The 115,343-nt window shown below is 37.3% G+C and carries 113 protein-coding genes, 15 tRNA genes, 2 rRNA genes and 2 pseudogenes (1 of these 132 running past the window's edge); 94 read left to right on the forward strand and 38 right to left on the reverse strand.

The window, feature by feature from the left end:
- The 17 genes from GH754_RS19440 to GH754_RS10195 all read left to right on the forward strand — a co-directional run.
- Positions 1 to 2,674: ribosomal RNA gene (locus GH754_RS19440) — 23S ribosomal RNA — on the forward strand; the annotation flags it as partial.
- A 243-nt stretch (positions 2,675 to 2,917) separates the two neighbouring features.
- A 5S ribosomal RNA gene (gene rrf, locus GH754_RS10120) occupies positions 2,918 to 3,033 on the forward strand.
- Between the two features lie 59 nt (positions 3,034 to 3,092).
- Positions 3,093 to 3,167 (forward strand) — tRNA-Asn (locus tag GH754_RS10125).
- A 2-nt stretch (positions 3,168 to 3,169) separates the two neighbouring features.
- Positions 3,170 to 3,261, forward strand: a tRNA-Ser gene (locus tag GH754_RS10130).
- Between the two features lie 9 nt (positions 3,262 to 3,270).
- Positions 3,271 to 3,345, forward strand: a tRNA-Glu gene (locus tag GH754_RS10135).
- A 16-nt stretch (positions 3,346 to 3,361) separates the two neighbouring features.
- A tRNA-Val gene (locus GH754_RS10140) sits at positions 3,362 to 3,437 on the forward strand.
- Between the two features lie 45 nt (positions 3,438 to 3,482).
- Positions 3,483 to 3,559, forward strand: a tRNA-Met gene (locus GH754_RS10145).
- A 104-nt stretch (positions 3,560 to 3,663) separates the two neighbouring features.
- Positions 3,664 to 3,740 (forward strand) — tRNA-Asp (locus GH754_RS10150).
- A 51-nt stretch (positions 3,741 to 3,791) separates the two neighbouring features.
- Positions 3,792 to 3,867 (forward strand) — tRNA-Phe (locus GH754_RS10155).
- 6 nt (positions 3,868 to 3,873) lie between these two features.
- Positions 3,874 to 3,949: transfer RNA gene (locus GH754_RS10160), tRNA-Thr, on the forward strand.
- Positions 3,950 to 3,965: 16 nt separating this feature from the next.
- Positions 3,966 to 4,051: transfer RNA gene (locus GH754_RS10165), tRNA-Tyr, on the forward strand.
- Positions 4,052 to 4,067: 16 nt separating this feature from the next.
- Positions 4,068 to 4,141: transfer RNA gene (locus tag GH754_RS10170), tRNA-Trp, on the forward strand.
- 26 nt (positions 4,142 to 4,167) lie between these two features.
- Positions 4,168 to 4,240 (forward strand) — tRNA-His (locus GH754_RS10175).
- A gap of 23 nt (positions 4,241 to 4,263) precedes the next feature.
- Positions 4,264 to 4,338 (forward strand) — tRNA-Gln (locus GH754_RS10180).
- An 8-nt stretch (positions 4,339 to 4,346) separates the two neighbouring features.
- Positions 4,347 to 4,421, forward strand: a tRNA-Gly gene (locus GH754_RS10185).
- A 7-nt stretch (positions 4,422 to 4,428) separates the two neighbouring features.
- A tRNA-Cys gene (locus GH754_RS10190) sits at positions 4,429 to 4,502 on the forward strand.
- A 9-nt stretch (positions 4,503 to 4,511) separates the two neighbouring features.
- Positions 4,512 to 4,593: transfer RNA gene (locus GH754_RS10195), tRNA-Leu, on the forward strand.
- A 330-nt stretch (positions 4,594 to 4,923) separates the two neighbouring features.
- Here GH754_RS10195 and GH754_RS10200 read toward each other — a convergent pair.
- The 5 genes from GH754_RS10200 to GH754_RS10220 form a co-directional block, all read right to left on the reverse strand.
- A complete protein-coding gene (locus GH754_RS10200; RefSeq protein WP_153728610.1) occupies positions 4,924 to 6,051 on the reverse strand; it encodes a tyrosine-type recombinase/integrase in 1,128 nt (375 codons plus the stop codon).
- A gap of 147 nt (positions 6,052 to 6,198) precedes the next feature.
- On the reverse strand, positions 6,199 to 6,555 hold the full coding sequence (locus GH754_RS10205) for an Arm DNA-binding domain-containing protein (RefSeq protein ID WP_153728611.1): 357 nt from the start codon (positions 6,553 to 6,555) through the stop codon (positions 6,199 to 6,201).
- 125 nt (positions 6,556 to 6,680) lie between these two features.
- On the reverse strand, positions 6,681 to 7,004 hold the full coding sequence (locus GH754_RS10210) for a DUF771 domain-containing protein (RefSeq protein ID WP_153728612.1): 324 nt from the start codon (positions 7,002 to 7,004) through the stop codon (positions 6,681 to 6,683).
- Between the two features lie 542 nt (positions 7,005 to 7,546).
- On the reverse strand, positions 7,547 to 7,933 hold the full coding sequence (locus tag GH754_RS10215) for a Swt1 family HEPN domain-containing protein (RefSeq protein WP_153728613.1): 387 nt from the start codon (positions 7,931 to 7,933) through the stop codon (positions 7,547 to 7,549).
- A 1,884-nt stretch (positions 7,934 to 9,817) separates the two neighbouring features.
- Positions 9,818 to 10,039, reverse strand: coding sequence for a hypothetical protein (locus GH754_RS10220; protein ID WP_153728614.1), 222 nt, complete (start codon positions 10,037 to 10,039; stop codon positions 9,818 to 9,820).
- Between the two features lie 650 nt (positions 10,040 to 10,689).
- Between GH754_RS10220 and GH754_RS10225 the strand changes: the two genes are divergently transcribed.
- From GH754_RS10225 to GH754_RS10245, 5 genes are all read left to right on the forward strand, one after another.
- Complete coding sequence (locus GH754_RS10225; RefSeq protein WP_153728615.1) at positions 10,690 to 11,502, forward strand: conserved phage C-terminal domain-containing protein; 813 nt, start codon at positions 10,690 to 10,692, stop codon at positions 11,500 to 11,502.
- 980 nt (positions 11,503 to 12,482) lie between these two features.
- Positions 12,483 to 15,230 (forward strand): type I restriction endonuclease subunit R, encoded by a 2,748-nt coding sequence (locus GH754_RS10230; protein WP_153728616.1) that lies wholly within the window; start codon positions 12,483 to 12,485, stop codon positions 15,228 to 15,230.
- A gap of 116 nt (positions 15,231 to 15,346) precedes the next feature.
- Positions 15,347 to 15,943, forward strand: a complete 597-nt coding sequence (locus tag GH754_RS10235) for a restriction endonuclease subunit S domain-containing protein (RefSeq protein WP_153728617.1) — start codon at positions 15,347 to 15,349, stop codon at positions 15,941 to 15,943.
- Positions 15,940 to 17,493, forward strand: coding sequence for a type I restriction-modification system subunit M (locus tag GH754_RS10240; protein WP_153728618.1), 1,554 nt, complete (start codon positions 15,940 to 15,942; stop codon positions 17,491 to 17,493). The genes GH754_RS10235 and GH754_RS10240 overlap by 4 nt, the downstream gene beginning before the upstream one ends.
- Before the next feature lie 4 nt (positions 17,494 to 17,497).
- Positions 17,498 to 18,700, forward strand: a complete 1,203-nt coding sequence (locus tag GH754_RS10245) for a restriction endonuclease subunit S (RefSeq protein WP_153728619.1) — start codon at positions 17,498 to 17,500, stop codon at positions 18,698 to 18,700.
- Positions 18,701 to 18,753: 53 nt separating this feature from the next.
- Here the strand turns inward: GH754_RS10245 and GH754_RS10250 are convergent, their stop codons facing one another.
- The 3 genes from GH754_RS10250 to GH754_RS10260 form a co-directional block, all read right to left on the reverse strand.
- A complete protein-coding gene (locus GH754_RS10250; protein ID WP_153728620.1) occupies positions 18,754 to 19,728 on the reverse strand; it encodes a site-specific integrase in 975 nt (324 codons plus the stop codon).
- Positions 19,725 to 19,883, reverse strand: coding sequence for a hypothetical protein (locus GH754_RS10255; RefSeq protein ID WP_153728621.1), 159 nt, complete (start codon positions 19,881 to 19,883; stop codon positions 19,725 to 19,727). The genes GH754_RS10250 and GH754_RS10255 overlap by 4 nt, the downstream gene beginning before the upstream one ends.
- A gap of 357 nt (positions 19,884 to 20,240) precedes the next feature.
- Positions 20,241 to 20,747 carry a hypothetical protein gene (locus GH754_RS10260; protein WP_153728622.1) on the reverse strand — a complete coding sequence of 169 codons (507 nt, stop codon included), beginning with the start codon at positions 20,745 to 20,747 and terminating at the stop codon, positions 20,241 to 20,243.
- 210 nt (positions 20,748 to 20,957) lie between these two features.
- On the opposite strand from GH754_RS10260, the gene GH754_RS10265 reads away from it, so the two are divergent.
- Positions 20,958 to 21,191, forward strand: coding sequence for a hypothetical protein (locus GH754_RS10265; protein ID WP_153728623.1), 234 nt, complete (start codon positions 20,958 to 20,960; stop codon positions 21,189 to 21,191).
- A gap of 612 nt (positions 21,192 to 21,803) precedes the next feature.
- On the opposite strand, the gene GH754_RS10270 is transcribed toward GH754_RS10265, so the two are convergent.
- Positions 21,804 to 21,989, reverse strand: a complete 186-nt coding sequence (locus tag GH754_RS10270; protein WP_153728624.1) for a hypothetical protein — start codon at positions 21,987 to 21,989, stop codon at positions 21,804 to 21,806.
- 730 nt (positions 21,990 to 22,719) lie between these two features.
- Here GH754_RS10270 and GH754_RS10275 point away from each other — a divergent pair.
- Positions 22,720 to 23,301, forward strand: coding sequence for a recombinase family protein (locus GH754_RS10275; protein ID WP_153728625.1), 582 nt, complete (start codon positions 22,720 to 22,722; stop codon positions 23,299 to 23,301).
- Positions 23,302 to 23,636: 335 nt separating this feature from the next.
- On the opposite strand, the gene GH754_RS10280 is transcribed toward GH754_RS10275, so the two are convergent.
- Complete coding sequence (locus tag GH754_RS10280) at positions 23,637 to 24,170, reverse strand: hypothetical protein (protein ID WP_153728626.1); 534 nt, start codon at positions 24,168 to 24,170, stop codon at positions 23,637 to 23,639.
- Between the two features lie 533 nt (positions 24,171 to 24,703).
- Positions 24,704 to 24,850: a hypothetical protein gene (locus tag GH754_RS10285; RefSeq protein WP_153728627.1), complete on the reverse strand. Its 147-nt coding sequence runs from the start codon at positions 24,848 to 24,850 to the stop codon at positions 24,704 to 24,706.
- Positions 24,851 to 25,282: 432 nt separating this feature from the next.
- On the opposite strand from GH754_RS10285, the gene GH754_RS10290 reads away from it, so the two are divergent.
- The 8 genes from GH754_RS10290 to GH754_RS19665 all read left to right on the forward strand — a co-directional run bounded on the left by GH754_RS10290 (position 25,283) and on the right by GH754_RS19665 (position 31,992).
- Positions 25,283 to 26,290, forward strand: coding sequence for a DNA/RNA non-specific endonuclease (locus tag GH754_RS10290; protein WP_153728628.1), 1,008 nt, complete (start codon positions 25,283 to 25,285; stop codon positions 26,288 to 26,290).
- 277 nt (positions 26,291 to 26,567) lie between these two features.
- Positions 26,568 to 26,804: a hypothetical protein gene (locus tag GH754_RS10295; protein WP_153728629.1), complete on the forward strand. Its 237-nt coding sequence runs from the start codon at positions 26,568 to 26,570 to the stop codon at positions 26,802 to 26,804.
- Between the two features lie 363 nt (positions 26,805 to 27,167).
- Positions 27,168 to 27,599 (forward strand): Panacea domain-containing protein, encoded by a 432-nt coding sequence (locus tag GH754_RS10300; protein WP_153728630.1) that lies wholly within the window; start codon positions 27,168 to 27,170, stop codon positions 27,597 to 27,599.
- Positions 27,583 to 28,494: a hypothetical protein gene (locus GH754_RS10305; protein WP_153728631.1), complete on the forward strand. Its 912-nt coding sequence runs from the start codon at positions 27,583 to 27,585 to the stop codon at positions 28,492 to 28,494. The genes GH754_RS10300 and GH754_RS10305 overlap by 17 nt, the downstream gene beginning before the upstream one ends.
- Positions 28,495 to 29,505: 1,011 nt before the next feature.
- Positions 29,506 to 29,841 (forward strand): hypothetical protein, encoded by a 336-nt coding sequence (locus GH754_RS10310; protein WP_153728632.1) that lies wholly within the window; start codon positions 29,506 to 29,508, stop codon positions 29,839 to 29,841.
- Between the two features lie 140 nt (positions 29,842 to 29,981).
- Positions 29,982 to 30,230 carry a hypothetical protein gene (locus tag GH754_RS10315; protein ID WP_153728633.1) on the forward strand — a complete coding sequence of 83 codons (249 nt, stop codon included), beginning with the start codon at positions 29,982 to 29,984 and terminating at the stop codon, positions 30,228 to 30,230.
- A 33-nt stretch (positions 30,231 to 30,263) separates the two neighbouring features.
- On the forward strand, positions 30,264 to 31,421 hold the full coding sequence (locus GH754_RS10320) for a hypothetical protein (protein WP_153728634.1): 1,158 nt from the start codon (positions 30,264 to 30,266) through the stop codon (positions 31,419 to 31,421).
- 169 nt (positions 31,422 to 31,590) lie between these two features.
- Positions 31,591 to 31,992, forward strand: a complete 402-nt coding sequence (locus GH754_RS19665; RefSeq protein ID WP_228550222.1) for a transposase — start codon at positions 31,591 to 31,593, stop codon at positions 31,990 to 31,992.
- A gap of 64 nt (positions 31,993 to 32,056) precedes the next feature.
- Here the strand turns inward: GH754_RS19665 and GH754_RS10330 are convergent, their stop codons facing one another.
- A complete protein-coding gene (locus GH754_RS10330; protein ID WP_153728635.1) occupies positions 32,057 to 32,947 on the reverse strand; it encodes a hypothetical protein in 891 nt (296 codons plus the stop codon).
- 708 nt (positions 32,948 to 33,655) lie between these two features.
- Here GH754_RS10330 and GH754_RS10335 point away from each other — a divergent pair.
- Complete coding sequence (locus GH754_RS10335) at positions 33,656 to 35,464, forward strand: DNA translocase FtsK (RefSeq protein WP_153728636.1); 1,809 nt, start codon at positions 33,656 to 33,658, stop codon at positions 35,462 to 35,464.
- A gap of 73 nt (positions 35,465 to 35,537) precedes the next feature.
- On the opposite strand, the gene GH754_RS10340 is transcribed toward GH754_RS10335, so the two are convergent.
- Complete coding sequence (locus GH754_RS10340) at positions 35,538 to 35,984, reverse strand: hypothetical protein (protein ID WP_153728637.1); 447 nt, start codon at positions 35,982 to 35,984, stop codon at positions 35,538 to 35,540.
- Positions 35,985 to 36,297: 313 nt separating this feature from the next.
- Here GH754_RS10340 and GH754_RS10345 point away from each other — a divergent pair, with 313 nt between their 5' ends.
- The 3 genes from GH754_RS10345 to GH754_RS10355 are packed head-to-tail and all read left to right on the forward strand — an operon-like array spanning position 36,298 to position 37,514.
- On the forward strand, positions 36,298 to 36,549 hold the full coding sequence (locus GH754_RS10345) for a hypothetical protein (protein WP_153728638.1): 252 nt from the start codon (positions 36,298 to 36,300) through the stop codon (positions 36,547 to 36,549).
- Complete coding sequence (locus GH754_RS10350) at positions 36,542 to 37,117, forward strand: type II toxin-antitoxin system HicB family antitoxin (RefSeq protein WP_153728639.1); 576 nt, start codon at positions 36,542 to 36,544, stop codon at positions 37,115 to 37,117. The genes GH754_RS10345 and GH754_RS10350 overlap by 8 nt, the downstream gene beginning before the upstream one ends.
- A gap of 19 nt (positions 37,118 to 37,136) precedes the next feature.
- A complete protein-coding gene (locus GH754_RS10355; RefSeq protein WP_153728640.1) occupies positions 37,137 to 37,514 on the forward strand; it encodes a hypothetical protein in 378 nt (125 codons plus the stop codon).
- Positions 37,515 to 38,423: 909 nt separating this feature from the next.
- Here GH754_RS10355 and GH754_RS10360 read toward each other — a convergent pair.
- The 4 genes from GH754_RS10360 to GH754_RS10375 all read right to left on the reverse strand — a co-directional run bounded on the left by GH754_RS10360 (position 38,424) and on the right by GH754_RS10375 (position 41,681).
- Entirely contained in the window at positions 38,424 to 39,245 is an 822-nt protein-coding gene (locus tag GH754_RS10360; protein ID WP_153728641.1) for a GIY-YIG nuclease family protein, read from the reverse strand.
- Positions 39,246 to 39,414: 169 nt separating this feature from the next.
- Positions 39,415 to 40,263: a MetQ/NlpA family ABC transporter substrate-binding protein gene (locus tag GH754_RS10365; protein ID WP_153728642.1), complete on the reverse strand. Its 849-nt coding sequence runs from the start codon at positions 40,261 to 40,263 to the stop codon at positions 39,415 to 39,417.
- Positions 40,264 to 40,276: 13 nt separating this feature from the next.
- Positions 40,277 to 40,939, reverse strand: coding sequence for a methionine ABC transporter permease (locus tag GH754_RS10370; RefSeq protein WP_153728643.1), 663 nt, complete (start codon positions 40,937 to 40,939; stop codon positions 40,277 to 40,279).
- Positions 40,932 to 41,681: a methionine ABC transporter ATP-binding protein gene (locus GH754_RS10375; RefSeq protein ID WP_153728644.1), complete on the reverse strand. Its 750-nt coding sequence runs from the start codon at positions 41,679 to 41,681 to the stop codon at positions 40,932 to 40,934. The genes GH754_RS10370 and GH754_RS10375 overlap by 8 nt, the downstream gene beginning before the upstream one ends.
- 780 nt (positions 41,682 to 42,461) lie before the next feature.
- On the opposite strand from GH754_RS10375, the gene GH754_RS10380 reads away from it, so the two are divergent.
- Positions 42,462 to 42,794 carry an abortive infection family protein gene (locus tag GH754_RS10380; RefSeq protein WP_153728645.1) on the forward strand — a complete coding sequence of 111 codons (333 nt, stop codon included), beginning with the start codon at positions 42,462 to 42,464 and terminating at the stop codon, positions 42,792 to 42,794.
- Positions 42,795 to 42,964: 170 nt separating this feature from the next.
- Positions 42,965 to 43,543 (forward strand): CBO0543 family protein, encoded by a 579-nt coding sequence (locus tag GH754_RS10385; RefSeq protein ID WP_153728646.1) that lies wholly within the window; start codon positions 42,965 to 42,967, stop codon positions 43,541 to 43,543.
- 44 nt (positions 43,544 to 43,587) lie between these two features.
- Here GH754_RS10385 and GH754_RS19670 read toward each other — a convergent pair.
- A pseudogene (locus GH754_RS19670) lies at positions 43,588 to 43,771 on the reverse strand (DUF91 domain-containing protein); the annotation flags it as partial.
- Between the two features lie 125 nt (positions 43,772 to 43,896).
- Positions 43,897 to 44,568, reverse strand: coding sequence for a biosynthetic peptidoglycan transglycosylase (locus GH754_RS10390; RefSeq protein WP_153728647.1), 672 nt, complete (start codon positions 44,566 to 44,568; stop codon positions 43,897 to 43,899).
- 191 nt (positions 44,569 to 44,759) lie between these two features.
- Between GH754_RS10390 and GH754_RS10395 the strand changes: the two genes are divergently transcribed.
- Positions 44,760 to 47,957: a DEAD/DEAH box helicase gene (locus GH754_RS10395; RefSeq protein ID WP_153728648.1), complete on the forward strand. Its 3,198-nt coding sequence runs from the start codon at positions 44,760 to 44,762 to the stop codon at positions 47,955 to 47,957.
- Positions 47,958 to 48,059: 102 nt separating this feature from the next.
- On the opposite strand, the gene GH754_RS10400 is transcribed toward GH754_RS10395, so the two are convergent.
- A complete protein-coding gene (locus GH754_RS10400; protein WP_153728649.1) occupies positions 48,060 to 48,536 on the reverse strand; it encodes a hypothetical protein in 477 nt (158 codons plus the stop codon).
- Between the two features lie 220 nt (positions 48,537 to 48,756).
- On the opposite strand from GH754_RS10400, the gene GH754_RS10405 reads away from it, so the two are divergent.
- From GH754_RS10405 to brnQ, 3 genes are all read left to right on the forward strand, one after another.
- The gene (locus tag GH754_RS10405) at positions 48,757 to 49,527 is read left to right on the forward strand and encodes a cyclase family protein (RefSeq protein WP_153728650.1); all 771 of its coding nucleotides are present in this window, start codon (positions 48,757 to 48,759) and stop codon (positions 49,525 to 49,527) included.
- A gap of 100 nt (positions 49,528 to 49,627) precedes the next feature.
- A complete protein-coding gene (uvsE, locus tag GH754_RS10410) occupies positions 49,628 to 50,581 on the forward strand; it encodes a UV DNA damage repair endonuclease UvsE (RefSeq protein ID WP_153728651.1) in 954 nt (317 codons plus the stop codon).
- Positions 50,582 to 50,852: 271 nt separating this feature from the next.
- Positions 50,853 to 52,211, forward strand: coding sequence for a branched-chain amino acid transport system II carrier protein (gene brnQ / locus GH754_RS10415; protein WP_153728652.1), 1,359 nt, complete (start codon positions 50,853 to 50,855; stop codon positions 52,209 to 52,211).
- 51 nt (positions 52,212 to 52,262) lie between these two features.
- Here brnQ and GH754_RS10420 read toward each other — a convergent pair whose 3' ends face one another.
- Positions 52,263 to 52,910, reverse strand: coding sequence for a GntR family transcriptional regulator (locus GH754_RS10420; RefSeq protein ID WP_153728653.1), 648 nt, complete (start codon positions 52,908 to 52,910; stop codon positions 52,263 to 52,265).
- A 63-nt stretch (positions 52,911 to 52,973) separates the two neighbouring features.
- Between GH754_RS10420 and GH754_RS10425 the strand changes: the two are divergent.
- The 3 genes and pseudogenes from GH754_RS10425 to GH754_RS10435 all read left to right on the forward strand — a co-directional run.
- Positions 52,974 to 53,423: pseudogene (locus GH754_RS10425) on the forward strand (ABC transporter permease subunit); the annotation flags it as partial.
- A 189-nt stretch (positions 53,424 to 53,612) separates the two neighbouring features.
- Positions 53,613 to 55,142, forward strand: coding sequence for a Ppx/GppA family phosphatase (locus GH754_RS10430; RefSeq protein WP_153728654.1), 1,530 nt, complete (start codon positions 53,613 to 53,615; stop codon positions 55,140 to 55,142).
- Between the two features lie 122 nt (positions 55,143 to 55,264).
- Complete coding sequence (locus GH754_RS10435; RefSeq protein ID WP_323741966.1) at positions 55,265 to 57,472, forward strand: RNA degradosome polyphosphate kinase; 2,208 nt, start codon at positions 55,265 to 55,267, stop codon at positions 57,470 to 57,472.
- Between the two features lie 118 nt (positions 57,473 to 57,590).
- On the opposite strand, the gene GH754_RS20095 is transcribed toward GH754_RS10435, so the two are convergent.
- Together GH754_RS20095 and GH754_RS10445 are read right to left on the reverse strand one after the other, a co-directional pair.
- Positions 57,591 to 57,686 carry a glycerophosphodiester phosphodiesterase family protein gene (locus GH754_RS20095; RefSeq protein WP_153728655.1) on the reverse strand — a complete coding sequence of 32 codons (96 nt, stop codon included), beginning with the start codon at positions 57,684 to 57,686 and terminating at the stop codon, positions 57,591 to 57,593.
- The gene (locus GH754_RS10445; protein ID WP_153728656.1) at positions 57,656 to 57,808 is read right to left on the reverse strand and encodes a hypothetical protein; all 153 of its coding nucleotides are present in this window, start codon (positions 57,806 to 57,808) and stop codon (positions 57,656 to 57,658) included. The genes GH754_RS20095 and GH754_RS10445 overlap by 31 nt, the downstream gene beginning before the upstream one ends.
- Before the next feature lie 224 nt (positions 57,809 to 58,032).
- On the opposite strand from GH754_RS10445, the gene GH754_RS10450 reads away from it, so the two are divergent.
- The 6 genes from GH754_RS10450 to GH754_RS10475 all read left to right on the forward strand — a co-directional run bounded on the left by GH754_RS10450 (position 58,033) and on the right by GH754_RS10475 (position 62,000).
- Positions 58,033 to 58,521 (forward strand): small multi-drug export protein, encoded by a 489-nt coding sequence (locus tag GH754_RS10450; protein ID WP_228550223.1) that lies wholly within the window; start codon positions 58,033 to 58,035, stop codon positions 58,519 to 58,521.
- Between the two features lie 14 nt (positions 58,522 to 58,535).
- Entirely contained in the window at positions 58,536 to 59,297 is a 762-nt protein-coding gene (locus GH754_RS10455) for a hypothetical protein (RefSeq protein ID WP_153728658.1), read from the forward strand.
- A 16-nt stretch (positions 59,298 to 59,313) separates the two neighbouring features.
- The gene (locus tag GH754_RS10460) at positions 59,314 to 59,709 is read left to right on the forward strand and encodes a GntR family transcriptional regulator (protein ID WP_153728659.1); all 396 of its coding nucleotides are present in this window, start codon (positions 59,314 to 59,316) and stop codon (positions 59,707 to 59,709) included.
- 2 nt (positions 59,710 to 59,711) lie between these two features.
- Positions 59,712 to 60,578, forward strand: a complete 867-nt coding sequence (locus tag GH754_RS10465) for an ABC transporter ATP-binding protein (RefSeq protein WP_194841330.1) — start codon at positions 59,712 to 59,714, stop codon at positions 60,576 to 60,578.
- A gap of 92 nt (positions 60,579 to 60,670) precedes the next feature.
- The gene (locus GH754_RS10470; protein ID WP_153728661.1) at positions 60,671 to 61,399 is read left to right on the forward strand and encodes an MOSC domain-containing protein; all 729 of its coding nucleotides are present in this window, start codon (positions 60,671 to 60,673) and stop codon (positions 61,397 to 61,399) included.
- A gap of 43 nt (positions 61,400 to 61,442) precedes the next feature.
- Positions 61,443 to 62,000: a DUF4256 domain-containing protein gene (locus GH754_RS10475; protein WP_153728662.1), complete on the forward strand. Its 558-nt coding sequence runs from the start codon at positions 61,443 to 61,445 to the stop codon at positions 61,998 to 62,000.
- A 41-nt stretch (positions 62,001 to 62,041) separates the two neighbouring features.
- On the opposite strand, the gene GH754_RS10480 is transcribed toward GH754_RS10475, so the two are convergent.
- Together GH754_RS10480 and GH754_RS10485 are read right to left on the reverse strand one after the other, a co-directional pair.
- Positions 62,042 to 62,713: a tubby C-terminal domain-like protein gene (locus GH754_RS10480; protein ID WP_153728663.1), complete on the reverse strand. Its 672-nt coding sequence runs from the start codon at positions 62,711 to 62,713 to the stop codon at positions 62,042 to 62,044.
- Between the two features lie 13 nt (positions 62,714 to 62,726).
- Positions 62,727 to 63,140 carry a PH domain-containing protein gene (locus GH754_RS10485; protein WP_228550224.1) on the reverse strand — a complete coding sequence of 138 codons (414 nt, stop codon included), beginning with the start codon at positions 63,138 to 63,140 and terminating at the stop codon, positions 62,727 to 62,729.
- A gap of 530 nt (positions 63,141 to 63,670) precedes the next feature.
- Between GH754_RS10485 and GH754_RS10490 the strand changes: the two genes are divergently transcribed.
- The 5 genes from GH754_RS10490 (at position 63,671) to GH754_RS10505 (ending at position 69,588) form a co-directional block, all read left to right on the forward strand.
- Positions 63,671 to 65,104, forward strand: coding sequence for a vWA domain-containing protein (locus GH754_RS10490; RefSeq protein WP_153728665.1), 1,434 nt, complete (start codon positions 63,671 to 63,673; stop codon positions 65,102 to 65,104).
- Between the two features lie 140 nt (positions 65,105 to 65,244).
- Positions 65,245 to 67,203 (forward strand): LTA synthase family protein, encoded by a 1,959-nt coding sequence (locus GH754_RS10495; RefSeq protein WP_153728666.1) that lies wholly within the window; start codon positions 65,245 to 65,247, stop codon positions 67,201 to 67,203.
- Between the two features lie 178 nt (positions 67,204 to 67,381).
- Positions 67,382 to 67,624 (forward strand): hypothetical protein, encoded by a 243-nt coding sequence (locus GH754_RS19675; RefSeq protein WP_228550225.1) that lies wholly within the window; start codon positions 67,382 to 67,384, stop codon positions 67,622 to 67,624.
- A complete protein-coding gene (locus GH754_RS19680; RefSeq protein ID WP_228550226.1) occupies positions 67,615 to 67,836 on the forward strand; it encodes a hypothetical protein in 222 nt (73 codons plus the stop codon). The genes GH754_RS19675 and GH754_RS19680 overlap by 10 nt, the downstream gene beginning before the upstream one ends.
- A 213-nt stretch (positions 67,837 to 68,049) precedes the next feature.
- Positions 68,050 to 69,588 (forward strand): malate:quinone oxidoreductase, encoded by a 1,539-nt coding sequence (locus GH754_RS10505; RefSeq protein ID WP_323741979.1) that lies wholly within the window; start codon positions 68,050 to 68,052, stop codon positions 69,586 to 69,588.
- A 581-nt stretch (positions 69,589 to 70,169) separates the two neighbouring features.
- On the opposite strand, the gene GH754_RS10510 is transcribed toward GH754_RS10505, so the two are convergent.
- Positions 70,170 to 71,420, reverse strand: coding sequence for a mechanosensitive ion channel family protein (locus GH754_RS10510; protein ID WP_153728667.1), 1,251 nt, complete (start codon positions 71,418 to 71,420; stop codon positions 70,170 to 70,172).
- Positions 71,421 to 71,535: 115 nt separating this feature from the next.
- On the reverse strand, positions 71,536 to 72,246 hold the full coding sequence (locus GH754_RS10515; RefSeq protein WP_153728668.1) for an MOSC domain-containing protein: 711 nt from the start codon (positions 72,244 to 72,246) through the stop codon (positions 71,536 to 71,538).
- Positions 72,247 to 72,409: 163 nt separating this feature from the next.
- Between GH754_RS10515 and GH754_RS10520 the strand changes: the two genes are divergently transcribed.
- Positions 72,410 to 72,616, forward strand: coding sequence for a hypothetical protein (locus GH754_RS10520; RefSeq protein ID WP_153728669.1), 207 nt, complete (start codon positions 72,410 to 72,412; stop codon positions 72,614 to 72,616).
- Positions 72,617 to 72,705: 89 nt separating this feature from the next.
- Here GH754_RS10520 and GH754_RS10525 read toward each other — a convergent pair whose 3' ends face one another.
- Positions 72,706 to 72,903 carry a hypothetical protein gene (locus tag GH754_RS10525; RefSeq protein ID WP_153728670.1) on the reverse strand — a complete coding sequence of 66 codons (198 nt, stop codon included), beginning with the start codon at positions 72,901 to 72,903 and terminating at the stop codon, positions 72,706 to 72,708.
- A 216-nt stretch (positions 72,904 to 73,119) separates the two neighbouring features.
- Here GH754_RS10525 and GH754_RS10530 point away from each other — a divergent pair, with 216 nt between their 5' ends.
- From GH754_RS10530 to fbp, 8 genes are all read left to right on the forward strand, one after another.
- Positions 73,120 to 73,713 (forward strand): YdeI/OmpD-associated family protein, encoded by a 594-nt coding sequence (locus tag GH754_RS10530; protein ID WP_153728671.1) that lies wholly within the window; start codon positions 73,120 to 73,122, stop codon positions 73,711 to 73,713.
- Positions 73,714 to 73,870: 157 nt separating this feature from the next.
- Complete coding sequence (locus tag GH754_RS10535; protein ID WP_153728672.1) at positions 73,871 to 74,356, forward strand: GyrI-like domain-containing protein; 486 nt, start codon at positions 73,871 to 73,873, stop codon at positions 74,354 to 74,356.
- A gap of 21 nt (positions 74,357 to 74,377) precedes the next feature.
- A complete protein-coding gene (locus GH754_RS10540; RefSeq protein ID WP_153728673.1) occupies positions 74,378 to 74,860 on the forward strand; it encodes a GyrI-like domain-containing protein in 483 nt (160 codons plus the stop codon).
- A gap of 204 nt (positions 74,861 to 75,064) precedes the next feature.
- A complete protein-coding gene (locus tag GH754_RS10545; protein WP_153728674.1) occupies positions 75,065 to 75,469 on the forward strand; it encodes an HIT family protein in 405 nt (134 codons plus the stop codon).
- A 294-nt stretch (positions 75,470 to 75,763) separates the two neighbouring features.
- Complete coding sequence (locus tag GH754_RS10555; protein ID WP_153728675.1) at positions 75,764 to 76,276, forward strand: RNA polymerase sigma factor; 513 nt, start codon at positions 75,764 to 75,766, stop codon at positions 76,274 to 76,276.
- A complete protein-coding gene (locus GH754_RS10560; RefSeq protein WP_153728676.1) occupies positions 76,269 to 77,552 on the forward strand; it encodes a hypothetical protein in 1,284 nt (427 codons plus the stop codon). The genes GH754_RS10555 and GH754_RS10560 overlap by 8 nt, the downstream gene beginning before the upstream one ends.
- Positions 77,553 to 77,618: 66 nt before the next feature.
- A complete protein-coding gene (locus tag GH754_RS10565) occupies positions 77,619 to 78,182 on the forward strand; it encodes a DUF6241 domain-containing protein (RefSeq protein WP_153728677.1) in 564 nt (187 codons plus the stop codon).
- A 156-nt stretch (positions 78,183 to 78,338) separates the two neighbouring features.
- Positions 78,339 to 80,270 carry a fructose-1,6-bisphosphatase gene (gene fbp / locus GH754_RS10570; protein ID WP_153728678.1) on the forward strand — a complete coding sequence of 644 codons (1,932 nt, stop codon included), beginning with the start codon at positions 78,339 to 78,341 and terminating at the stop codon, positions 80,268 to 80,270.
- 79 nt (positions 80,271 to 80,349) lie between these two features.
- Here the strand turns inward: fbp and GH754_RS10575 are convergent, their stop codons facing one another.
- Positions 80,350 to 81,192: an aldo/keto reductase gene (locus GH754_RS10575; protein ID WP_153728679.1), complete on the reverse strand. Its 843-nt coding sequence runs from the start codon at positions 81,190 to 81,192 to the stop codon at positions 80,350 to 80,352.
- A 199-nt stretch (positions 81,193 to 81,391) separates the two neighbouring features.
- Between GH754_RS10575 and GH754_RS10580 the strand changes: the two genes are divergently transcribed.
- Positions 81,392 to 82,342, forward strand: coding sequence for an aldo/keto reductase (locus tag GH754_RS10580; protein WP_153728680.1), 951 nt, complete (start codon positions 81,392 to 81,394; stop codon positions 82,340 to 82,342).
- Positions 82,343 to 82,754: 412 nt separating this feature from the next.
- Here GH754_RS10580 and GH754_RS10585 read toward each other — a convergent pair whose 3' ends face one another.
- Entirely contained in the window at positions 82,755 to 83,798 is a 1,044-nt protein-coding gene (locus GH754_RS10585) for a C40 family peptidase (RefSeq protein WP_228550227.1), read from the reverse strand.
- Positions 83,799 to 83,943: 145 nt separating this feature from the next.
- Between GH754_RS10585 and GH754_RS10590 the strand changes: the two genes are divergently transcribed.
- The 3 genes from GH754_RS10590 to GH754_RS10600 all read left to right on the forward strand — a co-directional run bounded on the left by GH754_RS10590 (position 83,944) and on the right by GH754_RS10600 (position 85,973).
- Complete coding sequence (locus GH754_RS10590; RefSeq protein WP_153728682.1) at positions 83,944 to 84,342, forward strand: nuclear transport factor 2 family protein; 399 nt, start codon at positions 83,944 to 83,946, stop codon at positions 84,340 to 84,342.
- A gap of 144 nt (positions 84,343 to 84,486) precedes the next feature.
- Positions 84,487 to 85,410, forward strand: coding sequence for a ParA family protein (locus GH754_RS10595; RefSeq protein ID WP_194841331.1), 924 nt, complete (start codon positions 84,487 to 84,489; stop codon positions 85,408 to 85,410).
- A 5-nt stretch (positions 85,411 to 85,415) separates the two neighbouring features.
- The gene (locus GH754_RS10600; RefSeq protein ID WP_153728684.1) at positions 85,416 to 85,973 is read left to right on the forward strand and encodes a hypothetical protein; all 558 of its coding nucleotides are present in this window, start codon (positions 85,416 to 85,418) and stop codon (positions 85,971 to 85,973) included.
- 23 nt (positions 85,974 to 85,996) lie between these two features.
- Here GH754_RS10600 and GH754_RS10605 read toward each other — a convergent pair whose 3' ends face one another.
- Positions 85,997 to 86,413 (reverse strand): hypothetical protein, encoded by a 417-nt coding sequence (locus tag GH754_RS10605; RefSeq protein WP_153728685.1) that lies wholly within the window; start codon positions 86,411 to 86,413, stop codon positions 85,997 to 85,999.
- Between the two features lie 268 nt (positions 86,414 to 86,681).
- Positions 86,682 to 87,134: a hypothetical protein gene (locus GH754_RS10610; RefSeq protein ID WP_153728686.1), complete on the reverse strand. Its 453-nt coding sequence runs from the start codon at positions 87,132 to 87,134 to the stop codon at positions 86,682 to 86,684.
- A gap of 155 nt (positions 87,135 to 87,289) precedes the next feature.
- On the opposite strand from GH754_RS10610, the gene GH754_RS10615 reads away from it, so the two are divergent.
- Together GH754_RS10615 and GH754_RS10620 are read left to right on the forward strand one after the other, a co-directional pair.
- Entirely contained in the window at positions 87,290 to 87,988 is a 699-nt protein-coding gene (locus GH754_RS10615; RefSeq protein ID WP_323741967.1) for an NAD(P)H-dependent oxidoreductase, read from the forward strand.
- A 21-nt stretch (positions 87,989 to 88,009) separates the two neighbouring features.
- Positions 88,010 to 88,192 carry a hypothetical protein gene (locus GH754_RS10620; RefSeq protein WP_153728687.1) on the forward strand — a complete coding sequence of 61 codons (183 nt, stop codon included), beginning with the start codon at positions 88,010 to 88,012 and terminating at the stop codon, positions 88,190 to 88,192.
- Between the two features lie 75 nt (positions 88,193 to 88,267).
- Here GH754_RS10620 and GH754_RS10625 read toward each other — a convergent pair whose 3' ends face one another.
- Positions 88,268 to 89,035, reverse strand: coding sequence for a Cof-type HAD-IIB family hydrolase (locus GH754_RS10625; RefSeq protein ID WP_153728688.1), 768 nt, complete (start codon positions 89,033 to 89,035; stop codon positions 88,268 to 88,270).
- A 216-nt stretch (positions 89,036 to 89,251) separates the two neighbouring features.
- On the opposite strand from GH754_RS10625, the gene GH754_RS10630 reads away from it, so the two are divergent.
- The 10 genes from GH754_RS10630 to GH754_RS10675 all read left to right on the forward strand — a co-directional run bounded on the left by GH754_RS10630 (position 89,252) and on the right by GH754_RS10675 (position 96,794).
- Positions 89,252 to 90,208 carry a sugar-binding transcriptional regulator gene (locus GH754_RS10630; RefSeq protein WP_153728689.1) on the forward strand — a complete coding sequence of 319 codons (957 nt, stop codon included), beginning with the start codon at positions 89,252 to 89,254 and terminating at the stop codon, positions 90,206 to 90,208.
- A gap of 16 nt (positions 90,209 to 90,224) precedes the next feature.
- Positions 90,225 to 90,656, forward strand: coding sequence for a transcriptional regulator GutM (locus GH754_RS10635; RefSeq protein WP_153728690.1), 432 nt, complete (start codon positions 90,225 to 90,227; stop codon positions 90,654 to 90,656).
- Positions 90,657 to 90,676: 20 nt separating this feature from the next.
- Positions 90,677 to 91,237 carry a PTS glucitol/sorbitol transporter subunit IIC gene (gene srlA, locus GH754_RS10640; RefSeq protein WP_153728691.1) on the forward strand — a complete coding sequence of 187 codons (561 nt, stop codon included), beginning with the start codon at positions 90,677 to 90,679 and terminating at the stop codon, positions 91,235 to 91,237.
- 1 nt (position 91,238) lies between these two features.
- On the forward strand, positions 91,239 to 92,249 hold the full coding sequence (gene srlE, locus GH754_RS10645) for a PTS glucitol/sorbitol transporter subunit IIB (protein ID WP_153728692.1): 1,011 nt from the start codon (positions 91,239 to 91,241) through the stop codon (positions 92,247 to 92,249).
- Positions 92,250 to 92,271: 22 nt separating this feature from the next.
- The gene (locus tag GH754_RS10650; protein WP_153728693.1) at positions 92,272 to 92,640 is read left to right on the forward strand and encodes a PTS glucitol/sorbitol transporter subunit IIA; all 369 of its coding nucleotides are present in this window, start codon (positions 92,272 to 92,274) and stop codon (positions 92,638 to 92,640) included.
- Between the two features lie 96 nt (positions 92,641 to 92,736).
- Complete coding sequence (locus tag GH754_RS10655) at positions 92,737 to 93,537, forward strand: SDR family oxidoreductase (RefSeq protein WP_153728694.1); 801 nt, start codon at positions 92,737 to 92,739, stop codon at positions 93,535 to 93,537.
- 87 nt (positions 93,538 to 93,624) lie between these two features.
- Complete coding sequence (locus GH754_RS10660; RefSeq protein WP_153728695.1) at positions 93,625 to 94,305, forward strand: transaldolase family protein; 681 nt, start codon at positions 93,625 to 93,627, stop codon at positions 94,303 to 94,305.
- A 63-nt stretch (positions 94,306 to 94,368) separates the two neighbouring features.
- Positions 94,369 to 95,085: a 3-ketoacyl-ACP reductase gene (locus GH754_RS10665; protein ID WP_153728696.1), complete on the forward strand. Its 717-nt coding sequence runs from the start codon at positions 94,369 to 94,371 to the stop codon at positions 95,083 to 95,085.
- 256 nt (positions 95,086 to 95,341) lie between these two features.
- Positions 95,342 to 95,635 carry a hypothetical protein gene (locus tag GH754_RS10670; RefSeq protein WP_153728697.1) on the forward strand — a complete coding sequence of 98 codons (294 nt, stop codon included), beginning with the start codon at positions 95,342 to 95,344 and terminating at the stop codon, positions 95,633 to 95,635.
- Between the two features lie 262 nt (positions 95,636 to 95,897).
- Positions 95,898 to 96,794, forward strand: a complete 897-nt coding sequence (locus GH754_RS10675; protein ID WP_153728698.1) for an alpha/beta hydrolase — start codon at positions 95,898 to 95,900, stop codon at positions 96,792 to 96,794.
- A 92-nt stretch (positions 96,795 to 96,886) separates the two neighbouring features.
- Here GH754_RS10675 and GH754_RS10680 read toward each other — a convergent pair whose 3' ends face one another.
- A complete protein-coding gene (locus GH754_RS10680) occupies positions 96,887 to 97,522 on the reverse strand; it encodes an HD-GYP domain-containing protein (protein WP_153728699.1) in 636 nt (211 codons plus the stop codon).
- A gap of 110 nt (positions 97,523 to 97,632) precedes the next feature.
- Positions 97,633 to 98,748, reverse strand: coding sequence for an o-succinylbenzoate synthase (menC, locus tag GH754_RS10685; RefSeq protein ID WP_153728700.1), 1,116 nt, complete (start codon positions 98,746 to 98,748; stop codon positions 97,633 to 97,635).
- A 172-nt stretch (positions 98,749 to 98,920) separates the two neighbouring features.
- On the opposite strand from menC, the gene GH754_RS10690 reads away from it, so the two are divergent.
- On the forward strand, positions 98,921 to 99,880 hold the full coding sequence (locus GH754_RS10690) for an alpha/beta hydrolase (RefSeq protein WP_228550228.1): 960 nt from the start codon (positions 98,921 to 98,923) through the stop codon (positions 99,878 to 99,880).
- 211 nt (positions 99,881 to 100,091) lie between these two features.
- Here GH754_RS10690 and GH754_RS10695 read toward each other — a convergent pair whose 3' ends face one another.
- On the reverse strand, positions 100,092 to 101,006 hold the full coding sequence (locus GH754_RS10695) for a VOC family protein (protein ID WP_153728701.1): 915 nt from the start codon (positions 101,004 to 101,006) through the stop codon (positions 100,092 to 100,094).
- Between the two features lie 340 nt (positions 101,007 to 101,346).
- Between GH754_RS10695 and GH754_RS10700 the strand changes: the two genes are divergently transcribed.
- The 12 genes from GH754_RS10700 to GH754_RS10755 all read left to right on the forward strand — a co-directional run bounded on the left by GH754_RS10700 (position 101,347) and on the right by GH754_RS10755 (position 113,066).
- Positions 101,347 to 101,871 (forward strand): DoxX family protein, encoded by a 525-nt coding sequence (locus GH754_RS10700; RefSeq protein ID WP_153728702.1) that lies wholly within the window; start codon positions 101,347 to 101,349, stop codon positions 101,869 to 101,871.
- A gap of 175 nt (positions 101,872 to 102,046) precedes the next feature.
- Positions 102,047 to 102,994, forward strand: a complete 948-nt coding sequence (locus tag GH754_RS10705) for an alpha/beta hydrolase (protein WP_228550229.1) — start codon at positions 102,047 to 102,049, stop codon at positions 102,992 to 102,994.
- Positions 102,995 to 103,489 (forward strand): DinB family protein, encoded by a 495-nt coding sequence (locus tag GH754_RS10710; RefSeq protein ID WP_153728704.1) that lies wholly within the window; start codon positions 102,995 to 102,997, stop codon positions 103,487 to 103,489.
- Positions 103,490 to 103,650: 161 nt separating this feature from the next.
- Positions 103,651 to 104,430 carry an SDR family oxidoreductase gene (locus GH754_RS10715; protein WP_153728705.1) on the forward strand — a complete coding sequence of 260 codons (780 nt, stop codon included), beginning with the start codon at positions 103,651 to 103,653 and terminating at the stop codon, positions 104,428 to 104,430.
- Positions 104,431 to 104,467: 37 nt separating this feature from the next.
- Positions 104,468 to 106,072, forward strand: a complete 1,605-nt coding sequence (locus tag GH754_RS10720; RefSeq protein ID WP_407690666.1) for a long-chain-fatty-acid--CoA ligase — start codon at positions 104,468 to 104,470, stop codon at positions 106,070 to 106,072.
- A 49-nt stretch (positions 106,073 to 106,121) separates the two neighbouring features.
- Positions 106,122 to 106,688, forward strand: a complete 567-nt coding sequence (locus tag GH754_RS10725) for a TetR/AcrR family transcriptional regulator (RefSeq protein WP_153728706.1) — start codon at positions 106,122 to 106,124, stop codon at positions 106,686 to 106,688.
- A gap of 22 nt (positions 106,689 to 106,710) precedes the next feature.
- Positions 106,711 to 107,574 carry a 3-hydroxyacyl-CoA dehydrogenase family protein gene (locus GH754_RS10730; protein WP_153728707.1) on the forward strand — a complete coding sequence of 288 codons (864 nt, stop codon included), beginning with the start codon at positions 106,711 to 106,713 and terminating at the stop codon, positions 107,572 to 107,574.
- A 35-nt stretch (positions 107,575 to 107,609) separates the two neighbouring features.
- Positions 107,610 to 108,023, forward strand: a complete 414-nt coding sequence (locus GH754_RS10735; RefSeq protein ID WP_153728708.1) for an acyl-CoA thioesterase — start codon at positions 107,610 to 107,612, stop codon at positions 108,021 to 108,023.
- Position 108,024: 1 nt separating this feature from the next.
- A complete protein-coding gene (locus GH754_RS10740; protein ID WP_323741970.1) occupies positions 108,025 to 109,101 on the forward strand; it encodes a phosphotransferase family protein in 1,077 nt (358 codons plus the stop codon).
- Positions 109,102 to 109,173: 72 nt separating this feature from the next.
- The gene (locus GH754_RS10745; RefSeq protein WP_153728710.1) at positions 109,174 to 110,904 is read left to right on the forward strand and encodes an acyl-CoA dehydrogenase family protein; all 1,731 of its coding nucleotides are present in this window, start codon (positions 109,174 to 109,176) and stop codon (positions 110,902 to 110,904) included.
- A 112-nt stretch (positions 110,905 to 111,016) separates the two neighbouring features.
- Complete coding sequence (locus GH754_RS10750) at positions 111,017 to 112,228, forward strand: GNAT family N-acetyltransferase (RefSeq protein WP_194841332.1); 1,212 nt, start codon at positions 111,017 to 111,019, stop codon at positions 112,226 to 112,228.
- Positions 112,229 to 112,250: 22 nt separating this feature from the next.
- Positions 112,251 to 113,066, forward strand: a complete 816-nt coding sequence (locus GH754_RS10755) for a histidinol-phosphatase (protein ID WP_153728712.1) — start codon at positions 112,251 to 112,253, stop codon at positions 113,064 to 113,066.
- 92 nt (positions 113,067 to 113,158) lie between these two features.
- On the opposite strand, the gene serA is transcribed toward GH754_RS10755, so the two are convergent.
- Positions 113,159 to 114,745, reverse strand: a complete 1,587-nt coding sequence (serA, locus tag GH754_RS10760; protein WP_153728713.1) for a phosphoglycerate dehydrogenase — start codon at positions 114,743 to 114,745, stop codon at positions 113,159 to 113,161.
- A 25-nt stretch (positions 114,746 to 114,770) separates the two neighbouring features.
- On the reverse strand, positions 114,771 to 115,343 hold the 3' portion of the coding sequence (locus tag GH754_RS10765) for a pyridoxal-phosphate-dependent aminotransferase family protein (protein WP_153728714.1). It continues 576 nt past the right edge of the window; only the last 573 of its 1,149 coding nucleotides appear in the window; its start codon lies off the right edge, out of view; the stop codon is at positions 114,771 to 114,773.

A 115,343-nucleotide genomic window follows, 5' to 3' on the forward strand; every position in this document is an offset into this window, starting at 1 on the left:
TTTTTAGTATGTGGTCGTAGACCCGAAACCGTGTGACCTACCCATGTCCAGGGTGAAGGTAAGGTAACACTTACTGGAGGCCCGAACCCACGTACGTTGAAAAGTGCGGGGATGAGGTGTGGGTAGCGGTGAAATGCCAATCGAACACGGAGATAGCTGGTTCTCTCCGAAATAGCTTTAGGGCTAGCCTCAAGATAAGAGTTTTGGAGGTAGAGCACTGATTGGACTAGGGGCCCTCATCGGGTTACCGAATTCAGTCAAACTCCGAATGCCAACAACTTCGTCTTGGGAGTCAGACTATGGGTGATAAGGTTCATAGTCGAGAGGGAAACAGCCCAGACCGCCAGCTAAGGTCCCTAAGTATACGTTAAGTGGAAAAGGATGTGGAGTTGCTTAGACAACCAGGATGTTGGCTTAGAAGCAGCCATCATTTAAAGAGTGCGTAATAGCTCACTGGTCGAGTGACTCTGCGCCGAAAATATACCGGGGCTAAACGTATCACCGAAGCTGCGGATTGTACCGTAGGTACAATGGTAGGAGAGCGTTCTAAGGGCTGTGAAGTCAGATCGAAAGAACTGGTGGAGCGCTTAGAAGTGAGAATGCCGGTATGAGTAACGAAAGACAAGTGAGAATCTTGTCCACCGAAAGCCTAAGGTTTCCTGAGGAAGGCTCGTCCGCTCAGGGTTAGTCGGGACCTAAGCCGAGGCCGAAAGGCGTAGGCGATGGAAAACAGGTTGACATTCCTGTACCACCTTACATCTGTTTAAGCAATGGGGTGACGCAGTAGGATAAGGAAAGCGTGCTGTTGGATATGCACGTCCAAGCAGTGAGAGTGTTGTGTAGGTAAATCCGCACAACGTAAGCTCAAGCTGTGATGGGGAGGGAAATTGAGTACCGAAGTTCCTGATTTCACACTGCCAAGAAAAGCCTCTAGTGANAGGCGATGGAAAACAGGTTGACATTCCTGTACCACCTTACATCTGTTTGAGCAATGGGGTGACGCAGTAGGATAAGGAAAGCGTGCTGTTGGATATGCACGTCCAAGCAGTGAGAGTGTTGTGTAGGTAAATCCGCACAACGTAAGCTCAAGCTGTGATGGGGAGGGAAATCGAGTACCGAAGTTCCTGATTTCACACTGCCAAGAAAAGCCTCTAGTGAGGATGTGGGTGCCCGTACCGCAAACCGACACAGGTAGGCGAGGAGAGAATCCTAAGGTGAGCGGGATAACTCTCGTTAAGGAACTCGGCAAAATGACCCCGTAACTTCGGGAGAAGGGGTGCTCGTTCAGGCTTCGGTCTGGATGAGCCGCAGTGAAAAGGCCCAAGCGACTGTTTATCAAAAACACAGGTCTCTGCGAAGCCGAAAGGCGAAGTATAGGGGCTGACACCTGCCCGGTGCTGGAAGGTTAAGGGGACGAGTTAGTCCTTCGGGACGAAGCTTAGAACCGAAGCCCCAGTAAACGGCGGCNACCCCGTAACTTCGGGAGAAGGGGTGCTCGTTCAGGCTTCGGTCTGGATGAGCCGCAGTGAAAAGGCCCAAGCGACTGTTTATCAAAAACACAGGTCTCTGCGAAGCCGAAAGGCGAAGTATAGGGGCTGACACCTGCCCGGTGCTGGAAGGTTAAGGGGACGAGTTAGTCCTTCGGGACGAAGCTTAGAACCGAAGCCCCAGTAAACGGCGGCCGTAACTATAACGGTCCTAAGGTAGCGAAATTCCTTGTCGGGTAAGTTCCGACCCGCACGAAAGGTGCAACGACTTGGGCACTGTCTCAACGAGAGACCCGGTGAAATTATACTATGCGTGAAGATGCGCATTACCCGCGACAGGACGGAAAGACCCCGTGGAGCTTTACTGTAGCCTGATATTGAATGTTGGTACAGCTTGTACAGGATAGGTGGGAGCCTTGGAAACCGGAGCGCTAGCTTCGGTGGAGGCATCGGTGGGATACCACCCTGGCTGTACGGACATTCTAACCCAGAACCGTGATCCGGTTCGGAGACAGTGTCAGGTGGGCAGTTTGACTGGGGCGGTCGCCTCCTAAAGAGTAACGGAGGCGCCCAAAGGTTCCCTCAGAATGGTTGGAAATCATTCGCAGAGTGTAAAGGCAGAAGGGAGCTTGACTGCGAGACCTACAAGTCGAGCAGGGACGAAAGTCGGGCTTAGTGATCCGGCGGTGCCGAATGGAAGGGCCGTCGCTCAACGGATAAAAGCTACCCCGGGGATAACAGGCTTATCTCCCCCAAGAGTCCACATCGACGGGGAGGTTTGGCACCTCGATGTCGGCTCATCGCATCCTGGGGCTGTAGTCGGTCCCAAGGGTTGGGCTGTTCGCCCATTAAAGCGGTACGCGAGCTGGGTTCAGAACGTCGTGAGACAGTTCGGTCCCTATCCGTCGTGGGCGTTGGAAATTTGAGAGGAGCTGTCCTTAGTACGAGAGGACCGGGATGGACACACCGCTGGTGTACCAGTTGTTCCGCCAGGAGCATAGCTGGGTAGCTACGTGTGGAAGGGATAAGTGCTGAAAGCATCTAAGCATGAAGCCCACCTCTAGATGAGATTTCCCATCATTTGAAATGAGTAAGATTCCTCAGAGACGATGAGGTAGATAGGTCCGAGGTGGAAGCGTGGTGACACGTGCAGCTGACGGATACTAATCAATCGAGGACTTAACTTAAAACCAAAAGCGGAGACGACCGGTTAGGTCCGACCGCATAAGCAGAATACCTGTAGTGGCGGTTATGCCACGGAAGGGATTATGCTTATGACGGCGAGGACCTGGGAGTTGGAGCTAGCCGCACTAACGCTAACGTCATCTTGATTCACTTCTTATCTAGTTTTTAAGGTATTTTTTAAAATTCCCTCTTGATTTTTTGTGAAAACAAGATATAATATTTGTTGTCACTGAAATTAAGATCTGTCTGGTGGCGAGGGCGGAGAGGTCACACCTGTTCCCATTCCGAACACAGAAGTTAAGCTCTCCAGCGCCGATGGTAGTTGGGGTTTTTCCCCTGCGAGAGTAGGACGCTGCTAGGCAGTTTTAGAAATACCACTCTAGCTCAATGAATGGTATATTGCAAAACTAATTATATTATTCCACCGTAGCTCAGTGGTAGAGCAATCGGCTGTTAACCGATCGGTCGTAGGTTCGAATCCTACCGGTGGAGCCATTGGAGAGCTGTCCGAGTGGTCGAAGGAGCACGATTGGAAATCGTGTAGGCCGCTACCGCGGTCTCGAGGGTTCGAATCCCTCGCTCTCCGCCATAAAAGCTAGGCCCGTTGGTCAAGTGGTTAAGACACCGCCCTTTCACGGCGGTAACACGGGTTCGAATCCCGTACGGGTCACCATATAAACATATCAATTGGAGGATTAGCTCAGCTGGGAGAGCACCTGCCTTACAAGCAGGGGGTCGGTGGTTCGAGCCCGCCATCCTCCACCATTAAAGAACTTCATATCACAGAAGCTAATATAGCTTTTGCAACATCGCGGGGTGGAGCAGTCTGGTAGCTCGTCGGGCTCATAACCCGAAGGTCGCAAGTTCAAATCTTGCCCCCGCAACCAAATTATTCATCGTAACTACGTTGAGACACTTCAGCGGAAGATGAGATCAGTAGTACTCTTAGGGTGCAACCAATTAAGATATTTTTACTTTGTAAAAAATCTCTGGTCCGGTAGTTCAGTTGGTTAGAATGCCTGCCTGTCACGCAGGAGGTCGCGGGTTCGAGTCCCGTCCGGACCGCCATTAACATAGTTGTTTAAATAAGTAATAAGTAATATCATAAACTGTTACATAGGCTCGGTAGCTCAGTCGGTAGAGCAACGGACTGAAAATCCGTGTGTCGGCGGTTCGATTCCGTCCCGAGCCACCATTCTTAGCCGGTCTAGCTCAATTGGTAGAGCAACTGACTTGTAATCAGTAGGTTGGGGGTTCAAGTCCTCTGGCCGGCACCAGTTCATATCATAATATGGAGGGATAGCGAAGTTGGCCAAACGCGGCGGACTGTAAATCCGCTCCCATCGGGTTCGTAGGTTCGAGTCCTACTCCCTCCACCATTTTAATAATTTAAGTAGGGGTATAGTTTAATGGTAAAACGAAGGTCTCCAAAACCTTTGATGTGGGTTCGATTCCTACTACCCCTGCCATTTTCAATTTCACTGAAAATCATATGGCGGTCGTGGCGAAGTGGTTAACGCACCGGATTGTGGCTCCGGCACTCGTGGGTTCGATTCCCACCGGTCGCCCTTTTAGTTTATCTATAAACTATTGGGCCATAGCCAAGCGGTAAGGCATCGGGTTTTGATCCCGTGATGCGCTGGTTCGAATCCAGCTGGCCCAGCCATTCATATTGCGGAAGTAGTTCAGTGGTAGAACACCACCTTGCCAAGGTGGGGGTCGCGGGTTCGAATCCCGTCTTCCGCTCCATTATATCGGCGGCATAGCCAAGTGGTAAGGCAGAGGTCTGCAAAACCTTTATCACCGGTTCGAATCCGGTTGCCGCCTCCATAAGTATTTGCCGGTGTGGCGGAATTGGCAGACGCGCACGACTCAAAATCGTGTTCCTTCTGGAGTGTCGGTTCGACCCCGACCACCGGTACTTCTAACTAAATTACGTTACTTTTAAAGACTTTTCGAAACTCGCAAATGTTGATATACCAATGTTTGTGAGTTTTTTATTTTTTTGAGTTACGTTCAAATAAGATAGGAAACGATTATTTTTTGCACAGGATTTTACACATTGTATTAAATTTTTACACAAGATTTTACACAAAGAAATGTAATCAAACTTTATTAAATAGATCTAACAAACATGAACCTAAAACTTAAATATAAAGTATGGTAATAGGATGTCATGCATACATCGAGTAAGAAAAAGCTTATCAAGTTAATAACCCTTGATAAGCTTTGGACACATCTCTTTATCTAATTAATCTTTATTATACATATCTTCAAATGTCTTTATTGTAATTTTTTTGTCTGCTTCTCGTCCTTCTTTTGTAAGGTGAATGTATTTTCTATAAGTGGTCTCAATATCAAGATGCCCAAGACGTTCGCTTACATACTGTAATGTGGTACCTTTATGTAATAGCACACTCCCGTGCGTGTGTCTTAGTCCATGAACAGAGATTAGTGGTTTGATTTGAAGTTCTAGTAGTACTTCTTTCAACAAATCATTTGCATGGTTGTTGGTAATGACTTTATATTGAGATTTGGCATTATAAAACACCAAGTGATTTTTGTTATCAGGAATGATTTTAAATAATTCTTTAAATACATCCATTAATTCTTTCGTTACATAAATTACTCTATCTGAATTTATACTTCTATCTTTATTGCCTTTTGTTAAACCAAATCCTCTTTTCATTCTATTGGTGTAACCCCATACCTTGTCCACATTAACGGTGTTATTTTTAAAATCAAAATCTCCAAATGTGAGCCCAACAAGTTCTTCGAAGCGTAAGCCAGTTTCTAAGTCTAATAATAGTAAATGGTAGCCTAGATCACTATTATTAAGTTTACTTAGCAATGTTTTAAATAGTAATTCACTATCAAGAAGATTTAAGTGTTTATCTTTATTCCTCTTAGCAGAAACAGTGTAATGTAATTGGGCTTTTCTCGTAAAGTCCCGAGGTACTATATGTTCATCCTTTGCATCTTGAACACAAGCACGAATATGACCATGTAGCTTACTCACTGATTCTTTTGACTTGTTAGATCCAAACTCGTTCAGAAATTCTTGATAGTCATTTGCAGTTATGTCTTGTAAAGGCTTACTACCGAAATGTTCTTTTATACGTTCAGAAGTGTATCTATAATGTCTTAACGTTGCGTCACTTGAATTTTTTTTGTATAGCTCTACCCAGTTATCAAAATACTCATCAATTGGAACTGGTGTTAAATGAGGAACAATACCCCTAAATATCTTTGCTTCCATTTCTGTAGCAGCTGCTACTGCTTCTGCTTTTTTACTAAAACCGCCCTTTCTAATAGGCTTTTCTTTTCCACGGCTAATTGTATATTGCCACTTATTACCCCTTTTCTGGTAACTTGCCATTGTATCATCTCCTCTTCTTCACCTATCGTCGGAATTTTAACGAACTCTTTATAATAGACAGCTAATATTTTTAATAAGTTGCCTGGAATCCATTTGTAACTACAGGCGACTCAGATTGCGTATAGCAGACTTGTTTCTAAGTTATAATTACTGCGACTTTTCAATTGTAAAGTCAAAATCCTGTAAGATAAGATCAACTAACTCTCCATGACGAATTCCTGTAGTTAAGCCCAAAAGGAATAAATAGTAATCTGACTCATTATTGATTCTTTTCTTAACTTCTTTTACTACTAATTCACTATTTTCAATGTTCAATAATTTCTTGTTAGATGATCTTTTTATAAAGTAAGGAACTTTTCCTTGTTTCAGTTTACTTTCAATAGCTGATAATTTAGCTTCTTTTTTTGTTTTAAACCCACTCTTTGTGTACTGTTGTGTTTTGCCGTTTACTGTGTGGCTAACCGCATATCCCCAAGTTTGTCCTCTTTTTCGAATGCTCGCCATTTTCTGATTCACCTCTATGATTTATTTATTTTCATATCTTACCTTTTAAGAGAATCTAGGTAAAATTTTGAACAGCAGATTTTTGTAGTTTTAAAACAAATTGCATGCAGATTATCATTTCAGTCTTAATCCTTAAATATCTCATGAAAGTTGTCATCTAAGAACTTTGCCATCTTTGAGGATTGGAATGACCATTTATCTCCTTTTGATTCTGGATATTTTACAAATCCACCATTTTGAACGTCAAGAATTTTTCTGAATTTAGAAGGATATAGAATGTTTTCTTTAATCCATTCATTTTTGTGATTAATTCTCTTTTCAAGGTCTTTCATGGACCAATAAACACCTGTTAGTTGTTGTTGCCTCAATTCTTGTAACTCGACTTTTGAGATGAGTACAGAGTCTGAAGGAATTTGAATTATCACGTTTGCTGATAGTTTTTGTTGCATTACAATTACCTCCTGAAAGCATCTAAATCAAAAATTAGTAGAAAAATAAAAAAGCACTCACCGAAAGGAAACCATCTATAAATGAACAGAGTTCACCTAAGACGGTCTCACAGTCGGGAGTGCTCCTCCTCGCAAAACTGTAAAGAACGTTTGTTTGTGTATTTATTTTCTAACGCTATTATAGAATACAAAATGTCATAAAGCAACAATAAATATATAAATTTTTCATCGAGTACTAATTGTATTCCAAAAAACATGTGAAAAATAAAATTAAAAATTTGAATGGATTGTTGTAAAGCAAGGTCTTCGAATGTCGAGATATGGAAGTAGGAGGGGATTCCATTCAAGATTGGGCATAGAGTATTTTCAATATTAAGATTGCATAATCATTGTTGGAAAGAGTATATGTATTCAAATAGAAAAGGTATAGATTGGATCAGATTATAGACTCATCATGTTTAAGAAGTATGCTTAAGGTTTATTATTGGATCGATAGGTTAGTTTGTTTCCACATGCGCAGTTCTAACGTATTGAAAACCAAATTAGAAAGTAGATAAAATTTTGCTATTTATTACTTTTTTTACACATAATTCTAACTCGCTTAAAAATTGTGCTTCTTTATTATCAAGTTTCTTGCAGTGAGCAATTTTATTCCTAATTGAAGTTAAGTGACTAAGTTGGACTTTTTGTTTTGCGGTGAAAATCTTTTGAAGTGGTGGATAGGTGTTAAAGTAATTTAATAGTTCATGAAGATTCATATCGTGAAAAGACTTTGAAGGGCGTTTTAGATACTGCAAAGATGCTCTAAACTCCCAATGTGGGCCATATTCTTCTAACATACGCTCCTGAATTACATAACGTAAACTGGTCTCTATTATATAGAGCTTTCTGTAAGCAATCATCATTGAATCAGCTGCTTCGATTGGCATATAAAGTGGACCTCCTAATATGGATTTTTGTGTGGAATGAAATAGTGGGAATGTTTAGTCACATTATAATCTATTTAAAACAAAATGGCATTATAAAATATTACAAAAGACGTAAAGGTTATATAGATGGACATGTCTACATTCTTCTGACTGTTCTCAATTTCAGGAACTTTTTAAGAAACAAGAATCAGGAGATAGTCTAGTCGTCACTAATTTAGAGCGTTCTGCTCGTTCTGCTATTTCTATAGTTAGGGATTTAATTGAACGGTGATTAGCTAGATGATGGGGACCAACACAAACTTTAGAACAAGGTAAACTTCGAAAAGGAGATAGGTAGATGCTAGAGTACATAATATGAATATCTTGCTAATATCGTGAGTTCGAGAATAGATGATAAAAGTTCATTTAGTTGATTCATGAAAAATCATAGAGTGTGGGAACAAAAGGAGATAGTCATTTTGGGAATTTAGAAAGAAGTTGGTAATAATGATTAACCCACCCTCTTTATAATATAGGGTGGGTTAAGGGTTATTTCTTCACTCCTATACGGAGCCACTGCTCTTCTTGTTTTAAAGATTATCATATTTGGAAGTTAAAAACAAATTATGTCTATTGTATGTGATACGAAGTAGACTATTACTGTGAAATAAAGACTTCTTTAAAATGACTTAGTTTTTCTCATTCTTGAATTTAGCATATTCCTTTAAAAATGTTTCCCAGTTGCCAAATCGATAAATTGCTCTCGCATAAAGGCTTTTCTTAATTTGGGAATAGGCAAGTAGTTTGCCAAACGGATCCTCTAACCTTTTAAAAGCGGAAAATAAGATTCTCTTACGGTACTGCTGATGATTTTCCAGTCCTGCATAAGTGAGAAGATCATCCCAGGTATTAACCGGGAACCGTTTAAAATATCTAGATGGATGAGCCCATCCTCTTGCCGGTAGGAGTAGTTATGCAATTACCGTTATTAGCAAAAGTACACTTATCGGTTAAAGAAACATGTTGGGTTAAATGAGAAGGTATAAATGCAAATTAAAAAACAGAGGACATAATCACACTTTTAGAACTGATATGAGTATTGATGAAATCAAACATTACCGAAATTTAAAAACTAACATGACTTTTGCGTTTATTTTAAAAATGCAGGGTATCAACTAATTGTGTTAAAAATAACAAACCCTCCTTTGTCTTATGGGGGTTGAATATTAAAAATAACTACAAAGGTGATTAATATGGATGATAGAAAAATAAATTGCATGGTTATGGAAAAACCGCAACTCGACAAGAGGCTTTAAAAAAAGAAATCGAATTACATTTTGACGCAATTCCGTATTATGAATAGTATTCAAGGAGGGATGACAGATCATGAAATGAAAAAGGAGAGATCAGGAAAAGAGAACGAAGAAGAAGCTAAAAAAGAGGGAAATAATGACAAATGATGAGATTGTAGTGCCATACTACTTCAGATAATGTATTTGATGCAATCAGACAGCTTGCGTAGTGAAAAAAGAACATTTTAAATTAAAACCTCAGTTTGGAGATTCTGTTCCATTACTAGAGTGCTTATTTAATAAAGATTAGTAGAAGGTTTTGAAGATGAACTTAATATTATGTAGACAGAAGAGGTTATTCAACAATTGACGCAACAATTTAGCAAGAGTGAGTTTTAGTGGAAGTGGTTACAGCGTATAATGTCAATTATATGCTGTATGGAAAATGGCGACTATTTTGTGAGTCTTCATAGTGAGGTTGGATAGCTTTTATAATTAATTTGGAATAAGAAAGAAACCCATTTCCTTTTACTGAAAGGGTTTCTTAATATTGTTTATGTTACCAGTAAAATCAGGTGATTCTCTATAATAACAATTTCTCTCCCCCCTAAGTTTATTCTAATGGATTGAAATATCTATTCGCTATTTGCTCTAATACTACATATTCACCAAAGTTCCATTCTTCTAAATCAAAATCATAAGTCTCCAGGGAAAATAACTCATTTACAACAACTGATCCATCATTATTTACCCAAGAAGCGCATTCAATTCTTCCTGTTTCCACATGTTGAATATACTCCCCTGCAATAGCACTTCGATTTACTAAAATATACACAAACATACCTCCCTTTAAATTGTGTATTCATATAAATCGGCAACTATTTGAATGTGTTTAATGATTTTTTAATGTCTTTTATGTAGCAAATGAATGTGACCTTAGAACACACTAATTAAGTACTGTGAATTATTTACAAATCCAATAGTTCGATTTCTTCACGTATGAGTATCACTCGCTAATTGTGCTGGAATATCTAAAATCTTGTATTAATTTAAAGAAAAACATATTAAGAAGAAAAAATATTTTTCCCTTGTAATAGACAGCAAAAATTTCATTTAGTATATTTATATCGTAAATTAAGAAGAATTTTTGTTTTAGCATAATTTTACCGTTTTTTCCCTTGTTAATTTACATGCTTTTCTTTATATAGTGGCTTGTTTAATAAGTTACTAAAGTCCTTGCGGCCGGAAGCACCGGAGCAGCTACCTGTGTACACAGGTTCTGTTCCGGTGCTTTTTTTTAGGACTAAAAGAATTATTAAATAGAATGGATGGAGGGGTTAAATATTGAAATTAAGAAATAGTCATATATCTTGAATTATCTAAAATAGGAAAGGTTGTTTTAAAGGCTAATAATCCTTCTAAAGATAATGTAAAAACGATAGATAACATAAATAAGAGTTTTCTATCTAGAGAGGAGTTATAAATTTGGCTAAATATAGGCAAGTTTTCGTGGACTTTTGGACAGATGGATTTGTTATGGACTTAACACGTGAAGAAAAATATTTTTTCCTATATCTTTTAACCAATAGTAAAACTACTCAATGTGGGATTTATGAGTTACCTAAGAAGGTAATAGAAAACGAAACAGACTTTGGTAAAGAAGAAATTGAGTATCTTTTAAATAGGTTTATAAATTATGGAAAGATTCTTTACAACGAAACAACTAAAGAAGTAATGATCGTAAATTGGGCAAAATATAATATGAGTCACAGCCCACCAGTAAAAAAATGTATAGAAAAAGAGTTAAGAGAAGTGAAAGATAAATCCTTCATAAACCTCTTTTTATCAAAAGTACAACAGTATGGATACAGTATAGATACCCTATATAGAGACTATGGGGAAGAAAAAGAAGAAAAAGAAGAAAAAGAAGAAAAAGAAGATCCCCCCTTTAGCGATATAGTAAACTATCTCAATTATGTAACAAGTAAAAACTACAGCCCTACCTCAGACGATACTATAAGTATTATTCAGTTACGATGGGAAGAAGGGTTTAGTTTGGATGACTTTAAGAAGGTGATAGATATTAAATCAGAAGATTGGCTTCATAACAGAAAAATGAACCAATATCTTAGGCCTGAAACATTATTTGGCCCTAAATTTGAGGGTTACCTAAATCAGAATGATAAAGAGGATGATTTACCTGAATGGTATGACGATAAGGGCTCACAACAAACAATGACGGAAGATGAACTTGCTAAACACCACCAAGAAATAATTGAGATGCTGGAGACTGACTAGAGAACGACATCGTTATTAGTCAATTATAGAAATGGTGTAATCCATAATAAAAGGTTATGAAAGGAGCACTTACATTAACCTAAAATTTTTTAAAAAGCTAGTAGGTATAACTGAAATAACTACTAGCTTTTTAAATTTCTTCTAGATTCTTAGTAAATTATTCTGCCCTGGATCATTCAATGATTGGTATTGTTTTCCAATTAAAGAGGAGGCTTACGTAAAAGGAAGCGTTTTATTAACAAGACGATCCTCATTTTTTACCCGCTTTATATTAATATGTCATATTTCAAATCTCTACTTTAGTATGAGAATAAGCTGAATAATGGGTTGTATAATGAGATGGATAATAATTATTAATTTATTATCCATCTTTTTATCAATTTATAAGTAGTTATAAAATTAGTCACAGCATAGATTCCAGCAATTTCTTTCCCATATTTTAAAATACGAATATTATTGTTGTTAATTTGTAGCTTATAACGTAAAAAAGTGTTCATTTTATATAATTTTAATTCATGCTTTTAAGTAAATTCGAAATTATTAATGGTTGGTTTTCAGATAGACTAAGTAAGACTATCGTTCTAAAAAGATGTACTAAAATTTTTATATCGACTTAACTATTTTTATTACATAGCTAAACAGTCCCATTTTAGTTCAATGGGGAGGGGAGATAGGTTTTAATTTTTTAAAATGATATTTTATACAAAGCCATTTTTAAAATTTTTAATTCGAATAGTCTACTTTAGATGATTTAAATTAGACTATTTTAAATATAAGGAAAATGGGAAATGATTCTTGGATACACTTTTTGTCAATTGGTAGCGCTATGTCAGAGGTGTGCATCTCAATGGCTTTAATGAATTAACTATTTATTAAACTACTTAGTAGCTAAAAAGGATATAAAAAGGTACTGTATTAAGGTGTTTAATGATAAGATGGAATTATTATAATAGTGCTTTTTTAGGAGTGGAGGGAGTTCTATGTCATATCAGTCCGAAGCACAGCTCGAAAAAAACATGATTAAGCAGCTTGTTCGACAGCAATATGAACAGGTTACGATAAAAGCTGAAGATGCACTAGTTCAAAATTTTAGGACTCAATTAAATAGATTTAATAAAAAGAAATTAGAAGGTCAGCCGTTAACGGATGAAGAATTCAGTCGGTTTTTAACTCAACTGAGTGGTAAGAGTATATTTGAAACAGCAAAGCTCTTAAGAGATAAACAAGTGTTTCAACGTGGTGATGGTACGGAGGTTTACCTGGAGCTTTTTAATACGCGTGATTGGTGTAAAAATATCTTTCAAGTAACTAACCAAACGACAATGGAAGGTAAGTATAAGAACCGTTATGATGTGACTATTTTGATCAATGGGTTACCAGTTGTACAGGTAGAATTGAAGCGTAGAGGTTTGGACTTTAAAGAGGCATTTAATCAGATTCAACGTTATCGTAAACATTCATTTAAGGGTTTATTTAGGTTCCTTCAGATATATGTCGTTAGTAATGGAGTGGATACGAAGTATTTTGCAAACTCGGATGGTGATATTTTATTTGGCCATACATTTTATTGGTCCGATTCAGAAAATAACCGTATAACCAACTTGAGTGACTTCACAGAGAGTTTTTTAGAGAAGTGTCATATAGCAAAGATGATCGCGCGATTTATGGTTTTAAATGAAACAGAAAAGAATTTAATGGTCATGAGACCTTATCAAGTGTTTGCTGTAGAAGCACTAATTAAGAGAGCTTTGGACTCCAGGAACAACGGTTATATTTGGCATACGACTGGTTCAGGTAAGACACTTACTTCATTTAAAGCAAGTCAAATCCTTGCTAATCAACCAGATATAACAAAAGTATTTTTCCTAGTGGATCGCAAAGACTTAGACTCTCAGACAATGGAAGAGTTTAATAAGTTTGAGCCGGACTCGGTTGATGAAACAGATAAGACTGATAATTTAGTAAAGCAAATTTCAGATATGACAAAGCCTCTTATTTTAACTACCATTCAAAAGATGGCGAATGCAGTAAAGAATAAAAAATATGAGAAAATCATGGATCAATATCAAGATGAACGTGTAATTTTCATTATTGATGAGTGTCATCGTAGTCAGTTTGGTGAAATGCATAAGGAGATCTCTAAACATTTTAAACAGGCTCAGTATTTTGGCTTTACGGGTACACCTCGCTTTGAAGTGAATAAGAGTCAAGATGGACGAGTGACAGCTGATTTATTTGAAAAGTGTTTACACACATATTTGATTAAAGATGCGATTCATGACGGAAATGTATTAGGGTTTTCGGTAGAGTATATTAAAACAGTCAATATTGACTTTGATGAAGAAGATAAAACACGCGTACAAGGGATAGATACAGATGAGGTATGGCTAGATGAGGAACGGTTAGAACTTGTCGCTAAGAATATCATTGATACGCATGAGAGAAGAGCAAAAAGTAAGGGATATACGGGTATATTTACGGTTCAGAGTATTCCAATGCTTATTAAGTATTACGATATATTCAAAAAAATGGATCACAATTTAAGAATTGCAGGTATTTTTACGTTTGATCCGAATGAAGATAATGAAAACCGTGAAGAGCATTCACGCGACGCTTTAGAGCGTATGATGAAGGATTACAATAAAATGTTTGATAAGAACTTTTCAACGGACAAGTTTCCTAGTTATTTTAAAGATGTGTCTAAAGGTGTTAAAACAGCTCAAATCGATATTCTCCTTGTCGTTGATATGTTTTTAACAGGATTTGATAGTAAAAAGTTAAATACACTGTACGTGGACCGAAACCTGAAATACCATACATTAGTTCAAGCATATTCACGAACAAATCGTGTGGATAAGGCAACGAAACCTTATGGAAATGTTGTTTGTTATCGCAACTTAAAAGAAAATACGGATGATGCTATTCGTTTATATTCGCAGACAGATACGGTTGATGACGTATTGATGAAAAGTTATGAAGACTACCTGGCACAGTTTAAAGCAGCACTTTTGAAGGTAAAGGAACTTGCGGATTCTCCTGCATCTGTTGATGGCTTGGAAAGAGAAGAAGATAAACACATGTTTATTGTTAGTTTTCGTGAATTAACGAAAAATCTAGTGAGGCTTCAGACCTTTACAGATTTTGAGTTTGATCCAGATAAACTAGGCATTGGACAACAAACCTACCAGGATTATAAGAGTAAGTATCTTCGCATTTATGATGAAACGAAGAATAGTGATGCTAAAGAATCCATTTTAGCTAACGTAGACTTCTCATTAGAATTGATGCACACAGACCGTATCAATGTTAGCTACATTATGAATCTAATCCGTAATATTAACTTTGATGATGAAGAAGAACGTGAAAAGACGGTTGATTTGATCGAGAAAGAATTAGATCGCGCAGATAATGAAGAACTTCGTTTGAAGGTGGGTTTGATTAAAAATTTCTTACACAAAGTCGTTCCTACTATGTCGAACCAGGACTCTGTAGATGATGCATATTATGAATTTGAGCAACAAGAGCGTTTAAAGGAAATTGAGACTTTTGCTAAGGCATTTGATATTCCACAGGAACAACTTCAGTCATTTATTGAAGAATACGAGTACAGTGGTGTTATTGATAATCAAGAAATCAGCGATACAATTAAGCTACCTTTTTTAAAGAAGAAGAAGCTGTTACAACGAATCATAACTTATATTTTTGAACATACAAAACGTTATAATTGATTGTTATTTTTAAAAATAGCAGAAAAACATTTGCTTTTCCTGCTATTTTTTATTATGCTTAAATCACTCGAGTTACCAATGCTATTTTAAAAAATTGCAAAGAAAGAGGTGTGGTATTGTTATTACAAAATTATGCTGATGTATCACAGGGGTCATTTCTCTCTCGGATAAAAGAGGCTCCTTCTGATGAATCAATAAAGGTGGCCTTATATACGATGAAAGAGATGAACGAAAGCCTTGGTGTAGAATACTACCGTAGTAAAGAAAAGCCTCAAGATGTTTATGTGCTAAAGGAAAGATACCATGAATTACCTACAACAAAAGAAGGTATGGTGCTTATTAATTTACAGTCTCACCAAGCTGTAGCTGTTCGGAAAGAACATACGGGTAAGTTAGTCCCTTCTAATTTTGCTATTATTGAACCTTTTGATAGTACTGTAGATGTAACTTACTTAGAGTGGTTCATCAATGAACATCCTTCATGTCGAAAGCAATTACGAATTGCTACCCAGGGAACGGTGGTGGCAGCTCTTTCTATTAAAATGCTTCGAGAGTTAAATTTACAATTACCGACAGTTAACAAGCAAAAAATGATTGGCAACATGAATAGAGTACTTGAACGAAAAAAACGTTTAATCAATGAAAGGTTGAAGTTAGAAGAACTGTTAATCAAACAATTATCAATCAACTATCTTAAGGAGGAAGTTAAATGACATTAACTGAAAAGCAGCGCCAGCAACAAGCTGAGTTACATAAAAAGTTATGGAATATGGCAAATGATTTACGAGGACAAATGGAAGCATATGAATTTAAAAATTATATCCTTGGTTTGATTTTCTATCGTTATTTATCGGAAAAGACGGAATACCGAGTTGCTAAGTTGTTAGAAGAAGATGATGTATCATTTGAAGAGGCGTGGAAAGATGAAGAATATAGAGAAGCATTAGCAGAAGAGCTAATTCAACAAATCGGTTATGTTATTGAACCTGAATATCTATTTTCAAATATGATTAAAGAGATTGGAAAAGGTGATCAGGGTAAGTTTGATACAGAAATGCTGCAAAACGCAGTGAATGCTATTACAGAATCAACTTTTGGAGCAGAAAGTCAAGAAGATTTTCAGAACTTGTTTGATGATATGGACTTAGCATCTTCGAAACTGGGCCGTGATGTAAAGTCACGCTCAAGATTGATTGCTAAAATTATGGCGAGTATCAGTGATATTCCATTCCTTCATGATGATGTAGATATTGATGTGCTTGGTGATGCTTATGAATATATGATTTCGCAGTTTGCAGCAAGTGCAGGAAAAAAGGCTGGAGAATTCTATACACCTCAACAAGTATCAAGAATAATAGCTAAGATTGTTACAGCTGGAAAGTCGGATATAAAGAGCGTTTATGATCCAACGTGTGGTTCGGGTTCATTACTTTTACGTGTTGCCAAAGAAGCGAATGTGCGTAAATTCTACGGTCAAGAATTAACAGCGACTACCTATAATTTGGCTCGAATGAATATGCTGTTACATGATGTGTCGTATCAGAATTTTGATATTAAGAATGCTAATACACTTAGAGAACCATACCATGTAGATATGCGTTTTGAAGCAGTGGTTGCAAATCCCCCTTATAGCTCTAAGTGGAGTGGAGATTCGAAGTATTTGGATGATGAGCGTTTTAGTGCCTATGGAAAATTAGCGCCAAAATCAAAAGCAGATTATGCATTTGTTCAACATATGATTCATCAGTTAGATGATAATGGAACAATGGCCGTAGTATTACCTCATGGAGTTCTATTCCGTAGTGCTGCAGAAGGAGTTATAAGAAAATATCTTATTGAAGAGAAGAACTATTTAGATGCTGTAATAGGACTTCCCGCTAATGTTTTTTATGGTACTACTATTCCGACGTGTATTCTAGTGTTTAAAAAATGTCGTGAAGTAGATGAAAATGTATTGTTTATTGATGCGTCAAAAGCATTTGAAAAAGGAAAAAATCAAAACTATTTACGTGATGAAGATGTTGAAAAGATTGTTAATACGTATATAAAACGTGAAACGGTTGATAAATATTCTTATGCTGCTACTTTAGATGAGATAAGAGAAAATGATTTTAACCTTAATATTCCTAGATATGTTGATACATTTGAAGAAGAAGAGCCAGTAGATGTTTTTGAGGTTAAGAAGAGAATTGAAGAAATAGACAAAGAGATTGAGGAAATTGATGTGGATATAAAAGAATTCTTTAAAGAATTGGGGGTGTAATTTTATGGAGACTCCTCAGCTTAGGTTTAGAGGGTTTAATGATTCGTGGGAAAAGAAGGCGTTTGATGATTGTGTTGTGATTAAATCAAAGTTGATAGATCCTCAGGACGATAAGTATTCTGATTATCCCCACATAGGAACGGCAAATATGGAAAAGCACTCAGGTAAATTGTTAGATTATAAATTAGTTAAGGAAGAAAATTTAATAAGTGGTAAGTATGTTTTTGGTGAACAGGATATTATTTATGGAAAGATTAATCCTCAGCTTGGTAAAGTGGTTTTTCCAAAATTTAAAGGTTTATGCAGTGCCGATGCATATCCTCTTAGTGCTAAAAAGAATGTTATGGAACCAGGTTTCTTGTTTCAACAATTGTTAACGCCAAGGTTTTTAAAATATTCTATTTCGGTTTCCATGAGAACAGGTATGCCTAAAATTAATAGATCAGAATTGAGCGGATTTAAATTTATTCTTCCCTCATTAAATGAACAAAAGAAAATAGCATCCTTTTTCTCTCTCCTTGACGGTCGGGTTGAGAAACAGCAAGCGAAAATTGAAGCATTGAAAGAACAAAGGAAGGGTTTACTTCAAAAAATGTTCCCGCAGCGAGGTGAACACGAACCGAGCTTTAGATTTAATGGATTTATGGGAGAATGGGAAGAAAAGCAATTGAGAGATTTGTTTGAAATCAGGGATGAGAGACAAATTCCAACTATCGAAGCTCCTCTTATGGCATTTACCTCAACAGGTGGGGTTGAAGAAAAAGGAGATAGGTATAATCGTGAATTCTTGGTCAAAAACAAAAGTAAAAAATATAAAAGAACCGAATTTAATGATTTAATTTATAGTTCAAATAATTTAGATGTTGGGGCTATTGGTAGAAATAAATATGGAACGGCAGTTATTTCAGATGTTTATGAGATTTTCAAAACTAAGGAAGGTGTTACTCCCGAGTTTTCCGAATTGATAATTCAACAAAAGAACTTTTTAAATAAAGTGTTGAAATATAGACAAGGAGCTTTATATGGGCAATATAGAATTCATGCAGATGATTTCCTTAGTGTTGAAATAAATGTTCCATCTTTAAAAGAACAGACTAAAATAGGGAGATTCTTTTCCCTTATAGATCGACACATCAAAAAAGAAGAACAGAAACTTGAAGCTCTAAAAGAACAAAAGAAAGGCTTCATGCAACAAATGTTCATCTAATAAAGAAAACGGCCATGCTAAAAGAGCATTGGCCGTTTTTATGTACTATTTATTTAAAGTCCGATTCCCGATGCCGCATTATCATCAAACAAATTCGCTTTTTTGATATATCGTTGCAACGAATCACTTCGCTTATGCCTCGTTTGCTTCATAATCTGATGCTCAGCCTTCCCAGCCTTTGCAGCTGTACTACAAAAACCACTTCTCAGACTATGGGCTCCATAGCGTTTCGCATCTAATCCAACATCCTCGCAACACTTTTTTACAACCAATCGAACGGATTGATCGGTTAACCGTCCCATAACATTTCCATGCCGATCCACCCGTCGAAACAATGCACCTTCCGTAATGTCAGCTGCCGCAATCCAATCTTCAAAACTTCTCACAGGACAAGTGGTTGGATTGCTCCCGAATGGGAGTGCAATCATATGCCCTTCCCCTTTTTGATCCGTTTTACTTTTATTTAACTGGAGGATCAATCCGTCCCTAGTTTTTGAAATATCTTCGATGTTTAAACTGACCAATTCACTACGACGTAATGCTGCTGACCAACCAATCACAAGTATAGCGCGATTACGAACCCCGATCAATTTATTCTGCGGCAAGACTTCAATTACCCGGCGTAGTTCATGTAGCCAAAGCGCTTCTTTCCCTTCTTCTTTAATCCCGATTCTTCGCTGAATCCCTTCCCAAACACCCTTTACCAAAGCTGTTTTGGTTGGACTTTTAAATCCAGCTGTTTCATGACGTTGTGAGATCGCCGTCATCTTTCGCTTAATGGTCGCTGCTTTTTTTGTTCTTCCGAGAAATGTTATGTAAGACACAAGGGTTTGTGGTTCGGTTGGAAGGGACTCTAGTGCGTGAGCCTGGCACCATGATTCGAATTGATTCCAGTCAGTTCCGTATGCTCGTTTAGTATTTTTAGATTTAGAGTTTGCTAGATGTTCGCGTGCTTCCTTTTGAAGTTCTTGCACTTCCGTAGAAAGTTCATTTGTTTGCTGCGTTTGAAGTTTGAAATCATCGATCATGTTTCATTTTCCTCCTCTTCGTCACAAATGTCCGCGATGATGTCATATAAAGCTTTATTTTCAGGGGAGAGTTCCTCATAATTTAGGAATCCTTTAAGAAATTGTTCCACCTTATCTTTAAATTCTTCAGACACTTCTTCGTCGTTCGGTTTCATTTTCCATCACACTTTTTCCGTATTATTCATTTAATTCTATATATCGGTAATATGGTTTATCGATAGTTAGAACGAATCATAGCAAAATTAATAATCTATAATCAATTTTACCAATTCAAATACCAATCTGTAAAAATAAAGTGAAATTTATTAGATATGACTTTTTGGACATTTACACCTTCTTCAGTCCCATTGCATTAAAAAAATAGGGCGTTTGTACCTGAAATGATAATAGAGCAAGGTTGTGTCTCGCTCTATTATCATTTCATACATAAATTACACTCACTATTCCAATAAGTTCCTTATGTATGGAGGCTATGTGATTTATTAAGCTAAAGTCATTCTAAATCAATTATCTTAATCAGTAGATATATGTCTTTCTTTTTCGATGCAATCTTCTATTACCTGGACATCAGTAAATACTTCACTTTCACCAGATAATTCTATAGTGATTCTTACCTCATCAGTTTTTGATTTTTGTAAAAAAACATCTGAGTTAAAATCACTATATTTCTCTTTGACCTTTTTTCCGATATCTAGTAATAATTCCCTCTGCTGTTTCCAATGAAGAGAAGGAAACATTGAACAAACTAGTTCTGTAAAATATTCTACAATTTTTAAAGGAGATGGCTCATCAATATGTAAATTCTTATATTTATTATGTTCATCATCTCCTACTGAAATAAATACTACTGGTTTGTTTGTGAAGCCGATTATAAAAATAAAGGAAGGCGTAAATTGTACCCAACCCTTAGATTTATCTCCGTGATCAATCCAACTACCAGATGTTACAATTTTTGTTATGAATGATTTGCCCTTTATAAACTTTTTAGCATCTTCACTCATTAAGCTTAATACACTCATTTCTTAAAACCCTCCGATATGTTAGTTGTTCTTTCATTTAAATTATAAAATCATAGAAGGCTATAGTCTAAATTCGATAAGGTGGAATTAATTGAGAAAACTTTGTTATTAAAAGTGACTTAGTACTAGGATATAAATAGATAATAAATTACTGAACACCTCCTTTGATTTGACGATATATATGTACAACATAAAAAGGAGGTTTTTAGTGTGTATGTGTTATGCGAATGTATTGCATCAGAAGGTAATTATGTCGTTCATAGAAAAACGGGTGAAATTAAATATGCTCGCTCAGTAGATTCTTGTGCGAATGTCTTAATTGATGAAGTATATTGTGAATGTGGGATGCCAGAATGGGTTTATTGGGATGTAAATGAATATTTTGTCTTAGAAAAGATCGCTGGTGTATATTATAATGGTCATTTTGATCAAATAAAGAGTTAAAATGAAGTCTATCTTTTTGCTTATAAAATCCGATTGCAGCACATAATGAGTATATTAATAAATATAGATTACGTTTTCCGAACTTGATTGACCCGCTCCTTTTTAAAGAGTTAGGAGCGGGTATATTTTTGCGAAATGTTTAAGGTGGGTTACTTATAATAAATTAAGAAATAAACAGTAGCATCAGAAGGGTGTAGAAAAAGTTCCCCGCCCGTAGGTGAATTTGTTCATTTTTGGCTATTCTGGTTCATTTGTAATTTAAATATAAAGCACTTAAACGATTTTTTCGCTTTTTTGATGCAACTTTAGGAGATAACGGCATTTTTTATTTTGGTGGAATTGATGCAGAAAAGTGCTTATCTAATTGTGAAAGTGAAGATGAATGTATTGGTGCTAGAAAGTTTCCTAACAGTTTTTCATTTTTTTCAATTGATGAAGTTGCAAACTTTATTGTTTTAAATTATTTTGATGGACAAAATGAATATTTGAAATAAAGTAGATAGTAAAAGGCATTGGATAGATTTGTTCTAATGCCTTTTTACCTCTTCAATAACTATGGCTGCTCCTTAGACAGAGAAGCTCATATTTAAACTACTCACTTTATTATCTCTATTACCTTGATTTATTAGATTTTATTACACCAGGCTCAAAATCATCTTTGCACCATCTGACAAATGTTCCTGCATGACGAAGGTAGGTTTTTTCGGTATTCTTTTCTAGTTCTTTTTCTTTTACCTCTTTCTCATAAGCTTGATAGAGTCCTTCCAATTGCTTTATAAACTCCTGAGATGCTTTCATGTGATCAACTCCCATAAAGACTGTATTTGTAAGTAATTGAACGGTGTGAGATGGTATAGGGGGGGGTAATAGCACATATAAAGTGAGCCACTGCAAGAATGTTTCCACAAAACCCAATCGGATTTATATGGAGAGGCGGGTACGATATCCAGTGGACTGCGAATTTTTTTCCTCCGCATGCTTTCGCAATGAAGTCATGCCCGTAGAGGCTCCATGTCTATCCTACGCGTAAATGAAACAATCTTTAGTTTTTGTGTCTACATATTCTTCTATAGCTAGATTATGTATTGATTAAAAAGGAAACTGTCTATAAACAAATCACATGCTGCTTCAGCTCTTCTTTCAATTTGTTGTTATAGAATTTATAAGTTCTAACTACTATTTTGAGGCTTTGCTAATAAGTGTCATTTACTTATCATGATTATTTTATTAGAAGCAGGGAGATTCAAAGACTCCTCTAGCTAATGCCTTTATAACGATACTGGGTGTTAGGCATGTGCATACATACAGACACTTTCTTCATTTAGGCGGATAGGGAACGCGCTGCTATTAAGCTGCGAAAGCAATAGGAAGGCGTTAGGATGAATTTGGGGACAGGAGCGGGTAATGTGTCGTAACTTAAAAGTTTTGACACTGTTATTTATTCCTATTAAAATTTAGTAAAATCAAGGCATTCAGCTGTGTCAAAACTTAGGTTCATAAATTGGGCGGGAAAAAGGAGCAAATAAGTATGAAGTATGGTTTTGCTAGGGTTTCAACTAAAGGACAGGCTACAAGTGGAAATTCTCTCGAGGATCAAGTGGAGAAATTAAAGGATGCAGGATGTGAAGTTGTTTATCAAGAGGCGTTCACCGGTACTAAAAGAAATAGACCACAATTTAATGCTGTTCTTTCTAAACTGAAAAATGGTGACACACTTGTGGTGACTAAATTAGATCGCTTTGCACGTTCCACTGTTGATGGTATTCAAACAATACAAGAGCTTTTCGATAAAGGAGTTAAAGTTCACATTCTAAATATGGGACTGGTTGAGGACACACCGACAGGACGGCTGATTTTCAACATTATGAGTTCATTTGCAGAGTTTGAGAGAGATATGATTGTTGAACGTACCCAAGAGGGAAAAAGTATTGCTAAACAACAATCGGACTTTAGAGAAGGAAGACCGAATAAGTTCAATAAAAAGCAAATAGAACACGCTTTAGTACTACTCAACAATAATTCGTACAAGCAAGTAGAGCAGCTTACTGGCATTAGTAAAAGTACGCTAATAAGAGCCAAAAGAAAGCAGGAAACAAAGGCATTAAAGTAGCAGTAATGTGGATGCATATAATTAACCATTGTTTGGAAATACTGATTTGCAATTCACCCAATTAATTCACCCAATTATAAAATAGAATATTAAGTACAAGAAGTGCAGTGGCTTTTTAGCCAACAAGGAGCAGCTCCATCTCATCCGATGGAGCTCTTTTTATGTTAGCTAAAAATATTGTTTATTTGGCATTTAATTGCTGAATACAGCTGATCTCATGGGCCGATATTAGATGTATACGTTTAGTTAGTAATCATGAATTTAGATCAAGGAAATATATCACTTGTGTCACGTCAAAACACTTTTGATACAGACTACTTGTTTATTTAAACACTTTAAAGTCCTCTTCTTAACAATTCTTGCGTTACCTTCGAGATAACTTTTTCTATTGTATCACTTTTTGTTGGATTAGTTTTCGCAAAAGCTATATCCTTAGACAATTCTTCATTGAAAATTGACGTTTCCTGATATTTATTTTTACCGTTATGATAGGAAATGGTAACCCTTGTCCTCCCATTTCTCTCCTCATCTTCATTCCTTTTACCGAAAGCATCCAAATAAGTAACAGTTGAGATAGATTGACCGGGTGCAATAAAGGTATTACTTATATTTTCATACGTGTCATTACCTCTCCAGTTCTTATAATTTGGGCTGAATTCTAAAGAGTCAATAACAGCACCTGTCTTTCCAAAGTTTTTAATAATTATGTACTCTTGTACTGTACTCAACACCTGAATGTAATCTCTGTAAACAACAATATAAGGTCTATTTGCTTGTTCAATTGAACGTTGAGTTTGTTTTAGTGATAGAACTGATATTACTACAGCAATGATTGACACCGCTATTCCAATGAGATCTGATATATTCATTACAATCACCGTCCTGCTATTTTATTTATACAACCGGTGCGACCCTCCCAGTTTCACGCTTGATACTACTTATAGAACTATTCTAATCTATCAAAAAGCTTAATTCCATAATCTGGCCCAACTGCTTCTTTTTATATTACTCAAGAATTCCCATTCCCTGCTGTATTTTTATGCTTAGGCATCATTATAATCCTGTTGTAAGGGTAAATCATCCCCTCTTTTATTCAGCCTCTATTAATTTAAAATGGTTTAAAACAAATTGGTGTTGTAAAAAATAGTTATTAAACACTTATGTAACAGGTGATGGGATACATATAATTTAATCAACACTTATTTAACAACTACAGAGAAAGATGAATCTCTATAACTAAAATGTATCAAGGCGGGATAAAATTGGGATTTTACACAGTTGCATACGATTAGAGCGAGAGAGAGGTTCATGTTTACTTGGAGTATCAGCATACGCATTATAAATAATGCCCCGTGTCCATGGATACTGAGTACGTCCAAGCTGTCTGATTAAATCTTATCTGCTATCCAATTATTGCACCATTTACAATAGACGGCTTTTCCTGTTGTATTCTTTTTGCAATAAGGACATTTAACAAGGGATAGCTCTCCAGTTGCTTTATATGTTCTACTTGCACAAATAGAACAATAAACTGTATCTTCTTCATCATGTAAAAAATCCCTTCTTTTACACGAAGCGCATTTTAACATACTAATCTCCTCCAAAATCTATTAGTTGAGTGATTTCCAAGCAAAAGGTAATTTACCACCATGAAACTTCTTCAATTCGGGAAGGACCTCCTCGCAGATAGACCATTCTAATTGTTCTCGGCTTTATAAAATGCAAGAAAACTATAAATTTCTTTATTTCATTTTATAGCTTCTGGATTGCTCTCATCTAAGGAATTTTTTTATTATGACGAATTGTTGTGGAAAATGCTTTTAAAGTTGTTTTATATGGTAAAATTATACTGTTCTAGTAATGAATAATAAAGAAGGTAGAAGTTACTCTTCTTTTGATTATCTTAACAGTAGTAAGGTCCATCTATGTTGATATGCCGTGTATAATAAACAATATTTAACTACGATAGGAGAGTCCTAAAATGAAAAAGATAATGACCTATGTAATCCTGCTTTTAACGACGACCATCTTTATGATTGGTTGTACCACCTTAGAAGATGCCTCCGTTACAAAGGGAGAAACAGAACCACAAGAAGTTACAGATAATTCAACTAAGGATAAAGATACAGACGGAGAAACAGATTCACAAGAAGGAACGTCATCTCATGCAAATAATGATAGCAAGAAGGAGGAAGATACCACTACGGTTGTTGATGAACCAGTAGTAGAGGAAACATCAACAGAAACAAAAGGTGACCTGTTTTCAGGATACGAACTAATAGAGGTTGATGGTGGTGATCTAAGTGGAGATCGAGAATCGAGAGTTGTAGTTGATATAGGATATGGTGACAGGGAGTACTGGGCGTTCACAAATGAGTATGGTCAGTTAGTGAGAGTCGTTGCTGAAGAAATTATTCTACAAGATGATAGTACAGAACCAGTCCTATCAAGTGGTAGATACTTCTCTGACGAGGCTAAAGTTCCAGGTGTCGAAAGTGATGTATTAGATGAGGGGCATGTTATTGCTGACTCTTTAGGAGGAGTATCAAATGCTTATAACATAACACCTCAAGAAAGTACACTTAACCGACATGGTGACCAAGCCTATATGGAGGATGCTATACGTAAAGCAGGTGGTGCTACTAATTTTGAAGCAGTCATCTCTTACTCAAATACGGAAACACAAATACCTTCAAAGTATCAGTATTCCTACACTATAAACGGTAATGAAGTTGTAGATACGTTCGATAATGTAAATCCCGATGAAGTTAATGAGTCTTTAGGTTTAACCGATAAAAACGAATTTTCTAGTTCAGGGGACTCTAGTTCTGATGAAAAAGGAGATATTTCAAGCGTGGATACTAATGGTAATGGACAAGTAACTATTAAGGAAGCAGAAAATGCAGGTTTCAGTATGCCGATAAGGAACGACCATTGGTTATACCCTTATATGCGTGATGCTGATGGTGATGGTATGGTAGGTGAGTAAGCCTCTAGAACTTCCTCTTTGAGGAACAAAGAATTAATCGTTACATTATAATAAAGAGTTGGGGTATCGGGAATCTGAGAAAAAGAATTTTGCGGACTCAAATATAGGCCCTGCCAATATTATTTCAGGTATTGATCTTAGAGACTTTATGCGTAATTATTATGCCGATACTCACTAAGTTTTTTTATAGGATAGAGATTCGAATTTCATTTTGATGAGTTAGTAATGATTAAGGAAAAAGCTGTTGTTTTTACTAACAAACAGTGGTGGGAATGAGATGATGACCATGCAATGGAAAAGACCTCCACATGGAGGAAAATACAAACTGGTTGCTACTAGGAAATATAAAAACGACATAGGACTTATTGTACTGTGTCCGGATCGGCGAGAATATAGTTGGAGAAATGTGGCCCAACTACATAATCATGAACTAAGAGAATACTTGCTATCTTTGCAGAAAGGCATTGAGGTTGGCTGGCATGAGGAGGAATTACTGGATAAAGAGTTAGAATAAAAACCCATTCTGCTTAAGATAATGGGTTCGGTCTTAGAGTGAAATGTTACAAACAGAAGGTAAACACGCAATGGATTTAACATAAGAAATAACAAATATAATCACAATATAATTAGCACTGAATATCGCTCGTAAGCTCAACATAGGGAATGCTAATAGAATGATATTTGCTAAGGAACATGTAATGAAAACAAAGACATATGGCGATAATGATTACGGCCAAGGAAATTTGCCACCATGAATCATTAAATCCTATTCCTGAGTAGGAGATTTGTCTAAATAAAATCCATTTGAGATGTGTTATAATAAATTTATAAGCATTTACTTTTTCTGATCATAATCTATAGAAAGGAGAGGGTGTTTATGACTATGAGACAATTTGCTGATCATGTTATAGCAGTGTCTAACACTAACGCAAGTGGAATATCAAACTTAGAGTTGCAAAAAGTGATGTATTTTGCGTTGGGTGAGTATATTAAAGAGCATGGTTTAAATGATACTGTTTTTGAAATATACACAGAACCATTTCAAGCTTGGCCGTATGGACCTGTAATAAAGACAGAATATTTCAGACATAAAAAATATGGAAGATATTCCATACGAGATGATGGTGAGTATAATCCAGCTTACTCCGAATTTGATGAGTTAATTAGAAAAAATCTGCGAAAATCAGTTAGCCAATTAGTCGAAGAAAGTCATAATCATGCTACATGGCTTAATAATAAACAATCGATATTACAAAATATTCCAGTGAGATATACTTTAGAGGATTTAAACCGTGACTTTACTGACTGATACAAGGAAAAAACAGGGCCAAGCGTTAATTGAGATATTGAACATGGTGCAAGGATCCACTGAATCATCAGTTGATGAAACAACTGTTGATGAAATTGTTTTACAACTTCATGCATTTCTCATTGAAAATGATTTTAACACCTTACCATATGCCGCGATCTCACAGTTTGTTTTCACAAACGAAAACCCAGACTTTTCTTATTTTATTGAAATGCTCGAAGCAAAATTTTCCCTTTTATTAGAAGAGAAGGATGAAACTTATTATAAATGTTTAAAGTTATTGGAACATCTAGAATTAGCTCAACAACAAAAAGATTCCTTATTTTATAAGCAAGAACAAGAAATTGAAGAATTAAGAAACTTAAAAGAATCATTTAAAACTCAAAAAAAAGAGCTAGAGAAACAAATGACTAGAATTAGAAGTTTGCAAGAAACTACTGATAATATGCCTAATAATTTTATAAGTATTTTAGGTATATTTGCCGCTATATTAATGGGAGCCTTTGGAGCTTTACAAGGTTTCACTAGTCTTTTTGATAACTCTACAGATCTACCGATGGGTAAACTTTTAATAATTAGCTCTATAGGTGCCTCGTCAGTTGTATTAATACTCTTTCTTTTGCTTAACGCTATAGCAAAACTTACAGGAAAAGATCTATCAAATACAAAAAATGATGGTGACCCATTGATAAAGAGGCATCCAACCCTGGTAGTTGTTTATGGGATTCTTGTTTTTATCGCACTTGTTGGAAGTGCGTTAGAGTTATGTAATATTCAAGTTAATTTTTCGTGGAGTGGCTTATGGTGGGTATTCCCACTTGGCTGGATAGTCTACTTTATAGTGGCGTTTAAGAAGAATGATTTGCTTTTTTTTATTAAAAGATCTCGTTCGTAAATAATCTCACTTAATAGTGGGATTATTTTTTGTTTCTTTGAGACCAATAAAAAATTTATTACATAATTGCTAGTGATTTTTAGGGGTGTTTCATTGGCTACGAATAAAGTAGATTGTAAAGGTGCATGAATTAATAGCGTTACAAAATTAATGAATCAAATGAAAATGAAATTACAAAAATTCATTTGCTGTGCAGTAAATATACTGTTTAATAGTTAATGAAATACTCAATCGGGCATGAAGACCATAAGCGTAATTCTTCAGTAATAAATAAGAGGAATTAGGCTCTTTAATTTTAAAATTACTTTTTTTGGTGGACGCATTGACATCAAGTGGTAAATTCCGTGGCAACCGCTGGTAAAAAACATGGCAGAGACGGAATTTTTGTGACTGTAATCAAATAAAATAAATTAATTGCTATCACAGTATAAAAGTCACCTAAATAGAGTATAATAGTTATGGAGTTCGGGTGGGGTATCCCCTATATATTGTAAAAAACACGATTTAATTTTTGATTAAATCGTGTTTTTTATTTGTATATATTTTTTAAAATTAAAGATCACTATTATTAGCTTTAAATCCTCTAGTGGCTAAGGTGATAATACACTGGTAAAGTTGAGAAAATATTTAAGGCTTTTTCACAACCTAATGGTGAGGTCAACCAATGTTAAATTTAACATTAATTTAACGCGATCCCATAAAAGGACGTGAAACCAAGGTGAAGATGTTACAATCGATTACTTTTAAAAGCCTATTATAGCGCGATTCTAGTTATAAAAGTTAAAGATGTTACAGTTTAAAACGTTATGGGCGGCATGATATACTAACTAAAATAGAACAGGTACACTCAATATTGACCTAAGGAATACGAATATACTTTTTTAGTTCTGAATCATGGCATACGGACACCAAAAGTATAATGGGGGAAAGTTAAGTAATGGAAGAAATAATATACTTTTTTAAAAGAGGATGGTACCATATAATTACCAATTTGATAAGAGGGTTGTTGTTATGAATAGCCAATCAACAGAATTAGAGATTATTATGCGTGAAGCTCTAATTAACAATAATATCTTTTTTGATGAACAGGTATATACAAAAAGAGAAAGTAAGGTACCTCAATCAAACTCCTCCTATACAACACCGCAGCAAGAAAATACCATAAGTAGTGTTAAAAAAGAAAATGCAAAAATAGCAAAAAACAGTTTGAAAAAAGGATACCATCTAATGAATTTGAACATATGGTATGATATAAAGACTCTTCCTAAACAACTAAAGAAATTGCTTTGGCTATTAAAATTTCCAATAAAGAGAACTCTAGCTATATATTATGAAGAACAGTGGTAAATCCATTATATCCAAACAAAAGAAATGAAACGAGTTTATTTATAATGCCAAATGCACCGCATGTAATAAGGATGCTAAAAGAAAAATTTATAGGGAGCAAATAATAATGTCAATTAACAAAAGCAACTCTAGGAGAATCATTGAAAGCTTATAAAGATATTAATAATTTAATAGACAGTATTGAGGGTAGAGATATTGATGAAATCAAGAGGGAGTTAGAAATAATTCTTACATTTCCTTTGGGGGAAGCGGTATTTAGTCTTTTTGATAGAGTAGATGTAGACACATTGAAAAAAAGTTTAACCGAGTATATAAAAACAAAAGAAACAACAGATCCAGACCAATTTCTTGAGTATATTTCATTATATTTAAAAAGAATAGGTAGATAAATTTAGTGGTTGAAAAATAATTGAGGTGAGGATATGCACCAACTTGGCTTAACAAATGGATTTTATGAGGATATTGCCGTAATTAGGGGACTTAAAATGAAGCCGTCTATTCAAGAGTGTTTACCCTGGTTGGACTCAAATTGCTTAACAAGATCTGCCAATGATTTAAGAATTAGAAATGGAAAAGAATTGATTGAAGCAGATAAGTTATTATTTGGGCTTTCTACAAGTAGAACAAAAAAGAAAACGAAATCAGAAATAGATTTAATTATTAAGAAATATAATAAATTATCCTCTAATAACCTTTCCCAAAAAAAGATGGAGAGTTTATGGGAGCAATTAAGATCACCACAATTTCATTTTTTTGATGTTAATAGAGTTTCACCAGACGCTCTCGGCTTTTATAGACCATTTCATTTTGCACCCTATGATGATTGGGGAATTTACTTGTTTGCGGATAAGTTAATTGATTATTATCATATTATAAAATCTAAGCTCGGTTCCAACACTATATTCTTCCAACCTGATATTCTTTTAGGTTATATCCTTTTTGAAGTTTTTCACCATGAATTTTTCCATCATATTGTAGAGTCAGCGGCCACATCATTAGAGATAATATCAGGAGCTTATGGCAATCCTAAACCCTTATATATTGAGTATTTTAAATCAAATTATCACAAGACTTTAGGATTGGGTCCTCATGAGCATGATCCATTAGAAGAAGCTTTAGCTAACTCTTATTCGTATAATTCTTTTTCTTTTTCATCAAGAGTAAATAAAGGCTACAGGTCTTTGTTGGTAAAAAAATATCAACAATCGATGTTAAAAGGATGGAAGTATGATCCACCAGGATATAGATCAGCAGAGTATTATATTAATTCTGACTACATTTATGGTGCAACTCAATTAATGGCAATGATACTTAACTCACATCAACTCGATCCAATGTCATCTTCTATGGTTGCTAAAAATGTACTCTTAAATGGACATACGGCGTATTGTGCAAAGCCTGATATACCGACTTATTTGATAGGGTCTGATACATCATTGAGAACATTCTATAATTTAATACCAGTCCCTAATGCAACTTATACAAATCTGTTTTGGCATGAAGATCTAAGTGAGATTGATAAATTTATTGAAATAAAGAAAAAAGAAGAAAAAGAACGTAGAAAAAAAGAGAAAAAATAGATTGTTTTAAACATAACTAAAAAGGAATACATAATTATTCAAAATGAATTTAATTAGAGGAGTAGAAATTGTTATGTCAAATTTTTTTAGGCTATGAAGACATTTAAAGATTGGGCAAATTCCTTCGTAAGGAATAGTGAAATTGGCTTTGATGAAAAAGGGGTAGATAATGACTACACAACATATAAATATTCAACATTTGCCAGCAGTTTTAGATAACCCAAGGTTAGTAAGGCGGTTTGATCAGTATTGTAAGTGGGCGAAAATTGGTGACTATGTGAAAGTTGGCATTGGTCAAACAACACAGTTTAATAGACTATATCAATTTTACGACCTTGTAAGGTCTCCAGGGATAAGGGAATTTAAAAGGGCGATTGAGACCTTTCAAAATTGGCAGAAACAAATCATGAACAGTTTTGGATTTGACTTACATAATGGCTCCGTAGAAGGCATTAATAACCAAACGAAAGTCATGAAACGAAATGCCTTTGGACTTAAGCGATTTGATCGATTTAGTTTAAAGGTATTATTACATCATCAATATAAAAATATCGATGTTCGAGTCGTATAAATTAGGAGTGAGCGAAAGTGCTCACCCCAACATTTGACTTAGAACCATTTAAAACAAATCTCCTTCACAGTTGACTTAAAATATCGTTTACTATTTCCTTAGCTATACTTCTAATTTGTTTTTCTAGATTGGCGTAAGAATCACTTTTTTTATTGATAATAGTGAAATGTCTCCATCCATTCTCTGTTAGTCGAAATGCCTTCATTTCATCTAAAGACTGCTTTTTATTGTGCCATGTTTCATGATTAAATTCGATTGAATATTTAAGGAATGTATTATTGTTGTTATCAATAATAATAATAATGGGTAAGTCTACTTCTTTGTCTTTCAAAATTCCCCATTCATCAAACCCAATAATCACTTCTAGTTGTTTATCACTTTCGATTGTTGATATAGTTTCATATAAGAATGCCTTGAAAAGTTCTCTAACCCACTCTTGAATGTTGGACAATGATAATGATTTAGATGCTGTTTTCCTTGCCTTAACCTTGATTTCACCGTAGTTTATTAGACCTTTATCTATTGCATCCCTTCTGGCTTCTGACAAATTTTTTTTAATACCATAATGCTTTAAATAGTTTCCTACCGTCTTAGCATCAACTCCTAATAAAGCACCTAATTGTGCTTGTGAATGTTTCTCTTCTATGTATTTTTTATATAGATATTCTTCAAATGAGATTTGAAAAGTATTCTGAAAAGCTTCTTCAAAAGATATTCTATCTCTATACACAATTTTCCTTTTAATTTCAGCAGTATATTCATCTTCTAAGTTTAATTTTTGGTACTTTTTTCTACTTAAAGTTGAAGATACTGTACTGGCGTGTTTTAATTTTAATTTTAAGGCAATTTCTGTAGTTGAATAGCCCTTTGATAATAGCTCTTCACAAATTTCAACAAAATCTCTACCAGATTCCATCTCAATTTCTGTTGGAGTTTTAAATATTTTCTTGTCCATATTACACTCCTTCCAACCCACACAGAACTTATAAGTAGTATTATACATAAAATTTATAGTATATGCATCTGTATTCAAAATTAATACTTCTCTAATCTGATAGAGAGGTGATTGATTTGTCAGATTTTTTAAAGTTGGTTGGCAATAAGTTAAGAGTAATTAGAAAAGCAAAAGGATTAACTCAAGAACAACTAGCTGAAAAGGCTAGACTTCAATATACATTATTGGTGGAGTAGTGTGGTGAAAGGAATATCTCACTTGAGACTTTAGAAATTTTGTATAACCTAGTCAAAATAGTGTTTGTAAATTTTAATAAGCTTACCGGTACAAATAATATAGGTTAAGTAATACATTATATTATTATACAGATTTTACACAACGCTCTTATAAAGCCTTATAATATAAGGCTTTATAAGACTATCCACATCCCGACCACCTACATTCTACTTAGTAAATATCAAAATTCCAAAATTCATAAGATTTAAATAAAATAATATTTGTAATGTGTTTTGAAGTTACATAACTAACTATGTTGTAACTTGGAACGTACACTTCTTAAAGGGTATACAAGTAAACAACACTATAATAAATCGTCACATTTTTCTTGTGGTAAATTAAAGCTTTTATAAGTATAGTAATTCCGAAATTGGTTAATATAATAATAAATAGTATTGGAGATTTGTTTACTCTAAAGGGAAGGTGTGGTAAATGAATAATGAGAGAGATATCGATATAAATAAACTTATAAATAGTATAGATTTAGAGCCAGAAATACTTAAATATATGAAAATACTTTGTGAATACAACCATCGTAATGTCTCTGTTAGTAATATTCAAACATATTTAAGAGTAGGATACAATAAAGCAAAAAGAATCATTAAAAAATTAGAAGATCTAAACATAGTTGGACCGTACCAAGGAAACAAACCGCGTGATCTATTAGTAGATATAAATGTATTAGAAAGATTATCAGCGCAAATGTCCATGGAAATCAATAAATTAAAATGGTCAAAGCGGAAAGAAAAGGAGAGAAATGGTGATTTAGGACAGCAGGAATTGTTTTACACCGGCAGTAATGAATCGGATTCTTATTATAACAATTTAGAAAATGAAAAACTTAAGGAAGAAGTAATTAAATTAAGAAAGGAAAAAATAGCACTTGAAAAAGAGAATTCTATTCTTTTAAAGGAAAGGGAAACTACCATTGATAACTATCAACTTATAGAAAGAAGTAAGTATAAAGCAGAACTTGACTACCAGTTAGGACTGAAAGTTAGAGAAAACGAATTAATTGTAGATGAATTATTAAATAATACAACCATTATCGAGAATCTCCAAGGACAATATGAGAAACAATATAACACGGTCTTAGAAGAGGTTGAGAACTTAAGAAGAAAGCTAAAAGATCAGGAAGAAAGTCTTTCTATGTTTAAGTTAAAACATTTTAAAATTGCAAGAAGTATTGTTATATCTACAAAGGGGTTTATTTCTTTACTGCAGGAAGTCAAAATTCGTAGAAGTTCCGTTTCTACCTCAAAGAATAAAGGTGAATTTATTCATTCTGATATGATTGCGGAATTGTTAGATATAACTGAAGAAGCATTAAATGATTTGGTGCCCATTTGCGGAGATAGGATTTTCGGAGATGATAATAGCGAAGGTGAAAATAGTGGAAATGAGTTATCGTTTATTATGAGAAGATTTAAGCACATTACTAACAATTACCTAATAAAATTTCAAAAGGTCTTTGTTGATAGAGGGATAGTCCCACCTTGCAACACTGTCTTAAATCAAATTAACACTCTAATAAGATATAGAGAAATAAATGGGATTCCAATATATCACCTTCACTTATTATATTATTTAGCATTAGTATTAGCAGTTATTGCTGAATATGAGAAATTTGAGGGGGTAGGACCAGATTTTATAATTGAAAAAAATAAGAGAAGGGTGGATTTGGCATATGCCAAATTAGATGACTTAACCAGAGAGAAATTTCCTACTGTAAAGAGCTATATTATAGATAAATTAGCTAAATATAGCCAGCTAGGAAAATTACCTAAAAACTTATATGTTAATGAGTATACACAAGAAGAACTTACTGTGTTTAATTTATTTGTGGCAGATAAATTTATATACGATGAAAGTATTCTTGAAACCATAAATGATTACACTCTATTCTATTTATGTGGGGACAAAAATTCAGGTGTATATAAATTTGGAGTAACAAATGATGATGATGCTACCTCAAGGATAAAGGAACATACTAAAACTGCTAAAAAAATAGGAATTGAAAAAATGGTTTCGTTAATTGAATTAAAAACGCCACATGCGTTAACAATTGAAAACTACTTTAAGGATAAATTCAAACAATTTGCAGAAAGATTGGATTTTGGAGGTCCTGAATGGGTTAAGTTAATTACAGCTGAAGAAGTAGATTTTATTCTTAATGGTGTATGGGAATCAGATAGTCAATTACGTTACATTATGTCTTACTCATTTGATTATTTTAAATAGTCTCCCCATTTTCTTAATTAATAATTAAAATGTAAACTTTGTAACTCTACGTAATAAATACAAATAAATTCCTTCAGGTTTGTAAAGTTAACATATGTTTAAATACAATATAGGTCGCCTTACGGATGCTGCAATTTAAGAGGGACATTACCTTAACAAGTTCTTTATATGTTTCATTATCCAATTTTACGTGTATGATATTATTACTATCGTAATATGGATAATTAACAAATTGATGGTGGTTCGACAAACTCTTTTTAACTAGGGATGTTGTGAATTGGGTCATGGACATCCCATACTCAACAGCCATTAATCGCACCCACCTTTTTTCCTCTTCATTAACAGGAATCCGGATATCATGTTTTTTGTCACTACGAATTATTGGTCGTGTTACTATTTCAGTATCTGATACTTTATTATTCTCAACTTTTTTCACTTTTTTTCCCCAAGTTTCTATAATTGGGGGAGCAAGATTGCAAGTTCCCTCGATGTTCCACACATTATTTAGTTCTCTATTCATAACAATCATCCTCACACCTTTACTTATAATTATTTTTTTAGAATTTAATTATTTTATACATTTACTTGTTCATAAGTATGTTTCAGAATACCTATTACTTCTAATGTTTTTGTAGCACGCACGAATTATTTCCCGATTGTATATGAATTTCCAATAGGACCTGTTTTGTGAATACATTTCGTAATATTTGATGTTTTGTTTTGTAATTTTTACACATGATAATTAAATATATAATTTATTTATGCTTGAAATCACTCACAACATCATTTATCCTGAATACAATGACACTATATATGGTGCGGTGGTGCAGAGCTTGTCAAAAAAGTATAAATTATACCAAGACTTAAAAAATAGAAAAAAAGGAAGAAGTTATGATGAATTAGTATCTCTACTCAGAAAATATGGATTTAGAGTTGATGAGAGTAAAGGGAAAGGCTCTCACTGTCCAGTAGTCCACGAAAAATATTCAGACCTTTATTGGACCCTCTCTAGAAAGAAACCGATGGGGGTATACCACGTGAAAAAGGTAGTAAAACTTGTGGAGGAGGTATTAGATCGTGAGTAGATATGTAAAGAGTTTAGAAGAGTTCTTAAATTTAGATTATAAAATGGTGATTACTCCTTTTGAGGATGAAGGAGAAAAGGGGTTTGTAGTAAGCTGCCCAGAAATTAGTGGGTTAGAAGTATTTGGAGAAACTTTAGAAGAGGCGATTGAAGAAGTAAGAGAAGCAAAAATTGCATTATATGAAGTGTTTTTAGAAAAAGGAATTAATATTAGATATCCTGAAGAATATAATTTTGAAGATGAAGATTTTTCAGGTAGAATGACATTAAGAATACCTAAAACTCTTCATAAAAGAATTAAATATTATTCAGAGGATAATAATGTTTCTCTAAATACTGGGATTATTCAATTAATAAATGATGGAATTAACTATGCAGATATTAAGGATATGAAGGGAAAAATCTATAATAGTCTTAATAAATTTAATAAAAAGATAATATTAAAAGTAGAATATAGTATGAATGATCGAGAAGGTGAGTATTATAATCCTTCCTTTAAACGCAGTAAATCCAATTATAGTGTACCTAAATTTCATTTTGAAGAGAATCCTTTTGCTTTAAGACAATAACTTTGGAGGTAGGATTAATATGGATAAAGATTTAAGGATCTCAATATTAGAACTGGACTTATTGAATGTTAAGTATTCCGTTGACAATGATGATGAAAAAGATAATTTAGTCTTAGATATTAATTATGAAATCCTTGAGGACAAGAGAATAAGATTTAATATTGAATTTTTATTTGTTGATAAAGAAATCAGCCTTAAAGGAGAATTTCTTTTTGTTATTATAATTAAAAACCTCGAGGATATCGAAGGCTTTATAAAAGAAAATAAAGAAGATGTAATTTATCCTGTTTATATTAAAATTTCAAATATAATTTCTTTATTAACTGACCAATCGTTTCCATTTCCTAAAATTATTCCTCCAAGTACATGGATTGAAGAAGAAGAGGAGAGTAGTTAATTAATTACACCGTTATTATTGTAAATGTTAGATTAGATGATGATGTCTAATATAGTATTATTTTAAAATTCAAGTCGAAAAAGATAACCTTAAAGAATTTTGTTAATGTTGCCTTTTTAAAAAATGAAAAACCTATAATATTGGAAACATACAAACAAGTTTGTAGTTTGTCGTATTGTTAATGAATATAGACTCCCGATTGTTGTCATATTAACAATCTGGTGGTCTCTTCTTAATTATGCAGGGTTATCTAACCATGTTATTCTATACAAATATATTCCAAAAATGTTTTCGTAAACAGTAGTTAGATCTTTCTACACAAATTTTACACATAGAACCTAAAACACCTTATTAAATAAGGGTTTTCAAGGCTATCTCTAGACCGACCACCGGTATCAACCCTAAACACACAAATAATTAAATATTATTACCGTGATAAATGAGACAGGGAAATTTACCTGTCTCATTTATGGTTTTATACTTAGTATGTCTGTTGTATAATTAATTTTTAAATAAATTTATCATTAAAAGAGGTGGTTATAAAGTGACTGCTGATGAGATAATGAAAGCAATCGAAGAAATGGATAATGGAGAACGGATAAAATTACTTAATAATTATTTGATAGTTACTTTGATAGCAGACCACCAAAAGAGCAGATAATAAAAGAAAAAGAAGAAATTTTTGGGGGTAAAGAAGATGAGTAAAGCAGGTAAACGTGGAGAGATATGGACTGTAAAAAAAGACATTTGTCCATTGTGTTGCCTGGCAGTCTTTGTATGTTAGGTAGTGAGGAAATCATATATGAATGTGCTTATCCATTTTGCAAACTTCAAAAATAAAGCGAGGACTCATGTAAACCATCATGAGTCCTCGCTTTATTTCTGGGACAAAGGTCCTGTCCCTCCGTTTTATTGTAGGTACATCTTTAAAATACAACCATAAACATTTGTATGCATTTTTCGAAATCGTATAATAAAATAACTATCAGATATTGAACAAACGTTAGAAACAGATTGATATATGTGTTTAGTGCCAGATTTAATCGCAATTGAGAAATGCATATTCTCAACAGACCTTTGAATTCTATCTCTGGTAGACTTGGAATGTACGAACTCAAGTTGACTACAAATATCTGAAAATAAAACTTTGTATTTAGTTTGTTCATATTCATCTTGATATTCATAAGGAGAATTTAGTATGATTTTAAATATTTCATGTTCCCAAATTCCAACAGGGCCATTGCTTTTCAATACAACAATATCTTCTTTATTATCCATTCTGAATTCAAAATATAAAGGGTTAGTCGAAAATACTGAAAACACGGACCGTTTGTTTCTAGCTGTGGAAACATAAGGTATGCGATTGCTGGGAGGAGAGATTTCCTGGTCATTAAGAAACTTTATTTTTTCCTTTAGATTCTTCCTTCTTTTTTCCTGCAATTTTCTTTTATAATCATCAGAGAATAATTCAAACTTTAGTTCGGGTAGCTGAAAAGATGCAGGGGTTTCATTTGCATGAGTGTTATTATATTTAGGTTTTAGTTTGTTAATGTAATATATCTCATACAAAGTTAAATCTGTTTTATTTTCAACAGTAGACACCATGACATACTCTACTTCATTTATCCATGCATCACTGTTATGCTGTGAGTCACGTTGATCCATTTTAGTTGTTTTGCCTACATAAAGGACTACATCGTTTTTTCCGTAGTAAATATATATTTGGTGCATGATAACCCCATCCCTAAAAAATATATTGTAATTACATTTAAATGTATCATAAAACAAACTCTATGTTTATTCTGCAATATATTTTTTAGTAGAGTATATAAAAAAAAGGTACCTGGTACTTCAAATGGACAACTGTCCACGAAGCATACCAGGTACCGTTTTTCTTTTTTTAGAATGCCGGAAGAGAGGCGCCGCCTTCACGAGAATTTAAGAACTCGCGAACGTCTTCGCTCGTCATCGCCTTAGCTAGTTGTTGGATCAATTCTGTGTCTGCATTATCTTCACGCGCGACTAAAGTAATCGCAAATTTATTATCTTCTTTTTCGGTAATAAGCGCATCGTCAGCAGGAGTTAAATCTAAGTTACCAGCGTGTGTCGGGTTAATGATCACACCATCCACATCTTCATATAAACGAGTAAGTGCAGCAATACCTGCTTGCTCAAAAGTATAGTTGTGTGAGTCTTCTTTAATATCCTCTAATCCATACTGTCCGCTATCTGTTTCGTTCAATTCAATTAAATCGTGTGAAGCTAACAGGCGAAGGGAACGATCGATGTTAGACGGATCATTGGCAATACCAATCGATGCATCTTCAGGAAACTCTTCGACGCTAGCGTATTCTTTAGCATAAAGGCCGAAGTTGGCATAATAAATCGGCTGAATCTCTGTTAATGTAGCATCTGCATCTGAGTTTTCGTTGAACTGATTCATAAATGGAACATGTTGTGAGAAGTTCGCATCAACCTCATTGTTTGCTAGTGCTTCGTTTGGTTGAATATAGTCACCCATTTCAACGATCTTTACTTCAATATTGTCTTCAGCGAGATTTTCTTTTGCAATTTCAACAACATCTAACATAGGTGATTCCACAACAGCAACTCTGATAGATTGCTGTGTATTTTCTTCCTTATTCTGATCGTCACTTGAATCTTCTGTATTCTCACTGTCATTGCTGCCGCTACATGCGACTAGCACAGATACTAAGGCTGCCATCATGATCATGAGCCATTTTTTCATTAGTAATCTCTCCTTATCGTTTGTCTATTTTTCTTGCTAATGTAATGCCGGCATATTGAATGATTTGGACACATATCACCATAATGATGATAATATAAATCATCAAATCGGTGCGAAATTGTAGGTAACCATAACGGATGGCAAAGTCGCCGATCCCGCCACCGCCGACGACACCCATAATCGTTGAGTAAGATATAAAACTAATCGTTGATGTCGTCATGCTTAAGACAAGTGCTGAGCGTGCTTCAACGTATAAGAATTTGAAAATAATATCTTTAACTGACGCGCCCATCGAAACAGCTGCTTCCATCACGCCTTTAGGGACATCAAGAAGCGATTGCTCGGCAAGGCGGGAATAGTGAGCGATTGCGATGATGGTCATCGGAACAGTCGCAGCTGCTGTACCAATTGCCGTTCCAATAATAAAACGGGTAAACGGAATTAAAAAGATAACGAGTAACAAGAATGGAAAGGAACGAATAATGTTCACGATTAAGTTCAACGATGAAAAGACGAGTTGATTTTCAAGCAATTGCCCTTTGCGACACAAAAATAAAAAGGTCCCAACTGGAAGCCCAATCAATAAGGCCGCTAGGATCGAAAACCCAACCATAATAAATGTTTCACCAATCGACACCCAAATTTCTGATTGATACTCAAGTAATACATCAGGCATGGTTGAAGTCACCACCTGATTTTAACCGTTTGATAATTCCTTCGGCGCTATGTTCCATTTTGTGTACACCTGTCGGCTCAATCTCGAGTTCCTGATAGACTTGCCCATCTGCCATCACCGTCACTCGTTCACAGACGCTTTTGATGACTTCCATTTCATGACTAACAATGATAATGGTGACGCCAAATTCTTGATTGATCCGCTGTATTACTTCAAGCACTTCCGCTGTCGTATTCGGGTCAAGTGATGACGTGGGTTCATCACATAACAACACTTTAGGCTGGTTGACAATCGCCCGCGCAATTGCGACACGTTGTTTTTGCCCGCCACTTAGCTGCCCCGGGTACTGGTCTTTTAACTGATCAAGCCCGACAAAACGCAAGCTCTCCATTACCTTTTCTGCCCGAAGCTTTTTCGGAACTTTAGCTAATTGTAAGGCCACGACGACATTATCGAAAACCGTTTTATTGCTGAGTAGATGATGCCCTTGAAAAATCATCGCTAACGATTGACGTATCTGACGGATTCGCTTGCCTTTTAAATGGTTTAGCGTTTCGCCATCGATGACCACATCTCCTTCATCAGGCTGCTCGATCAAGTTCATCATCCGCACTAAGGTTGATTTCCCTGCACCACTCGCGCCAATAATTCCATGAATTTCGCCCGACTCGATACGTAACGATACCGACCGAATGGCTTCAAACGAGCCGAACCGTTTGCTGACATTATGTAAAGAAATCATAAAAAAACCCCTTCCTTATGTGAAAGGTGATTCAAATCTTACCTATTATAACTGATATTCATGTAGTTGTCATTTCATAGCAATTCTGAAAAATTATACAATAACAAACACTTTTTCAGAAGATTACAGATCACTTTAATATAGAAAATTAATCGAGTTTTAAGTGTCAGGCACCGCAAAAAGACATTTGTCTATTTGTAGTGCCTGACACTTTTTGTTGATCACGATTTAAAGAGAGTATTCACAACAATTCGAAACTACTTTTAACTTTGTGTGTATGAAGTAGAGTACGGTCCACCGGTATTTATAAACACAGTAATACTGACGCTTTACGTTATATACGTAAGGCGTTTTTTTAGTACCTACACGCACGATTTTCACCGTGAAAATCGTGTGCAATAAATCGTGTGCGGGGTGTTTATTATTATGGCAAAACGTAAGTAATGAGTTAAGTATTGAAGAGTTAGAAACGGTACAAAGTGTAGTACCTACGAGTAATTTAACGGTAAGTGAAAAGTAGATTTATTTATTAAAGATTGTTATGGCATAATTTAAGGGAACATACTATTAAATATTACCGTAATGAGTTTAATGCTTTTATGGCATTATTAACACGACAGGTCATTGAAATAAAAGTAGGGGATATTAGTACTATCGGGATAGTAGAGGCTATGCAGGGTGCGAATATCCGTAAGTTTAAACACAAGGGTTAACGGGTTACGTGCTTTGTTTAATTGGTTGCATAGAAAACTGCACCAAAACCCTATCAAAGAAGTTAGCATGTTCAAAACGTTGGTAGAGGGCGTTTGTAAGGAAATACTACATAAGTTTTCGGATGAAGAAATGAGTAACAAAATAGATTTACCTGCGTTGTTTACGAAAGTACGGCAAAGCTTAAACCTTAACCCTAAAGATCCAGAGCTAGATAAAGCGTTAAAAGAAGTATTAACGGGGTTAATTAAGGTAGTAAACGGTATATCCGAAGTACGTAATTCCCGTGGGGATTCACACATACCAAAATATAAAATAGATAAACATCATGCAGTAGTAGTTAATTCGGCAAAGACAGTAGCGGATTTCTTGTTTAAAACATACGAGTACCAACTTGATTAGAGGTACGCTAGTAGTAGGTAAATAAAAATGGGCTTGACGTTGAATGTGAACTATAAAAAGTTGGTAATTAGATTTTATTAAAAATTTAGATGCTAATTTATTTTTTAACCAACGATAAAGGTTAATTTATAAGAGTTATGGCAACACTGTTTTAAAAACTAGGTGAGTATATGGTCTTAGAAAAAATGGGTATGTTGGTTTCCATAATATTATTGGGATTTGGATGTTTATACTTTATAAGGTTAGATTGGAAAAAATATGGATTTCTATATATCATTGCTACTTTATCCGCTAATACTCTTTGTTATTTCTTTACATCTGTAGGATTATACTCATTTCCAAACAATGTTTTACATGGAAATTTACTCATTCCGTATGGATTAGTATCAACTGCATTTCCTCTTGGAGTATTATTTGGTGTAAGATTTAGTCCAGAAAAATGGGTGTGGAAGATTCCTTTTTACTGGGGAATAGTTCATTTAGGTATGGTAGCCGAGATTGTGTTAATGGTTACTCCAATATTTAAATTTGAACCAGAATGGGATTTATGGGATTCTTACTCATTACGTTGGGCTTACTACTTACTATTTGAAATATTAGGAACTAAGATTATTCCTCCTAATTTACGTAAGCCTATTAATCATCAGTCATTTATGTATGGGCGTTGGGCTTGGATAGTATTTCATATTATTGTTATCACCACCATTTTTTTAGCGGGTGTTTATGTAGGTGTAACTATAATTAAATGAAAAATTCTTAGTATGGATAGGAAATACATAAGTTTAATTAGTAAAACTAAATCAAGTAGCGAAAGCCCGTCCGAATAATGCTTATATTGGTATAGTTCAATTATTACGGTTAATTTGTTGTACGGCGTATTCATCGTATTTAGTAAAACAGCCTGCTATACAAAGTAAACGAGGGCTGCTCCAATCAATGTCATCTGAAACCTCTTGTCCGTATTTACGCCAAGTAATGGCATAGTTTATTAGATCACCAGCCAGCACAATTATGGAAAATTTCAATAAAACCGCGTAAAAAAGCCCCTACAGTGCTAAAATTTTAGCGTGGTGAGGGGACTGACCTTTTCCCTATACTCTATTTATTCAATGATTTCATTTTCGTTTCGGTAATCTTTTAATGCCTCGATAACCTCCGCTTGCCTATCTTTTGCTGCATCGCTATTTGAACTGTAAATACTTGGGGCTTGAGGTAAGCCTGCTAAAAATGTAGCCTCATTATAAGTTAATTCACTAGGTTGTTTATCAAAATAATGTTCACTAGCTTCTTTAATACCAACGTTACCTTCACCATAATAAACGATGTTGACATAAAGCTCCAAAATTTCATCTTTGTTATACATTTCTTCAAGGTCGCGGGCTAAAAATAGTTCTGCAACTTTCCGGGTAAAGGTTTGTTTATTTGAATAGTATAGGTTCTTAGCTACCTGTTGGGTGATTGTACTACCACCTTGCACAATTTCTCCCTCTTTCAAATTATTAAGTGTTGCTCTTAGAAGGGAGACGAATTCAAAGGCACCATGCTCATAAAATCGATGATCCTCAATGGCAACCACAGCATCTGTAAAATCAGGAGAAATGTCCATAAGAGACACATAGCTCTTATTTTGCCGCACGGACTCAACTTTTTCTTTAATCGGCATAGTAGTTATGGATTCTTTATACTTATTGTAGCCAAGTATCCCATATATTGTAGCAATACAAAGTAAAAGGATGATTCCTAGGACTATGAGATTTCTTATTAATCTAATCATGGTTTACCTCTATACATAATGACATTACATTTAGTATAACAAAGGACAGGAATTCCATTAAATTAAAAGCCAATCAGTGTTTTTAATTTATCAAAAAGTAACTAAAAACCAATAATTTATTTTTAGAACTGACTAATCTATTATGTTAAAGTAAATGTAAAATGCTTACCACACAGTTAGGAGAAGCCCTCATGCAACCAAAACTAAATAAAAAAGTGATCCAAGACCGTTGTGGGGCTGTCTCCTATAAAAAAGGGGACGCTTTTTATCGTAATGGCAAGGTAACGATCGAGGAAATAACAACAGTATTCGTACAAGCTACAGTGAAAGGCTCAGAAGACTTTCATGTGCAAATCGAAAAAAATAATAAAGGGTATATCTCCACTTGTAGCTGCCCCTCATTATCTTCATATCAAAAAGATTGCCAGCATATTGCAGCAACTTTCATTGCATGGCAGCATTATCAAGTAGAAAAGGATCGTTATGAGAAGGCCGACAATCATACGCCAAGTGAAGAGCTGTCGGAAGGGTTACTAGGATTATTTCAGCAGCCTTCTACTATGAAAAGCGGTCAGCAAATCCATTTCGAAAATAGAAGGGTCTTAGCTGTCACTTTTATCTGTAAGGTAGTTATGGTGGAAAATGGTAAGGCTATGCTCGGTATCGAACTACAATTAGCCAAACAACAAACCGTGAGTATTCGTGAATTTTTGAAACATCTCAGAGAAGGAAACAGGCATGTTATAGGGAGTACGTGTGTGTACGATCCAGTTGAGCATTGTTTTGATGAAGGTACGGATGCCATTCTTCAACAGCTTATTTTGATTATGTTGGATGAGAGCATGTATAAACGTGCCCTGCCTAGCTATAAATCCAGTAAAAATAAACAGATACTACTTATTCCTGCGTCTGCCTGGAAGAGACTAGAACCTTTATTGGTCTGTGCTCCACAGGCACATTTGCACTGGGAGGGAAAAATCATTCCTATTCAGCTAGTGGAGGGTTCTTTACCATTAACCTTTGAATTTACAGGGAACAAACTAAACGGCTATAGCCTATACATTGATGGGCTGCACCAAATGAGCGTTTTAAAAGAGTATGGAATCGTTTTATATAATGGGGAAATGTTTGGCGTTACACAAAAGGAAGGGGAACGACTACATGAATTAAAGCGCATGATAGACCGTTCGACTACAAACGAAATCCCTATACCAACAAACCAATTAAAGGATTATATGGAAAAGCTAGTCCCTTCCTTTAGAAAAATGGGGGAGGTTCATTTATCAGGAGAAATTACCGAAACCTTACAAAAAACGCCGCTGCAGGCAAGGCTCTACGTAGATCGGGTAAAAAGTCGCTTGTTGGCAGGTCTAGAATTTCATTACGATAGTGTGATCATAAATCCACTGGATCAGCGCAGCGTCCAGGTCGGCTCCTTGATTATGCGGGATGTAGAGAAGGAAGAAGAGATTCTTCAATTGATGGAGGAAAGCAAGTTTAGTAAAACAGATAGTGGCTACTTTTTACAAAATGAAGAATTAGAATATCACTTCTTGTATCACCAGTTGCCGAAGCTACAAAGGCTGACAAGTGTCTATGCCACAACAGCCGTGAGAATGCGACTAAAACCGAAAAGTAGCTTTCCTAAAATAAAAGTGAAGCATCAGAAGGAACGGATGAATTGGCTCGATTTTACGTTTGAGATGGATGGGATAAAGGAAGAAGAAATCAAGGACGTGTTAGCAGCATTAGAGGAAAAGCGTAAATATTATCGCTTGAGAGATGGTGCATTACTTTCCTTGGAAACAAGGGAAATGGAAGAGATCAAAAGATTTATGCACGCTGTACCTGTTCAAGATGATGATATAGCCAAAAGGTTTGAAGTTCCGCTTGTGGAAGGGCTGCGGATTCTAAATAGGATGGGCGAGAGTCATGCCGTTTCACTTGAGGCATCATTTCGGGAATTTTTGTCCTCCATTCAAAATCCTGAGCATTTGGAATTTGATATTCCAGAGCCATTAAAAGCCCTTTTACGTCCATATCAAATCAATGGATTTAAATGGTTGAAGTCGCTTGCTAGCTACGGGTTTGGCGGAATTCTTGCAGATGATATGGGGCTTGGTAAGACGATTCAAAGCATTGCATTTATTTTATCTGAGCGGCCAGCTATTCGAAATCGTAAGCAACCCGCATTGATAGTTTGTCCTTCGTCAGTTACTTATAACTGGGAGGATGAACTTACAAAATTTGCACCAGATTTAGAGACGCTAATTGTGGATGGTAGCAAATCAGAACGAAGAAAACTGCAACAAGAATTGATGAATGTTGACGTCATTATCACGAGCTATCCATTGCTACGTAGTGACATTAAAGACTATGAACGTATGAAATTTCATGTCGTATTTTTTGATGAGGCGCAGCTGTTTAAAAATCCACTAACCCAGACAGCCCGTGTGGTGAAAAAAATTGAGGCGAGTCATCGATTTGCCTTAACAGGTACACCTATGGAAAATGCAATTGAAGAGCTTTGGTCCATCTTTCATATCGTTTTTCCTGAATTATTCCTTGGCTTAAAGGAGTTTAGTGAGTTAACGAGAAAACAAATTGCTCGAAGGATTCGTCCCTTTATGCTACGCAGGGTCAAGGAGGATGTATTAGGTGAGTTGCCTGAGAAAAGGGAAACTATTGATTATGCGGAACTCCTACCTGCCCAAAAGAAACTGTATAGCACCTATTTGGCCAAGCTACGCCATGATACGTTCAAACACTTAGACGAGGAGACCATCAGGAAAAATCGAATTAAAATCCTTGCAGGTCTAACCCGTCTTCGTCAGATATGCTGTCATCCAACATTGTTTGTAGAAGGTTATCAAGGGAAGTCAGCTAAGTTTGAACAACTGAAACAGATCATAGAGGAATCAAGGCTTGCTGGTCGACGGGTATTAATCTTTTCGCAATTTACGAAAATGCTGCAATTGATCGGTCAAGAATTGGTTTATCAAGGTTTACCTTATTTTTATTTAGATGGACAAACGGCATCAGATGAAAGGGTAGACCTATGTAATCGATATAATCAAGGAGAGCGAGACCTTTTCCTTATTTCGTTAAAAGCCGGAGGGACAGGACTTAATTTAACGGGTGCAGATACTGTGATTTTCTACGATAGCTGGTGGAACCCGGCTGTTGAAGAACAAGCAGCAGACCGAGCTCATCGCATCGGTCAGAAACACGCCGTTCAAGTCATCAAACTCGTAGCCAAAGGAACCATTGAGGAAAAAATGAATTCACTGCAAGCGAAGAAGCGACATTTGATTGAGGAAGTCATTGATCCAATAGATGAACAAAGGGAAACACTGACAGAAGAGGATATACGTGAGTTACTAGGTTAATAAATGGGGTCAGTCCCCCACCGCTTTAACGCTTTAAAGTGGTGGGGGACTGACCCCGAAATGTTTATTGCTCCGAGCTTACTTCTCTTTTGACTTCACGGGTTAAGTCCAAAAGTGGCATCGGAAAAAGAGTTTTTCTTTACGGTTGTAATGACTGTAAAGTGTCCCTAGTTGTTTCATGTCCTCTTGTAGTTGATCTGTCGGATGTTCGGGGTCTTTTTCCATCGCATTGATAAGACTACTAAGTCGAGTTAATAGGCTTTCAAATACCCGATTTTCTTTATTGAAAATTTGGATTGGACGATTTGGATGATCTGATTCAGGAACATGAATATCATGAATCGTATGACCATATAGGTGATGACAGATGTCAAAGAATTTCTCAAAATCCTTGTTTTTTACTTCAGGATAAACATATTTTATTCGATGAAAAATCAATAAAATGTTTATGGTATCTAAGTCCTGAACGTGCTGATGAAAATCTTCTCGGACATCTTGTTCTGACTTCCCTTGTTGTAGCTGAAGTAATAGATCTTTTATGTTAATGACTCGTCTAGTATCTAAATGTGCTTGATTCATTTTCTCACCTCTTTGTGTTTATATAGCCTTTACGCGAGGCACAAACTTTCTCATAGTCTCCGCCAATTCACATTATACGTAATTTCATAAGTGAAGGGTGTGATTTGTGGCATTGTGGGGCAATGGGGGAGGCACTACAATGTTGCCCGAACCCATTTGTCATAAATGTTTATGAAACTTTATATATTTTTAAAAATATACAAAGGGAGTGTTGTGTAAGATGAAAATGATTGATTTGAGTGTGCCGCTAAGTCCTAAAGTAAAAGAACCGACGCCTCCATCAATTCGTTATAGTAGCCATGATGAAGGGGCTGAAGAGGGTGTACAAACCCTCAATCAATTTGGCTTAAATTTGAAAAAGGAAGATTTTCATAGAGAAAAAGCGTGGGCAACAGAAGTCATAACAGCAAGCACACATGCGGGAACACATGTGGATGCACCCTTCCATTACGGAGAAACATCTGAAGGAAAGCCTGCTAAAACCATCGATCAAGTACCATTAGAATGGTTTTATAGTGATGGAGTTCTATTTGACTTTGGAGACAAGGAAAAGGGATACGGAATTACAATTGAAGATTTGCAGGAACAGCTAAAGCAAATGGATTATAATTTGAAGCCTAATGACATTGTTTTAGTAAGAACTGGGGCGGATCAACATATTTATGAAAAAGATTATGCCTTTTGTAGTGCTGGAGTAACTGCAGAAGCAACCCGTTGGTTAATCGATCAAGGAATTGTAGTGATGGGGACGGACGCCTGGGGGTGGGATATCCCACTTGATATACAGGCAATGAATTACAAAAAAGACCCTGAAAACAATAGAATTTGGGATGCGCACTTAGTGGGACTAGAAAAGGAATATTGTCAAATTGAAAAGCTTGCAAATCTTGACCAAATCCCCAAAAAACATGGTTTTAAAGTAAGCTGTTTTCCTGTGAAAATTGAAAGTGCCAGTGGAGCCTGGGCAAGACCAGTAGCAATCATCGACTAAAAGAGAGAAACCGGATAAACAGCCCTATGCTTCTACAATGTATGAATTATCCCCAAGCACAAACACTAGTTTTACCGACATCATAGGGTGGGGTGAATTCATGATACTCAGATTCGGCTATGTTTCAACAGCGCTTTCCTTATGGGAAGCTTCTCCTTCTAGAACCCTCACATTTACAAATTGGAAGAAACAAGCTGGGGAGAGGAGAAGGCAGAAGCTATACGATTTAACCGAGGAGAATTTAAAAAACACCATTCGTACCCTTCATTTTAATATTGCCCACGGCATTGATGTTTATCGAATGTCTTCATCGATTGTACCGCTTGCTACACACCCAGAAGTGAAGTGGGACTTTCTAACTCCATTTCAAGAGCTTTTTCAAGAAGTTGGAGAACTAGTGAAAACCAATCAATTACGGGTAAGCTTTCATCCGAATCAGTTTACCTTGTTTACGAGTCCGCAGCAACATGTAACAGAGAATGCCATTATTGATATGATCTATCATTATGAGATGTTAAAAGCCATGGGATTACATAAAGATGCGAATATTAATATTCATGTTGGCGGTGCTTATGGAGATAAAAAGGAAGCGATTAAACGGTTTAATGAAAACTTTGTAAAGCTTGATCAAGATATTCGCATGCAAACAACCCTTGAAAATGATGATAAGACCTATACAGCACTAGAAACCCTTCAAGTTTGTGAGAAGCACGAGATTCCATTCGTGTTTGACTACCATCACCATTGGGCGAATCCTGGGAATGGTGAATGGGAGGAGTTACTCCCTCGAATCTTTGCTACGTGGGAGAATACGGGAAGGGTGCCTAAATTCCATTTATCCTCTCCAAAATCGGAGAAATTAAAACGAGCACATGCGGATTATGTGGACACTGACTTTGCTAGCCCCTTTATCCAAGCATTAAAAAGCTATGGAAAATCAGCTGATATTATGATTGAAGCGAAGGCGAAAGACAAAGCAGCTTTAAAGTTTGTGGAGGACCTGAGCAAACGGCGGGGTTTTAAACGAATCAATGGAGGTGCCATTGAGATTTAGAAATATATCGCCTGCTAGCTGCCGCTTTTCTGCACTAATATACCGCGTTTCTCTAACCTAATAAAGTATTTAAAGGACTTATCAAATTTTGATGGGTCTGCTTTAATTATTTACATAGTTGTGAGTATCAATCCCTCGCCCAGAATTTTTCAATTGATATAATCGTCATAAAATTCACGTAATATATTGCATTTTGCAATCGGGAGTAGTATGATGTTTTCTATTGATATATTGCATATAGATGATGAAAACATCATAGGAGGTTCAAATCATGAAACTGACTTTTTCGTCTTACGCAGCAGTTGGTGTTATGTTGTTCGCACTATTTTTTGGAGCTGGAAACCTGATTTTTCCGGCAGGTTTGGGGCAAAATGCTGGGACAAGTCTTTGGCCAGCTGTTATCGGATTTTTAATTACCGGCGTGGGGCTTCCACTCCTTGGTATCATTGCAATGAGTTTTTCCGGAAGCCGTAATCTGCAGGATTTATCATCAAGGGTCCACCCAGTGTATGCCGTGTTTTTTACATCATTACTTTATTTAACAATTGGACCATTTTTCGCATCTCCTCGTACAGGGACGGTTGCGTATGAGATTGGTATATCGCCCTTTATAAATGAGTCTTCACAACAAATGGGTTTATTTATTTTTACTTTATTGTTTTTCGCTATCGTACTTTTATTTTCATTAAATCCCGCCAAACTTGTTGATAATGTCGGAAAAGTGTTGGCACCTGGACTAGTTGTTCTGATTCTAGTTCTTCTTGTGACAGCAATTGTCAATCCTATAGGAGCGATGGAGGCACCGCAGGAAGCGTATACTAGTGGAGCGTTTGTTACGGGATTCCTTGAAGGCTATAATACAATGGATGCACTAGCATCATTGGTATTTGGGATTATCGTGATTAATGCGATCCGGGCAATGGGGGTAACGTCCAAAACGGATATTCTCAAAACAACCGTTAAGGCAGGAAGTATTGCTGTATTGCTTCTCGGAGCGATTTATGTAGGGATTGCATATATGGGGGCAACAAGCACGCAGGTTTTTGGAGTCTTTGAAACTGGCGGACCGGTGTTAAGTGGTGCCGCTTCCCATTACTTTGGTACGTTTGGTTCCGTTTTACTTGCTATTGCTATTACATTGGCGTGTTTAACGACTGCTATCGGACTGACAACAGCCAATGCGGAATATTTTCATACGTTGTTTCCGAATATCAGCTATAAAACCCTTGTGGTCTTCTTTGCAACATTGACCTTTGTAATTGCAAATTTCGGATTGGCAAACATCATCACTTACTCTGTTCCGGTCTTGATGTTCTTGTATCCATTGGCGATTGTCCTAATGATCTTGACATTTTTATCTCCACTGTTTAATCATGCACGAACCGTATATGGGTCAACTATTGCTGTAACGTTTTTAATTAGTATTTTTGATGGCCTCAAGTCGCTCTGTAATTCATTAGGAATCGAATATTATAGCTGGATGCAGCCTGTTATAAACATTTATGAACAATCGCTTCCTCTATACGGTCAGGGACTTGGATGGTTGCTGCCCGCAGTTGCTGTTATTGTAGTCACAGGTTTCATCAGTCATTTCCAAAAAAATGAGACAGCTGCAGCTCATGTTTCATAATACAAACAAAAACCGGTTTCCTTTTCGGAACCGGTTTTTTGTGTACCCGTTTTATTCAAATTCCTGTAATGTACCTAGCCAGTTTTCTTTCATAATGGATGCGGCTTGATCTTTGTTTCCATTTTTCATGGCCTTAATAATCGTATTATGTTCCTCAATAGACCTTTCTGATAACACAATAGAATTATAGAAAAAATGCCTTCGAACATGTGCCTGTAATGATTCTAATACGCTTTGGATATAAGGATTCTTAGTTATGTCAACAATTAATTGATGAAATTCTTCATCGACCTTCAAAGCAGCGTAGCCGTTATTGGAATGAATGGATTGTTTGAAGCGTTCATTGATCTGTTCGAGTTGGCTAATATGATCTGCTTTCAAATGATCAGTAGCCACTTCGGCTGATAAAGACTGCAACGCCGCCAATGGGGGGAGAAGATCTTTAATGGCATCTCGTCTGATTTCGGTAACCTGTGTTGCTTTGCCCGGATACATTTTGACAAAACCCTGCACTTCGAGAAGTTGAAGTGATTCACGAACCGGGGTTCTGCTGACTCCCAGTGATTCAGCTAGCTCGGAATCATTCAGTTTTTCGCCTGGCAGCAAAGTTCCATCAATGATCCATTGTTGAATCTGATTTAATGCGCTTTCCTTAGCCGATTGACGAACAGGTTTCGAATGGTTTGCAGGTACTGGCATGCCCCTTCTCCTTTCTAGATACTCATTTTGTATGGTATATAGTATACATGAAAATACACCTGAATAAAATATGCAATAACCGTTCTGTTCTATTCCGCACCTCTTATTTTGACAGCTTTAGGCGGAGTGTATAGCGAAAGGTTAGCTGTTGTAAATATTGGGCTAGAAGGATTCATGGTGATGGGTGCTTTTATAGGTATTGTGTTTAATCTTACTTTTGCAAGTGTTTTCGGTTCATGGACACCTTGGATATCCATAGTAGCTGCAACGATCATTGGGGCTATTTATTCCATTATTCATGCAATAGTTTCCGTATCCTTTAACGCAAATTAGGTCGTTAGTGGAGTTGCGATTAATGTGCTCGCTGTAGGTATAGGGGTTTATTTAACAAAAGTATGGTATGGTAAAGGACAAACAGATATGGTTGATCAGCCATTCTATACAACGAGTATTCCTGTGTTGGATGATATTCCAATCATTGGTCCCATATTCTTTCAAGGGATTTATTGGACGTGCCGAGGACCCTGAGCAAATGGGGGACCATATATGCAAGGGAAGATAAAAGAACAAATGAAAAAGGGACAGACTAACTTCTTCATATTAGGAGAGAAGCGGGACTGTCCCTAAATTTACTTCATTTAGCTTCATTCAACATGATAAAATATAAGAACATTCTACACTTCATAAGTAAGGAGGATTTTTTTGACAGAAAGAGTTGGAATTATTGATATTGGTTCGAATACCATTCGACTTGTTATATATGAGCGTTTAGAATCCTGGAAACATTTTGAAGAATTAGAAAACATAAAGATCACAGCCCGCCTCCGTTCTTATTTTGATGAAACACAATCACTAAACGAGGCTGGCATTGAGAGATTAATGACAGCACTAGAAGAGTTTCATAACATACTAGAGCATTATAAGGTTAACGAATTCATTTGTGTTGCAACAGCATCTATTAGACAAGCTGCTAATAAAGAAGAAATCTTGCAAATCGTGAAGGAAAAGATACAAATTACCATAAAACTGTTAGGTGATTATGAGGAAGCCTTTTACGGAGTTAATGCGGTATTACACTCCATACCCATTAACGAAGGAATTACAATCGATATCGGCGGTGGAAGTACCGAAATTACGTACTTTAAAGACCGCACCATAAAGCAATACCATAGCTTTCCGTTTGGAGCATTATCATTAAAGCTTCAATTTGTAAAGGGCGATATTCCTACCGATGAAGAAAGAAAACATATACGTAAGTACCTTTTTGAGCAATTTCAAGCTTTCCCTTGGATCACGAATAGGCAAGCCCCTGTTATAGCAATAGGCGGAAGTGCTCGAAATGTTGGCCAAATTCATCAGCAATTAATCAAATATCCCCTTGATGAAATGCATCAATATGAAATGAGTTTAGATGACATCGTTAAAACGAAAGAAGATTTGCTTCCGTTATCTTATATAGAATTACAAAAGACTGATGGCCTATCTAAGGATAGAGCAGATACAATTCTTCCTGCCTTTGAAGTATTTGAAGTCGTTTGTAACATGGTACATGCTACCAAGTTCATTATTAGTCGGAGAGGATTACGGGATGGGATTCTATACCAAAAGTGGATGGATAATGATCACTCCAATCTTCCTTTACTTGATGTTAGTATTGCTAAATTTCGCAAAAATTTCTATATTGGTACACAGGATGAGAAGCAGTTACTAAAAATTGCTGCTGTCCTATTTGAAGCAGTACAAACTAAAGAAGAAATTAGTGATCAGTTTACCAAACAAGATTTTACGTTATTAGCACTTGGTGCACGGATATTTCATTTAGGTAAAAAAGCAACCGCAGAAACGAGTAGTGATACCTTTCATTTATTAGTAAATCGAACCATATTGGGTCTTTCCCATCGAGACAAGTTGAAACTTGCACTTGTTTCCTCATATAAAGGGAAAGGCACATTTCAGAAATATTTACGCGCATTTAAAGAATGGTTTACACCGAGTGAACAAAAAACATTATGTGTCCTAGGGGCCATATTAAAAATATCACAAAGCTTAAATATATCGAATCAAAATACAGTGATTGATTTGCAAATAAGTAAGGAAGATAAAGTCCATTGGATGCTTCATGTCATTTGTAAGGGTTACTATCGTCCTGAGGAATATCACTTTGAAAAACAAAAGAAACATTTAGAAAAGCTATTGAAGCTAACACTCGATGCAAAGTTCCATATCAAGTAGTCAGCGTATAGAGGAAGTTGTTTACAAACATTTTACAGAATTTTTACAATATATTTACGATGGATTGCGCTGATTTTGTTATGATTGTAATATATCTGTCGAAAAAAGGAGATGTATGACAAGTGGAAGTAGCAGAAAAGAAACTCAGCTTAGAGAACCCTTCCTATTATAATAACCGAGAATTAAGCTGGTTGAACTTTAATGATCGAGTGTTAGAAGAAGCATTAGATGAACGTAATGCTCTTCTAGAAAGATTAAAATTTATGGCTATTTTCAGTTCAAACCTTGATGAGTTTTTTATGGTTCGCGTTGCCGGTTTATTGGATCAGGTGAAAGCTGGTTTTAATCGACCTGAAAATAAAGCTGGTTTAACACCAATTGAACAACTTGAAGAAATCTCTATGGTAAGCCACGATCTAATTGACAAACTAGATGATGCTTATTTAAACCTGCTCACACCTCTTTTAGCAAAAGAAAACATTAGCATTCTTCCTATCGAAGAGGTAACGAAGTCAGATTTATTATTTTTAGAAAAGCTGTTTGATGAGCATATTTTTCCTGTATTAACTCCAATGGCAGTGGATGCATATCGTCCATTTCCAATGTTATTAAATAAATCATTGAACCTAGCCATTCGGATAAAGGATACCCATGGGAATCTCGATAATCAATTGAATTTGGGAAACTTAGCGATTGTACAAGTCCCAGCTGTGATAGACCGATATATTGAATTACCAATGAAGAAGGGGAAGAGGTCATTTATCCTTCTAGAACAAGTAATATCTCACTTTATTCATAAATTATTTATGGGTTATGAGGTGCAATCCGTTACAGCGTTTCGGATTACAAGAAATGCCGATTTAACCATACATGAAGATGGTGCGGAAGACCTGTTACAGGAAATTGAAGATGAATTAAAAAAGCGAAAGCGAGGAGCTGCTGTACGCTTAGAAATTCAAAATAGCGTCTCCAATCATCATGTCATTGACTATTTAATCGAAGAACTGGAAATTCATGAAAAGGACGTATTTTATGTCCGTTCTCCACTCGATTTAACTTTCCTTTTCTCTTTTTACAAAACCTTAAAAACTACACATGAACATTTAGTAGATCCTACTTACATTCCGAATCCACCGAAGGATTTGAGAGGGGGAAATGGCTTATTTGAGACGATTTTAGAAGAGGACATTCTACTTCATCATCCATACGAATCATTTGAGCCAGTTGTCGACTTTGTCTCACAAGCGGCAGATGATCCAGATGTACTTGCGATTAAACAAACGCTTTATCGGGTCAGTGGCAATTCTCCAATCATAAAAAGTTTGGAGCGTGCTGCAGAAAATGGTAAGCAAGTGACCGTTCTGCTAGAGTTGAAAGCAAGATTTGATGAAAAGAATAATGTTCAATGGGCAAAGGAATTAGAAAAAGCTGGCTGTCATGTCATTTATGGGATAACCAACTTGAAAACTCATAGTAAAATTACGCTGATCGTTCGTCGCAAAAAGAATAAGATTGAACGATTTGTTCACCTTGGAACAGGAAATTATAATGATGCTACCGCCCGGACATATACAGATATAGGTTTGTTGACATCTAATGAAGAGATTGGGATTGATGCAACGAATTTTTTCAATGTTTTAAGTGGATATATGGAAAAACCAGCATTTTATCATTTAGTCATGTCCCCGTATGATATTCGAGATGAATTTTTCAAATTGATTGACCAAGAGATTGCCTATCATGATCAATTTGGAAATGGTCATATTATCGCTAAAATGAATTCCTTAACGGATAAAGAACTTATTTTAAAAATGTATGAAGCATCCAATGCTGGGGTGAAAATCGAACTTATTGTTAGGGGGATCTGTTGCCTACGTCCTGGTATCAAAAATGTAAGTGAAAATATTACCGTTCGAAGTATTGTGGGTACATTTCTGGAACATACAAGAATTTTTTGCTTTTACCATAATGGAGAAAAAAAAGTTTATTTATCTTCTGCGGATATGATGACACGAAACATGGAAAATAGAGTTGAATTACTCTTTCCTATCTTAAAGCGTCATTTAAAAGAACGCATTTTTAAGTGGATTTATGTTATTCTGGCAGACAATGTAAAAGCACGTGAACAAGATTCTAATGGAAAATATGATTATGTGAAACGGCAGGAATATGAACCCGAAATAAATAGTCAGCTAAAGCTATATGAACTTGCCCATGAAGCAGCAAACAAAGAGCCAATCCACCCTATTGCTGAAACCGCTCAAGGTAGTAAGAAAAAGCAAGGGATCCTTCATCATTTTAGCAAGTTTTATAAAAAACAGAATAAATAAGGTATTGGGGTTTCTAGTCTATTACAAGTGAGGGCAGTTACAGAATCGTAACTACTTCTAATACTAGGACCTTGTTCTAAGATTAGGGTCAGACCACTAGGGTCTGACCCTAATCCCTTTACTCTTGAATCTCCAATTCTCCATCCTCCGTCATTTGCACATCAATTTCGATATAATCTGATTTCATGCCCACACCTTCTTGGAATGCTGCCATAGTGTTTTCCGGTGCATGGGCAGATGCTCCTCGACGGGCACATTTATCATCTGTTGCTGCTCTTGCTTGGAGATTTGGCCTTCCTTTTCTGTCGCAAGTACTGGAACTGCTAAACTAGTCACTAAAATGCTCATGAAACAGATAATAAAAAAGAAAACGCTTCATATTAACGACCACTCCTTTTAATTTGATAACTCTATTATAGAAAGAGCATATGTAGCGCTAATTAATAGACAATTTTGCACTGATTTTGATTTTAAATGAATAAATGGATTTGATTAATCCTTAATTTGTGTTAAGGTGTGTATATAGATATACACACCTTAACACTTTGGAAGGGATGATAATGATGGACTTTATTTTGGGTTATATATCCGTTTTTATATTGTCGGCCATTCCATTTTTCGAGGCATATGGGGTCGTTGCCATTGCTACTGTTGCGGGATTGTCCGTTTTCCCCGTTATGGGGCTTGGTTTAGCCGGAAATATATTGACTGTTTTTCTTGTGATTATCTTTGTCGAACAAATTAAAAGTTGGAGAAAAAAGCGTAGAGAAGGGAAGGAAACAAAAGAAAGTAAGCGATCTGTCAGAGCCCATAATTTGTGGAGGAAATTTGGTTTGCCCGGATTAGCCATACTTGGACCATTAATTGTTGGTAGTCATTTAACAGCTATGGCGAGCATGACATTTGGTGGCACAAAAATGAAAACATTTTATTGGGTATCTGCGAGCATTACGATTTGGAGTATTGTATTTACGGTTTTACTTTATTATGGCGTTGACTTTTTGGGATTAGAAGATCGCGGCTTTGTCAACTTCTTCAAGACTAGATAAGAGGGGTGTTAGGATTGTTTAATGATGCTGTTTGGTTAGCTAGAAAGGAATTTAGACATCAATGGATGGGCTTTTTGATAACGATTATCGTAACGATATTCATGGGTATGCTGACATCAGGATTACTTCTGTCAGAGTCTGAAAGTGCCATTATAAAACTGAGAGTAGACTCCAATTCCATTTTCGCAGACCGCTTTTTACTTGATCTCATTTTTATCGGGATGGCACCATCTTTCGCAACCATCTTTATGGCTAAGCCATATTTGAGTTATCGAGTGGCAAAGGATGACCCGCATGGGAAGCGGATGGCGGTGCTCCGTTCATTACCTATTCCCGTTTCCGTTTTAGCATTAAGTCGCACACTGTTTATGCTCATGATCTTAGGTGTGTTGGCGTTGACTTTTTATGGGACGGTTGTAGCTTTTGTGTTTGTATTTAGTAACTCTTATGAATTCATGACGATAAGTGAGTTTGTTACGTTTATTTTATTTTGGTTTGGCTATATGTTGGCGCTTGGTGGAATGAGTCCGTATATTGAATTTGGAAAAGGTGGTAAGATCCTGCATATATTACCCTTCGTTTTCCTTGGGTTATTCTTGGTTTTACAAATTACTTTTTATACGTATTTCGGATTTGGAATCGTAGAAAAAAGCATAGAGTTAGTGAAAGAAATGGGTTGGCTCATGACAGTCATTTCTTTATCTATTGGTGTCATGTGTAGTTTTGGTTGGAACAAATTACTGAAGAAGCGTTTAGCGAACAGAGATTATTTATAGAAGGGAGTGGTGTCACTTGAAGATACCAATCCATATCTCCGAAGAAAGCAGAGAACCCATTTATCATCAAGTCGAAACACAAATCAAAACACTCATCGTAAGTGGTCAGCTTCCACCAGGCACCTCCCTTCCCTCGATAAGGGCTTTAGCGGGAGATTTGGGCTGTAGTGTGATCACCACAAGAAGAGCCTATCAAAACCTGGAGGCAAATGGTTTTATTAAAACAGCCCAAGGTAAAGGCACTTTTGTGAATGATGTTGAAAATAGAAAAATAGAAGATACGAAAGAAAAATTAGCTTATGATGCTTTTAAAAAGGCTGTTGAACATGGAATACAAGTCGGTTGTTCCGAAGAGGAAATAAACACGATTTTTAACAATATTATGAGGGAATATTTTAAAAATGGGGGATGAACATGCAAGCCTCACTTTTACAAGTAAAAGAGTTAACGAAAACATATAAAAGGTTTACACTAGGTCCACTCGATTTAGAAGTGGAACCAGATATAGTAGTAGGTTTAGTGGGAGCCAATGGTTCGGGTAAAAGTACTCTGTTTCGTATTTTAATGGACATCGTTAAGGAAGACACTGGTCATATCAAATTCTTTGGTCAGGAATGGACTGAGGATGACATAGAATGGAAGTTACATGTGGGATATTCTGGTGAGATACTAGAAGCATACGAGTTTTTAACGATTACAGAAATGAAGAATCTGATTTCGCGCTGGTATCAATCTTGGAATCATAACGAGTTTGAAAACTTGGTCAAACGTTATAAGATAGATGTAGATGAAAGGTATGGCAAGTGCTCAAAAGGTACGAAGAAAAAGATAGAATTTATTTTTACCCTTTGTCATAATCCGACTCTCCTTCTTTTAGATGAACCAACAGCTGGAGTGGATTTGGTTTCACAGCGAAAAATGAAAGAAGACTTAATGCGGTTTATGGAGGATGGCGAAAAAGCCATAGTGTTGGCTACGCATAAAATTGAAGAGATTAATCAGTTGTGTGATGAAATTGTGGTACTAGATTCAGGTCGTATTACTCACTCCTTTAATAAAGATGATATATATGATACCTGGGCAAGGATTTGGATATCAGATGTAGTAGAACAGGTGATACAACACCCAAACGTAATTCAGTTTGAAATGGATCCTCCCCAAATCGTTACCAATGATGTAGAAGCTTTAGAAAGCATAATGCAAAAGGAACAAATGAGTATTACACATATACAACGACTATCAATTGAGGAAGTATTAGAATTTTTAATTGATCAAGAGTAGGGGGAGTGTCGGGCACCTTATTTGGTGCCCTCTACCTACTTTAGATGTTATGTTATATTGTATGAAAGACTTGAAACTAGGAGTGAATTATATTGTTAGTTGGTCATATCCAGCAAATTGTACGCCATCCTATCAAATCATTTAGCGGGGAATTTGTACAAAAGTCTAAAATAATGGACTATGGTTTATATGGAGACCGAAGCCATGCTTACATAGATGAATCGAGAAATGGTGATTTTCTAACTATCACTCGATTCCCAGAAATGGTTCGATATAAAGCGAGGTTTGTCGGGGAAGAGCGGATGGACGAATATCCAAGAGTGGAGGTAACGACACCTGAGGGGAACGTATTTGATTGGGAAGATGAAGAGTTAATTAGCGATCTGGAAGAGAAATCGCAACGAAAAATTTCGACTACTGAGTATACACCTTCACATGTACCGATTGGGCCAATCGCTGTTGAACACATTCTTCTTACAACTGATGCTTCCTTAAATTATTTAGAGGAAAAATGGGGAAAAGACAGGATTGACTTTAGACGTTTTCGCCCTAATCTATTTATTTCATTAAAAGATAAAAGACCGTTTATTGAAGAAGAATGGATGGGAAAACGGATCAGAATAGGTAGTGAAGTGGAAATCGAGTTGGTAGGGCATTGCAAAAGGTGCATGATTATTACGGTAGACCCGGATAATGCAGAACGAGATTCTAGCCTACATAAAACACTTATCAAGGATCGAGATAATAACTTTGGGGTTTATGCTTCAGTGATCAAGACAGGAGATATTCATGTGAATGATGAAGTAATACTTATCGATTGAATGGGACAGTGTACCTGTCCCTCCGTCCCAAGGAGGTATTAATATGACAAAAAATTTGTCAGAAGAGCAACGTGAGGAATTGTTAAACACATTGAAAGCCCGATTTGAGAAAAATATGCACCGCCATGAAGGTTTAGAGTGGGGTCAGGTCCAAGCAAAACTGGATGCCAATCCTGATAAGTTGTGGTCGCTAAATGAAATGCAAAAAACGGGCGGTGAGCCTGATGTTGTTGGTCATGACCAAGACACGGATGAATACATATTTTATGACTGTTCAAAAGAAACCCCTAAAGGTCGCAGAAAGGTATGCTATGACCGTGAAGCACTAGAGTCAAGGAAAAAGCATAAGCCAGAAACGAGCGCTATGGATATGGTGGCAGATATGGGTATTAAGCTCTTAACGGAGGAAGAATATCACAGTTTACAGGAACTTGAAGAATTTGATTTGAAAACGTCGAGCTGGTTGGAGACCCCTTCTAATGTGAGAGAACGCGGTGGGGCAATTTTTGGTGACCGTCGCTTCGGGCGCGTCTTTGTTTATCACAATGGAGCAGATTCTTATTATGGAGCCAGGGGTTTTCGTGGCTCGTTAAGGGTCTAATTTTAAACGTGCTATCACGAAAAAGGACTTAGAATAAATTTCTAAGTCCTATAAAACTTAATAACCTCATATATACATGCTAATAATAAAAATGGTAATTCACCATCTTGAGTATCCATGAATATATCTCGAGGTGGTAATTTACCGTTACTAGAAATATATGAAATCTGTTGTCCATTTTTGTGGAAATTGATGGTGCGTTCACTGACATTTTTAGAGACATTTATGATTTCATTTTTGTATGGAAAAGAGAGGACTTTGCTGGATAACAATTTCTTATCCCCTTTTATCATAAAGTTTTCTTCACAATTCTTAGAAATGATTTGTACTTCCCACCTATTTTGTAACAAATCTTTTTTCTCTCTCAATTTGTGTATTTTTATTTTTAAGTTTCCGTTAGCATCCTCACCATACAGGTCAACAAAATAATTAGGCAAAAACATTGTAGTTAGCATTTGAAAAGGATTATCAAATCCTCTTTTCACATAACCTACATAGTTTGTTTTCATATCAAATATTTCGACTCGTTTTGTCATGGCCAAAATAGGGTTTTCCGTATAAAATGCTTTATTCCCTATTTCTCCATTTCCTTTTGCGGTTGTTTCTACCTTTCCTCGTGTTAGCCAATATGTAATGCCAATAAATAATATGAAAATAATACACGCAATCCATAAGAACCATTCTGGAACATATCCTACTCCGTATGCCACCATAATTCACCTCTAATTACTTTGAAAGTTTCTTATCTAATTGAATACGAGGATTTTTAGTAACCAACAATTGAACAAATTCATATTCATTTTTAGGCGATATATTCATAATGTTATATTTGCCATAAAGGATTTCCAGTCGATCAATCGAAAGCGCAGGTGCTGAAAATGGGCTTTTTGTTTTACTCAATTTTTTAATTTCACCAATTTTTATCGTGCTTTTAAATGGACCAGAGCGAACCTTAATAACTCCACGCTCAACCCTATACCCCGTCCCGAACCAAATCCATAAAAGTAATCCTATAATCAATCCACTTATAATCGTTCCTAACACACTATCATAGGTTATGAACTGCATGCCAACAGGCTCTGAACCAAAAATGTAAATGAAGATAATAAAAAGTATAATCCCCCAAAATATGAAACCCAACCAAATGTCCTTTTTAGATGGAAAATACAACTCATTCACCTCACCTTTACTAACTATACGTCTGAGAATAGGGTGAAGTTTCGTTTTCAAGAGGAAAAAACAGCAGCCTATATCACGGACTTTTACAGAGGAGCTGGGGGCTTTATGGAGCTTCTGTGGAGTGGCGAAACAGTAGTGGGGATGTAAATCCTGAGGAATATATGAAAGGTGTTACTCCGTATATTTTGAAGGGGGTTCTTAGAAATAGGTAGCGGTACTCAAAACCGTTTCACTCATTGTACGATTGAACCCTATAAAGACCAATGCTTTGACTCAAGTCGGAGCATTGGTCTTTCATTTCCTAGTTATTTTGGATGTGATTTAACATATGATTAGGTAGTAGATTGTCAATAATTACTAAGTGGCCCATAATTTTGTAGTTCATAAATCCTGTGTTTTCTTGAAAATTAGTCATTATGGAATATTGACCAATTGTGAAAATAGTTTCAACCTTAGAATAAAAGTCTGCTAACGCAAGGGGTGTGTTGGGATTGAAAAGATTAACTGTCGTATTACTTTTTTTCATGTTAGGTTTGTCTGGCTGCAGTGAAGATGAAGCTCAAAAAGGACAAGAAGAGAGCCCGACAAATACTGAAGTTGATACGGTGGAACATGAAGAGGCAGTGGAAGATGACCAAGGTGAACAATCGTTAGAGATAGATACTTTTCATTCTATTGATCCTTCTCGTGAAGGCATGAAAAATCAAACTGGCGGAACTTTTTTGGAGGATATTTCCTTAGAGCAGGAATTGGATATGAATGTTGAAGAATTTATGGCCCAAAATAAACAAGAGCTAACGAATGATTTACAAAGGATAACAAATGAAAATCAGGAGCCTGAGGCATTAGCCAAGGCGTTAGCACATTTATTAGGAACACCAAATTATACAAAAGGCATTGAGACGGCGGAAGCTTTTCAACCAGATTTTCCTGAGCCTGATTTACCTGGTGCAAAGCGGGTCAATAGTGAGGAAGAAGAGAGTGCCTCAGTAAATGGAAAGGCAATTCTATTATTAGATGCTAGCTCTAGTATGCTGTTATCAGTTGAAGGAAGAGTAAAGATGGATATTGCCAAAGAGGCGGTTCAACAGTTTGCAAATGTAATCGGACAGGAGAATGATGTATCTTTAGTCGTTTATGGACACAAAGGATCTGAGGCTGATTCCGACAAACAGCTTTCCTGTGAAGGAATTGAAGAAGTCTATCCAATGGGTACTTATGACAAAAAGAAGTTTGAAGCATCGCTGAACAATTTTGAGAGTAAAGGATGGACGCCATTAGCTGATGCAATTGATAAAGCAGCTGAAATGAGCAAAGGGTTAGAAGGTGAAATCACTTTATACATTGTGAGTGATGGTGTAGAGACCTGTGATGGGAACCCAGTAGCATCAGCAGAGGATTTTGTAAAAGAGAATGAGCACCGTAAAGTCAATATTATTGGCTTTAATGTAGATGAAGATGTAGAGGAACAATTACAAAAAGTTTCTGAAGCGGGAAATGGTGAGTTCTACTCGGCAGATGACGCAAATGAATTAAAAGAAACAATTGAATATGAATGGTTACCATCGCGAGTGGATTTGGCATGGGCACATACAAAAGCGCCAGGCCCTTGGGAAATTTTAGCTGAATACGATAAATACGATGTTGATCATGATAAAATTCGCGCATTAGTTAAGAAGGAAGACGAAAGGTATAACAAGGTTATGAAGATTCTGAGGGAAGAAGAAATGGTACCGGAAGAAGTAAGAGATGAGTTAGATGATCTTATAAGCGAAAACTATAATGTACGAATCGATGAGCTTCGTGCGTTGCGGTCAGAAAAAATAGATGAGATTGATGCCATTGCAGATGAAATTAAGAAGCGAGTGAATGAATGGAAGGAAGAGATGGAAAGAAGAAAAGATGAGCGCGGTGATATTTGGTAATTTCTATCAGGGTTCCTGCCTGTCCCTCCAGATATTAGTAATTGCTGGTATTTTGTTGACATTACGTCGTTCTAGTTATAGAATAAACTTTCATGTTATGAAACTATAAATATAACATTAATTCTTATGAGGTGAAAAAAATGAAGAAGATATTCTCCACAAAGATGGGTTTCTTCTCAATAACATTACTATTATTTTGGATAAAAACGTATTTAATATATAAAACACAATTTGATTTAGGTGTTAGTGGATCAATGCAGGAATTCCTATTATTTTTGAATCCTCTTAGTTCTGGATTAATCTTTTTAGGATTGGCATTGTTCTCTAAAGGTGACAAAATAGGAAAACGAATCATTATAATGTATGTAATCATGAGCTTTATTTTATATGCGAATGTGGTTTATTATCGTTTCAATAGTGATTTCATTACATTCGCAACTCTAATGCAAACCGATAACTTTGGTAGTCTTGGGGGAAGTATTTTAGACCTGATGGCACCATATGATATTCTGTTTGCACTGGATCTTGTTTTATTGATTGTTCTTTACCGTAGAATTAAGCCAAACTGGTCAATTGAGCGAATGAAGATGCGCAAGCCATTGGCAATATTAATGGTTGGTGTCATCGCATTTACCGTTAACCTTAATTTAGCGGAAGAAGACCGTCCGCAGCTATTGGAAAGAACCTTTGATCGAAACTATCTAGTAAAATATTTAGGTATGTATAATTTCATGATCTATGATGCGGCCCAAAGTGTTGAAAATTCAACACAGGAGGTATTGGCAGATAGTAATGACATTACGGAAGTTCAAAACTATACAAAAGCTAAATATGCAAAACCAAATGAGGAACTATTTGGCGTAGCAAAGGGAAAAAATGTGATCAAAATCCATTTGGAGTCTTTCCAATCCTTTCTTATTGATTATAAGTTAAATGGGGAAGAGGTAACGCCATTTTTAAATTCCCTAGTTCATGATCAGAATAAGAATTTCACTTACTTTGATAACTTCTTCCATCAAACTGGGCAAGGAAAAACAGCAGATGCAGAATTAATTATGGATACCTCTTTATATGGGCTTTCACAGGGTTCTGCATTCTCAACTAAAGCAGATAATACGTACCAAGCCTTACCAGCAATTATAGATCAGCAACAGGGATACACAAGTGCTGTTTTCCATGGGGATGGTAAATCATTCTGGAACCGAGACAATATTTATAAAAACTTAGGCGTCAATAAGTTTTATTATGATAGTTACTATGACATGAGTGAAGAGAATACCATTAACTATGGGTTAAAAGATAAGCCATTCTTTGAGGAATCGGTGCCATATCTGAAGGATTTGGAGCAGCCATTTTATGCGCATATGATGACATTAACTCATCATCATCCTTATTTGATTGATGAGGATGAAGCGACGATTGAGCCGGCTAAGACAGGCGATCCTTCAGTTGACCGCTATTTCCAGACAGCTCGTTATTTGGATGAAGCTTTAGAACAATTCTTCAAGGATTTAAAGGAAGCGGGATTATACAAAGACTCTGTTATTATGATTTATGGAGACCATTATGGTATTTCTGAAAACCATAATCGCGCCATGAAGGAAATTACAGGGAAAGAAATTACGCCATTAAAAAATGCTGAATTACAACGTGTTCCATTTATGATTAAAATTCCTGGTGTAGACGGTCAAGGTGTTAACCATGAATATTCCGGACAGACTGATGTAATGCCTACATTGCTACATTTATTAGGTATTAAAGCACAGGATTATATTTTATTTGGTACCGATTTGTTTTCAAAGGATCATAAAGAATTTGTTCCGTTCCGAAATGGGGACTTTGTAACACCTAAATACAGCTATGTAAATGGTATCTTTTATGATAATGAAAGCAAGAAAAAGATTTCAGAACCAACAGAAGATATGTTGAAAACAAAAGAGAAAGCTCTACATGAACTGGAGCTTTCAGATAAAGTCTTAAACGGGAACTTACTTCGTTTCTATACTCCTAATAAGGAATGGGAACCAGTGGACACTAGTGAATATTTTTATCCTGAAAAGAAAGTAACGGATAAAGAAGAGACAGATGAAAAAGAATAGACATGTTCAAAAACCGCCCAGTTGAGGGCGGTTTTTTTGTGGGTAAAGGGGACTGGTTCATTGTCCCAGCTTTGCTTGGACAATGAACACAACCCATGGTGTTTTTTATCACATATATTATGGCTGAATTGTTGTATACTGGTAATAGAAATAAGCGAACTGTCTAGGAGGGTTCAAAGTGGAAAAACGGAATAAAGGAATTCAGCGTCATGATTCGTTATATCCACTATCACATCATCATCATCACGCGTTGTTTTTGGCGTTAAAACTTAAAAGGATCGGTACCGAAAAAAGTGAGCTTAAGTATTTTTGGGAAAAGGATGGGAATCAGCATTTTAGAGATGAAGAGGAAATTGTATTGCCCGTGTTTGCGCAAATAAGTCGATTGAACAACAACCCGAAATTACCGAAATGTTATTAGAACATGTGATGGTTCGGTCGTATGTCCACCAAATTCTTACATCTAAAAATGATGCTACTTCCTTAATGAATGACCTTGGTCAACTTTTAGATACACACATTCGAAAAGAAGAGCGGGTCATTTTTCCATTGATTGAAGAAGCGTTGCCGGAAGAAGAGTTACAAAAAATAAAACCATGTTTGCATACGGATGAAATCCCACCAAAATTGTGAGGTGGGTCAAGGGTGTGGGTCAGGGGGACAGGTCCATTGTCCCAGCTTGTTTGGGACTGTGGACCTGTCCCTCCGTCCCACTTTCTCCGTTTACCTACTTTTAAATAATTTAAAATTATCATATAATAGTATACATATTAATCTAGTAAATTTTATGATAAAGTTATAGTAGATGCAGAAAAGGTGTGTGTGACGTTTACATTTTTTCTAGAAATTTTACGGAAAAGGTTGATAAAAATGAGCAACGGAGAAACAAAAACAGACGTCATTTTAATAGGCGCCGGAATCATGAGTGCAACGCTAGGAACTCTACTAAAAGAACTAGCACCAGACTGGAATATCAAAATCTTTGAAAAGCTCGGTAAAGCAGGCGAGGAAAGTTCAAATGAATGGAACAACGCCGGAACAGGGCATTCCGCGCTGTGTGAGCTAAACTACACGCCCGAAAAACCGGATGGGTCGATTGATATTAACAAGGCAATCAAAATTAATGAACAGTATCAGCTGTCCAAACAGTTTTGGTCCTATCTTGTAAATCGCAACCTGATTGATAACCCGCAGGACTTTATCACGCCATTGCCTCACATGAGTTTAGTGCAAGGGAAAGATAATGTTTCTTTTTTAAAAAAACGATTTGAAGCGCTATCAAACAATCCGCTATTCCAAGGAATGGAATTTTCTGATGAACCTGAAAAGCTGAAAGAGTGGATTCCGCTTATTATGCAAGACCGCACATCAAATGAACCGATTGCAGCAACAAAAATTGACTCTGGAACGGATGTTAACTTCGGTGCTTTATCACGTATGTTGATTGCCCACCTAGAGAGCACGAATGTGGAGATCAACTATCACCAAAGTGTTCAAGATATAAACCGTACAAGCGACGGAGGCTGGGAATTAAAGGTGAAGCATTCCGAGACTGGTACTGTTGAACGACATAAAGCAAAATTCGTATTTGTCGGCGGTGGTGGAGGAAGCCTTCATTTACTGCAAAAGTCCGGTATCCCTGAAGGAAAGGGGATAGGTGGATTCCCTGTAAGCGGACTGTTTATGGTATGTAATAATCCAGAGGTTGTAGCGCAGCACCATGCAAAAGTATACGGAAAAGCTAAAGTTGGGGCTCCGCCAATGTCTGTGCCACATCTTGACACTCGATTTATCAACAATAAGAAATCACTGTTATTTGGACCGTTTGCCGGCTTCTCGCCAAAGTTTTTAAAAACTGGATCCATGTTTGACCTGATTACTTCAGTGAAACCGCATAATCTTTTTACGATGTTAGCGGCGGGAGCTAAAAATATGCCACTAACAAAGTACTTGATTCAGCAAGTTCTACAGTCAAAAGAAAAGCGTATGGAGGAGTTACGTGAATTTATCCCTGACGCTAAAAGTGAGGACTGGGATTTAGTCGTAGCAGGCCAACGTGTACAGGTCATTAAAGATACGGAAGCAGGTGGCAAAGGAACGCTTCAATTTGGCACCGAAGTGGTTAGCGCTGCTGATGGTTCGATTGCAGCATTGCTCGGTGCTTCTCCAGGGGCATCTACCGCTGTTCACGTTATGCTTGAAGTGATCACAAAATGCTTCCCTGAAAAAATGAAAGAATGGGAGCCAAAAATTAAAGAAATGATTCCTTCCTATGGCATGTCACTAATGGACAACCCTGAGCTATTGGGTGAAATACATGCTTCAACAGCCCAAGCGCTTGGGTTGATTGAAGGAGAAACGGAGAAGGAATTAGCTTATAGTTAATTTTTAAATTGTATAGTGAGTTAAACGGCCAGTGCTTCGAGTTTAAATTTGAGTATTGGCCGTTTTTAGTTGTTGAATGGGACGGTGAACCTGTCCCTCTGACCCAGTGAGGGCATGAGACGGGAATGTGTGTGGGTTTGACAGGAGTACTTGGTGAAGTGACGTGATTATCGCGACATGTGACTTGAATATTGCTATTTGACTGAATAAAGGGGAGAAGCGGAGTGATTAGGGGAGAAGTTGACGTGGTTGATGGCTAATTAGGCAGAATTCCCGCTCCATCTGACTTGATTAATCCAGAGGTAGACGGGTTGCCACCCACCGCCACAACAACAAGACGTTATTCTCTAGAACTTTGACGTGATTCCAGCCTGTGCAGACTGAATAGCCCCCACAACCGACGTAAATGAAGGCATACAAGACGTGAATCAAGCAGCAAAACTTACTATACAACAAAGAAAGTAGCTCAGAGCAAAGAGTCTCTGAGCTACTTCTAGTTCTGACAACGTCAAAAAGGATCACCGGAAGTGGGACAATGGACCTGTCCCTCCGTCCCTAAGGTGGGAAAACTCCCATCCCACTTAACTGTTATCTCTTCCTGAGTCATCTGCTATTTTTCTTAAATCATGGCCAGATGGGTTCTGGAATAATCGTAGTCCGAATTCTGGTGCTATGGCAAACAGATGATCAAAGATATCGGCTTGAACTGCTTCGTGCTCGACCCAGCCAACTTCATGTGTAAATGCATAGATTTCCATTGGTACCCCGTGTTCGTTAGGGGCTAATGGGCGGACCATCCAAATCATATCCTGATTAATACCTGGGTGAGACTTTAGATAACTGCTGATATACGCTCTAAAGACGCCAATATTTGTAAGGGCCCTGCCATTCACTGGATTGCTCCTGTTAATTTCGTATTTGCTATTGTACTCTTCAATTTCCTGTTCTCTACTGGTGATATAGTCCGACAGATAGTGAATATCCTTAAATTTCTCAATCATATCTTCAGTACAAAATGAAATGCTATTTTTATCAATCAATAAAGAACGCTTCATCCGTCGTCCTCCAGAGGTTTGCATCGCTCGCCAATTTTTAAACGAGTCGGATATCATGGCATAGCTTGGAATGGTCGTAACTGTGTTGTCCCAATTCTGCACCTTCACCGTATTCAATGAAATATCAATAACGTCCCCATCTGCTTCGTATTTAGGCATTTCAATCCAGTCACCAACTCGAACCATATCATTGGCCGTAAGCTGAACCCCTGCAACGAGTCCTAATATCGAATCTCTAAAAACCAACATCAACACAGCGGATAGAGCACCAATCCCGCTTAGAAGCATAAGTGGACTTTCACCAATTAGGTTTGCCACCACTAGTAAGAATCCAAGAATGATGACAATAATTTTCGCCACCTGAATATAGCCTTTAATTGGCCGAGCCTTAGAAACTTCATAGGTTTGATAAATATCATTAATGGCATCTAATAGGCTATTCATCACCATTAATCCAACAATGATGATGTAGGTAATCGCAGCCTTCTCAATCAAATTTTGAAAGGCTGGAAAGGTTGATGCAAAGAAATATATAATGAGGGCGGGAACAATATGAGATAACTTATGAAACACCTTTCGATCCATAAGCACATTATCCCATTGTAGTTTGTTGTTGTTTACGATGTGAGCAATCACCCTCATCACTATTTTTTTCGTAATAAAATTCGCGATAATACAGATGAGAGCGATAAAAATAATCATAATGATAATAGACAAATACTTAACTAATATAGGGTCAAGGTCATAAGCTAAAAGCTGGTTTCGAATGAATTCCATAGATGTACCTCCACGTAGTGAAATATATATTATTATATCAGAACAATTAGACCATCTTCTGCTCTAAAATAAAAACTATCCTTTGTAGTTCAGGATAGCTTAACAAAACCATAACTTAGTCTCTATTTGGTCCAAATACCCGCTTTTCAACGGAAGATTGTTTTCCATTTAAGCGTTTCGTTAACGTTCGTTTCCAATTTTCAGCTAGAAACTCGCAAGAAATAAGTTCTTCGGCAAGCTTCAGATCATCTTTTTTCTCATGCATCACTTCATTGCATTTGGCGATAGTCCACTGTGGGTAAGGACGCTCTAGCAATGTCAACTCTAGTTTCTCATGAACAAAGCCCTCATGTAAAACACGGAAGTACCATCCTGTTCTACCTGACTGCTGGATACGTAATGCAAAGTCCATAATACGGAAGCGACGTGCAGGCTTCCAGCATGGTTGGCGTGGTTGGGCCACTTGGATTACCGCGTCACCAATTTGATATGAATCCCCGATGCAAACAGAGTGCTCTTCCATATTGTTGACAGCTAAATTCTCTCCCATAGCACCAATCCCAATCGTATCTACATCTAGTTCCTTCTTCCAATCGTCATAGTGCTTCGTAGGATAGGCAAAAACGGCTTTCTCTGGTCCACCATGATTTTTCTTATCTCCGACTTCATCCCCTGTTAATCCATTTTTACCAAGCCATACGTTATCACTAATATTTTCTTTAAAAATGCCACTCACCCACTCACGATCCATTGGATTTGAAGCGGCAGAATCCCCAATTCGTTTGGCTTTTCCTATTAATAATTTTTGAATAGATGGTTTACTCATCGTAATCCCCCCCTTTTATAAAAGAATACTATACAAAAACCAAAACACCAATGACGAACTAGTCCCTCCATCCAATGCCATCATTTGTCAATATTTGTTTAAAATGCTTAAGAAAAATCTCACTTAGCTCTGAATAAAATGTGAGTAAAGGAGTTGATAATAAATGAATAATTATCATTTAATTAGAAAACAAGAAAAAGAGAGTAAAATAGTTCGTTGTTTGAAGTGCGAGAGAGTACTAACAACGATGGAAGAAAACGATATACAAGTATGTGATCATTGCTCGCGTCGAAAAAATAATAAGCAAAACAGACATCGTTCAAATATAAAAGCTCTTTTTTTAGTAGAAAAGCTCTCTTCTCGAAAATAGTTCAATGAAGGATTTGCAGGTCTTAATCAACTAGAACTAGAGTAATACGCTGGTGTCAGTATACGATTATCGTTTACTGACACCATTTTTTATAAATAGGCCTCTCTCGCATTTAGTTCACTTAACTGTTGATCAATATGGAATATGACAAAGTTACATTCATCAACCTCGAATTCGTTCGTGTATTTCACATAATAATCCAAGCACTTAACCGCATGTTTTCTCCATGACACTAATTCATCTATTGAGCAATTTTTAATTTGTCGCTTAACTAATTCTCGGTTCATTTGAGTCATCCTTTTACGAAACCATTTTCCGTATTCGCTTACCGTAATTGTATCAGTAATTGGCATCTATTGGAATTGTTCGACAAGTTCCAGGTGCCAGTATTGACAACTTATGGAATTAAATACAGAATGATAGTTAGTTTGTAATTTTATAAATTGGTGCTTATAGTGCTTAGTGGAGTATGTTTATCGTAAATAGAAGAGAGGTTTTACCTGATGACAAGTAATAAAAAGAACCCAAAAGTTGATGAATATATTAGTAAAAACGCAAAGTGGAGGGCTGAAACGGAAAAATTGAGAATGATTGCTCTTGATTCTGGATTGGTCGAGGAATTGAAGTGGCATTTACCATGTTACATGTATGAAGGTAGTAACATCGTTATCATACAGGGGTTTAAAGATTACTGTGCACTTATGTTCTTCAAGGGCGTTTTGTTAAAGGATGACAAAGGTGTTTTAACCAAGCCTGGGGAGCATTCGCAGTCACAGCGTCAGATTCGGTTCACCAGTGTTCAAGAAATAGACGAGATGGAACCCATTGTGAAGGACTATATTTATGAAGCCATTGAAGCTGAGAAAGCCGGGTTGAAAGTAAATGTTCAAAAGAAAAAAGAATTAGATATTCCTGAAGAACTTCAAAATAAATTCGATGAAACACCTGCATTAAAAACTGCATTTGAGGCATTGACACCAGGACGGCAAAGAGCATACATTATTTATTTTTCCAAAGCCAAACAATCCAAAACTCGAGAGTCTAGGATTGATAATTATACGCAGCATATTCTTGATGGAAAGGGATTACATGATTAGAATCATTGCCTGTACAAATGCTTCTAATATGACATCAATGTAGTAAGGAAGTAATTGTATTTATTTTACAAATTTTAAATAAAATTATCCGAAAATTGTGTTAATATAAAAATGTGAAATTCATAATTGCCATTCACGGCGTATTGGAGGTGTATCTATGAGCTATGAAATTGTAACATTACCAGCTTATCGGGCTGTAGGCTTAAAATGGGAGGGAACATTCTCTGAGATTGTACCAAATTTAAAAAACGTCATTAAACAAATGCAAGCGCGTGCCCATGAGTTAAAGCATAAGCTCAATCCTAATATTTTGTTAGGTCTTTCTTATCATATCATTGAAGATGGCTTTGTGCATTATTCGGTGTATGAAGTGAGTAAAGAGCAGGAAATTCCTGATGGGATGATTGAAATACATGTTCCTGAATGGACGTATGTAAAGACGACACACAACCAAGGTGAGGACATAGCCAAGACATATACGGATTTACATAAATGGTTGTTTGATAGTGATTATACCGCTTATAGAGAGGCGGGGGTAGATTACTATGATCCTTATATGCCAATCAAACATGAGCACTATCAAGTCGGCTATAATTCGGATGACCCACAATTCGATATCTTTATACCGATTGTGAAAAAATAATGTAATTAAGGAGATGGAGGTATGGATTACAAAATTGTAAAAAAGGAAGGCTTTAGGGTTATCGGGAAAGAGATTCGAACATCAACGAAGAATGATGAAAACTTTAAACATATTCCTCAATTTTGGGAAGAGTGTAATGAAAATGGAACAGCGGACAAACTAAGTGAATATGCGGGTGACTTGGGGTTATTAGGAATTTGTATGGAGTTTGATCCAGAAAACGAAGAATTTACATATGTAATCGGCATCGAAAAACCAGAACAAAATCCAATGGAAGGACTAGTAGAAAAAGAAATTCAAGGTGCGACCTGGGCGGTTTTTGAAGCGGTTGGTCCAATGCCTGGTGCCATTCAAAAAGTATGGGAGGGCATATTTACGGAATGGTTTCCATCAACAGGCTATGCGCACGCTGATGCACCAGAATTTGAAGTGTATCCATCTGGTAATCCATATGATGAAGATTATCGGAGTGAGGTATGGATACCGATAGTAGACGATAAATAAAATCTCTGAGACTTTTAACTTTTTTAGGGCAGTCGTATGTGCTGTCTTTTTTACTTACAAGGATAAAAATAGAGTTCATTGAGGAGGAAGTAAAAATTGAAACCTATAATTTCACGGATCTTGATGGAACACAGCCAGATTGGGGAGAGCATTACAAAAAGAAATACGGACCTGTTTCAGTAAGATAGTTAGGTGGATAAAAGTATGTTTCATGAAGAAAATTGTCCATTTTGTCATACGGACAAAGATAAGGACCAGAATATCATATTTGAAAACGAAACCTGTTACTTCCTACAACATAATAAAGAACAAGATGTGTTAGAGGGGTGTGGGGTGATTGTGCCTAAAAAACATCACGCAAATGCCTTTGAGTTAACGAAAGAAGAATGGAACGATACATATGAACTCTTACAAAGTCCAAAAGGGTACTTAGAACAAGAGTTTTCTCCTGATGGTTATACACTTGGTTGGAAAGTTGGGGAAGTTTCTAACCAGTTTATTTTCCATAGTCGTTTTTACGTAATCCCAAGATATGACGACGAACCATTAGCAGGCAAAGGAGTTCGTTATTGGTTAAAGCACCCTGAAAATAAGAGGATAAAGGAATAAGGTGAACAAAAAGAGTATTTGACAGAGTAAATGCATGGTTTCATTTGAAATACCATGCTTTTGGCTTTTAATATATTTTATTTATCCTCACGCAATATATAGTTATTTCCATCTTGGTCCTTAAATTGGCACATGGTACCAAAAGGCATTCTTTGCATTTCATCTACCTCTACTCCGTTTTCCTTCAAATTAGGAATACCCATTTTAAAAGATAAAATTTTTTATTCTAAACTGCCATAAACCAACTTCATTCACGTCTAATAATTGAGTAGCAAAAACCGGGGGAATTTCGACATGTCGAAGAGTGATATCGTTTCAGAATGGTTTCATCAATATAGCCATGATGTCTATGATTTTTTAGTCTATTACACAGGAAACAGGGATGTTGAAGATTTGGTTCAAGAGGTTTTCATTAAAGCCATCAAAGGGTTGAAAACCTTTAAGCAGCAATCCAGTCCGAAAACATGGCTGTTTAGTATAGCACGAAATGTGGCAATCGATGATGCAAGAAAAAGAAATAGGAAAAAGCTAGTTTTAACATCGGAACTTGATGACATGTTAAAGGTTGATCAAGACCAAATGCCAGAAAATCTAATAGATCTGAATGAAAAACGTAAGGAGCTTTATATAGCCATACATTCATTAAAACCAAATTATCGAGATGCAGTGGTATTAAGAGGATTAAAGGAGTTATCGGTTGCCGAAACAGCTGCGGTATTAGACTGGAAGGAAGAGAAGGTTAGAACTACGTATTACCGAGCGTTAAAGGCTCTTCGGAAAAAACGAGGAGGTGTTGAAGATGAGTAACCATGATGATTTTGAACAACTGGAACGTGAATTGAGGCAATTTCCTAAGAACGAATTGAGAGAGAAGGACTTTCAGGAAATTCATCAAAATGTAGTGGAATTTGCTAATCAGTATGAAAAGCTAGAAGGAAAAAATAGATGGATGAAACGGATAGTTGGTGGGATCGGTTCTATTGCGGCTGTTCTAATATTCACCTTTATCACTATTAGCCTAGTGAGTGAGGATGGCCAAACAGCCAAGGAACATGGCCAAAACGAAACCCGGATGGATAAATCTGGTGAAAAGCAAAATAACGAAGACCAAACAATAGAGCCTTCCATGGACCCACGAATTGCAACTATTAAGGAAACATTGAGTGATTTTGAGCTTCCAGAAAAAGGGCGAATGAACCCTGAAGAGGCACAAGAGCATATTCAAGGCTATACAAATGCTGATGATTTAATTGTCTATGAAAATGGTTTTGTCATAAATGAAAAGAAAAAGAGGGTTACAAGTGTAATTCACTTCGATGGTCCGAATCAATCACCAGTACCCAAAGGAACCCAAGCATTGGCGTTTTTTAAAACGTTAGTCGGTGCAGACTTGTCAGAACACGCTGTATTAAATGGTAGCGTAAGTATAGGCGAAGATATTCCAGAGATAGACGATGACATTCGTCGCTATATGGAGGACTATGCGAAAACCTACAATTCAAATCACAATGCAGTCGGTGGATGGCATGATATTGAATCGAATATGGAGCGAGATTTAAGCCTTATTGAACGGGTTGAAAAACCACTCAAAAACTATAAAGTATTGTCAGATTGGTTACAAGAGGCCAAATCCCATTACCTAAAAGCACAAGAATTAGGGATTGAAAACTGGGAAGCGGCTTACAACGAATATCGCAAGGCCACACACATGTTTAACGATTTAGCTAACGCTTTACAAAGCAATCACAAAATGGAGAATCCGCTTATTCAATACAAAGTGGGAAGAACCGACGAGATCACGCTAGAGTCATTCGTTACCACTACAGCGGAAAACCTTCAACCTGATTCTGAGTATCTTTCCAATCAATCGAAGGAAACGGCCATTTTCACACTTGCACATTCTACAATTCGTTATATAAACAATTTCCATGAGGATGTTCAGAGGCTTGGAATGACGGAGGATTTTGATGAATGGAGGCAAATTTCTGAGGATATCGTGAGGAGTGGGGGCAAAGGAGAGGAGTTTCAGGAACTAATGAAAAAATTTGAAGCTAAGGTTAAGGATATTTCTGCTTCGATGTAAAAATGTGAAATCCTTGTTTAGGGCTTGGCCATGTTAGAATAAGGGTACTAGAATCGGGGGATCTATTTGAAAAAAATTCTTGTTATTACATTCTCAATTATTGCTACAATCGCCATTTGTTTCTTTTCCGTTCAATATATCATAGGAGCACTTTCTGGTCTCAATGAAAGTGCAACTGAAAATGGTCGTACAATAGTGACGAAAAAAAGCCAAGCGTTACAGGCTGAGGAAAAAAGGATAGAAGACAAAGCAAGATTGCAAGAGGCTTTAGATCAAATAAATGAAGATTATCTCCAGCTAAAGCTAGATGAAAGTCCATCTGAAATGAAAGTGATTGATGTACTCCATGAAATGGTCCATCAGAAGGTTAAAGCTGAGAAAAAATGGGGTCAGATTCCAATGCACCCTAAAACCATAGAGCAAGTGAATAAGGTTATTGAGCAAGGTAATTTTGAACGTAAAACGGAGTTATTGGATATGGTTGAAAAATGGGAGGATGGAAATTTTTCAACAGCTGATGAGGATCACAACTTTCTATGGTCCATAAAGGAGGGTAATGTCGGTAAGGCCTACGGTATCTTATCCCTACAAGAAGAAATAAAATACATCCACGACCATTTTATCGACTAACCGGGTCGGGGGGACAGGTCCCGCGTCCCATCGGTAAAGGATTCCTGGGACAGTGGACCTGTCCCTCCGTCCCAACTTTAAAAATATTGTTATCAGTTATATAATGGAAATAGGTTTAATAGATACATATGGTTCATTTCAAGGGGGATGCTTAATTTGAATACGAAGTTCTTAGATTTATTAGCTCAAAGATATGATTCTGAAGAAAAAGTAGTCAAGGAAATTATTAATCTAGAAGCTATCCTCCATTTACCCAAGGGGACGGAGCATTTTGTAAGCGATTTACATGGGGAGTACCAGGCTTTTCAGCATGTTTTAAGAAATGGTTCAGGCAAAGTAAAAGAGAAAATCAGAGACCTTTTTACGGATGTGTTATCGGAAGAGGAAATTAATGAATTTGCGACATTGGTGTATTATCCGGAAGAAAAACTACAATTGATTAAGAATAATTTTGGCAATAAAGAGGAGTTGCTCGAGTGGTATAAGGAAATTATTGAACATTTAATTAAGCTTGTTTCGTATTCTTCCTCTAAATATACAAGGTCAAAATTACGGAAAGCATTGCCTCAACAGTTTGTGTATATCATCGAGGAGCTACTGTACAAAACGGACGAGTATACCAATAAGAAGCCCTATTATGCCAAAATCATTCAGCAAGTTATTTCCCTCAATCAGGCGGATAAGCTCATCATCGGCCTTGCATATACGACGCAAAGATTGGTAGTTGACCACCTTCATGTCGTGGGAGATATTTATGACCGTGGACCTGAGCCGGATAAAATTATGGATACACTTATCAATTATCATTCTGTTGATATTCAGTGGGGGAACCATGACGTCCTATGGATCGGTGCATATGCAGGGTCAAAGGTGTGTCTAGCTAATATCATTCGCATCTGTGCGCGTTATGATAATTTGGATATTATTGAGGATGTTTATGGAATCAATCTGAGACCTCTTCTAAATCTTGCGGAGAAATATTATGGGGACAATCCAGCTTTTCGTCCCAAGCGTCTTTCTGATAAAAAGTTATCTGAACATGAACAAGTGCAAATTACGAAAATTCATCAGGCTATTTCCATGATCCAGTTTAAGCTAGAAAGTCCGATTATTAAAAGGCGTCCATACTTTAATATGTCAGAAAGGCTTTTGCTTGAAAAGATTGATTATGACCGAAACGAAATAACCATTCAGGGAAAAACATATCCATTGGACAATACCTGCTTTGCAACGGTGAATCCAAACCAGCCAGATGAATTATTAGAGGAAGAAAAACAAGTGATGGACAAGCTCTTATTTTCTGTCCAACATTCAGAAAAACTAGCCCGACATATGAAGTTTCTAATGAAAAAAGGGAGCCTGTACTTGAAATATAACGGAAACCTATTAATTCACGGCTGTATTCCGATTGATGAAAACGGCAATATGGAGAAAATGACAATTGATAATAAAACCTATGCGGGCCGGGAGCTACTGGATATTTTTGAGCATTATTTACGACATGCTTTTGCGCACCCAGAGGAAACGGATGACCTAGCAACCGATATGGTCTGGTATTTATGGACAGGGGAATATTCATCACTTTTCGGAAAAAGGGCGATGACAACCTTTGAGCGATATTTCATTAAGGACAAGGAAACCCATAAAGAAAAAAAGAACCCATACTATTATTTACGTGAAAATGAGGACATGTGCAGGAAAATGTTAACGGAATTTGACCTCGATCCTGATCAAGGTCACATCATCAATGGTCATACACCTGTTAAGGAAATTGACGGTGAAAATCCAATTAAAGCAAATGGGAAAATGGTCGTCATTGACGGTGGCTTTTCCAAGGCATATCAGTCTACAACAGGGATAGCGGGCTATACATTATTGTATAATTCCTATGGTATGCAGCTGGTTGCACACCAGCAATTTAATTCCAAAGAAGATGTTTTACTAAACGGGATGGATGTCTTATCGGTAAAACGATTAGTAGACAAAGAACTGGAGCGAAAAAAAGTTTTAGAAACCAATATTGGAGAAGAAATCTTACAGGAAATCACTATCTTAAAAAGCCTAATGGAATATCGTTACATGAAGTAAGAAGTGGGTCGAGGGGACAGGTCCCTTGACCCACTTTATCAACATTTTTGGGACGATGAACCTGTCCCACCGTCCCATTTTAAAATTCTTCATAGACAGCTGGGTCTTGGTCATTAATCCTTCCGTCTGGACGAGTTAGCTCGGCAATGATATTCATTTCTGTATCATTTAAAGAAAAATCGAAAATTGAAATATTTTCTAGTTGGCGTTTAGGGGATGCGGATTTAGGAATCGGAATTGCACCAAGCTGATAATGCCAACGTAATATGATTTGTGGAACAGACTTCTTATGGTCATCAGCAATCTTTTTAATGGTTTTATTTTCAAAAACATCATTCGCTCTTGCTAATGGACTCCAGGATTCCGTTGTAACATTATTTTCTTTGTGCCATTTTAATTGTTGATCTTGGTTGAAAAAGGGGTGTAATTCAATCTGATTTATACTAGGCTTTACCCCTGTTTCTTCTTCAAGTCGCTCTATATGTTCGGGTAAGAAATTACACACTCCAATAGAGCGAATGAGTCCCCATTTTTTTGCATCAATTAGTGATTGCCAAGCTTCTACATACTGGTCTTGTATGGGGTTTGGCCAATGAATAAGGTATAAATCATAGTAGTCGAGATTTGCGCGATATAAGGATTCCTGAATGGTTTTCACGGCCTTTTGATATGTGTGATAGCGTCCTGGTAACTTAGATGTAATCCGTAACTCCTGTCTTGGGACTGTGCTACGTCGAATTGCTTCCCCTACAGTACCTTCGTTTTCATAATTATAAGCTGTATCAATGAGTCGATAACCAATATCTATTGCACTTGATATAGCCGCTGCGCCTTCACTTCCATTCAGATTATATGTACCAAAACCTATAGATGGTATTGTAATTTCATCATTTAGTGTGATTTGTGGTATGGCTTTGCTCATAATCGACACTCCTATTTTTAAAAATTTTTAGATAATATATGATTAGATTACCACTAAAATAAACTTGGGTCGAGGGGACAGGTCCCTTGACTCAATTCTTCATCATTTTTGGGACGATGAACTCGTCCCATCCTTGTAAACTTATCCAATAAATGTTAAAAATGAAAGTACAAATGTTCTGAAGGGATGGAAGGTAACAATGAAATTTGTGCAATTAAAAAACCAAAAAATCCCACCCATTGCATTAGGGACTTGGTCCTGGGGTAATGGGGTAAATGGAGGAGATGCTGTTTTTGGCAACAATCTTAATGATAAAGATTTAAAACCTCTTTTTGAAGCGGCAATGCAGGCTGGATTTAACTTATGGGATACGGCAGCAGTATATGGAATGGGAGCATCGGAAACCATTTTGGGGAAATTATTGAAAGAACAGTCAAATGTCGTCATTTCCACAAAATTTACTCCAGGTGCTCAAGATGATATGGAGAATTCCCTTACGGAGAGTTTAGAACGGTTGGGCGTGGATCATGCCGATATTTACTGGATTCATAATCCAAATGATGTGAACAAATGGACAGCTGAACTAATTCCTTTAATGAAAAGTGGTAAAGTAAAACATGCAGGTGTATCAAACCATAACTTAGAGGAAATAAAATTAGCTGCGTCTATTCTTGAAAAAGAAGGTTTACAACTTTCAGCAGTACAAAATCATTACAGCTTACTTTATCGCTCATCAGAGGATGCGGGGATTATAGAATGGTGTAATCAGAATAATGTACTATTCTTCTCTTACATGGTATTGGAACAAGGAGCGTTAACCGGTAAATATAATGCCCAGAATCCTTTCAAAAGTGGGACAAGAAGAGGGGATGCCTTTAATGTAGAGGTTCTACAAAAGTTAGATCCATTAATCGATTTAATGAAAAGATTAGGTAGTATACACGATGTTGAACCGGCGCAAATTGCTATGGCTTGGGCGATAGCGAAAGGAACAGTACCTATTATCGGAGTAACAAAATCCAGTCATATTGAGGGAGCCATTTCGGCCGTTGATGTTAATTTATCTGAACAGGATCTGAAGGACTTAGAAGATACAGCAAAGGCCACAGGTGTTGAAATCAAAGCAGGGTGGGAGAAGAGTATGGACTAAAGAGCGGATAAAGTTTCCTTGTCTAAAATGGGATTTGGACCTTTCTCTTTCCCACTGGGGTAAACTTCCTATTTATATTCAAATGTTATAAAAAGATATGTTTCCTTCAGTCTTTTCAACTACGATATCTTATAGATTTTATTCGAAGTAATATAAATAGGGATTGGAAATGTGAACAAATTAATGGAAGTCATCCTTGCATAAGATTGCAGCTTTTTCAGGTCCCTTTACTCCAGGGGAGGAAATGATTGGACAACTAATGTTTGACCATAGAAAGACTGATTCGTATCAACTAGTACTTGGCTAAGCATTAAAATCGGTTTCCAACGAACAAACGTGGAAATTAAATAGTGCTGAGGCAAAATATTTGGGACGTGGGACCTGTCCCCACGTCCCGTGTCCCTCTGTACCACTACTCAATAATTCGTTTTGAGAACAGATAGTTTTTCTTCCAGTATGAGTTATCTAATACATTTTTCGTTATAGTTACCCCTCGAGAGCTTGAAGCATGAATCATATCACCATTGCCCATATAAATACCAACATGTCCGACTCTTCCGTCTGAGTATAGGTCTTCAGTAGTAAAGAACATTAAATCACCAGCTTTTAGACTCGTAACCACTCTTCCCTTGCTAGCCTGATCTCTAGATACGCGTGGAATATCTATCCCAATTTGCTGGAATACAAGCTTGGTGTAAGAAGAGCAATCAAATAGTTTAGGGGCTTCGGCTAGTGTTGCTCCAAATTTATAGCCAGCACCGATATAATCCTTCGCATGATTGAGTAATTTCTGTCGCTGATCTGATACACTGATTTGATTCGGATTCTTCACCGGTTCCCGTTCTTTTTTAGGCTCCATTTCCTTTGCCTGCTCTCGGGAAGGTAGTTTTAATTTTTGACCATCAACAATCAGGTTTGACTTTAGGTTATTGACGGATTTTAATTTATTAACAGTGGTGTGGTGAATTCGCGATATATTCCAAAGTGTATCTCCTGTATGGACAATGTAATATTGTGCAGGTTTTTTTACCTGAATCGAGCCATTTTCCTTTTTGAATGTAATATTGGCATTAAACAGCGCACCACCAGCGTGTAGGGAAATGTAAGCAGTATCTTGAATCCAACGTGGTGGTTTTATATTTACATATTCATTTCCTTTCTTGGCTCTTCTTCCACCCATTGTCGTTCTAATTTTGGTTGAACCGTCTGTTATTTCGTAAGTTTTCGTCTTCTTTTCAAATTTAATGCTGTTGTACCCCAATACCTTTGCTAATTTTACAAATGGTAAATAGTACGTCCCGTCAATTTTAATCGGATTAATCCCATCCACAGCCTTTCCGTTAATAGCAATCTCAGCCGTTGGGATGTTTTGAATTTGGGCATTTGTTTTTACTGTACCATTTACGACAATTCCGAGGACAAAACAAATAATTAATAACTTACGAAATCTCTGCATTAAAATAACTCCTTTCATAGTGTCTGTATTCAAAATTAAGTTGTGAAATGGGTGACTTTTTATACCTTTATTAACTTTACAAATAGATTACATTTACTTAAGCTCGTAGTTTTGCGGTAAATAAGTTTTCAAAGGAGAGGATAAAATGAATAGGTCATTAATTGAATTCACTAGCATGCATGACAAATTTATTGAGGATTGGAATGCGGCAATGACTTCAGGTGATACAACATCCTTAGAAAGAATGGCAGAAGATTATTACGTTGCTTTTTTTAAAGGCGGAAGTGAGAGACCGGTTATATTCAAGCGGGATGAGGCAATTAGTGGTATGCGGCAGTCTGTAAAGCACTTCTTAGGAGCTGAAAAGAAATTTAATAATCGCGTTATTCGATTAAGGGATTACGAGAACGCTGTCGTTTTTTACGAACAAGTTATACAAAAAGATGAGGAGGTCTTGGCAAGACTGTTTACAATCGAAAACTGGCAGAACTTTGATGGAGAATGGATGTTAGTGAGAGAAACCGAAGAGCCAATTGGGTCATAGGGACAGGTCCCGCGTCCCACCACCGGCTAGAGGACGGGGACAAGGGACCTGTCCCCCCGTCCCGGTTTTAAATATCCTCCTTTTAGCATATATATGGTTACATACATATCTAGAGGGAGTGGTTGTTATGGGGTAATATCAATCATGAATTATAAGGGAGGTGTTGGGAAGACGACGTTATCGGCTAATGTTGCAGCTGAAATGGCATATCGCGGGTTGGAGGTTCTGTTAATTGACCTGGACCCACAGGCTAATCTAACGTTGTCTTTTGTTAGTATCGACGATTGGAAAGCCCTTGATCGGCAAGAGCGAACCATTAAGCATTGGTATGATCAATATTTAGATTATAACCATGATATTTCCTTGAAAGAGCTTATCATCACACCAACAAGATTAAATGAAAAGCTAGCTCAAAGTAGAAGCAGTGGAAGGCTTGATTTGATTTGTTCCCACTTGGAATTGGTTGAGGTTGATATGGAGCTTTCGAGTAAATTAGGTGGTCACACCGATCGAGCAATTAGAAATAATTATGTAAATGTATTATCTCGCCTACGTTTTAAGCTGGAGGAAATTAAAGAAGACTATGACATGATCATCGTAGATTGCCCGCCAAATTTTAATCTCATCACACAAAATGCTATTGTTTCGAGTGATTATTACCTCGTCCCTGCCAGAACAGATTATCTTTCTACCCTTGGAATTAATACATTATTGAAACACGTAGATACCCTGAAAAAGAAATATAATCAACATCTTCATGAAACCAATCATCGTCATATGCCACCTATTTCACCACAAATGCTTGGGATTGTGTTTACCATGGTTTCCTACCATAAGGGTGTCCCGATTTCTGCCCAAAGGGAATATATTGCACAGGTCAAAAGAAGTCGACTTCCATTCTTTAATTCCTATCTTCGTGAGAATAAAAGTTTGTTTGCAAGTGCACCTGAAACTGGAATACCTGTTATCTTGCATCAAGGGAATATCCAACAGAAAAAAATCAAGTGGGAAATTCGGGCTTTAGTAGACGAGGTTTTACACACAATGAAGGCGAAGGTGAGGAGTTAAAGGTTATGTCGAAAAATGAGACGCAAGCTTTGTTCGAGCTCATAACAAAATTTATTCATTCACTAAGCGAGGAGCAATATAGAAGCTTAATCAGCGGCAAGGGTAAAATTGAATTTAAGGAAAATAATCAAGGAGACGACAAACGCATTGAGAAAATCAAAAAGAGTAGAACGATTCGCGAGGTTGAAAGGAACTGTACTGGCATGTTAAAAAAGGACATTATTTCAGTATGTGAATCCTTAAAGATTGACGCCAAAAAGCGGGATACCAAAAAGGTTCTCTTTCAGAAGATTGCCGCTCATTTTCAAATAAAAGACGAAAATGAAGATGATGAGCTGATAAAAGTAAAAGAAACGCTTCAAAAATTCAAAAGTCCAGAAGAAGCTAAGGAATATCTTACCAATCAGCAACTACTCAAAACAAAAAAAGATATCATCCATCTGGCAAAATTGCTCGATGTGTACATCAACCCCAAACACACTAAAACCATGATATTAAATCGCATCATCGAATCCGTCATAGGCTCACAGCTCAGTGCACAAGCAATCCGCGGTGGGACGTAGGGGCAGGTCCCTCGTCCCACCCCCTAATGATTCACGACTTCCATTCCATTTATCTTAAAACCACCATTTTCCTTATCAAATGTAAAACGGTAGGTCATTTTCTCAATCTGGTGATCAACCTGCTCCTTAACCTCCACAATTAAGTGATAGAGATAATAGTTACGATTAATCTCCAGCACGTCTATACCAGTCAATTTGCTTTCAGGATAATTACCTAGTTTCAAAGCGGAATAAGCCATTTCTTCATTCAACGAAGATTTAGCCAGATTCTCCCGTTGTTCAGCAGTAAGATTGTCATCTGAGAGTTTATAATAGGATTTAATATGTTCAACACCCGACTTTTCTAGAGAGTTATCCGAATAAAAGTACGGTGTGAACAACTGATAGCTAAAAAAAAGAATGAATAATAGGCTACCAAATAAACGGATAGGGGCTTGCAAAGGGAGCGTCTCCAACCATCTATCCAACCTTATTCCAATCCAGCATACAAACGCAAAAATAATCGCTAATATAAGGAAATAAATAACAGTATTAATATAGAGAAATTCAAGCCAATCATCATTGGTTACAAGAAGAAAAAACAAGAATATAGAAACTAAAAAAATGAAACTCTTTCTAATAAGGTTTTTCAATAAAATTCCCCCATCATTTAGCATCCTCACCCTTATACTAATCTACCATTTAGTCAAAAATCAAATCCAAAACTGACTATTTATGATCTGAGGCAAATCCTGATACAATTAAGGCACAAATAAAAAAGATCATCAAACCAAACAAGGAAAAGTTTTCGAAAAGCATACCGCCAGTTACGAAAAATAAGCCGAATAAACCAATTTGAAGAATCGCAAGCATCATCCTGAGTATAAGGTCTGCTTTGTTATCTTCTAATAAAAAGGTTTTTAAATTAAATATTCCCATCCACAATAGTAAAATAGAAGATATTACATAAAAAATAGCGGGAAAAGCAATATGTTTAAAGAAACCTATGTGATTGTGAGTATTAAAGAGGTAATCAAAACTTATGGTCATGAAGTTCATAATGGACGTCTGTACCGAATGAGACGAAAGGTGCTGCGCAATCAGAGCAAGTGCAAAACTAATCCCAATCAAGCACAACTGAACGATATGATTCCTAAACAATTTCTGCCCTAAATAAAACAACAATATCTCCTCCTTTGTTCACATTATATGAAGCTCGTCTCATAACATTACAGTGGGTCATGGGGACAGGTCCCGCGTCCCACTTTTTTCGTATTACCGGACTCGTAAAGTTGAATAATAAGTGTAAATGTTGAAAGTGCTAGGAGGCCAAACACGTGCGAACCTTATTAATAGTGTCTCATCCTGATATTATTGAGTCATATAGTCAGCAATATTTTTTGAATGCAATCAAAGGTTTTGAGGACGTAACCGTTCATCACTTAGAATCCCATTATCCGAATTGGGATATTGATCCCAAAAAGGAACAAGAGTTACTGAGACAGCACGACCGTATTTTATTCCAATTCCCATTTTATTGGTATAGCTCCCCACCTCTTATCAAGCATTGGCAGGATGTTGTTTTAGAAGAGGGAGTTGCTTTCGGAAAGAGAGGGGGCATTTTAGAAGGCAAAGAATTTGGTTTGATTTTAATGATTGGTGTCTCCGAAAGAGAATATCAAGCAGGCGGTAAGGAGCAATTTTCAATCAGTGAATTAACCAAACCCTTCCAAGCCATGGCGAATAAAACAGGCATGCACTATCTTAGACCATTCGAAGTTTATCAATTCCCTTACCTAGAAGATGAGCAAAAAATGGACATATTGATTCCGTATTGGCAAAAACTGACGATGGAAAACAACAATAGTTTAGCAACAAGGGAAAGCTGGCTTATCCGTCAGTTGCAGCAGCTCGCTAAGTCTAAAAGTAATTCTGAAGAGGCGAGGATTTTACAATTTGCAATGGAAATTATCGAGGAAAACCGGACGAATATGGATGGGCTACAGATTGTCTTGGACCAAATGTATCATGAATGAGACCGAAGCGAGGTGTGAAAATTGGAACAACAGACCTGGATTCTTCAAGAGCTAGAGCGTCTATTTCATAAAACAGACGATTATTATCAGCGCACGCTCATTAAAGCAACGGAAGATATTTTAAAGGAGCAAAGTAAACGCATTTATCAAATGGAAGGAGAAATTGAAGGGACAATTTGGAGTCCGAAAAGGTGGGGGGAGTAGTGATTGCACTATAAAGAATGCCAGCATTTGAGCTGGCATTTTTTTATAGTATCCAGGGCTTGTAACCCAGCCCTATTAAATTATATTATAATACTTCAAGCCTTTAGAAATACCGCCATTAGTATTGGTATCCGTAACAAAAGATGCGATTTCTTTTAAGCCTTCAACAGCATTCCCCATTGCAATGCCGTAATCGACTAACTCAAACATCTCCATATCATTATTCCCATCACCAAAAGCGAATGTAGGAATATCCTTAATCTGCAAAATTTCAAGGAATGTTTTAATCCCGGATGCCTTTGATCCCTGCTTAGGTATGACATCCATGCTAAACGGACTATTTCGAATAAAGCTTAGTTCTGGAAATGCTTGTTTATATTCTTCATCTCCTGTATCTGCCAAAACAAGGGCCATGTTTACATTTGTTTTATCAAGCATGTCTCCATCAATTGGTGGAACAGGAGAATGGATTTTTTCATAAGCTTTTTGGACTATATCATTATGACCTGTCACTCTTATTTGATTAACATTATAAAAAGCTATCTCTTCTCCTCGTGACATTACCATTTCTCGTAATCTTTCTAAAATGTCGATAGAAATCTTGTTTTGATATAGTGTTTCTCCGTTAAAAATTCCGTGTTGACCATTCATCGAGATAATAGAATGTATTCCGGTTTTTTCCAAGACTTCTTCCACTTCAACAACAGATCTCCCAGTTGCTATAACCGGCTCATACCCATTTTCTTTTAATTCCTCAATAACTGCGATTACGTCAGGATCCACATCTGACGTAGCATTTAATAATGTCCCATCTAAATCAAAAAATACTATTCCATTCATCATATGTTTGATTACCTCTCTACTAGTCTATTAAAGTGAATGATTTTTTCTTATCCATTTTATATAAATATTATTTCAATTTCTAGTTTTTAAAATAAATTTCAAACTTTTTATACTTTTTTGTTGACAAAGTTCGACAGCGGTAATAGAATGAAAGCAGTTTCAGATGCGCATTTGATACATACTTGCACATATGTGCAAAAAGAGCGGAGGAGGTATATGAACTGGGAAGAGGAACGTTTATTATATCGAATCGCCAAACTTTATTATGATGAGGATTACACACAGGCCGAGATTTCAAAAGAATTAGGAATCTATCGTACAACAATTGGTAGAATGCTAAAAAAAGCTCGGGATAAAGGGATTGTGAAAATCCACGTTCAAAGTAACGCTAATGAGCTTTTTGAAGTAGAAGAAAAGATTATGCGACACTTTGGAATGAAGGAAGTCATGATTGTTCCATCATTTTCTGAGCAGAGTACACAAAATCTCTCAGCTACAATTGCAAAGGCTAGTAATCAATTATTGAACCGCATTTTACGAGATGAAGATATTGTTGGACTTGCCTGGGGAAAAACCTTAGGAGATATGGTTCATCAAATCGGTGAACTAAAGCCTAAAAATACATTATGCGTACCCTTAGTTGGCGGACCTGGTGGGATGAATACGGACTATCATGTAAACGCAATCACTATGAGGATGGCAAATGCCCTGCAAGGAAAATCTCATTTCATTAATGCTGCAGCTGTTTATAATTCCAAAGAAACCACTCAGGAAATACTTGAATCGAGTTTCATGCAGGAGATTATACAGCTTTGGGATGAATTGACGGTGGCAATCGTTGGGATCGGCGCTCAAATTAGCTCATCAAATATGGTTTGGTCAGGATTTCTTGGAGACAATGAGCAAAATGAACTGAAAAAGCATCAGGCAATTGGAGATATTTGTTCTCGCTTTTATACGATAGATGGTGAGGTTGTAAACTCCTCTGTTTCCGAAAGAACCATAGGCGTAGAATTAGAAAAGTTAAAGACCCTACGTTATTGCATAGGCGTTGCTAATTCAAAAGAAAAGGCTGAATCTATTATAGGTGCAATGAGAGGAAGGTTTATTAATACACTCGTGACCAATGAAGAGACAGCACTAGAAATAAATAGAATGATAGAGAAAAATTAATGGAGGAATATCGGTTATGGAAATTATTTTTATTTTGGTTGGCATAGCGGCTGCCTGGATACTGCAAACGATACTTGGAACAGGACAACTTAGGAATTTTAACAAACATTATAATGCTCTTAGACAAAAGGGGCGGGTATCTATCGGCAGGTCAAAAGGGATATTCCGTACCGGGGTTGTTCTATTAATGGGTATTGATAAGCGTGGAAGAATTCATACTGCGCGAAAAATGCAAGGGGTTACAATTTTTGCTAGATTTAGAGATTTTAAAATACTAGAAGGACAAGACTTACTAAATATCGATCAGGACGTTTACAACAAAATGGATCGCTATACCAAAAAAGCGTTTGATGATGCTGTAGACGTATACAAAAAAGTAGCAAGAGGAGAAGAAATTCCACAACAAAAGAGTCCGTTTGGAAAATTAATCTCCAGTTTTGGTAAATAAGACAATCAGGAGGGAAAAACATGGATTTTTTAGTTAAAGCAGCAGAAGGCTTCATCGGTCTATTTGAACGTGGAGCTGAAACGTTCGTAGGATTTGTTACTGATATCATTCCATTAATTATTGTACTAATGGTTGCCATGAATGCACTTGTTCAATTAGTTGGGGAAGATAAAGTGAATAAATTAGCAATGGCTTCCTCGAAAAATATCTTTTTACGTTACTTAGTTTTACCTTTTGTAGGAACTTTCTTTTTACTTAACCCGATGACTTTATCTCTAGGACGTTTTTTACCAGAGAAATATAAACCAGGATATTATGCAGCATCAAGTTATTCCTGTCACTCTATGAATGGTTTGTTCCCGCACGTTAACCCAGGTGAGCTATTCGTTTTCCTAGGGGTTGCTGCTGGGATTACAGAATTAGGTTTATCAACCGGAGACCTCGCACTTCGATATCTACTAGTCGGTATTGTAACGAACATGTTAAGAGGTTGGATCACAGACATTTGTGTAACATACATGGAGAAAAAACAAGGCATTAAGCTGCAAACTAAATTAGATGAAGGAAAGGGTGTAGCATAACATGGCTGAGTATAAAACAATAAAAGTAACCGCTGGCCCAGGCGGGTTCGGTGGACCATTAACTATTCCTGTCAATGAGCAGAAGAATAAAATAGTAAACATAACTGGTGGAACCATTTCCCCTGTAGCAGAAAAATTTGCGGAGTTAAGTGGAGCTGAATTAGTAGATGGCTTCAAAACAAGTGTCCCTGAAGAGGAAACCGCAGCTGTCGTAATTGACTGTGGTGGTACTTTAAGAGCAGGTTTATATCCTAAAAAGCGAATTCCTACTATGAACCTAATGGCCACTGGTCAAAGTGGTCCAATGAGAGATTTCATTACAGAGGATATTTATGTATCCGCTGTTAAACCGGAAAATATTTCTGTAGCTGGTGAAGGTGAAGTAGAGGCTGCTGCGACAGCAGAGGTTGTAGAGGAAGCTCCTGCTTCTAATCAAAACTCAAATCAATATGACAGTACAAAAAAGATTAGTGAACAACGTAATGGTGGTATGATCGCTAAGGTTGGCCAGGTAATGGGTGGAGTCATGTCTGTTCTTTACCAAGCTGGTCGTGATGCGATTGATACTGTAATTAAAACTATTCTACCGTTTATGGCGTTTGTAGCTATGTTAATTGGTGTAATCTTAGAATCTGGTATTGGTGATCTAGTTGCGAATGTGTTAACTCCACTTGGTGGAAGTGTATGGGGATTAATTCTATTATCAGCAATTGTATCTTTCCCACTCTTCTCCCCATTCTTAGGCCCTGGAGCGGTTATTGCACAGGTTATCGGTACATTAATTGGTGTTGAGATTGGACGCGGAAATATTCCTCCACAATTTGCTTTACCTGCATTATTTGCAATCAACTCACAGGCTGCTGCGGACTTCGTTCCAGTTGGTCTTGGCTTAGCTGAAGCAAAACCTGAAACCGTTGAAGTCGGTGTACCAGCCGTTCTGTATGGACGATTCTTAACAGGAGCACCTACTGTATTTATCGCTTGGTTAGCAAGCTTTGGAATGTACGAATAATACTACTTAGGAGTGAACAAAAATGGCAGAAACCGTTTATTCAACAGTTGTAACTAAATTAGGTGAATCAGTAAATGAGTTTTTAGAACAAGGTATGTTAATTACGTTTAAAGATAATGCACCAGCAGAATTAGCAGAATTTTGTATTCTTCATTCTGAAAATAACTTACGTAAAGATATCCAAGCTGGAGATGTTCTAACCATTGGCAGTGAACATTCTTATCAAGTTACTGCAGTTGGGGAAGCAGTAAACAAAAATCTACAATCACTTGGACATATTACCCTACGTTTTGATGGAGCTACTGAACCAGATTTAGCTGGCACACTTTCACTTGAAGCGAAGGACATCAGTGCCATCAATATAGGCGATGAGATTAAAATTGAAAGATAAGAAGTCGTGATCAACGACTTCTTTCTATATTAAGATCTTTACTTACGGTATTAAGATTCATAGAAGATAACTTGAAAAAAGAATGGAGTAATGAAAATGAGTAAAGCATGGACAGATTTAGCAGGAAAAGTAGTCATCGTAACAGGTGGTAATTCAGGAATTGGTAGCCACATTACTCAAACTCTTCAGCAAAACGGAGCAAAAGTGGTTGTTGCTGATTTAAGCGTTGAAACTGGAGAACAAGCAGAAAATCTATACAATGTTCAAACCGATGTAACCAATAAAGAAAGTGTTGAAAATATGGTTCGTCTTGCTGTCGAAAAATATGGACGAATTGATGGATTGGTGAACAATGCGGGTGTAAACCTTCCACGCCTTCTTGTTGATGTAAGAGGGGAAAAACCAGAATATGAAATCGACGAAAAAGCGTTTGATTTCATGGTTAGCGTAAACCAAAAAGGACCTTTCCTATGTGCACAAGCTGCTGCCAAGCAATTTGTAAAGCAAGATAGTGGGGTTATTGTAAATATCACGTCTGAAGCAGGTATGGAAGGCTCTGCTGGACAAAGTGTATACTCTGCAACTAAAGGAGCACTAAATGGCTTTACAAGGTCTTGGGCGAAAGAACTTGGTAAATACAATATCCGTGTAGTTGGAGTTGCTCCAGGAATCAATGAAAAAACAGGCCTTACAACAGATGCTTATAATGAAGCATTGGCTTACACACGAAACGTAAACGTAGAAGATTTAGAAGGTAACTATGCTAGTTCCATTCCTCTGGGACGCGTTGGAAAGCTAGACGAAATCGCTGACCTTGTAACGTATCTAGTATCAGATCACTCTACTTACATTACAGGTACAACGATTAATATTTCAGGTGGTAAATCAAGAGGATAATTGAAAATAAAGTATGAAAAACATCGAATTTCGCCATTATTGGCGAAATTCGTGTTTTCTAATTATGAACTTTTCGGAGGTAGAAATATGAGGCTATATATCGATTCTGCAAACATCGAAAAAATTAAAAAGTTAAATCAATATTATCCTATTTCAGGAGTCACCACGAATCCTACTCTTCTAGTAAAAGAAAACAGACCTTATCTAGAAGTTTTGAAGGAAATCCGTACTATGATTGGGGAAGAGAAGGAGTTATTTGTTCAAGCTCTAGGAGATACGGCAGAAGAAATCGTGGAGGAATCCCGCTATATTACGAATGAGCTTTCTGGGAAAGTGATTGTAAAAGTACCTGTAACTGAAGAAGGGATAAGGGCAATAAAACAACTAACAGCAGAGGGTATACAAACTCTTGCAACTACAGTATACACGGCATTCCAAGCCTTAATGGCTGCCATGTCTGGTGCTAAATATGTAGCTCCATATGTGAATCGTATTGATAACTTAACAGGGAATGGTGTAGCAGTTGTGGAAGAAATCGCCAAGTTATTTGCTACCTATGAATTAACCTGTGAAATTTTATCAGCGAGTTTCAAAAACCTGCAACAGGTACACAATGTTTGTTTAGCAGGTTCAGAAACGGTAACTGTAGCTCCTGACATCATTGAGAAAATGGTTGCTTTTCCTTCAACTGCATCTGATGTCGTAGATTTTAAACAACAGTGGACAGAAGCATTTGGACCAAATAGCAGCAACTTATCTAATTCCTAACCTCAATATTGGAATCATCATCCTTTCTATGTAAAAATAAAATACATAGAAAGGATGATACATATGCAATCACTACAAGGCAAAAAAGCGCTCATAACAGGTGGAAGTAGAGGGATTGGCCGAGCAACAGCATTGGAGCTTGCCAAAGAAGGAGCAGAGCTCGGGCTCATCGCAAGGTCAGAGGAAAGCTTTGAGTCAATTCGAAAGGACCTAACCGAAATAGGTGCGAAATTCGTCACCGCTGCTACGGATGTATCCGATGAAACCGCTGTTCAGCTAGCAGTAAAGGAAATCGGGGAGCAGCTTGGTACCATTGATATTCTAATCAATAATGCTGCTGTTGGAGCACATGGACCATTTTTAGACATATCAACGGATACTTGGAAAAAGGTTTTGGATACCAATGTCATGGGGATGGTGTATGTGACTAAAGCTGTTCTCCCAGGTATGATGGAGAGAGACCGAGGCGACATTATCAATATCTCCTCTATGTCGGGAATTTATGGCACAAAGGGATCCAGTGCATATAGTGCATCAAAGTTCGCCGTCATCGGATTGAGCGAGTCCCTCATGCAAGAGGTACGTCCTCATAACATCCGAGTCAGCGTTTTGACACCAAGCCTAGTGGAAACAGATCTCGTACGAGGAGACTCTGGTGAGCGTAACCCCAAGAAATTCACTCAAGCAGAAGATTTAGCTGAATACATCACAAGTCTACTTAAGCTAGAACAACGCACCTTTATCAAAACATCCGCAATCTGGGGAACCAATCCCTTTTAACTGGGACGGAGGGACAGGTCCCTTGTCCCACCCCAGTATAAAAAAGATACAATTTCTCCTAAGAGAAATTGTATCTTTTTCTTCATTTGTATTCCCCAAATGCTTTAATCTCCCTAAACATATACAAACATTAGGAAGAGACCTTGGGACAGTGAACCTGTCCCTCCGTCCCACAGTTAAATTTAATAAAACATAGAGTAGGCTAAGGGATTTTTGTACAGAATATGGTTAGAAGATAAACAGGGAGGAAATTTTTATGCCGATTCAAAATGAAAATGAAATCCGACAACTAAGTGAGCTTTCTCAAAAATTAGAAGAGGAAGCGCGCCAAGCCATCAATCATGCAGACCCTCAGGAAATACAGCAGCTCCAAACACAATTACGTGAGGTACAGGATAAGATACAAGAGGCTCGTGGCAAAGCAATCAATGGTAGTGGTACATCAACAGAACCACTTTTTGATGCTCAACAGCGAGTGGAGGATGCCCAGCATCATATGAAAAGAGCGCTCACGAACTTAAATGCTCAAAATGATGAAGTTCAGCCATAACTTTTATATGTAATTTTTCAAGAAAAAGACCGTTTCCTTACTTAATGGGAAACGGTCTTTTAGTATGAACGAGAAGAATTTAAACAATCCCTCCTAGTCAAGGAGTCCCGTAAAAAAGCAGTTATATATAAAAGTTAATCATAACTACCTAAGTACAACTCGCACATACTATTGTAAAATTATAAATATATAAATTATTCTGTCAATTACCCAAAATGTTGCGTATTGGCAGAGTAATAATAATTATAATAGGAGGGCTTTTATGTTTAAAAGAAAATCTATTTTTATTTTTGTCTTAATTTTTACTTTACTAATCCCTACCACTCTTTCCTTAGCTAACGTTGATTCCCCAAAATCAAGTAATAGTCAAATCATTCATCAAAGCTTTTATTCAGAGGAGCTTCAAAGAGATTATAGCTACAACATTTATTTGCCGACGGGGTATAAAACATCAGATAAGGAATACCCTGTACTTTATTTATTGCATGGTTCCTACGGCAACGAATATGATTGGGTTCGAAATGGAGATGTGAAGAAAACTGCAGATAAAATGATGTCAGAAGGTGAAATTCCTGAATCAATCATTGTAATGCCAGGTAGCAATAGCTGGTGGGTAGATGGACATAATGAGAATGCCGATTCTGCGTTTATGAACGACTTAATTCCTCATATTGATGACACGTGGAGGACGATTGATGATAGAGAAGGACGACTCGTTTCAGGTTTATCTGCTGGAGGCTATGGAACAGTTAATTTTGTCTTAAAGTACCCAGACATGTTTGCCGCAGGTGCAGCGTTAAGCCCTGCTGTTTATGTTCCAACTCCGCCAAGTCATTCATCAGGAAGAACTCATCCAACTTATCAAAAAGACGGAAAATTTGATCCAGAAAAGTGGGAAGAATTGAACTTCACACAGTATATTGATGACTATAAACAACAAGATCTAAAAGTTCCCCTATACATCAATTCTGGGGACCATGATACATTTGATATTGCTTATCATGCAGCAGTACTGTATCAAAACTTAAGAGAGCATCAGCCTGAGTTAGTGGAGTTTAGAGTTGTAGATGGAGATCATAATTGGGATGTATGGAGAGAAACTTTGCCTGAAGCAATGGAATATATGTATCGTTTTGTTGAGGTAAATGAAACCGACTAATTAAGTAGTAAAGTGGGTTTTCTCCCTTTGCCAAGCTAAACCTTGGGACAGTGAACCTGTCCCTCCGTCCCTTGGCCTAGTATTAATTTAGGTCAACTTTTTTTGGCTTGAGGGGATAGAACTTCTTCAATCTTATCCAACTTATCAAACCATAGAGATGGATCTGATAACTGAAGCTTTCCAATAACAGTGATAAAGGCCTCCACCAAATCTCCATCAAATTGTCCCCAGGAGCAGTTCCGTAATTCCTCAAAAGCCTTCTCAAAAGTAAGGGTTTGCTTATCATAATTCCGGCGATCAATGGTCATCGTATCAAAAGCGTCACATATAGAAATGATTCGCCCTTGTAGGGAAATTTGTTCACCAGACAAGCCCCGTGGATATCCCTTTCCATCCCAACGTTCATGGTGATCCCGAACAAAAAGTGCAGCTCTAGGGGCATTTAATGTTTTTCGTAATATATTATTTCCTATATGTGAATGAGCCTTGATAATTTCAAATTCTAGTGGGTCAAGCTTAGCTGGCTTTAAGAGAATATCCTTCGATAACCCCATTTTTCCGATATCATGAAGGAGGCTAGCTACACGCATATCCTCATCTAAACATTGAACTTCCTCTGCTAACAGGCTAGCAAAATGCATAACGCGATAAGAATGAAACTTAAAAACGCGTAGAACCTCATTATCCTGTGAAATTCTCTCAAATAATTCTTCTGCTTGTGAAAACATATAAACCTCCAGAAGTAGGTGGTGATTACCAATATGACCAAACGAACTTCAAACCTTACAGTGTCTCTACATTATAACTTAGTAGCCAAGCAAATGAAATGCCCACACAGTTACAAATCATAGGTCTTGAGATCAACAGTAAATTTCTTTAAAGCTTCTTCATCAACCTCATAGCCAATGCCAGGTTGGTCTGGGACCTTTATCACGCCGTTTTTGACGGAGACCTCTGGTTGAATAATATCTTGTTCCCAGTAGTGTGATGATCCTGCTGTATCTCCTGGCATCACAAATTGGGATAATGTAGTTAAGGCAATATTGTGAGCACGCCCCACCCCGGCTTCTAGCATGCCCCCGCACCACACTGGTATATCGTGTTTCCTGCAATAATCATGAATGCGTTTGGCTTCCGTAATACCGCCAACTCTTCCTATTTTAATGTTTATAATTTTGCAGGCACCTAATTGTATTGCCATTTTCGCATCGGTTAGAGAATGAATGCTCTCATCTAAGCAAATAGGAGTGTTCAGTTCTTCCTGTAGTTTAGCATGGTCGAGGATCTCATCATCTTTCAAGGGTTGTTCAATCATCATTAGGCCTAAGTTATCTAGCTGTTTTAAGTGCTCCGCATCCTCCAATGTGTAAGCAGAATTTGCATCTGCCATAATTGGTGTATTAGGAAAATGCTTACGTACTTCACGGAGCACGTTAACATCGTGACCAGGCTTAATTTTTATTTTCATCCGTTTATAGCCTTCCTGTACATAATGTTCGATTGTTTTTAATAAGTCCTTAATTGTCGGTTGTATGCCAATGCTAATCCCTACATCAATTTCTTGCTTCATACCACCAATGGCTTTTGACAAAGGGATATTCTCACGCTTGGCATATAAATCCCAAATAGCCCCCTCTAATGTGGCCTTAGCCATATTATTCCGTTTCACACTAGAGAATAATTGGGTTACGTCATCTGGATACTGAATGTCATTTTCCTGCAAAATTTTTATAAGGAAATTCTCTATGACGTGCAAAGAAGTTTCCACGGTCTCCTCTGTATACCATGGGCTTGCAAAAGCAACCGATTCTCCAAAACCACGATTCCCATCACCATCTATCACTTCCGAAATAAAGAACTCTTTTTCCTGTACTGAGCCGAAACTTGTAGTAAAGGGATTGTTCAAGCGCATTTTTAATCTATGTAATTTCATTTGTTTTAAAGGAATTGTCATATGAGCAGTCCTCCTAGTAATAGCTGTACTTTATCATAATTTATACAAGTTCTACATAAATATTGTTTTGTTTTAAAAACGATGTCAATAACTACCACTGCTATTTAGGCCAAATTATCTAAAATTTTTAGTATAATAGAAATATAGAGATAGACACGAGGGGGAGACAACTTTGAAAAAGAAACGCTTAATGAAATGGGGGATAGGGCTAGTTGCAGTCCTATTAATCATAGATATTATAGCCAGTCATTATTTTTATAATCTAGCAATCGAACGGAATGTAAAGGATTTTTTAAATGGAAATGAGGATTTAGAAGTATCCGGGGAAGCCATGGATGTTTTACTGGAAGGGAACTGGCGTGACTGGGTTGCCGATCAAGATTTTGAGGAATGGGAGCTTGAGTCCTTTGACGGATTGAAGCTTAAGGGCTACTTTTTAGAAGCAAAGGAGCCAACCGATAAAACGGTTATATTTGCACACGGCTATCTAGGGAACGGTAAACAGATGGGCTTGTACGGCCAATATTATTATGAACAGCTCGGGTACAATATTTTCACAGCCGATATGCGAGGACATGGTCAGAGTGAGGGAGATTACATTGGTTTTGGCTGGCATGATCGGTTAGATTATCTTGATTGGATTGACATGGTCATGGCAAAGCAAGGTCCATCGACAGAGATTGTTTTACATGGAGTTTCCATGGGAGCAGCAACCGTATTGATGACAAGTGGTGAGGAGCTTCCTAGCAATGTGAAAGCTGTCGTTGCAGATAGTCCTTATACATCCGTATATGACTTGTTCAAGTATCAAATGAACCGTATGTATAACCTACCAGCATTCCCGGTTTTACCTAGTACAAGTTTAGTAACGGATCTGCGTGCGGGCTATTCATTAACAGAGGCTTCGGCATTGAAACAGGTGAAAAAGGCGGACGTTCCGATTTTATATATTCACGGAAATGACGATGCGTTCGTGCCAACAACGATGTCTAGAGAATTATATGAAAATACGAAAAGTGATGCGGAGCTGATTACCTTTGACGGGTCTAGCCATGGTGAGGCGTTTGTGATTCATGAAGAAAAATATGTGGATAAGTTAAATCAGTTTTTACAGGAGTATATGGGTAAATAGCAAAAGGGTGCCGTTCATTTTCGGCACCCTTTGTTACATACTCAAAACGGAGATCCATAAGCCAATTGCAAAACAAATTTCAAAGTACCAGTGGTGTCGAGCAGCCCATTTCATGCTGTATATTTCTTCCATCAGGAGGGGGGCAGCTTTGGAAGTCGTTGTACTGATACTAAAAGGACCACATATCTGACTAATATGTGTGTTCCTAAAATCATAATTTACCTTGATATGCTTCTTTTAATTTTCCTATATCAAATTTTTTCATCTGAAGAAAAGCTTTGATTAATCGCTCCATTTGCTCTTTTGTCCCATTTGCCATCATTTCTCCCATCACTTCTGGCCAAACTTGCCAGGATACACCATACTTGTCCTTCAGCCAACCACATTGTTCTGCTTTTGGATCTGATGAAAGTTTTTCCCAGTAATCATCTATTTCCTTTTGGTTTTCACACCGAACCAAAAGTGAAACAGCTTCATTAAATTTGAAATCATGGGAATGAGCGCTGTCCATCGCAACAAACCACTGCTTCTCAAGCATAAAATCGGTAAACATCATAGTCCCTTCCTTATCCGGTTCCATGCCTGCTGGATAGCGAGCAATTTGTCCACGTTTCGAATCCTTGAAAACAGAAAGATAAAAATCACTAGCTTCCTCTGCCTTACCACAGACATCTTGAACAAACATCAATGAAGGTATAATAAATGGTCGTTCTTCATCATCTGGGTTCATGAGATTCAATTGCCATGTCAATCCATACTTATCCTGTATCCAACCGTACCGCTGACTGAATGGATATTCCTGAAGGGGCATAAGTGGTGTACCGCCTTGGAACAGCTTATCCCAAAGCTGATCCAGGTTTTCCCTTGCGTTCGCATCTTTAGAAGGATCAAAATTGACAAAAAATGAAATCGATGGGTTGAACTGAAAATGTGGCCCTCCATTGATGGCCATGAATGAATATCCTGAGAGGTGAAAGGAAACGAGATCACTGTCACCAGATGGGGTGTCGTGGATGGTGGACATATTGGTGATTTTTGAGTCGGGAAAAATGGATGTGTAAAATTGAGCGGCTTCATTTGCTTCTTGGTTAAACCAAAGGTGCGGGACAATTTTTTGTTCGCTCATTAATCTGTCCTCCTTTTCATTATTTGTAATTCTTGTTAGACCAGTTGTTGTGTTAAGTATTCCTCAAACGAATAAGGGTCGTCAAGTAATATAACGATGTTTTTTCAGAACAGTATGAAATACCTATTCAATTAAGTAGTTTGAATAAAGAATGCAATAGTGTTGCCTACTATTTCACAAAATAGCCATACCTTTGTTACACAAATGTGAAAGAATGAGCAAACTTATTTTCAAAGTCCAGAATCGTGTTAAGATGAGAGTGTAATAAGGAACAGCAAGAATTCTTGTTAAACATTATGTGAAACAATGAACAAACAAAATAATAAGGGAGTCGATAAATATGTTTAACCAGTTTATTCGCCATAATAATATTGTTGCAGGAGTATTAGCATTTATTCGAATCTATCTAGGGTATCACTGGATCACATCTGGCTTTGGCAAAATCACAGGTGGAGGCTTTGATGCAAGTGGCTTTATGAAAGGAGCCATTGCGAGTGCAGGTGGGGAACATCCAGCCGTTCAAGGTTGGTGGGCAACATTTCTTGAAAATGTCGCACTACCGAACGCCGAAATTTTCAGCTACATGGTTATGTGGGGTGAGTTCTTAGTCGGGATTGCACTAATTTTAGGTTTATTCACAAACTTTGCCGCTATCATGGCTATTACAATGAACTTTGCTTTCTTATTCAGTGGAACAGTTAGCACCAACGCTCAAATGGTATTATTAACTGTCTTTATCATTGCTGCAGGCCACAATGCTGGTAAATTTGGTCTTGACCGCTGGGTAATTCCTTTCCTACGCGACCACAATCTAACTTTTAATAGAGGGAATAAAAATCATAAAAAACATGTTGCTACTGTTTAATAGAAGAGGCTGACGCTTAGGGCGTCAGTCTTTTTTTATGGACAAGACGGTATCAATCCGTAAAATTGCTGCCCAAATCAGCAAAATCCACAACTTTATCCGTAAATCTCCTAAAAAGGGAATGCGCCATCTCCTCACGAAATATACATAGAGTATGACTGAAGGAGTGAGGAGCTTGGTTAAGCGGGAAGAATTTTTTCTAAATGCTGAGGATGGGACGAAAATTATCACTCAGAGCTGGACAGGAAATGCGAGTCAAAAACCTAAGGCGCTTGTGCAAATTGCTCATGGTATGGCCGAGCATATTCAAAGATATGATTCTTTTGCTAGAAAGCTAGTTTCCGAGGATATATATGTGTTCGGGAATGATCATCGGGGTCATGGAAAAACAGGTGAAGGCCAAGGTAGTTTGGGCCATTTTGCTGATTCGAATGGGTTTGAGAAGGTCGTACAGGATCTGTATTTGCTTACCGTAAAAATGAAAGCGCAATTTCCTAATATCCCGTTTATTTTATTTGGACACAGTATGGGATCTTTTTTAGCTCGTCGGTATGTTCAGCTTTTCGGACATGAAATCAAGGGATTAATTTTGTCAGGTACAGGTGGAAATCCTGGGTTGATGGGTAAAATTGGAAAAATGGTGGCCAAGCGTGAAATCAATAAACACGGAAAAACTCGTCCCAGTGATACTATGAATAAGTTGACGTTTGGAGGCTATAACAAAAAATTTAAACCGGCACAAACAGAATTTGATTGGTTAACACGCGACAAACAAGTAATCAAGGAGTATATGGAGGATTCCCGCTGTGGTCAAGTCTGTTCTGCTCAATTCTATTATGACCTTCTAGATGGCATTGACGTGATCAATCGTCGTGAAAATATCGAAAAGGTACCAAAAGAGCTACCGATTTTTCTCCTATCAGGTGATGAAGACCCGGTTGGCAACTTTAAAAAAGGGGTCATCGAAACCTACCACGATTATGAAAAGGCGGGATTAATCAATCTATCGTGCAAGTTTTATTCGAATGCGCGTCACGAGATTTTGAATGAAATCAATCGTGAGGAAGTTATGGACGATATTTTAAGCTGGATTCATAACCAATTACAAAAGGAGAGGGTATAGATGATGGAAAAAAATGATCGAATACGTGAGGAACTTTTGGGGAGTATAGACGGTTTGACCGATGAAAGGCTGAACCAACAGGTAGAAGAGGGGGCCTGGTCGATCATGCAAATTTTGGAGCATCTTTATCTCATTGAGCAATTTGTTGCTAAAACCATTGAAGATGAGGTAGAAAACGGACAACCTAAGCCTGCTCGTGACAAGCCCATTCATTTAACTCCAAACCGAAAAACAAAGGTAGATGCGCCTAAGTTTCTTACACCTTCTAGTGAATTTCATACAACAGTCGATATCAAACAGAAACTAGCAAACTCTCGTCAAAAGCTGAAGGATGTGGTAAGTGGGGTTGATGTAAATGTGCTTAAGGGTAAGGCCACAAAACATCCGGCATTCGGCACTTTGCGTTTAGACCAGTGGGTACAATTTGTTGGCTATCATGAAAAAAGACATTTGGAACAGATTGAAGAAGTAAAGGAACAATTAACAGAAAGCTGAAACTTTACATTTTAATTTTCTGAATAATCTGTTATAATTTGGTTGAACTTGAATTTTTTCGCATGAACATACCAACTGGTTAGTATTATGAAAATAGGAGCTAGTGGTTTGTTTCATTGCGAAAGAATGTAAGCGTTAACATAGGGCTTAGGGAGGAAAAAATGGTGAGCATTTTAGATCAATTATTTCAACTCGATGGAAAAGTAGCGTTAGTAACCGGAGGAGGAAGAGGGCTAGGAAAACAAATTGCCCTTACATTTGCAGAGGCGGGGGCCAAGGTCATGGTTTGCTCTCGTAAGGTCGATGCCTGTGAAGAAACGGTTAAAGAAATTGAGAATTTAGGTGGTGAGGGGTTGGCTATCGCCTGTGATGTATCAGATCCCGAGCAAGTCCAAAAAGCGGTCGACCAAACCTTAGAGCACTTTGGTCAAATTGATATTTTGGTCAATAACAGTGGAGCCTCTTGGGGAGCACCAGTCTTAGAAATGCCGATTGAAGCATGGTATAAAGTGATGAATGTCAATGCAACGGGAACGTTTTTGATGTCCCAGGCTGTTGGTAAGCATATGGTAGACCGTAAAAGCGGTAAGATTATTAATATATCATCTGTTGCGGGTTTAAATGGGGTTGACCCCCGTGTACTTGATGCAGTTGGTTACAATGCGAGTAAGGGTGCCATTGCCACCATGACGAAGGATTTAGCGGCGAAGTGGGGACCGTATAATATCAATGTAAATGCGATTGCACCAGGATTTTTTCCAACAAAGATGACGAAGGGTGTATTGGCAATGGCTGGTGAAGCTATCGTGGAACGCACTCCATTAGGGCGACTAGGTAGTGACGATGACATTAAAGGAGTAGCTTTATTTTTGGCGTCCAAAGCTTCTGATTATGTGACTGGAGATATTATTTCTGTTGATGGTGGGATGAATGCCATGTAAAACGTGGCAAAAAATATACCTTTAAGGGAGGAAATCTATAGTGGAAAAAGTATGGTTTAACCATTATCCACAACATGTCCAAACAGAATTGGAGATTCCGGAGCAGTCAGTTTATGATATGCTGGCACGTACAATTTCAACGTACAAAAAGCATAAGGCCATTTATTTTTATGGAAGGGAAATTACCTACCAAGAGCTCGGTGTTCAAACGGGCGCATTTGCATCTAGACTTCAAGAAAACGGTTTAGTCAAAGGGGATCGAGTGGCGATTATGCTGCCAAACTGTCCTCAATATGTCATCAGCTATTACGGTACATTACAAGCAGGTGGGACGGTAACACAGGTTAATCCCATGTTAGTGGGCCAAGAACTGCAGCATATTCTAAATGATTCTGGTGCAGAAACGATTGTCATCTATAAGCCTATCCTTCCTGTTCTGAATCAAATTATCGACCAAACATCTGTTAAGCAAGTCATCCAAGTAAGCCTTGGAGAACAGGCAGCAGAGGATGATTTAGCTGTTGAATTTACCGAGTATCTTAAACAAGCGAGTAAGCCGCCTACACCAGTAGACATCAATCCTTCTGAGGATGTGGCTGTATTGCAATATACAGGGGGAACGACAGGGCGGTCTAAAGGGGCCATGCTCACCCATCGAAATATTGTCTCCAATACACTTCAGGCCTATGAATTTTTTAAGGATGAAATTACCCTTGGAGAAGAGCGATATTTAACGGTGATCCCACTTTTTCATGTGTTTGGCATGACATCTGGAATGAATTTATCCATCTTTACCGGCTCCATGAATATTCTACTACCGAAATTTGAATTAGAAGAAGTTCTTCAAACCATCAAAGACCTCCAACCAACTACTTTTCCAGGTGTTCCAACCATGTATGTAGCGATCACAAGTCATCCAAAAGCAGAGGAATATGGGTTAGGTAGTATACGTATTTGTAATAGTGGAAGTGCCCCTATGCCTGGAGAATTATTGCGTTCCTTTGAGAAGAAAACAGGCGCATTGATTTTAGAGGGCTATGGATTATCTGAGGCGTCTCCTATAACACACTGTAATCCGATGTTTGCAGAAAGGAAGCCAGGAAGTATTGGCATTGGGTTTCCTTCTACTGAATATAAAGTGGTGGATCTATCTGACGGTAGCAAAGAGGTTCCTTATGGAGAAAATGGAGAGCTCATTATTAAAGGACCTCAAGTGATGAAGGGGTATTGGAATATGCCTGATGAAACCGCCAATACGCTACGTGATGGCTGGTTATATACGGGTGATATTGCTCGCATGGATGAGGACGGCTATGTGTATATTGTCGATCGGAAAAAGGATTTAATTATTGCCAGTGGCTACAATGTTTATCCCCGAGATGTAGAGGAGGTTCTTTACGAGCATCCAGCTGTTCAGGAGGCTGTTGTCGTAGGGATTCCAGACGCCTATCGTGGTGAAACAGTAAAGGCTGTAGCGGTACTGAAAGAGGGCCGCCAATGTACCGAAGAGGACATGATAGCCTACTGTCGGGAAAATCTAGCAGCCTACAAGGTACCACGAATGGTAGAGTTTAGAGATGAATTGCCTAAAACAAACGTCGGAAAAATTTTACGTCGAAAAATTAGAGAAGAGATTGCTTAAAGGATAAGGCTGTCCCCTTTCTACTAGTTATCTCCATGGGGGCTTGGATATGAAAGAAAAAATTATCTCAACTTGTATTAAATGCTTTGAACAAAAGGGATTTAGTGAAACTTCCATTCAGGATGTTGTTGATGAGCTTGGGGTAACCAAGGGGACGTTTTATTACTATTTTTCAAGCAAAGAACAAGTGTTAATGACCATCCACCGTAAATATATTGATACTTTACTAGAACAGCAAGAATCCATCATATTGGATTCGACATTAACGAATAAAGGTAAACTGCAGGGCTTGATTCATATGTTGATTACCAACATCAAGCCCCAAGGAAATAGTGCGCGAGTCTTTTTTCGGGAATTTCGCCATCTAAAGGAGTCCCATTTGGAAGAGGTTCGGGAAAAACGGGATCAGGTTCGTCTTGCCATGGAGATTGTAATCAAAACGGGTATGGAGCAAGGCGAATTCCGTCCCGACTTAGAACCGGACATCGTGACCTTAGGGATTTTGGGAGCGTGCAACTGGAGTTATCAGTGGTATCAACCAGAGGGACATTTCATGGATACTGAAGTAGCGGATATTTTTCTAGATATGATTTGCAAAGGAATTGAAACGAAATAGGTTTAAGGGGAGGACGTCAAACATGTCAGCAATTCAAAAAGTAGCGGTCATTGGAGCAGGATCCATGGGGCATCAAATTGCCATGTTATCTGCATTAGGGGGATTTGAAACAAATTTACAGGATATCGAACAAAAATCCCTGGAAAAAGCGAAGGACCAGCTTGAAGGCCATATGGAAAAGTGGGTGAAGAAAGGTAAAATAACGGATGAAAAAAGACAAGAGGCGTTTGAACGATTACATATGACGACCGATGTAGGAGAGGCGGTGACTGATGTTGATTTAGTTATTGAAGCGGTCGTAGAAAATCTTGATGTGAAACAGCAGGTGTTTAAGCAGCTGGATCAATTAGCACCACATCACGCCATCCTCGCTACCAACAGTTCAACAATTGTCAATTCGAAGCTTGCGGAGGTAACCAATCGTCCAGCACAGGTTTGTAATATGCACTACTTTTACCCGCCACTCGTGATGGATTGTATTGAGGTGGTTAAAAGTGAGCAGACATCTGAAGAAACCATGGATGCCGTGATGAATTATTGTGAACAAATAGGTCGAACTGGTTTTCGCTTGGAAAAAGAAATCTATGGATTCATTGCCAACCGAATTTTATTTGCCCTTAATAAAGAGGCGTTGAAGCTCTATGAAGAGGGCTATGCGGATTATAAAGATATTGATGGCATTGTAAAGAAGGCGCTAGGTCATCCACTAGGACCGTTTGAACTCATGGATTTATCCGGTATTGATGTGGTTCATAATGCGAATCTACAACTCTATAACGAAACAGGGGATGAGGATGATAAACCCGCAAAATCAGTGGAAGAAAAGGTGAGGGCTGGAGAATTTGGCCGTAAAACAGGGAAGGGCTGGTATGATTATTCGAATTAATGGCTTTGAAATAGTCGATAGAAGTAGGTGAAAAGATGAGAAATGAATGTACGGTGAGAGTAAGAGCTAGTGAAACCGATGCTTTAGGCCACGTCAATAATGTAAGCTATTTTATTTATTATGAAGAGGCTCGAATTGAGCTGTTTCGTGAGCTCGTGCCTACAATCACTTTGGAAGACTGGCCGTTTATCTTAGCCTATACCTCTAGTAGCTTTAAACAACAAGGATATTTTGATGAAAAACTAACCATTCAAACGTTCGTCAGGCGTATCGGGAATAAAAGCTTTGAATTACAACATGAAATATTGAATGAACGGGGAGTCATTTCGATTGGAAACGAGACAGTGGTTTATTTTGATTTCAACACGCAAAAAGCAGCCCCGATTCCTGATGATATTCGACTGAAACTAGAATCATACTTGGAAACAAATGAGATCAAGGAGGGTTAACGTGACCATTCAGTCAAACAAAGACACCATCCCAGTTCGAAAGGGAGAGGAGCTAGAAATCCATAAACTAGAAGACTATATTCGTGAGCACATAGACAATCTACCTGAAGAATCTCTTCAAATTGAACAATTTCCTTCTGGGCATTCCAATTTAACTTATTTACTAAAAATAGGTGATTGGGAGGCTGTATTGCGTCGCCCCCCACTAGGACCAGTGGCACCAAAAGCCCATGATATGAAAAGAGAATCTACTATTTTAAAATCAATTCATCCTTATTTTTCATTGTCTCCGAAGCCTTACTTATATGAGGATGACAAGGAATTACTTGGAGCTCCGTTTTTTATTATGGAGAGGCGCCAGGGGGTTGTATTGGATACCGAGTTTCCAAAAGGGGTAGAAGCTACACCTGAAAATGGTGCGCTCATTTCTGAGACCATGGTGAAAACACTAGCTGACCTTCACAAAATTAATTACAAACAAACAGACCTTGTTCATATCACAAAACCAGATGGATTTATGGAACGGCAGGTAAAAGGCTGGAATGGACGTTACGAAAAGGCGAAGACCGATGATGTGGAAGGAGTTGAGGAGCTCATGATGTGGCTAGAGGACCACGTTCCTGCTGCATCTGAAGCTACCATTATCCACTATGATTTTAAATTAAATAATGCGATGTTTAACCCTAATGATTTAACTGAAATGACAGGCCTATTTGATTGGGAAATGACAACAGTCGGGGACCCACTCGCTGATTTAGGAGTGACGTTAAGCTATTGGCTAGAGGATTCAGACCCAGAGCTTTTAAAGCAAGGCTTTGGGAAACCATCCGTTACCGTTCAACCCGGCTTTTATACGAGAAGAGAATTCGCTGAAAGATATGCCACCTTAACAGGGCGAGATGTTTCAGATCTTTCCTTCTATGTCACCTTTGCCTATTTTAAGCTGGCTGTCATCGTGCAACAAATTTACTATCGTTATCACAAAGGTCAAACCCATGATAAACGGTTTGCCAAATTCAATCAAACAGCCAAAGCCCTAATTAACCATGCCAATCAAATCGCCCAAAAAGGAGTCTAGAGTGGGTCGAGGGGACAGGTCCCCTGTCCCACTTTCATAACTCCATACACAAACATAAAGGAGGGTAATTCATTGACAACGACACAACATGTAAAGGGCGGCTCTTACTTAGTTGGACAAATCTCGGAACAGGATGCTTATTTTCCTGAAGACTTTACCGATGAGCATCAATTAATTAAAAGCACCGCTGAACAATTTGTGGCCAAGGAAGTAGAAAAGGAGCAATCGGAAATTGAAAATCAGCAATATGAAGTGGTCGAGGATTTAATGAAGAAAGCTGGGGAATTAGGTTTGCTTGCCCACAGTATTCCTGAAGCCTTTGGTGGACTAGGGCTTGATAAAGTGAGTAAAGGAATTGTCGGGGAGCAAGTGGGGAAAACGGGCAGCTATGGAGTAGCACATTCCAATCATACCTGTATTGCCACCCTGCCGATTACCTACTATGGGACCAAGGAGCAGAAGGAAAAGTATTTACCAAAACTAGCAAGTGGAGAATTCATTGGGGCCTACTGTTTAACCGAGCCTGATGCCGGATCTGATGCAATGTCGGGAAAAACATCGGCAACGCTTAATGAGGCTGGGACCCATTATCTATTAAATGGAACAAAAATATACATTACCAATGCCTCTTTTTCGGATACCTTTATCGTCTACGCCAAAGTAGATGGCGAGGATTTTACGGCATTTATAGTCGAAAAGGACTTCCCAGGCCTATCTCTCGGTCCTGAGGAGAAGAAAATGGGGATCAAAGGTTCTTCAACAAGACCTGTTATTTTAGAAGATTGTAAGGTCCCCGTCGAAAACGTACTTGGCGAGGTTGGAAGAGGGCATATCATTGCCTTTACGGTTCTCAATTTAGGACGATTTAATTTAGGAATGGCCTGTATGGGTGGGGCTAAACGGGCTCTGGAAGTGACTCTGAATCATATTTTAGAACGAAAACAGTTCGGGAAACCTCTAGCCGCATTTGGTTTAACCAAGGAAAAGGTAGCCAAAATGACAGCGCGAATCTATGCTGCAGAATCTCTACTCTATCGAACGGCTTACTTAATTGAGGACGTACTACATGGGTTGGATCAAGAGGAGAATGGTAGCCTTGTTGTAAAAGGGCTGTCTGAATACGCACTAGAATCGGCAATATGTAAAGTGTACGGATCAGAGACGCTAGATTTTCTAGTGGACGAAGGCGTTCAGCTTCATGGTGGTGCTGGATTTATTAGCGAGTACCCGATTGAAAGAATGTATCGAGACTCGCGTATTAATCGTATTTTTGAAGGCACCAACGAGATTAACCGTTTATTATTAACAGGACAGTTTTTGAAAAAAGCCCTTAAGGGTGAGCTACCGTATGAACATGTCGTAAAGCAGGCTTTTGAACGGTTGCTTACGAATGAGCCTTCCGCTAATAAAGAGCTAGATTTTATTCAGGATGTACGAGCTATTTATCTCGTTTTAACGGAATCAGCCCGTCAGCAGTTTGGGAAGGAAATCGAATCCCAGCAAGAGCTTCTAAGCAAACTATCCGATATTGCTATCGATTTGTATGCTGCAGAATCAGTTGTGCTTCGTCATCAAAAGGCAGATACACAAGTCAGTCAAATGCTAATGGAGACCGTGCTGGAAGAAACGGTTAGTCAGGTTTTACAGAACACAAGACCACTTGTTGATGCATTACTTGCTCATGACCGAGAACTTGGGGATAAAATATATCGAGTGCTTTTGTCTTATTCCTTTGGTCAAGCGATAGAGCGAAATCGGCGTATTGCTGAAATGGTTTATAATCGAAATGGTTATATTAGTTAAAGCTTTTGATCCGCCTATTTTACCAATTGGCGGATTTTTTAGTTTAAAATACTACATACTTTCACAATTTGCTACAATAAACAACATAAATATCAAGAATGGGGGAAGAAGCGTGATCAAAAAATTGGTTGGCGAGGAGATTGATCGTTTTTGTTCGCTCGCGAATCGTGCGTTTGAGGGTTTACACGCGGACAAATGGTTAAAAGAAAATATTGAACAGGCCACAAATGAGGAAATGTATGGCCTGCTTAGGGGTGGGAAACTAGTAGCAGGAATGAGAGTCTTTCAATTTGATGTCACATTCTCATCCATATCCATTCCAATGGGCGGACTGGGAATGTTGGCCGTTGATATGCTACATAAAAAGGAAAAGCATGCATTATCATTAATCAATGAATTCTTTGAAATAAGTCAACAACAGAATTGTCACATGGTCATGCTTCATCCCTTTCGAACGGATTTTTATCGAAAAATGGGATTTGGTCTCGGAACGTTGGTCCATCAACTAGAACTGCCTCCTAGATCGTTCACGAATTATAAACAAAAGAGCCATTTGGAAGAGTTGACTTTAAAAGACAGGGATGACGTGTTTCATTGCTATAACCGTGTAGCAGCACAGACTCACGGAATGACGAAAAGAGTATACTATGAACGGGAATTGAACCGACCGTTTCAGTTTGGACGCTTGATTGGCTATAAAAAAAACGGACAACTTTTAGGCTATATTGCTCATAGTACAGCGGGTGGTCAAATAAGAATTCATGAATTTTTCTATGAAAACTCTGAAGTTTTGCAAGAATTTTCTACATATTTGTATCAACAGGCCGACCAATTTGATAGAATCATTGTAAATGATTATGGGAGAGAGCTTCTATATTTTGTACAATCCCAGGAAAGTATATCTGGTGAAATGACTGAGATTCCATCTGCACCTGGATTAAATCATCTTGGGAATCATGGTTTAGGGGTCATGTACCGGGTTATTAACATTCATGGACTTGTGGCTGATTTGAAAGCAAAGGGACACCGTTTTAACGACAAAACAATTAACGTAAAAATTTCACTTCAGGATGATTTGCTGAAGCACAATAATGATTCTATCACGTTGGCTATTCAAGATGGGGAAATCGTAAACTTGAATGAAAAGCATGCTGATGTGGAGATTTCGATGGAGATTGGGGATTTTTCCTCCTTATTGATGGGTGCTGTAGATTTTAAAGCCCTACATAAAACTGGTTTGGCCAATATAACAGATGATACCTTTATCGAAACCATTAATCAGTTATTTTCCCAAGATAAACCTATTTGTACAAAAGCATTTTAACTAGACGATAGGAGAGGAGAACATGCTAACAGATTATCATGTACATATGATCGAGACAGGTGAGTTTTCAACCGACTATTTACGTCAGTATGTAGCGAAGGCAAAGGAAAAGGGCATCCAGGAGCTGGGTATTTCCGAGCATGCTTATTTTTTTGAGGAAACGAAGGACATCATTTCGAATCCTTGGATTGATAATCGTCGGGGGCTGCATTTCAAAGATTACCATAAGCTATTTAATCAAGCTCGTGAAGAAGGATTACAAGTGAAAATGGGCATTGAAATGGACTACACACCAGGTAAAGAAAAAGAGATGGAAACATTCATTAATGCCTACCCGTTTGACTATGTTATTGGCTCAGTCCATTGGATTGGCGACTGGGGTATTGATCTGCAAATTTATCGTGATGAATATGAAAAACGTGATATTTATGAGGCTTATGAGCAATATTTCGATCAAATCGTAACCTTGGCTGAATCAAAGCTGTTTAGTTTTGTGGGGCATATTGATTTAATTAAAATCTTTTCCTATAAGCCTGATGACCAAAGTTTTGTAGAGAAACAATATGATCGAGCAGTAGAAGCACTCGCAAAATCAGGTACAAGCATTGAGATTAGTACGGCTGGCCTGCGCAAACCTGTTGGCGAAATTTATCCAGATCCGATTTTATTGAAAAAGTGCTATGATGCAGGTGTTGGAATTGTATTGTGCTCTGATGCTCATGCACCGAAGCATGTCGGGTATGCTTATGATCAGTCATTAGAACTGGCGCGCTCAGTTGGGTATGATGAGATTCAAGTGTTTAGTGAGCGGAAGAGGGAGAGTCGTCCGCTGGGGTAGGATTTGTGTGTTGCGGCCACACAAGCTGATAAATAAACGCAATTGAAAAAATGCTTAGGAACCAACCAGTTCCTAAGCATTTTCAACTCCTATTATAAATCTATCGGTGTAACATCATAAATATCTGTGACCTCTTTCAAATCCACAAGCACATCCTCATCAATTTGACGATCCACGGTTAGCATCATAATCGCATCTCCACCAACATCAGACCGCCCCACCTGCATGGTCGCAATATTAACATCAAACTGAGCAAGGAGACTTCCGACACGACCAATGGCACCAGGCTGGTCTTTATGACGAATTAGCACTAAGTTGCCCGTTGGCACCACATCAACACTGTACGTATCAACCTTGACAATTCGCGTTCCCAAACCATTCAGCAGGGTACCAGCAACTTTTGCGAAGCCATTCCTTGTTTTGACTTCCACAGTTAGCAAATTAGTAAACCCTTTGGTAACGGAGGTTTTTTGTTCATTAATCGTGATGTCTTTTTTATCAGCAAAATAAGTAGCATTGACATCATTCACATGTTCACCAAGGAAACGTTTCAAAATCCCTTTGACCGTATTACGAGTTAATGGTGTAACATCATGCTCTGTTAAATCTCCAGAATAATAGATATTTACTTCCTCAACCGCCTCTTTGGCGATGTGTGCCACAAAGGTTCCTAGTTTTTCAGATAAATTAAAGTAAGGCTCAATCCGCTTCATTACCTCAGCTGGTAGGGATGGCAGGTTGACTGGATTGCGAGCCACGCCACCGTTCAGAATATTGATGACGTCATGACTGACATCAATGGCCACATTTTCCTGCGCCTCCACCGTACTTGCACCAAGGTGTGGTGTGGCGATGACTTCTGGTAATTCAAGCAAATGGAAATTTTGTAATGGTTCCTCTTCAAATACATCTAGGGCAGCTCCTGCAACTTTACCATCTAAAATTGCCCGATATAACGCATCCTCATCAATGATGCCACCACGTGCGCAGTTGATAATTTGAACACCTGGTTTCATTTGCTTGAAAGCATCATCATTAATAATGTGTTTGGTCGCCTTGAGCAATGGCGTGTGCACGGTAATAAAGTCTGCTTGATGCAATACCTCTTCTAGTGTGGCACATTGAATACCCATTTTGTCCGCACGTTCTTCCGTTAAGTAAGGATCATAAGCAACAACATTGAGTCGCTGACCTTTTGCACGGTATGCAACCTCTGCACCGATTCTTCCTAAACCAACAATCCCAAGTGTTTTTCCTTTTAACTCAACCCCAACATATGATTTGCGATCCCATTTTTGCTGCTTCAAGGAATAAAAGGCCTGAGGGATTTTTCTAGCTAAGGACATGAGCATGGCAATCGTGTGCTCGGCAGCTGAGTTGGTATTGCCATCTGGTGCATTGACCACAATAACACCGTGCTCTGTAGCTGCATCAAGGTCAATGTTATCGACACCTACTCCTGCGCGACCAATGACTTTCAAATTCTTACCTTTCTGAATTACTTCCTTTGTTACCTGAGTTTGACTTCGAACGAGTAGGGCGTCATATTGTTCAATATTGGATAACAATTCTTCTTCAGATTGTCCTGTAGCTACTGTAATTTCCATATTATCTGTTTGTCTTAGCGGATGAATACCTTCTTCACTTAGTGGATCACTGATTAAAATTTGAAAACTCAACTTATCTCACCTCATCTAATTTAATTTACTGATTCAAATAAACTGCTTGGGCTGCTGCAACGCCCTTTCCAAGCTCCACTTCTTTTCCAATCCTGTAAAGACCCATTTCGAGTAAACTAATGGTCTGTAAAACATCGGAAGGGGAGGTATAACCCATATGGCCGATGCGGAAAATTTTCCCCTTTAATTGCTGTTGTCCGCCTGCAAGAGTTAAACCAAATTCTTGTTTAACTGTTTTTCGAAATTGCTCGGAATCAAAATCCCCAGGCTTAATGGCCGTTACCGTTGGTGAAGCAGTCTCATCTGATGTAAGCAGGGGAACACCGAGAGCTTTACAAGCGGATCTCGTCATATTTTTCATGAGCTCGTGACGCTTCACTACCTCGCTAAAGCCTTCTTCCTCAATTAAATTCAAAACTTGATCTAAACCGAATAAAAGAGATAAGGCTGGTGTAAATGGTGTTGAATCCTCTTGGAGTTTGTTCTGATACGATGATAAATTTAAATAAAATCGTGGGCGTGGATTTTCCTTGATGACCTTCCAGGCTCTTTCACTTGCGGCTACAAAGGTAAGCCCAGCTGGCAGCATCAATGCCTT

Source organism: Salinibacillus xinjiangensis, from assembly GCF_009649735.1.
Taxonomy (GTDB): Bacteria; Bacillota; Bacilli; order Bacillales; family Alkalibacillaceae; genus Salinibacillus; species Salinibacillus xinjiangensis.

Bases quoted from the DNA above. Each gene is read 5' to 3' on its own strand.
- GH754_RS10200 (WP_153728610.1), bottom strand. From the start codon at position 6,051: ATGGCAAGTTACCAGAAAAGGGGTAATAAGTGGCAATATACAATTAGC.
- GH754_RS10205 (WP_153728611.1), bottom strand. From the start codon at position 6,555: ATGGCGAGCATTCGAAAAAGAGGACAAACTTGGGGATATGCGGTTAGC.
- GH754_RS10210 (WP_153728612.1), bottom strand. From the start codon at position 7,004: ATGCAACAAAAACTATCAGCAAACGTGATAATTCAAATTCCTTCAGAC.
- GH754_RS10215 (WP_153728613.1), bottom strand. From the start codon at position 7,933: ATGCCAATCGAAGCAGCTGATTCAATGATGATTGCTTACAGAAAGCTC.
- GH754_RS10230 (WP_153728616.1), top strand. From the start codon at position 12,483: ATGTCATATCAGTCCGAAGCACAGCTCGAAAAAAACATGATTAAGCAG.
- GH754_RS10240 (WP_153728618.1), top strand. From the start codon at position 15,940: ATGACATTAACTGAAAAGCAGCGCCAGCAACAAGCTGAGTTACATAAA.
- GH754_RS10245 (WP_153728619.1), top strand. From the start codon at position 17,498: ATGGAGACTCCTCAGCTTAGGTTTAGAGGGTTTAATGATTCGTGGGAA.
- GH754_RS10250 (WP_153728620.1), bottom strand. From the start codon at position 19,728: ATGATCGATGATTTCAAACTTCAAACGCAGCAAACAAATGAACTTTCT.
- GH754_RS10255 (WP_153728621.1), bottom strand. From the start codon at position 19,883: ATGAAACCGAACGACGAAGAAGTGTCTGAAGAATTTAAAGATAAGGTG.
- GH754_RS10260 (WP_153728622.1), bottom strand. From the start codon at position 20,747: ATGAGTGTATTAAGCTTAATGAGTGAAGATGCTAAAAAGTTTATAAAG.
- GH754_RS10270 (WP_153728624.1), bottom strand. From the start codon at position 21,989: ATGAAAGCATCTCAGGAGTTTATAAAGCAATTGGAAGGACTCTATCAA.
- GH754_RS10275 (WP_153728625.1), top strand. From the start codon at position 22,720: ATGAAGTATGGTTTTGCTAGGGTTTCAACTAAAGGACAGGCTACAAGT.
- GH754_RS10280 (WP_153728626.1), bottom strand. From the start codon at position 24,170: ATGAATATATCAGATCTCATTGGAATAGCGGTGTCAATCATTGCTGTA.
- GH754_RS10285 (WP_153728627.1), bottom strand. From the start codon at position 24,850: ATGATGAAGAAGATACAGTTTATTGTTCTATTTGTGCAAGTAGAACAT.
- GH754_RS10290 (WP_153728628.1), top strand. From the start codon at position 25,283: ATGAAAAAGATAATGACCTATGTAATCCTGCTTTTAACGACGACCATC.
- GH754_RS10295 (WP_153728629.1), top strand. From the start codon at position 26,568: ATGATGACCATGCAATGGAAAAGACCTCCACATGGAGGAAAATACAAA.
- GH754_RS10300 (WP_153728630.1), top strand. From the start codon at position 27,168: ATGACTATGAGACAATTTGCTGATCATGTTATAGCAGTGTCTAACACT.
- GH754_RS10310 (WP_153728632.1), top strand. From the start codon at position 29,506: ATGAATAGCCAATCAACAGAATTAGAGATTATTATGCGTGAAGCTCTA.
- GH754_RS10320 (WP_153728634.1), top strand. From the start codon at position 30,264: ATGCACCAACTTGGCTTAACAAATGGATTTTATGAGGATATTGCCGTA.
- GH754_RS19665 (WP_228550222.1), top strand. From the start codon at position 31,591: ATGACTACACAACATATAAATATTCAACATTTGCCAGCAGTTTTAGAT.
- GH754_RS10330 (WP_153728635.1), bottom strand. From the start codon at position 32,947: ATGGACAAGAAAATATTTAAAACTCCAACAGAAATTGAGATGGAATCT.
- GH754_RS10335 (WP_153728636.1), top strand. From the start codon at position 33,656: ATGAATAATGAGAGAGATATCGATATAAATAAACTTATAAATAGTATA.
- GH754_RS10340 (WP_153728637.1), bottom strand. From the start codon at position 35,984: ATGAATAGAGAACTAAATAATGTGTGGAACATCGAGGGAACTTGCAAT.
- GH754_RS10355 (WP_153728640.1), top strand. From the start codon at position 37,137: ATGGATAAAGATTTAAGGATCTCAATATTAGAACTGGACTTATTGAAT.
- GH754_RS10360 (WP_153728641.1), bottom strand. From the start codon at position 39,245: ATGCACCAAATATATATTTACTACGGAAAAAACGATGTAGTCCTTTAT.
- GH754_RS10365 (WP_153728642.1), bottom strand. From the start codon at position 40,263: ATGAAAAAATGGCTCATGATCATGATGGCAGCCTTAGTATCTGTGCTA.
- GH754_RS10370 (WP_153728643.1), bottom strand. From the start codon at position 40,939: ATGCCTGATGTATTACTTGAGTATCAATCAGAAATTTGGGTGTCGATT.
- GH754_RS10375 (WP_153728644.1), bottom strand. From the start codon at position 41,681: ATGATTTCTTTACATAATGTCAGCAAACGGTTCGGCTCGTTTGAAGCC.
- GH754_RS10380 (WP_153728645.1), top strand. From the start codon at position 42,462: ATGTTCAAAACGTTGGTAGAGGGCGTTTGTAAGGAAATACTACATAAG.
- GH754_RS10385 (WP_153728646.1), top strand. From the start codon at position 42,965: ATGGTCTTAGAAAAAATGGGTATGTTGGTTTCCATAATATTATTGGGA.
- GH754_RS10390 (WP_153728647.1), bottom strand. From the start codon at position 44,568: ATGATTAGATTAATAAGAAATCTCATAGTCCTAGGAATCATCCTTTTA.
- GH754_RS10395 (WP_153728648.1), top strand. From the start codon at position 44,760: ATGCAACCAAAACTAAATAAAAAAGTGATCCAAGACCGTTGTGGGGCT.
- GH754_RS10400 (WP_153728649.1), bottom strand. From the start codon at position 48,536: ATGAATCAAGCACATTTAGATACTAGACGAGTCATTAACATAAAAGAT.
- GH754_RS10405 (WP_153728650.1), top strand. From the start codon at position 48,757: ATGAAAATGATTGATTTGAGTGTGCCGCTAAGTCCTAAAGTAAAAGAA.
- uvsE (WP_153728651.1), top strand. From the start codon at position 49,628: ATGATACTCAGATTCGGCTATGTTTCAACAGCGCTTTCCTTATGGGAA.
- brnQ (WP_153728652.1), top strand. From the start codon at position 50,853: ATGAAACTGACTTTTTCGTCTTACGCAGCAGTTGGTGTTATGTTGTTC.
- GH754_RS10420 (WP_153728653.1), bottom strand. From the start codon at position 52,910: ATGCCAGTACCTGCAAACCATTCGAAACCTGTTCGTCAATCGGCTAAG.
- GH754_RS20095 (WP_153728655.1), bottom strand. From the start codon at position 57,686: ATGGCAGCATTCCAAGAAGGTGTGGGCATGAAATCAGATTATATCGAA.
- GH754_RS10450 (WP_228550223.1), top strand. From the start codon at position 58,033: ATGATGGACTTTATTTTGGGTTATATATCCGTTTTTATATTGTCGGCC.
- GH754_RS10465 (WP_194841330.1), top strand. From the start codon at position 59,712: ATGCAAGCCTCACTTTTACAAGTAAAAGAGTTAACGAAAACATATAAA.
- GH754_RS10475 (WP_153728662.1), top strand. From the start codon at position 61,443: ATGACAAAAAATTTGTCAGAAGAGCAACGTGAGGAATTGTTAAACACA.
- GH754_RS10480 (WP_153728663.1), bottom strand. From the start codon at position 62,713: ATGGTGGCATACGGAGTAGGATATGTTCCAGAATGGTTCTTATGGATT.
- GH754_RS10495 (WP_153728666.1), top strand. From the start codon at position 65,245: ATGAAGAAGATATTCTCCACAAAGATGGGTTTCTTCTCAATAACATTA.
- GH754_RS19680 (WP_228550226.1), top strand. From the start codon at position 67,615: ATGTTATTAGAACATGTGATGGTTCGGTCGTATGTCCACCAAATTCTT.
- GH754_RS10510 (WP_153728667.1), bottom strand. From the start codon at position 71,420: ATGGAATTCATTCGAAACCAGCTTTTAGCTTATGACCTTGACCCTATA.
- GH754_RS10515 (WP_153728668.1), bottom strand. From the start codon at position 72,246: ATGAGTAAACCATCTATTCAAAAATTATTAATAGGAAAAGCCAAACGA.
- GH754_RS10520 (WP_153728669.1), top strand. From the start codon at position 72,410: ATGAATAATTATCATTTAATTAGAAAACAAGAAAAAGAGAGTAAAATA.
- GH754_RS10525 (WP_153728670.1), bottom strand. From the start codon at position 72,903: ATGAACCGAGAATTAGTTAAGCGACAAATTAAAAATTGCTCAATAGAT.
- GH754_RS10530 (WP_153728671.1), top strand. From the start codon at position 73,120: ATGACAAGTAATAAAAAGAACCCAAAAGTTGATGAATATATTAGTAAA.
- GH754_RS10535 (WP_153728672.1), top strand. From the start codon at position 73,871: ATGAGCTATGAAATTGTAACATTACCAGCTTATCGGGCTGTAGGCTTA.
- GH754_RS10540 (WP_153728673.1), top strand. From the start codon at position 74,378: ATGGATTACAAAATTGTAAAAAAGGAAGGCTTTAGGGTTATCGGGAAA.
- GH754_RS10545 (WP_153728674.1), top strand. From the start codon at position 75,065: ATGTTTCATGAAGAAAATTGTCCATTTTGTCATACGGACAAAGATAAG.
- GH754_RS10555 (WP_153728675.1), top strand. From the start codon at position 75,764: ATGTCGAAGAGTGATATCGTTTCAGAATGGTTTCATCAATATAGCCAT.
- GH754_RS10560 (WP_153728676.1), top strand. From the start codon at position 76,269: ATGAGTAACCATGATGATTTTGAACAACTGGAACGTGAATTGAGGCAA.
- GH754_RS10575 (WP_153728679.1), bottom strand. From the start codon at position 81,192: ATGAGCAAAGCCATACCACAAATCACACTAAATGATGAAATTACAATA.
- GH754_RS10580 (WP_153728680.1), top strand. From the start codon at position 81,392: ATGAAATTTGTGCAATTAAAAAACCAAAAAATCCCACCCATTGCATTA.
- GH754_RS10585 (WP_228550227.1), bottom strand. From the start codon at position 83,798: ATGCAGAGATTTCGTAAGTTATTAATTATTTGTTTTGTCCTCGGAATT.
- GH754_RS10590 (WP_153728682.1), top strand. From the start codon at position 83,944: ATGAATAGGTCATTAATTGAATTCACTAGCATGCATGACAAATTTATT.
- GH754_RS10595 (WP_194841331.1), top strand. From the start codon at position 84,487: ATGAATTATAAGGGAGGTGTTGGGAAGACGACGTTATCGGCTAATGTT.
- GH754_RS10600 (WP_153728684.1), top strand. From the start codon at position 85,416: ATGTCGAAAAATGAGACGCAAGCTTTGTTCGAGCTCATAACAAAATTT.
- GH754_RS10625 (WP_153728688.1), bottom strand. From the start codon at position 89,035: ATGATGAATGGAATAGTATTTTTTGATTTAGATGGGACATTATTAAAT.
- GH754_RS10630 (WP_153728689.1), top strand. From the start codon at position 89,252: ATGAACTGGGAAGAGGAACGTTTATTATATCGAATCGCCAAACTTTAT.
- GH754_RS10635 (WP_153728690.1), top strand. From the start codon at position 90,225: ATGGAAATTATTTTTATTTTGGTTGGCATAGCGGCTGCCTGGATACTG.
- srlA (WP_153728691.1), top strand. From the start codon at position 90,677: ATGGATTTTTTAGTTAAAGCAGCAGAAGGCTTCATCGGTCTATTTGAA.
- srlE (WP_153728692.1), top strand. From the start codon at position 91,239: ATGGCTGAGTATAAAACAATAAAAGTAACCGCTGGCCCAGGCGGGTTC.
- GH754_RS10650 (WP_153728693.1), top strand. From the start codon at position 92,272: ATGGCAGAAACCGTTTATTCAACAGTTGTAACTAAATTAGGTGAATCA.
- GH754_RS10655 (WP_153728694.1), top strand. From the start codon at position 92,737: ATGAGTAAAGCATGGACAGATTTAGCAGGAAAAGTAGTCATCGTAACA.
- GH754_RS10660 (WP_153728695.1), top strand. From the start codon at position 93,625: ATGAGGCTATATATCGATTCTGCAAACATCGAAAAAATTAAAAAGTTA.
- GH754_RS10665 (WP_153728696.1), top strand. From the start codon at position 94,369: ATGCAATCACTACAAGGCAAAAAAGCGCTCATAACAGGTGGAAGTAGA.
- GH754_RS10670 (WP_153728697.1), top strand. From the start codon at position 95,342: ATGCCGATTCAAAATGAAAATGAAATCCGACAACTAAGTGAGCTTTCT.
- GH754_RS10675 (WP_153728698.1), top strand. From the start codon at position 95,898: ATGTTTAAAAGAAAATCTATTTTTATTTTTGTCTTAATTTTTACTTTA.
- GH754_RS10680 (WP_153728699.1), bottom strand. From the start codon at position 97,522: ATGTTTTCACAAGCAGAAGAATTATTTGAGAGAATTTCACAGGATAAT.
- menC (WP_153728700.1), bottom strand. From the start codon at position 98,748: ATGACAATTCCTTTAAAACAAATGAAATTACATAGATTAAAAATGCGC.
- GH754_RS10695 (WP_153728701.1), bottom strand. From the start codon at position 101,006: ATGAGCGAACAAAAAATTGTCCCGCACCTTTGGTTTAACCAAGAAGCA.
- GH754_RS10700 (WP_153728702.1), top strand. From the start codon at position 101,347: ATGTTTAACCAGTTTATTCGCCATAATAATATTGTTGCAGGAGTATTA.
- GH754_RS10710 (WP_153728704.1), top strand. From the start codon at position 102,995: ATGATGGAAAAAAATGATCGAATACGTGAGGAACTTTTGGGGAGTATA.
- GH754_RS10715 (WP_153728705.1), top strand. From the start codon at position 103,651: ATGGTGAGCATTTTAGATCAATTATTTCAACTCGATGGAAAAGTAGCG.
- GH754_RS10725 (WP_153728706.1), top strand. From the start codon at position 106,122: ATGAAAGAAAAAATTATCTCAACTTGTATTAAATGCTTTGAACAAAAG.
- GH754_RS10730 (WP_153728707.1), top strand. From the start codon at position 106,711: ATGTCAGCAATTCAAAAAGTAGCGGTCATTGGAGCAGGATCCATGGGG.
- GH754_RS10735 (WP_153728708.1), top strand. From the start codon at position 107,610: ATGAGAAATGAATGTACGGTGAGAGTAAGAGCTAGTGAAACCGATGCT.
- GH754_RS10755 (WP_153728712.1), top strand. From the start codon at position 112,251: ATGCTAACAGATTATCATGTACATATGATCGAGACAGGTGAGTTTTCA.